Here is a 115,343-nt window from a genome sequence, read left to right as displayed (position 1 = left end):
CGATACAGATTGGCGGCAAACACTGCGCCGAGAAAATATCAACTTCATCGACCTTGATGAAATGACCTCCCGCCTTGATGAGGAGGCGTTGACTGGCGCTGTGGTCGTTTATAGTTGTGGCTGCGATTGTCCACTGACACTTGAGCTCGAGGCGCTTGGTAAGGGCGCCAGAGGAGTGATTTATAAGGACATGGGTGCGCAAGAGCTGAATGAAGCCATTAAGGCGCTCAATAACAATATCCGCTGGTTTTCTCGTGCCGCCATGTCGACCTTTATCGATCAGGTACAGAAAAGCCAGGCGGAAAAATGCCAGTTGCAGTCGCTATTAACCCGTCGAGAACGTGAGATAGCTCAGCTGATCATCCAAGGCCTGTCCAATAAAGAAATCGCCTTAGAAAAGAAAATTGCCGAGACCACCGCCAAGACCCATGTGCAAAACTTATTACGCAAATTAGGGGTGAAAAATCGCACTCAACTCGTGGGTTATCTTTCAGATTTTAATTTTTAGTGGTTATTTAAAATATTAAATTTGAGTTAATACTCCAATCGGATGATTGGTCGTTTGTTTTTATTAATCTAGAATGATTTTGTTTTATTAATTATGCATGGAGAGAAAATGAAACAACGTCAATTAGGCCAGGGTATGGTCGAGTACATTATTATTGTTGCTCTTATCGCTGTATCTGCAATCGGTGTATACAGTTTGTTTGGTCAAACAATTCGTAACCAGGTATCAGGCTTGGCGACCGAAGTAGGTGGTCAAAATTCATCTGCACAAATTAAAGCAGCACAGGATTCTGCAAAAGATGCGCAGGATAACGCCGATCAAGAGTACAACCTGGGCAACTACAACGAAGGTGCGGCTCAAGAGAGCGGTGGCTCAGGTAACTAATAACTCCGAACGCTAAACATGGGGAAGTTGTCATGATGCTACAACTACGAAAACAGCTGGGTCAGGGCATGGTTGAGTACATCATCATTGTTGCTTTGATCGCCGTTTCTGCGATTGGTGTTTACAGTCTTTTCGGACAAACCATACGTAATCAGGTGTCAGGCCTGGCGACGGAAGTGGGTGGCCAGAACTCGTCGGCGCAAATTGATGCGGCACAGAGTTCTGCTGATAAGGCAACTACCAATGCCGATAAAGAATATAACCTGGGTAACTACAACGAAGGAGCCGCACAAGAAGGTGGTTCTGGTGGTGGCTCGGGTGGTTCCGGCACCGTAGATTAACCTCGTTTTATTAGCGCTAGGCAATTAAAAGAAATAGGGGGCCTGGCTCCCTATTTCTTTCTTTAAAGGAATTCGATAATGCACAAGGAAAAGGGTCAGTCCCTGGTGTTGGGACTTATATTTTTATCGATAATCGTCTTATCTTTGCTGTACTTATTTAATGTCTCACAGCAGAACTTGCATAAAACCCGGCTCCAAAACTTCTCCGATGCCGCAGCATTAAGCGGGGCTCAGTTATTGGCTCGTGATTTGAACTACAAGGCCTACACCAATCGCGCCATGGTGGCCAATCATGTGTCCGTGGCCCAATACGTGGGCTTAGCGTCTTGGGGCAATATGACCGAAGAAACGACGCGCAATATATCCCGTATTATGTATTTTATCCCCCCGGCGGCAGCCATCGCTTCGGCGATAGAATCGGCCGTGACCCAAATCAATCAGTATATGCAGCCGGTGCTTGAATATGCGGTGATGTTTACCGATGGCGTCAATCGCCTGCTTTCAAGATCGCAACAGCTGATGAGTTCCGCAACCATGGTCGCGGCGGTCGATACCACCAATAAGGTATTAAAAGAAAACAATCAAAACGCCGATATCGATACTATCTCTGCGCTTGGCGTTGCCAATTATGTGGCAAGGGACTGGGTGAGTTTCCAGGGGCGTTTTGACAGGCGAGATAACACCGGCCGTTACGATGACCATTTTAATTTGATCGTCGATTCTCGCGATCCCTTCAGTAAAAAGCGTTCGTTCAATTGGCCTTTTCCTTTTTCGGCTCATTTGTTCCCGGTGAAATATAAAGCCAAGCAAGCGGGTGGAACCGAGCTATTTAACAATGGCGAACGTGACGCGGAAACTTGGAGTGGTATGGATACCTTCAGCTTTCATTTTCATAGATTCAGCTGTAAGCGATTTCGCTGTAAGTGGCGTGGTGGTGAACGCCCGGTAGGTTGGGGCGCAGCTCATGCGGGTGATGATCAGGATACAACGAATTATACCGCGCGCCATTATTATGGCCGCTCTCGGGCCATTAACCGCAAGGCATCGCGTTACGCCTATATCAATGAAAGCGAGATGAATAATGCCTACTCCGGTTTGCAGCCCTTTTATGACATTAAACAAAGTCAGAATAAAAACGTGGCGCCAAAATTCACCATCGCTGTGTCGCAAAAGCGAAAAAATATTCGCACCTCGGAGCAGCTAAATATTGGCACTGGCGGACCGGCGCAGACCAACGTCAACTTAGAAGAGCATACAGCCACTCCCGACGGTGAATTGTTAGTGCTCAGTAAGGCGAAAATTTACTATTTTCGTGACCGTGCTCTGTGGGGGCGCTCCGACTCTAAATGGGAATACGGTAACCTATACAACCCATACTGGCAGGTTACCCTGGATGACACCACCAATGGTGAGCGGGGCATGGTTGCTGCGCTCGCCTTTGCGGCGCAGGAGAAATAGTGATGAACAAGCAAGCCGGTCAATCCCTGGTAGAAATGGGCATCTTTGTGGCTTTTATCGTTGCCCCTTTAATGTTACTGGTTCCGTATTTTTCCAAGTTGATTGAGGCCCGTCACTATAACGATATGGCCGCCCGTTATGTTGCCTGGGAACGCACCGTATGGTTTGAACGCGCCCCAGGCAATTGGTCGCGCAGCAGCGGTAATCTGGCCATTAAGAGCACCCCCGACGTGGTTGCTCAGGTACCCCATCGCATTATTAATGGCCATGAGTCGATGATTTTTTCCGACGCCAGCGCGCAGACAAAGAAGTGGCACGAAGATAAGGCGGCGCAGCACTACCGCTTTAATCAAGCCGGCCAGGATGACAGCCAGTTTCTGTTAGCCGACTATAATGACGGCAAGGACCAAAACAATAAGCAATACCTGGTTAATACGCTCAATAATGAGCGCGTGCCAGGCAAAGTCACCTCGTTACTTAATTCGGCTATGTCGGTATTGAAAATAGGCGGACTGTCGTTGGAAACCCGCGGCATGTATTCGGGCAGCAGCAAGATTAAGGTAAACAGCCATAAGTTGCTGGAAAACGTCAATGGCGATCTACTCGCTAGTAACACCCAAAATAATAAGCGCCTGGGTCAGTTTGAAATAGAAATGGTGTCTAAAAACTACATAGTCGCCGATGGTTGGAATGCCGGCAGCCAAACACACAACAGAAGACGGGTTCAATCCCTGGTGCCAGCGAACCTGTTGAACATATCCTTGTTAAATAATTTACGAAGACTCTTGTCGAATATTCCTATTGCTCGGCCTATTCGCCCAAGTAGCTTGAAACTCGGCCACACGGATGTTGAAAAACTGCCTGCGCACAGAACAGGAAATAACACGGATGCTAATGATGAATAAATCGCTACTTATATCGGCGCTGTTACTTTTCAGTGCCAGCGCCTTTGCAAAGATAGACTTTCCGGAGCAGGCGATGGTCACGACCGTCTCCGATGGCATGTTGGTTAATGGTAAAAAGGTCAAGGCCTGGACATTTTCGGCGCAGCTGTCGAGCACTGACATTGCCGCCTATTACACCCAGCTATGGCAAGGGCGCAGTGATAAGTTCGACGATCAGACGCTTAGTGGCTGGCGGATCATCAACGCCCTCATAGACGATACGCTCTACACAGCTAAAATCCCCGAGTTTAATGCCGAGGACAATCTGACTTATGTCAGCTCGATGCAAGAGCCGGACTCCGAACTGCTGAAATTGGACAGAGCCCTGGAGAATTTCCCCAAGCCCTTGGGCACCTATGTAGTGACAGATGTTAAAGCTAAGGACGGGGTTAAGCTTTCTAACACCTTGTTGATGCGCAATAGCCTGTCTATTGCCGAAAACCTGAATTTCTATGACAGCTATTTTAAAAAGTACGGTTGGGATATAGAGACCTCGGCCTACACCCAAGACCAACAAAGTGGCGTGTTTATGGCCCGTAAAGGTCCGGAGAATATCAACATTACTTTTGATAGAGAGCGTCAGTATTCAATCATTACGGCGGTACGAGTCGATGTACAACTTTAAACGAACTAAGGGGCAGTCAACGGTTGAATACGCCATTGTCACGGCGGCACTTGCCGGCGCGTTATTGACCCCGGTTCCGCGTTCGGAGCTGATAGAAAACACTTGGCTCAAAGATTATCAGGGCAAAAATGTGATGACTATTCTAAATGACAGGCTCAAGCGCGCATATAACGCCTACAGCTACGCAAAATCTTTGCCACCATTGCCAAAAACAAGTCGGTAGAAAATAACAAGGAAGTAATCGATGAAGAAGCTTAAGTTTCTGGATAAAAACTGGGTGATCCTGCTCATTTCCCTGCTCCTCGGCGGGGTGGCTGCCTGGTCCGTGGGCAACTATATGAAAGCAAAAGAAACGGAAATGCAGGAGCGTTATAGCCGTAACAACATAATAAAAGTGCCGGTGATAGTGGCAACCAGGGAGCTTAATAAGGGCGACATTATTGACCAGTCCGCCGTTGCCGTACGTGAAGTACCACAAGATTATCTGGCGCCAGGCGCTATGCACCCGCGCGACTTTGCCGAAGCCGACGGGCAAATGTTGCTTGACCATGTGGCAAAAGGCCAACCCATTTTACGCTCGTTTTTACCAGGTAAAGGGGTGGAGCAATTTTCTGACATCATAGCCGATGGCCGCCGGGCGGTGACCATCAGTATCGATGAGCGCAATTCAAACGCCGGTATGCTGGTTGCGGGGGATAAGGTTGACCTGTTCTTACTACGCGAAAATAAGGATGAGGCTAGCCATGAGGCCAGCCGTTTGGATCTCTTGATTGAACGTGTGACCGTACTTGCGACCGGCAAGGTGACCCTGGATAAGCATCGCGAGCTGGTCGACGAGATTTACTCCGATCCGTCCAACTACAGCACGGTCACCTTAGACTTGAGTGCTTATGACGCCGCTCGGGTGACCCTGGCCAAAAAGCATGGCGACTTTGTCGCACTGTTGAGAAACCGCCGCGATGCACTTGAGGTTGAACATCAGTCGGTGAATTCCGATGTTCTTTTTAATAACGGGGGGTCCCAGCGCCAGGTTGAGATCATTATTGGCGGTCAAGGCGCTGTCGCAAATGGCGTACATACCTTGGTCGAAGAGCCATCACAGTCGCCTTTGGCGCTAGATTACGCATCTAAGAACAAGAACTTATAATTGAAGTACAGATAAGGGAATATTTATGAAGGCGTCACTGAAGACACTTGCAGTCTTGGTATTGTGCTTATATCAAGGTGTGGTGTTCGCTACCGTTCAGACCATTGATATGCAAGTTGGCACCATGGATTTACTGCCAATTGAAAAAGTTAACCGTTTGGCCATTGCCAAGCCCGGCGTGATCAGCGCCAAGGTGCTTGATGATGAGCATGTCTTGGTTATCGCCGAAGGCGAGGGCAATACTGAGCTCCAGGCCTGGGATGGCGTAGGCAATATTATCAAGATTCAGATTAAGGTGTCTGAGTTCAATAGCGACGAGCTTGAAACTCGAGTTCGTGCGCTGCTTAAAGGGATTGATGGCGTTGAGGTGCGACAGGTCGGCTCCCTGATTGTATTAAACGGCGAAGTGGACGAGCCCGAGCTTGAAAAGATCAACACCATAGCGTCGAGCATCCCCAATGTGACCTCGCTGGTTTCGTCCAAGGTGCTGTCGATGCAGCAAATGATCCGTATGGATGTGGACATTGTTGAATTAAGAAAGCGCAACTTAAAAAACCTCGGCGTACGTTGGGATAGCAGTGCCGCAGGCCCGGCGTTTGGCGCAATCAGTAACTGGACCAGCAATGATTTGTTTTCTGTCTCATCCCCCTCGGTGGTCAGTAACTCCATCGTTGACCAACTCGGTGAGACCCTGGTTGGATCAACGAGTTTCGCACATTTTGGCATTGTTTCCGGTTTAACGTCGCAAATTCAGTTGTTATCGGAGCAAGGTGACGCTCGCATGCTGGCACAGCCAACGTTGAGCACCCGAAGCGGTGATAAAGCACGATTTTTGGCCGGTGGTGAAGTACCCATTCCGCTGCTTTCTGCCAATGGTGCCGCGAATGTCGAGTTTAAAGAATATGGCATTAAGTTAGAAATCGAGCCCGTTGCCGATGAGCAGGGCAATATTGTTTCTTTTGTCAGTGCCGAAGTCAGCTCCATAGATCAAGCGGTACAGGTCAATGGCGTTCCGGGTTTTAAAACCCGAGAAACGGAGTCGGTTGTCAATGTTAGCAGTGGCGACACCATAGTTATTTCCGGCTTGGTATCAAGCGAGATGGCCAAAGCGGTAAACAAGGTTCCCTTCCTTGGCTCCATTCCCATCCTGGGGGAGTTATTTAAGTCTCGCGACTTTACCGACAATAAAACCGAGTTGGTTATTTTAGTCACACCCAAACTGGTGCCTATCGAAGGGGAAGATCATCAAAATCGCCTCAAACGCGCTCAGGAAATGATTTCCGAAGCCGATAATCTCGAAGCTTTTTATATTCTTGACTAGGAGCCGCTATGTTTGAAGTGATTGTAAACACGGCCAAAGGCACTAAAGTCGGCACCATAAAATGCAATGAGACAACCTGTGTTATAGGTAAGGATAAGCGCCATCCCGTGGTGTTGCATGGCTTTAAGGTGTCCCGTGAACATGCAAAATTGTATTTGCGCGATGACGGCATCTATTTGGAGGACAGGGCGAGTCGAACCGGCACCCTGGTCAATGGCAAAAGCGTTGAATCCGCAGGCCCCTTGCATGTCGATGATGTGATTGAAATTGGCGGTTATCACCTCAGTGTTATTGCCGCAGAGAGCACCAAAAAGACGCAGCAAGAGCCGCAACAAAGTGTGAATACATCAATTCGCCCCGAGCTTGCCGAGGCTCCCACCTCAGTTACGCCAAACCCATCCGTAAGTGTCAGTAGCCTAGCCGCTAATGCCTCGGTGGCAGCCAATGACACCGAACAAAAGCGCGAAGAAATAAAGCTGCGCAATACCTGGCGAAAGCAGGTACATAAGGAGTTGATCAAACAAATCGACCTGCGCCGCGTTAATGTCTCGGAAATGTCCGATGATGAGCTGCGTACGCAAAGTAAGGGCTTAATTGATGCCATTATCGACAAGTTTGAATTGCCGGCGACTATTTCCAAAGCATCACTCAGTAAAGAAGTGCTCGACGAGACCATTGGTCTTGGGCCTTTAGAGCGTCTGGTAGCAGATCCGGACGTGTCGGAGATCATGGTCAATTCCCACGATGAAATCTTCTTTGAGAAGGCCGGTAAACTTTATCTTTCGGATATCGCCTTTACCGATGATCAGGCGGTACTCGGCGCCATAGAGCGGATTGTGACGCCGCTGGGGCGACGCATCGATGAAGGTCAGCCCATGGTTGATGCCCGCCTTAAAGACGGCTCCCGGGTGAACGCCATTATTCCTCCTTTGGCGCTAAAAGGACCCTGCATCACCATCCGAAAGTTTATGGCCAATAAGCTAGAGGCCGAAGATCTGGTGCGCTTTGGTTCATTATCGCCGGAAATGGTGCGATTTTTAGAAATGGCCGTGGTCAATAAGCGTAACGTGGTGATCTCAGGCGGAACCGGTTCGGGTAAAACCACCTTGCTAAATGTGTTATCGAATTTTATCCCAGATGATGAGCGCATTATCACGGTGGAGGACGCCGCCGAGCTTAAGCTCTATCAACCTAATCTGGTCTCCCTTGAAGCCAGACCGCCAAACCAGGAGGGTAAAGGTGCCATTGAAATTCGTGACCTGGTTAAAAACTGTTTGCGGATGCGCCCTGACCGCATCGTCGTCGGTGAGTGTCGCGGTGGTGAAGCCCTAGATATGCTCCAAGCCATGAACACAGGTCATGATGGCTCACTAACAACCGCGCACGCCAATACGCCGCGCGATTGTATTTCCCGTTTGGAAGTCATGGTGATGATGGCGGGGATGGACTTACCTATACAGGCGATTCGCGAGCAAATCGGCTCGGCGGTCAACATGATAGTGCAGCAATCTCGCTTTAGCGATGGTTCACGTCGTGTCACTTCAATCTGTGAAATCACCGGCGTTGAGTCCAATACCATACAATTGTCCGAAATTTTTAAGTTTAAACAAACGGGATACAGTGAGTCGGGCAAGGTACTGGGCGAGTATGTCGCCACCGGCATGATCCCTGAGTTTTACGAAAAATTGCGCGAGCAGGGGTTGGATGTGGATCTGGGCATTTTCAAGGTTAGCGGTAATGACTAGTTCACTGATCCTGATGATCTTGGTCGGGGTGTCGGTGGCGCTGCTGGTCTATGGCGGCAACTATATTTCCCGTGACCTTGCGGTTAAATACAGAGAAACCTTTACTCACTCGGCTCGGCACAATCTGTCGGATATGTTCTTGTTTATTGAGCCGCAGAAGCTTTTCGCCATGAACATAGTGGGCATGGTGGTGCTGTTTCTACTTATCTGGGCGTACACGGGCACGATTTTTGTCGCTTTCTTAATGGTGGTGTTGCTGTCGTTTGTGCCGACGTATTTGTATAAGTTTTTACAAAGGCGCCGACGTAAAAAGTTTATCTCTCAACTGCCGGATGCGCTGAATATGATCTGTGCCTCAATGCGCTCCGGTTCAAGCCTGATCAACTCAATTGAAGCCATGGTTAAGGAACAGGAAGCGCCGATCAGCCAGGAGTTTTCGCTGTTTTTACGTGAGCAACGCCTGGGCGTCGACTTTAACGATGGCTTGAACAATATGCTGGCGCGTATACCCGAGCAGGACTTTAAGTTGGTGGTGGCGGGCATGCAAATTTCTAAGGAAATAGGCGGTAACCTTTCTGAAACCCTGGAGCGTTTAGCGGACACCCTGCGCAAGAAACTGGAAATGGAAGGAAAAATCGACTCCTTGACGGCACAAGGGAAAATGCAAGGGGTGGTGATGACTGGCTTGCCCTTGTTTGTTGGTTTCGTGCTCTATCACATGGAACCCACCCATATGGCGCGCTTGTTCAGTGAGCCAATAGGCTGGTTGGTGTGTTTTGTCGTCGCGGTGATGTTGTTCATCGGTTACAAGTTCATCAAAAAAATCGTCACAATAGATGTATAAGGACAGTACATGTTTATAGGGATAATCGCCTTATTTGGCCTTGCCATTATGATGGGCTGTTACAGCGTTTATGCGATTAAGAAATCCATTCCCGATGAGAATAGGGACTTTATGGATCCATTGCCTTCATCGCTTCGCACCATCTGGCCCTTGGTGCGTATCGCTGCATATTATATTGGTGAGCGTTTACCCGTGGATTATCTGGAAAAGGTTGCCAAAAAACTGCAGGTGTCAGGCGTATCCTATATTTTGACGCCGGAAGAGTATGTGGGTGTGCGCGTCGTTTCCGCCGTGTTCTTCACCTTACTGGCTTATGCGGGGATGGCGCTGCTTGGGCCTATCGACCCATTAAACCTGTTGATTGCCGCCGTTTTTGGCTCTTTTCTTCCGCTTATTACCCTAAATGATCTTAAAAAGAAGCGGCATATGCAGATCTCGAAGGCACTGCCCGTGTATCTGGATTTTATCACCATGGCGGTGGAAGCCGGTTTGAACCTCACCGGAGGCTTGGCACAGGCCGTTGATAAGGGGCCCGAGGGGCCACTTAAGGTCGAGTTTGAAAAGGTGATCCGCGATCTGCGCGCCGGGGTAACGAAAATCGATGCCTTCAGAGCCATGGCCGAGCGGGTGCAAACATCGGATATCAATAATCTTGTTAGTGCCTTAGCGCAAGCCGAGCGCACCGGCGCCAGCCTGGGTGGGGCGTTGAGGATTCAGGCCGATCAAAGGCGAGTGGAGCGCTTTCAGCGTGCGGAGAAAAAAGCATTGGAAGCGCCTATCAAGCTTATCTTCCCGTTAGTGGCCTTTATATTCCCCGTGACCTTTATCATCTTGTTTTTCCCAATTGTGATGAAGTTTATCTACGAGTTATAGCCATGAAATCAGTATTCATACCCATAGAAGGAAAAGGTGAGTTAGAGCTGTTTATTGCCAATAGCTGGTGGCTGCGCTTTAGAGGTTTACTGGGCAGGGTCATCAAGCCAAACCAGGCCTTACTCATTACTCCGTGCAGCTCTATTCACACCATGTGGATGAACTACAGCATAGATGTTTTGTATTTAGATAAAGAAAAACGAATCGTAGCAATAAAAAGAGATTTAAAACCCTGGAAATTTAGTGCCTGTTCCGAGGCTTATAACCTGATTGAGTTATTGTCAGGGCAGGTGGATTACTGGGGTTTTAAGGAAGGAAATATCATTGAGATATCGGGGTAAATAATGAGGTTCTATTTAGTTTTACTATGCGCCTGTTTGCTGCTGACTGGTTGTGCAAGTTCTCAAAGCAAGGGTGACGCCGAGAAGCTAAACCTAGTGCAGCTAGAAAATCAAGCGGAAACAGCCTATGTCGCCGGTCATCTAGATATGGCAGAGGGCATGTACAGACAATTACTTACTGTGAAAGAAGGTTATGCTCCGGCATGGTTTCGTCTCGGTAATATCTATGCCCGAACTAATCGCCTAAATGCCGCTGTGAGTGCTTATCAGCGCTGTATCCAAATTGATAATGAACATGAAAAAGCCTGGTTCAATTTGGCTGTTACACGCATGCGCCAATCCACCAATGTGATTATACAAGCGCAAGAGCATGTAACAGGTGACAGTATGATCAAAGCACAAATGGACGAGCTTTTTATACAACTAATGAAATTGCAGACAGGGAAGGCAGATAATGCAAAGGCGCACACGGATACCTAGTATCAGAGCCGTTCAAGGGCAGGCCATGGCGGAGTTTTCAATATCTCTGCCTTTTTTAGCGCCTTTTATTCTGGTGCTCATCATGCTGTTGGTGCAGTGGCTTTTCATCTACAAAGAAAAAGTGACCCTAAATGGTGCTGTGTTTGAAGCCGTTCGTGCCGGTGCTCTGAACCATGGCAGTACCGATGCAATGAAAGACGCATTGGCACAAGGCATGATGCCTTTGTTTATGGAAGCCGACACCGATGCTCCTAGTGCCGCCGATGTAGCCACAGCCTATGCAAAGGCGAAGGCATACACGGAAGTTGGCTCGGACATTATTATTTTAAACCCCACGCCCGCTGTTTTTAATAAATTCAAGCAACAGCGCGAATATAAAGGGGTTGGTAAACTCTATGAAATACCTAACGACAACCTGATGTATCGCAGTAGTGCAGCAGTGAGGGTGTTCGATGATGTGAAAATCAATATTCAGGACGCGAATTTATTACAGATAGAGGTTAATTGGTGTAAGCGCTTGGAGGTGCCTATTGCCAATTGGGTTATCGGCGAAATCCTGACATTGAAAAATGTCGACCCCAATCCGCTATCGGATAATTACGTAAATTATATTCCAGGAAAAGAACAATTAAAGTGCAATGCCCTGGGAGCCGCCGCAGGAAATGCGCAAAGCGGCCAAACAGATTACTACATAACTCTTAAGTCCTATGCGTTAATTCGAATGCAATCGCCGTTTCGAATGTAATGGAATTCAATTTTAAAAGGGTAAGGATAATGAACGCAAAACAACTTCTCGCCATTCTCTTGGCAGGAACCATGAGCTTGACGCTCGCTGGGTGTAATGAATCACTCGATGAATCGACTCCTACTGAACAACCAGATTCCGGCTCGGGCGACGGCTCGGGTGACGGTTCCGGCGATGGTTCCGGTGATGGCTCAGGCGATGGCTCGGGTGATGGCACAGGAGACAAGGAACCACCGGTGGGCACCTGGGAAAATCAAGACGAGGATAAGGATGGTGTGTTAGATGCCGATGATGATTATCCTTTTGAACCAGGCAAAAGTACGTATCCCGTGTATGAGGAAGAAGAGCCAAACGATAACCCCTCGGTGGCGACGCCAGTAGAACTTGAGCAGGGTTTTAGGGTAAAGGGCACCATCTCTTCGCGCACGGATAAAGGGGATCTGTTCGGCTTTGATGTTGATGAGGTCACCCTGATAACGGCGGTATTTGAGAGTCCGGCTGAGCGCTTTAGTCCTCAGGTCTATATGTCGAACTCCGAAGGGCAGGTAATAGACAGTTTTGTGCTCAATGAATTTACCAAGGGTGGCAAACATATTGTTAATTTCCAACTGTTTGAGCCTGGTCGCTATCAACTGAGTGTGATGGATAATAACTATGCCGGTGGAACGGATCTCACCTATGAGGTCGTGGTTTTTCATGATCAAGATGTAGATGCCTTTGATGATGCTAAAGAGCGTGCCTTTGCCAGTGACTTGATAAAAAACGACCAAGATGAAGACGGTATTTTGGACGGTCTGGAGTTCACCTTACTCTACACCACGGAGCACATTGATTTTGACGAAGACGGCTTGGCTAACTGGCAAGATACGGACTCGGATGGCGATTCTTTTTCAGATAAAATCGAAGGGATTGAAGACCTAAATGGTGATGGCTTTGCCAATTATCTCGACCGCGACGCCGATGGCAATACCATAGATGACAAGATAGAAAGTGGCGACCCTCTGGCTCCAAACGATTTTGATAATGACAATATTATCGATCACCTGGACTTAGATGATGATGGCGATGGTATCTTTGATATCAACGATATGAATCGCCTAAAGCAGGCACAACGCGTTGTTCCAAGCAGCCCTGATGATTTCTCTATTGAGTGGCTATACAACCTGCATAATGCCGCGTTTACCGTTCGTTCCTTTGTGCGCGCCGCAGACCCCGCCGAGCTAGCGGTACGTAATCTACCACCAGAGCAAAACCTGGTTGTTGTTTACACCATTAATGGTCAGGTGTTTAACAGTCTCCCTGCGATAACAGAGGTAGTCGACAATGAAACGCGTCTGTCATTGGCATTACCAAATCTGGTTGGCACAGGGTCGATTAAGCTGGCTTTTGGTGAAAAAATCTCAGACGAGCTGCCTATCGAGATAGTGGCACCAGAAAGACCCTTAATCCATAGCGGCCCATCGAGCTTCCAAGTCGGTGACACCATCACCCTCAAGGGAGATAATTTTGACCTAGACGATACCGCCGTCGTTTTCCAAGGCACACCCGTGATGCCCTCGGTAAATAATGGCAGTGAGATAGTGGTAGAAGTTCCTGAGGGTATAGCCGCAGGGCGGTATTGGGTGTCCAACGCCGAAGGTAGCAGTAATGAAATGAGCTACTTCCTGGAGCAAAATATTGCCTATAGTGTCGCTGTTGCCGGAGCAAGCCCCATTCACTCTATTGGTGGCATAGTGCCTAGCCATGCGACTGAAGTTTCAGGAAACACAGTGCGGTTTAAAAAGCTAGGCAACAGCGCCGAGGTTCTCTACTCGTTCGTGTTGAACAGTTATGGCCAGCCAGAAATGTATCTTAGCTCCATAATTGGAGCGGGCGAACAGCAGGTTGAATTTAGCTATCATTCTACCGCTATTGCGAACATGGCTTCACACCTGATTTTTTTCATTGAAAGTAAAGGCATGAGCCTTGAAGAGGCCGCGGCTCTTATTGTCCAAAGCCCAGAGTTTGCCAATTACTTACAAGAAGTCACGGATGCACTTGAAGCCGATAAGGGGTTCTTCTCATTCTTAAATGCACGTCAAGGCAGCGCTGAGTTATTGAGTAAATACAGCGAGCATTTTAAGGCGTATCTCGATAATAGCCATAATCAGGGGGGCCTTGAGAGCCTTCAATTTAGTCCTGCTAAATATTCAATGGCGCACGCAATGCGGGGTGTCCAGTTAAACTCAGCGTCGACGGCACAGGTAGATACCGACATAGAGCCCAGTATTGTGTCTTATCCTGAAACCAATGGTACCTGGGATCTGTTCGATATGAGTATGGAAGCCACTAGGTTTTTAGACAACTCTGTGGAGCTTGCCAATAAATGTGGTGAAGGTGTCGATCCCAAATGGTACGAGGTACTTGGCTATGATGGTTGCGTTCGTTTAGAAAACCGCAGTCAGTTGTATCTAAGTTACCGAGTTTATGAAGTAGATCCGGCAACGGGCGAAATCCCGGCTGAGGCCATCAACTCGCCCTTAGCGGAACACATAGATACGCCGTATCATACCGCCATGGCATCTCCTACCTCTGGCACCTTCCTGGTGTTTGAGTTTTGGTCTAACGATAAATTGATAGATACATGTGTCTACAAAGATTGTGCCTATCAGATCCTAACGCCAGGTGTGGACGGTATTTTTGGTCCGACGCCATTTAATCTAACGGGGACAGAAAGCCATAATCAAATTGCGCAAAAAGCAAGACGCATGCTCACCATTCGCACCATTATCGATAATATCATTATTCGATTTTATTCAATCTTATTTGATGCCGCAGGCCTTAATATAGATAAGGGAGCGCTTAAAAAGCCGGAACAAGCTCGCGCCGTTATTAAGGCCGTGTATGAGTATATGCCAGCGCTTACTGCCGAAGTGGAGAAACTGGCGAGTAAAGAAAAGGTCACCGAACAAGAGTGGGTCGACCTAAGTCAGGCGATAGGGCTTGAAATCTATAACAAAGAAATTAAACCCATAATGACGGATCTTAGTAACTTCCCAAATATCAAACTCGGTCCTGCAACAACCGCATTATTAAAGGTCTTCGCTTATGATCAGGCTGACTTTATCCAAGCCCTGGGTCAAAAACTGGCGAAAAAGTTAATTCCAGGCTTTGGTGCCGTAGAGACGGCCTATGAAGCAAGTCAATTGGCGACGGCCATGGTGGATATGGGTAAAACCATTAAAGATCTAGCCACTGTACCGAGCAAACTGGATTATGTGGTTTCCTGGGGATTACAACTGGCCGATATCACCCCAAGAAGTATCCAGCAAAATGGCCAAACCAAAACCTTTACTCTGGTTGGCAGTGGCATGGCCATTCAAAAAGGCGTCTTCAGTGATGATAAACCTAAAGTCATAGTGATTGATTCGCAAACCAAGGCGGAGCTCGATGTCACCTTCCTAGGCGTTAACAAGCAAGGTACTGAGCTGGAATTTATGCTTTCGAACATTAGCCAGATAGACGCTGCTAAGGGGCCGTTGGATGTTTATGTAGAGCACCGTGATGATAAGGCTAAGTTACCCTATCAAATACTGGTAGGAACCGAACTAATGATTTCTGCCCTTACTCCGAATCGCGCAAAAGCGGGTGAGCAGATCACCATCAGCGGGATTGGTTTTAGTGAACAGCTAGTGGGCAATATCGTGCGCTTTGTCAGTGGTTCCGGTGAAGTTAAGCGAGCGAGTGTCACCGCAGCGACCACGGAATCCCTTACGGTTACCGTACCGGACTCGCCGGGTGCCGGGTATGTCACAGTGGAGGTCGGCGGCGAGGTGAGTAATCAGCTGCCATTCTTTGGCCCGGGACAGGTGAATATCACCTTTGGTGATAACGGTAACTTTAATGACGACGTTTATAAACTGGCCGTAAATGGCAAGGTTATTTATGAAAATGGTACGCCAAAACGAAAGGTGGGCCCTTTGGCCATTGCCTTGGATGAGGGTGAGCACACAGTGGAGTTAACCGGTATTCGTGCCGATGATGGTATAGGCACCTATTATATTGAGTTTGCCGGGGATGTTGTAAATGTCAGCGGTGATGCGCAATCGGGTCGGGATCTTTGCCCCGAAGTGGTCAAGACATTTACCATCACAGTCGGCCCAAGTGGCGCCAATTCAGTGCCAAGTCAGCGTAGCTATGTTATTGATCCCCTGTCTATTTTACAGGAAGAAAGTAGTTCTGCACCCAGTGAGTGTGCGGGTCAATAACTACCAACACTAGATGGCCCTGACTACAGGGCCTTTTTAAGGAGAAAATATGAAGTTATCACCTTTGCTAATCGCAGCATCCATCCTCTCTTATAATGCCAGTGCAGCAGACTACAGTGTGCCAATTGAAAACTGCGTAAAAGCAGCCGAGGCAGTCAAAAATAATGATGCAGCCTTGTTAAAGCCGCTGGTGAGAGATTTGAATCCAGAAGAAGAACAGGCCATGACGCCGTATCTTGCGAAAATCCACACCTATTACACCAAGGGTAGCTATCAGGGTATTAGAAATTTTCGTACCAAAGACGTACAAGTGATCGAAAATGCCAAAGCCAGCATCTATCAAGATACGCGCGAAAATGCAGAAAAATATAATTACGACGAAGAGATTTGGGTCAATTATTCGTTCGATACCAGCCGCGTTGATAAAGAGGATGCTGTTAAAGGCGGGCAGTGTAAGTTTGCGCAAATCGGTGGCCGTTGGGTCATGATGAATGTTTTAAATTAACTGTTAATTCAATTATGAAGCTTGAACTCACCGATCCAGTGTGGTTTTCCTATGTCCATTTTAAAGGGCAAAAGGGCGGCTTAAAATAAGCCGCGAGCTTGATGCTTGGTATTATTTTTTCATTTTTTTTAGTTTTTATTCATTTGAATATATAAGCATGGAGCAATAGATGAATACACTTCGACTCAGCCTTGTTGCGCTTTTACCTTTGAGCCTGAGCCTGGCCGCCCAAGACAGTACCAATGTGGAGTTTGCAGCCGAAAATAATCAAGCCGACATCTTTATTGAAAAGTGCCATGTGTGGCGAAATGCCATGCGCGACAATGATATGGATTTAATGTGGACCTTTGTTGAAGAAAAGTTCAAAGGAACCCTTAAGCCAAAAATGGCGCAAAAGCTTAAGAAAGTCGCTGCCAAGCATAGAGGCTACTTAGATGAGGCCGGAGCATATGTGCAGCGCTCGGTGTCCTTGTCTCAGGAGACGCCAAGTGATACCGCCCAAGTTATTGTGAAGTGGGATAATAATGGCGCTGGAAATAGGAATATCGGTTATGTGGAGAGCTGTGTTTTTGAGCAATTGCCAGGCACCACAAAGTGGGTACTTGATATATAGAAAATAGTGCTAAGGGGACGTCGCTCTTCTTACTTAGCATATGCATAAAACCGGCGTATGTTTTGCTTTTCTTGGGATTATCGTTACATCATCCATAAAGTATTTTTAACCGAGTGAATCCCTTGAGAATGATTCACTGCATTGAGATTAAGGAAGAAGTATGAGGACAATTAACTTATTGGGGGTAAAAGCGGGCAGTGTAAGTTTGCGCAAATCGGTGGCCGCTGGGTCATGATGAATGTTTTAAATTAACTGTTAATTCAATTATGAAGCTTGAACTCACCGATCCTGTGTGGTTTTCCTACGTCCATTTTAAAGGGCAAAAGGGGCTTTCCCCGCACAGTGTTATTAAGCTGCCATTACTTAAGCTATTGGCAACGCTTTCGCCAAAAATGGAATGGCTGTTTGCCCTTATGGTACTGGCGTTAGCGCCGCTGCCTTTTATCCTTGAGCCTCATTTTGGCCCTAGGGCCTTTGTATTTATCTATTTTCCGGCCTTGGTCGGCGTCTTGGTGCTTAAGCGCATTGTCTTTTGGCGAACCTTTGGCGCCGATAAGAAAAAGTTGATGACTTTGAGTGCCGAGCAAATTGAGATAAGCCCATTGGCATGTGCTCAGTTAAGTAAAACGGCCGTTTTATCTCGCCAGGATATTGCCAAGGTAAAGGTTTACTACACCTTGACTCACGACCATGATGTGGGCAGCTCTGGGGCGAGGTCCTCGGTGAATCAGCTAGCCTTAGTGCTTAAGGATCAAAGTGAGTATAAATTAAATGGCTATCGCATTGGTCTGGCTAACGTGCTCTATTTACTGGTTTATTTTGACTATCCTTTGGAGTTTAGTAAGCAGTCATTAGCCCATGTACCAGGGCATCTGTGGCCTCTGACTTTACGGCTAATCCCCATCTGTGCCAACGTCCCGGCACTGGGGCAGACGCTATTTGCGTTAAAAAGCGTATTTTAGCCGGTCATTACTGAATATTCACAAGGACGTGAATAGGCCACCGATACCCCATAGACATTCCATTGCAATATGATTTTTCTGATTTAGGTTCTGGTACTTTTTTGCGTACTGCTCGGTTGCTAATCTGAACGTCTTTTCCTTCTGCCTCCCGCCTTAGTTCCTAAAAAATGCACAATTTATACGCCGATTTCTTTCGCCTATAAAATCGCCTGCTATACTCTGTTCGATATTTGTTCACTTTATATTAACAAAAAGCCGTAAACATAAGTGGCGAATAGCAGGGTTGAGTTAGCGCAAGAGGTTCCAGTTAACCCGGCCCGATGAAGGAAAACTTATAAATCTATCTTAGGAATCCATCTATGCTGAAAATAAAACGACCCCTGGTTGTGTCTGCAGTACTGTCTGCGTTATCACTTGCGGGCACCGTACAGGCGGCCAATGAAGAGCAACGCTACATAGTAAAATTCAAACCAGGCCAAAAAGCCTCGGTAATGACGGCGCTAAGCAATGGCCGGGGTAAGGTTGAGCGAGAATTGGACAAGCATCAACTCGTTGCCGTTACGCTTCCTGCGCAAGCGGCTAAACAATTTAAGAGCAGAAAAGACATAGAGTTTATCGAGGTCGATCAAAAGCGCTATTTGATGGCCGAAAGCACACCCTATGGCATTTCTATGGTTCAGGCGGACCAAGTTAGTGATGCCCTTACCGGCAATATGAAGGTCTGTATCATGGATACCGGTTACGACCTTGGCCATGAAGACCTGCCCACTACTGGGGTAACCGGGGATGATGGGTATGATAACTATAATTCCGGCAACTGGTATGAAGATGGTCATGGCCACGGCACCCATGTCTCAGGCACCATAGCTGCTCTAGGTGGTAATGGCACAGGTGTGGTGGGTGTGAACCCCAGTGGTAATTTAAGCCTGCATATGGTCAAGGTATTCAATAGTAACGGCCAATGGGCTTATGGCTCGGATCTGGTCGCAGCGGTCGATCAATGTATGGCGGCCGGCGCCAAGGTGATCAGCATGAGTTTGGGTGGCAGCGGCTCAAGCAGTGCCGAGCAAGCGGCATTTGATAATGCCCACGCCAATGGTCTGCTTTCTATCGCTGCGGCAGGTAATGACGGTAACAGCAGCATGTCTTATCCGGCCTCTTACGATTCCGTGATGTCGGTTGCTGCGGTGGACTCTAACGGTAATAAAGCCAACTTCTCCCAATACAACAGCCAGGTGGAGATCGCCGCGCCCGGTGTGGCAGTTAATTCAACCTTGCCGAATAACAGTTATGCGGCCTGGAGTGGCACGTCTATGGCCACCCCTCATGTGGCTGGCGTCGCCGCGCTGGTATGGAGCCATTATCCAAGTTGTAGCAACGATCAGGTGCGTACCGCCATGGCACTGTCAGCAGAAGACCGTGGCAGCGCAGGAAGAGATAACAATTATGGCTGGGGCATAGTCAAGGCTAAGGCGATGTTTGACCTGTTTGCCGATGGCTGTGACGTTGGCAATCTCCCTGAGCCTCCAGAGCCGGAAGATTTAGTTAACGGCGTGCCGGTAGAGAATCTTGCTGGAGCCAGCGGTGATGCATTTGAATACAAGATGGCCGTGCCCTCAGGCGCTTCCAACCTGGTGTTCGATATGTCCGGTGGCAGCGGTGATGCCGATCTCTATGTTAAGTTTGGCTCTAAGCCTACCGCCAGCAGTTACGATTGTCGTCCGTATTCAAGTGGTAACAATGAAAGCTGTAGCTTTACCTCGCCACAGACAGGCAACTATTACGTAATGGTACTGGGTTACAGCAGTTTCTCCGGCGTGTCTCTGGTCGGTAACTATGATGGCGGCGGCACGCCCAATACGCCGCCAACCAGTGAGTTCAGCTACAGCTGCACGGATCTGAGCTGTGATTTTGACGCCAGCCTTAGCTCCGACAGCGATGGCAGCATCAGCAGCTACAGCTGGGACTTTGGTGATGGTAGCACGGGCAGTGGCCAGGCGACCTCCCACAATTACAGCGCCGATGGCAGTTATAATGTGACACTGACAGTGACTGACAACGACGGCGCGTCGGATAGCAGCACGCAAGTTGTCACCGTCACCGGCGGCGCTACCAGCGACATCACCTTGCAGGCATCTGGTTATGCCTCCAGAGGCACGCGTTATGTGGATTTAATCTGGAGCAATGCAAACGGCAGTAATGTGGATGTGTATCGCACCAAAAACCGCGACACGGTAACCTTTACCACGGCCAATGATGGCGCCTATACCGACTCCTTCGGTGGCGGTGGCTCTTTCGTCTACAAGGTTTGCGAGTCCGGTACGCAAAACTGTTCACCGGAAGTAACGGTTAATTTTTAATTGAATTTAAGCTTTACAAATAAAAAATCCACCTGCTATGCGGGTGGATTTTTTTTAAGGCATTGAGCAAATTTAAATTAACTCAACTCAACAGGCTATATACCAAAGCAGACACTGCCAGTGCGCCCACTAGCAATACAAACAAGGTACTCAACTTACCGCGATACTGCGCCAGTGCTGGAACCTTATAAACGGCAATCATGGGCATGATAAAGAGGATCATGGCGATAATAGGGCCGGAAATCGCTTCCATCATTCCCAGTATGCTGGGGTTATAGATGGCACAAATCCAAATCGCTACAAACATCAAGGCTACACCCAGTTTATCGGCGCCGCGATAGCTTAATGACGAGTGTTTTACTACCAGGCCATTAAAGCTTTCACGGGCACCCAAAAAGTGGCCGAAGAAAGATGAGGTAATGGCAACAAAGGCAACCAGCGGGCCAACATAGGCAAGCAGCGGGTTGTTATAGGTATTCGCCAAATAAGAAAGTACTGAAATATTGGCTTCCTTGGCCGCTAGCAGCTCCTCGCTTGATAGTGCAAACACGCAGGAAAACACAAACAGCAGGACAAAGCTTATCAGCATAATGGCCGTGTACTTTAAGATCTTGTCTGATTTGGCGCGAGCATGCTCACCGTAGTGGCGACGCTGGGCATTGGCAAAGCTGGAAATTGCGGCGGCGTGGCTAAATGAAAAAACGATCACCGGTACCGCTAGCCAGAGGTTGGTCGCCAGCTCAGGGGCGCTGCTAATGTCCATTGAGGGCATTTGCCAGTGGGGAATAAGGTACAGGGATAGGCCGAACAAGACCGCCACCAAGGGGTAAACCAAAAATGCGAAGGCCCGCAACATCAGCTTCTCGCCGCCTAACATCACAGCTACCATGGCCGCCACCAGGACACCTGAGAGCACTGCACGCGGCGGTGAGCTCATACCGAGCTGATTGACGATAAAGTCATCCACAGTGTTGGTCAGGCCTACGCCATAGATCAACAGAATCGGGAAGATGGATAGAAAATAGAGTAGGGAGATCAGGCGCCCTGCGGTGGCACCAAAGTGTTCCTGCACTACATCGGTAAAATCACTGTCATCCTTCTTTGACGAGAGCACGAAGCGCGCCAAGCCTCGGTGTGCTAGGTAGGTCATGGGGAAGGCGGCCAACGCCATAATCACTAAGGGCCAAAACCCTCCTAAGCCTACATTTATGGGTAAGAATAAAATACCCGCGCCGACGGCGGTGCCAAAAAGGCTAAGCAGCCAATGGGTGTCATGACGATTCCATGAACTTGCTGTTGCCGAGGCGCTGGCGCCAAGGACTTGGTGAGAGGAGTTCATATACTACTACCTGATACTGCATAAAAATTCGGGGCAATGATACCTAATATGCCAAAACAATTCATACTTATGCGTAACAGAGTGTATTTTTATGTGACTGGTTGGGCCACTAAGCCGCGCCTTGCTTGCTTTTGCAATGAAAAAGGCCTCTGAATTCAGAGGCCTAGTTAGATTGGTTATTAATTACACTTTTTGCTCTGCGGGCTGTTCACTGGGGTTGTCATCGAGCATGGGCTCGTCGCCGCCGTTGGCGCGCTCCCAAAACTTGGCTTTAAAGTTAATCAGCACCAGAACAATACCCACCCCTATGCTAAATAGCGCGATTTGCATGTATAAGCCCGGGATTTGCTGGACATTTTCCGGGTCGAAAGAACCAGCCAATAAGCCCGAGATAATATTGCCGATGGAATAGGTCAGTACGAAGACCCCCATCATTTGACCAACATAGCGGGCTGGCGAGAGGCGACTCACGGCACTGAGGGCCACCGGACTTAAACAGAGCTCCCCCACGGTATGCAGGAAGTAGGTGGTAATAAGCCAGTAAGGTGCCACTTTTAAGCCATCTGCGGCGTATTGCGCGGCAAAAAACATCACTAAGAAACCCGATGCCATGATAATTAAGCCTACGGCGCATTTTACACTGTAGGAAGGGGTGATCATGCGTTTGGCCATATTAATCCACAGGGCGGCGAAAAACGGCGACAAAATAATAATGAAAATCGAGTTGGCCGATTGGAACCAGGCGGTAGGGATTTCAAACGTGCCTAACATTCTGTCAGTGTAGTCACGGGCGAATAAGTTAAGCGATGAGCCCGCTTGCTCAAAACCAGACCAAAAACAGGCAGAGGCCACACACACCAAAAACAGCGCCCACATCCGCTGTTTTTCACTGTCGCTGAGCTCACCCATAAAATAGATATGGCCAAAATAAATAAAGAAGGTGATGGTAAAGACGATAGCCACTGAGCCGGCTAAGGCAACCGGGTTGATCACCAGCCAGCCCTGGTAACCGGCGACAACCGTGAGCGCGACAATAGTGATAAAGGCGCCGATGATGGTCCAGGCCAAGGAGGCGCCTTTGGTCGACAGTGGATTGGCGGGCTTGTCATTAATGCCGGCAATATAGCCTTGGCTCATTCGGTATTGCACCAGACCTAAGGCCATGCCCACGGCCGCCGCACCAAAGGCCCAATGCCAGCCGACATTTTCCATAAAGTAGCCGCATACGCCGTACCCTATCATGGAGCCGATATTGATGCCCATGTAGTAAATGGCGTAGCCACTGTCACGGCGCTCATCTTCGGTTTGATAAAGCTGGCCGACCATGGCGCTGATATTCGGTTTTAAGAGACCCGTACCTGTGGCCACAAAAATCAAGCCGATAAAGAAGGAACTGGGGTGGGGAATGGCGAGAATAATATGCCCGCACATAATAATAATGCCGCCGTACCACACGGTTTTTTGTCCGCCGAGGAGGCGATCTGAGATCCAGCCACCAGGTAGGCCTAAAAAGTACACAGCCCCCGTATATAAACCATAAATAGCGGCGGCGGAGGCGACGGTGAAGGCCAGGCCTTCTTGTTGCAAGGAGGCGGTCATAAACAGCACCAGCATGGCGCGCATGCCGTAATAACTCATGCGCTCCCACATCTCGGTAAAGAACAGGGTTTGTAGACCTTTTGGGTGACCGAAAAACGCAGTATCCAGCTTGGCGTCTCCGGCCACGCTTTTTTGCGTGGATAATTGCTCGTCAGACATAGATTCACTTCCATTATTGTCGTTATAGTGAACAATTATTAGTACGTTAATTAGCCGTGAGATGCAACCTTGGCCATTTTTGACGGATCAGATCAGGCCAAGGTAAGGTTAATTTAAGCCGCCTTACTGTTCACTTCAGCAAGGGTGTTGGTTGCCACCACATGCTGTGTATCAGACCAGTGTAGCAGCTCCATGCGACCATGCTCGTTTTCGACTAGGGCAGTGCAGTTTTCTATCCAATCGCCGTCATTACAATAAATGATGCCATCGCTGACACGCAGTTGCGGCTGATGTATATGGCCGCACACGATTCCGTCGTACCCTTGGCGCTTAGCTTCATGGATAGCGGCATTTTCAAATGCGGTTATCGCCGCCTGTGCCTTATGAACCCGCGCCTTGATCCAAGATGCCAGTGACCAGTAATTACCACCATAAAGGCGGCGAAAACGGTTATGCCAACGGTTTAAAAACAGCAAAAAGTCATAGGCGGCATCGCCTGCCACTCGGATCAGTCTGTTGTAGCGGGTCGCCGAGTCGAAATCATCCCCATGGAGAATTAAAAAGCGCTTGCCGTCATCCGTGGTATGCACAAACTGACGATGCACTTCCACCCCCATAAGGGTGTCCTGGTCGTAACGGCGAAAGGTTTCATCATGGTTGCCCGGCACATAAATAACGCGTGTGCCCTCATCGGCTTTGGCTTTTAGGGCTTCAAGCACATGGTAATGGCTGGGATGCCAGAAAAAGCGACGTTTCATCGACCAAAGGTCGACAATATCACCGACTAAATAAAGTCGGTCGCACTTTATGCTGTTTAAGAAGTCCAATAGATATTGAGCCTTACAGTCTTTATAGCCCAAGTGTACATCTGATATAAAAACGGCTCGGTAGTAGGTGCGCTTATTCGTATCCATAATCAGGTTCATCCCAGAGTAATAGAATCCAGCCTAGGAGGCGCGAATGACAATAAGAAGTCTAAAAAAAGAACAATCCATGACAATGCTGGTGCTGCTATTGTTGTTCTTTCTCGGTGGATGCAAGTCCACTATAAGTAGTGGTGACGCATTTGTCGGTGTCGACTTTATTAACCGCACCGGGGTGGCGTTGAGGGACGTTAAGCTGGCGGTGTTAGAAGGCAGCACGGCTCATGTCAGTTGCACTCATGTTGATACTGCAGCCCAGTGCGGCACGGGATTCCCGGCGCACAGCTACCATGGCGAACAGTTACGTTTAAGCTATTATCAAGGTACGGATCTTAAAAGTCATGTGTTTAATATCAAGGTGCCCGAAGAAGGGGCTCAGTTTTATCGAGTGCAAATTCGTGTAACGGCATTGGCACCCGATGTATCGGTATTAAAGCAATAAGAAATAAATAACAGGAGTTAGTCAATTTGCGTTAGCTGCAAAATTTGATGTGGTAATACCAAGGATTAAGGAGGCACAGATGCGTGTAGTTATAATGCTAGTGTCACTGTGTGTTGTTGCCGCTTGCGAGCAGCAGCCAGCCACCGAATTGCAGCCGGGCGATATGGGCAATCCAGCGATACGCTTTTGCGTTGAGCAGGGCGGACATTACCTAAGTGAAGGTAGAGCTGCTAATCGGCGACAGTATTGTGTCTTGGATGATGGCACTAAGGTCGATATGTGGGAGTTTTATCGAGACTATCAATGACATTAAAAAAGCCAGTCCTGAGACTGGCTTTTCTTTTGCTTACTTAGTTGCGCCCTGCGACCTAGTCTTGTTGCAGCTGGGCAACAATAGCGGCCACCGCATCGTCGATTTTAAGCATGGTTTTCTCACCGGTACGGCGGTTTTTCAGCTCAACTTCGTCGTTATCCAGGTTACGCTCGCCAATAACCAGGGTATAAGGCACACCTAGCAATTCCATGTCGTTAAACATTACGCCCGGGCGCTCTTTACGGTCGTCGAACAACACATCCACACCCGCTTGTTGCAGCTCGCTGTAAAAACGCTCGGCAATATCAGGAATACGGTGTGACTTGTGCATATTCATAGGCACAATGGCTACCTCGAACGGGGCGATATTCTTAGGCCAGATAATACCGTACTGGTCGTTATTCTGCTCGATGGCAGCGGCGACCACTCGGCTAACGCCGATACCGTAACAACCCATGGTCATGATTTGGTTTTTACCGTCTTCACCCAACACGCCGGCATTCATTGCTTCTGAGTATTTGGTTCCAAGCTGGAAGATATGACCCACTTCGATACCGCGCTTAATGCTCAGGGTACCCTGACCACAAGGGCTTGGATCGCCTTCAACCACGTTACGGATGTCGGCAACTTCATAGCCAGTTACATCGCGGTCCCAGTTGATGCCGCTGTAGTGCACATCATCGCTGTTGGCACCGGCAACAAAGTCAGCCATTACTGCCGCACTGCGGTCAACAATGATTGGCACAGTTAGGCCTACCGGGCCAAGTGAACCAGGACGAGCGCCAACGGTGGCTACTATGTCTTCTTCTTTGGCCATTTCCAGCGGTGAGAACACACCGGCCAGCTTTTCGGCTTTCAATTCGTTCAGTTCATGGTCGCCACGCAGTACTAAGGCTACCAGACCACGTTCGCCTTGCTCGTTTTCTTCGCCATATACGAACAGAGTCTTAACGCCGCGATGTGGTTTTACACCATAGTGCTCTTTTAGCTCGGCAATGGTTTTGGCATTAGGGGTGTCGAACTTTTGCAGCTCTTTGCTTGGCTCAGGGCGAGCCTCTAGAGGAGCCAAGGCCTCTGCCTTTTCGATGTTGGCGGCGTAATCACTGCCGTCACTAAAGGCGATGGCGTCTTCACCAGACTCGGCCAGTACGTGGAACTCATGCGAGAAGCTGCCGCCGATAGAGCCGGTATCGGCCAATACAGGGCGGTAATCCAGACCCAAACGGTCGAAGATATTACAGTAAGCCTGGTGCAGCTTTTCATAGGTCTGCGCCAAACATTCTTCGCCTAGGTGGAAAGAGTAGGCGTCTTTCATCATAAACTCGCGTGAGCGCATGATGCCAAAGCGCGGGCGAATTTCATCGCGCACCTTGGTTTGAATTTGATACAGGGTGATAGGTAACTGCTTATAGCTGCTTACTTCACGACGAATGCAATCTGTGATCACTTCTTCGTGTGTCGGACCCAAGGCAAACGGGCGATTATGACGGTCTTCAATACGTAGTAGCTCGGGGCCATATTGCTCCCAACGACCCGACTCCTGCCATAGCTCGGCGGGTTGGATAATGGGCATCAGCATTTCGATGGCGCCGGCCTTGTTCATTTCTTCACGAACAATGTTTTCTACTTTCTTAAGTACTTTTACCCCGGTCGGAAGCCAGGTGTACAGGCCCGAGGCCAATTTGCGGATCATCCCGGCGCGAAGCATAAGCTGGTGGCTTACCACCTCGGCATCTGAAGGCGTTTCTTTCAGGGTCGCAAGTAAATACTGACTGGTACGCATGAAGGTTCCGTTTTGTTATTAGTAAATAGATATGGGCGCTAGTTTAGCAGTGCTGCGCCCGTGGGCAAAGCGCTAAAGTGGCGATATTTGCTCGACATGATTATGCCCGCCATCAACCTGCCAGCGAATATTAAAATCATACAAGGTCATGCCGTAACTTTGCGTCCCTTCTTTGTTTTTCTTATAGGCCGGACGTGGGTCCTGCTGCAACACTTGGGTAATAAAGGTTTCTAGTTGCAACGCCGGATCAAGGGTAGCGATAAAGGCCAGTGCCTGCTCGGAAAAACTGACCGTCATCTGAGTTTGCGGGCGGGTGTCGGCAAAACCGGCGCTGGCATCGGGCAGAGCGTCGGAATAAGGCAGGTAGGGCTTAATATCCAGCACCGGAGTGCCATCAAGCAGGTCGACGCCACCGAGTTGCAGGGTAACCTGGCCGTTTGCATAATCAACACCAAGCAGCTCCACCGCACTCATGCCTATGGCATTGGGGCGAAAGGTGGCGCGGGTGGCAAACACACCTTTGCGCGCATTACCGCCTAAACGGGGCGGGCGCACCAAGGCCGAATAGCCTTTATCTGCGGTTTCATGAAAGCGAAACAACACCCAGATATGGGTGAAATCTTCAATGCCGCGCACAAATTCTTCGTGATTAAACTCGCCCGTCAGCACCAACTGGGCGCGAGCGGTATCCACTAAGCGTGGCTGCCTGGGAATGGCAAACTTTTGTTTATAGGGTGAGCGGATATGGCCTATGGCGTCGATGGCAAAAGATGTGGTCACGGCAATACTATTAGGTGTTAAATAAGCGCGCCAGTGTATCGGCGGCGCCGGTTAAATTCAAGGGCTGGCGCGAGCCTTAGGTGCCAGCGACAATATTAAGGCTAGCCCTGAGGGCGGACCCTGAGGGCAAACCCTGAGGGTTAACCCTTGTCCGTGGTTTGCTGCAGCAGGTTTTCCGTTTCTATGGCGATTTCTTTCATCCGTATGGCATAGGCTTCGAGGCGTTTTTGCTCTGTGGTTTTGGCGACAAACTCGGGGACCTCTACCGGGTAGCCGGCTTGATCCATAGCGACAAAGCTGATCACGCAATGATTGGTTTCCACCATGTGCTGGGTTTTTGGGTCGCCACAGCGCACCTGAATAAAGATCTGCATACTGGTTTTGCCGGTGTGGGCGATACTGGCCTCAACCTCAATCAGTTGGCCAACAAGTACAGGGCGGCTGAATTTGACCCCGGCCACTGACACGGTCACACAATAATGACCGCTCCAACCAGCGGCACAGGCGTAACCGGCCTGATCTATCCATTTCATTACCACACCGCCATGCACCTTGCCGCCAAAGTTGACGTCGGTGGGCTCGGCTAAAAAGCGAAAGGTCACTGATTGTTGTGGCATTGTTCTTCCTCGACTGCGTAAGTGCTTATTAATAGTATAGTAAATGTTTGAATTTGGGCACAAAAAAGGGGCTGACGCCCCAGTTGCAACTTAGGATGTAGAAAAGGTTTATACCAATTCTGTTAGGTATGTGATCAGAGATAGCGCTGGATAAATGAGATGATCACAAGGCGGAATTTTTCTTATGTAGTTATTCTACATCGAAAAATTCCAACGCCTTGAACATGATATTTAGCCCGCTAGAATGATTAGCTATTTAAGTGAATTGGTATCACATATTTGGATAGTTTGGACCGCCAGCGCCTTCTGGTGTTACCCAGGTGATATTTTGACTCGGGTCTTTAATATCACAGGTTTTACAGTGCACGCAGTTTTGCGCATTGATCACAAATTTAGGCTCGCCTTCGGTGCTATCCACTTCGTAAACACCCGCCGGGCAATAACGCTGTGCCGGTTCATCATAACGGGCCAGGTTCACCTTGATAGGGATGCTGGCATCTTTAAGTTTAAGATGACAAGGCTGCGATTCTTCGTGATTGGTATTGGATAAAAATACCGACGACAATTTATCGAAGCTTAGCTGACCATCCGGTTTTGGATAGTCGATTTTTGGCGCCTGAGCAGCCGGTAAAAGGTGGCGTAATCTGGAGTATTATCCTTAAAGGTGAAGGGTAATTTACCGGCAAACAGGTTTTGATCTAGGGTGTTATAAGCACCGCCAAAGAACTTACCCAGCTTGTGCATGGCCGGACCAAAGTTACGCGAGCGGTATAACTCGTCATACAACCAAGACGCTTTAAAACGCTCTGCAAAATCCGTCAGTTCTGTGTGTTCTTGACCCGCTTGCAGGGCTGCAAAAATGCTCTCTGCGGCTAGCATGCCAGATTTCATCGCCGTGTGATTACCCTTGATCTTGGCAAAGTTCAGGGTACCGGCATCACAGCCTACCAATAAACCGCCAGGGAAGTGCATCTTAGGTAAAGAATGCAGACCACCTTTGGCAATGGCGCGGGCACCATAAGCCAGGCGCTTACCGCCGCTAAGGACATCGGCAAACACCGGGTGATGCTTCATGCGCTGGAATTCATCAAATGGACTTAGGTGTGGGTTTGAATAGTTCAAATCTACGATTAAACCAACCACGACCTGATTGTCTTCGGCATGATACATAAATGCACCGCCGCTGGTATCACCGGATAAAGGCCAACCCGTACCATGGATTACTTTACCTTCGTGGTGTTTATCCGCATCTATCTGCCAGATTTCTTTAAAGCCGATACCATAATGCTGCACCGAGCTGTTCGCATCCAGGGCGAATTGATTGATTAGTTGCTTACCCAGGTGACCACGGCAGCCTTCGGCAAAGATGGTGTACTTGGCGCGCAGTTCCATGCCCGGCATATAGCCCGGCTTTTCGTTGCCGTCTTTGTCCAGACCCATATCGCCGGTAATAATGCCTTTAACCGTGTCGTCTTCGATAATAAGGTCATGGGCACTAAAGCCAGGGAAAATTTCTACCCCAAGCTGCTCGGCTTGCTCGGCCAAAAAGCGACAAACGTTACCCATGGAAACAATGTAGTTACCATTATTATGGAAGGTTTTAGGAACCATAAAGTGGGGCAGGGACTTGGCGCTTTTCTCGTCGTTGAACCAATAGATCTCATCCTCGGTCACTGCTGTGGTTACCGGAGCGCCTAGCTCCTTCCAATTTGGCAACAGCTCGTCAAGGGCCTTGGTTTCAAATACGGCGCCGGAGAGAATATGGGCACCGACTTCCGAGCCTTTCTCTACCACGCATATCATTAATTCTTGTTGTTGTTCTTGTGCAAGCTGCGCAAGTTTAATGGCGCTGGCAAGGCCGCTAGGCCCTGCGCCTACGATCACCACGTCAAATTCCATGGTCTCACGTTCTACCATAATAATCCCCTGCTATTGATGACGGTCAAAGTGTTACGAAATGCAAATTAATCGTTACACAAAAGATAGTGCTCCAAGGTTATTTTAGGTTGACGTTTACGTCAACAGGAAGTACGCTGATTTCATCAAAATAAATAAGTTTACGTTAACGTCAGGTTGTGGTGTCAAAATAGTGATTATGCGGGTTTTAGCCGTATCCCCACCTTCCTGCGTCTCTATTAGGAGCATATATGAAAGTATTAGTGCCCATTAAACGTGTAATCGATTACAACGTAAAAGTACGCGTTAAGGCCGATAAAAGTGATGTGGATTTGGCCAATGTAAAAATGGCGATGAACCCATTTTGTGAAATTGCCATCGAAGAAGCCATACGTTTAAAAGAAGCGGGTAAAGCGACTGAAGTAGTGGCCGTTACTATTGGTGATAAATCCGCTCAAGAGCAACTGCGTACCGCATTAGCCTTGGGTGCTGATAGCGCTATTCATATCGAAACTGAAGATAAGCTGGACTCACTGCATGTGGCCAAGTTGCTTGATAAGGTCATTGACGAACAGCAGCCAGATTTGGTGATTTTAGGTAAGCAAAGTATTGATGCCGATAATAACCAAACAGGTCAAATGCTGGCAGCACTGCGCGGTTGGCCGCAAGGCACCTTCGCCTCAAAAGTAGAATTAAACGACGGCAAGGTGAATGTGACCCGTGAAGTAGACGGTGGTCTGCAAACCGTGGCACTCACCCTACCGGCGATAGTGACAACGGATCTGCGTTTGAACGAGCCTCGTTATGCATCTTTACCTAACATCATGAAGGCTAAACGTAAGCCGTTGGATGTTAAAAATGCAGCCGATATGGGCGTTGATCTTACCCCTCGCGTGCAATTGGTAAGCGTTGAGGAGCCAAGTCAGCGCCAAGGTGGTGTGATCGTTGAAGACGTAGCAACCCTGGTCAGTAAGTTGAAGAATGAAGCGAAGGTGGTGTCATGAAATCATTAGTTATTGCTGAACACGAATACGGTCAACTAAAGCCGGAAACGGCAAAAACAGTGCATGCGGCCGCTAAAGTTGGCGCCGATATCGACCTACTTCTGATTGGTGAAGGCTTGGAAGCTGCGGCTCAAGAAGCAAGCACTATCAGTGGTGTAAGTCGCGTTCTGGTAGCCGACAGCGCTGAGTACGCGCATCAGCTAGCAGAAAACTGTGCCGACCTAGTGGTTAAGCTATGCGCCGATTACAGCCATATCTTCGCCAGCGCCACCACCACAGGCAAAAACATGATGCCACGTGTTGCCGCGTTACTGGATAAAGCGCAGGTATCGGACATTATCGACGTAATCGATGCCGAAACCTTTAAGCGCCCGATTTATGCCGGTAATGCCATTGCCACGGTGAAATCATTGGAGTCACAGCACATCATCACCGTACGTGCCAGTGCCTTTGATATTGCCGAGCAGGGCGGCAGCGCACCGATTGAAGCAATTAGTGATGTGATTGCTTCTAGCAACAGCGCATTTGTATCAAAAGAGCAGACCGAGTCTGAGCGGCCTGAACTTACCGCTGCCGATGTGATCATCTCGGGTGGTCGTGGTATGCAAAACGGTGAGAACTTCAAGCTGCTTGAAGGTATTGCCGATAAGCTAGGTGCCGCCATTGGTGCTTCTCGTGCCGCGGTAGACGCGGGTTTCGTACCTAACGATATGCAGGTTGGTCAAACGGGTAAAATCGTTGCTCCTAACCTTTACATTGCCGTGGGTATCAGTGGTGCCATTCAACACCTGGCAGGTATGAAAGACTCTAAGGTGATTGTGGCCATCAACAAAGACCCGGATGCACCTATCTTCCAGGTGGCCGACTATGGTCTGGTAGCGGATCTGTTCGAGGTATTACCTGAGCTTGAAGCCGCTCTGTAATTGATCCTAGATAAAAAAAGCCTGTATAAGCTATTCTTATACGGGCTTTTTTTATGCTGATTTTTATCTACAAGGAGAGTATATGAAAAACGTCATCTACTTATTGCTGATTTTTTGCAGCGCTATGGCGCTTGCGGGGCAAAGCTTCCGTTTGGCGGATGGCGACCTGGTTTATGCGGGTATGAATAAAATAGAAATACTTGATAAGCTGGGTGAGCCGTTAATGAAGGATGTGCAAAGTATTGGCGTAGACAAAGGCGATGGTTTTGCTGGTAAGAAAACCGAAATTTGGTCTTATCGATTGCAAGGTGATATTGGCGGCGAATACTTGGTATCTGTCACCTTTAAAGGCGATAAAGTAACAAGTATAAATTCCAAGCAACGTAATCGTTGATGGATAACTGTGAGAGAGTAATAAAGTCTCATACTGAGTAATAAAGATTCATACTGAGTATTAAAGTATCATACTAAAATGGCAGCGATCGTAATCGATACGCTGCCATTCCTAAATCGAAAATGCCCCAATATGAGTTGACTCAACTATAAATTATGAAGATTATTGAGAGTCACTTTTACCCCAGATAGAAACTAGCTGAAGAACTAATATCCACTTCCCCGTTAATGACACCATTGCAGCTAGGGTTTAACAAAACTGTGCCTGTTGTTAATATTTAGAGCAGTATAGGAATATCTAAAAAGGAATAATAATTATGACAAAGTTAGCACTTAGGTTTAGAGATCTCGTTACCCCACCTGATGGTACTATTAATATCCATAAGGAAATGATTGAAGATAATGGTTTTGTGTATTGGGGATGGTGGTGCAAAGCTGGCGAGAAATGCCCATCGAAGTTTAATGACTTTCAAGAATTATTGGCAAAGGGGGAACAAGAAATATTTCTGTTCGATAGTGGACAAAATAAGTTATTTCGAGCCCAATTATCTGCGATAAGGTTCGACAATGCTCCATTGGGTATAGAATGCCCAGAACCTGACTATACGCCATCTTACTACAGAGAAAGGTCTTTTAAAGCCTGGTTTAAACTTACATCAATTGACGAAATAGGTAACGCTAGCGTAAAAGATGAACTTAATCAATTTAGTTACGAAGATAATAACTACGGACTATTTAAAGAAAGTGAGCCCTTTAAAGATTTCTTTAACAAGCGTGTTATTAGCCCTGATGAATTAAGACATCAAGACAGAACTATTTGGTTTTTGACTGATTATGTGGCTTCAGAACACGACTCGCACGAAATACTCTTATATAATAATAATAGTGTTAACCCGAGTGTTTTTCCGAAGAATCACAGTAAAGTTTACACATCCAAACTCCATTGGATGACCGATTTACACTTTTCCGATGGTGACAACCAACACGGTTTTGATAACAGACTTCAAGATCAATCTCTTGAGCGACTAATTGAAGATAAATTTAAAGAGCAAATTCAAGCGCTAATAGTCTCTGGTGATATGACATGGAGAGCTTCTGCATCTGAGTTTAAAAAGACTTCAGATTTCTACGAGTACTTATGCTCAAACACTAAGCTAAGCTTCGATAAAATTGGTTTCTGCCCCGGCAATCATGACCTCGCATATAATGGAGAATTAACAGAAGAACAAAAAAGTGCCTTAGAAAAGTATCAAATGCTACAAAGAGGAGAAGAAAATGCACCGCACAGGCTATCACAACAAGAGATTGATAATCTGAGAGCAATAGAGAATTCAGAAGTTTCTGTCGCTGCTTATGAAGCACACTTTGAAGCAGTTGCTTCAACCGCACCTAATCAGTACCTTTCTATGGGGAAGAAATTTCTTGTCAATCAACAAAGGTCTGTAGACATTTGTTTCCTTAATTCAAACCGAATGCAACAATATAAAGATCTGTTTCAAGGCAATGGATTAATTGGTGAAGACCAGCGTGTAGATGCTGCAAAAGAAATGGGGTGGACGATTCCTAAAGCATACGGAACCATAAGAATTGTAGTGGTACACCACAACTTGTTGCCTGTTGAATATAGCAATACACCCTATCTTGGGTCATCACCAGGTAGTTATGTATATGATTCTCAAGCTACTATAAAGTGGTGTTACGAGCATGATGTAGACGTGATCCTGCATGGTCATACCCACCAGAGAAGCGTAGTTAAATTGGAAGACCATACATCTGTAGATAGAAAATCAGTCTGGTTAGTTGGATTAGGAAGTACCAGTGCGCACCACACGCACCTTATACCGGGACACTTAAACCAACTTGCGGAACTAGATTTCTCAAATAAAAATATAGCTATTCAATTTTACACTATTAACGAAAATAGAGTTACGGAAGACGGAAATCCCATAATTTTGGAATAAATATGAAAAAATTGTTGATTACTGATTTAGATAATACACTTTACGATTGGGTTAGCTTTTTCGCCCAATCTTTTGGTGCAATGCTTGAAAAAACAGTTGAAATCACTGGGATAGATCGCGATGAACTTGTTGATGATTTTAAGCAAGTTCACCAGTACCACAGTAATACCGAATACCCGTTTTCTATTTTCGAGTTAGACTCTATTCAAGAAAAATATAAAACTAAAGACAAAGAAGTACTGAAGCTGCATTTAGATGAAGCACTACACAGTTTTAATTCGAAGAGAAAAAAAGTACTAAAGTGTTACAGTGGTGTTATCGATACTTTAGAGTACATGAGTCAAAAAGGAGTAAAAATTGTCGCACATACGGAAGCCCCTGTAAGAAACTCCTTATACCGTTTAGAAAAATTAGGGATAAAAGGATATTTCAGTCACTTATATGCGCCCAAAGATAAATTTCATGATGACTTAGATGAGCATACGCTTCAGTGGCTTCAAAAACACGAAAACTCACTAAGGTTGCTATCAAAAAATGAGCTCAAGCCAAATCCCAACCTACTTTTAGATATTTGCTCAAAAGAAGGTGTTCAACCAAGCGAAGCTGTCTACATAGGTGACTCAATTGTTAAAGATATTTCTATGGCTAATGAAGCTGGTATTTCTTCAGTATGGGCGGAGTATGGGAAACAGCATTCGCCAGAATTCTGGCAGCTTTTAGTCTCTATTACACACTGGACACCGGCAGATGTAGAAAGAGAAGAATCACTTAAAAAAGCCTTAAGTGACTCGAAACCAAACTATATAGCTCAATCATTCAGTGATCTTATTGAATTATTTGACTGGCAAGGTGTTCAAGCCAAAAGTTCAGTAGATTTACAGTAAACGACAATTACGTAACTCTTAAATGTCCAGAAGTGAGTTACAACGAGTATGATACTTTAATACTCAGTTGTAGCTTGATTCGGACTTGATAGTAGCATTTAGTATGAATCTTTATTTTTGATCATGTTTAATCTTAAACGGTTCGAGCAGGGTTGCTTGACTGTTTAGTATGAAACTTTATTCCTCTCCTACAATAACTCAAAGTAAAAAACCGCTCATTGAGCGGTTTTTTGTTTGCCATCTAACTAAGTATTAGTAAGTAGCGCTGCCCTTAGTGCGAGGGAAGGCGATAACGTCACGAACGTTGCCCATACCGGTTACATAGGCAACCAAGCGCTCAAAACCAAGACCAAAGCCAGAGTGTGGCACTGTGCCGTAACGGCGTAGATCACGATACCAGCTGTAGTCTTCTTTATTTAAACCCATTTCATCTAGGCGGGCATCCAGTACGTCCAAACGCTCTTCACGTTGTGAACCACCGATGATCTCACCGATACCAGGGGCAACCACGTCCATGGCCGCCACGGTTTTGCCGTCTTCGTTCTGACGCATATAGAAGGCCTTGATATCGCGTGGGTAGTTTTTGATAACAACCGGTGCTTTAAAGTGTTCTTCGGCCAAGTAACGCTCGTGCTCTGATTGCAGATCTACGCCCCACTCAACAGGGAATTCGAATTTCTTGCCACATTCTTTCAAGATTTCGATGGCGTCTGTGTAATCCACCTGAGCAAAGTCTTTGCTCACGAATTCTTCTAGACGTGTAATAGCTGTTTTCTCGATGCGCTGAGCAAAGAATTCCATGTCGTCACGGCGCTCTTCAAGCACGGCGGCGAATACATATTTGAGCATGTCTTCGGCCAGCTTGGCGATGTCGTTCAGATCGGCAAAGGCCACTTCCGGCTCAACCATCCAGAATTCCGCCAGGTGGCGCGAGGTGTTAGAGTTTTCGGCGCGGAATGTTGGACCGAAGGTGTAAATCTTAGACAGAGCGCTGGCATAGGTTTCGCCGTTGAGCTGACCTGAAACGGTAAGGAAGGCTTCTTTACCGAAGAAGTCCTGGCTGTAATCTATGTCACCCTTGTCGGTCAGTGGCAGGTTCTGCATATCAAGCGTCGATACACGGAACATTTCACCGGCACCTTCACAGTCACTGGCGGTAATGATAGGCGTGCTGATCCACATATAACCACGCTCGTGGAAGAAGCGGTGGATGGCTTGCGATAAGCAGTTACGCACGCGCGTTACGGCACCAATCACATTGGTACGTGGACGCAAGTGGGCATGCTCACGCAAAAATTCGATGCTGTGGCGCTTGGCCGCCATAGGGTAAGTATCCGGGTTCTCAACCCAGCCAATCACCTCAACGGCTTCGGCTTGAATCTCAAACGCCTGGCCTTGACCTTCGGAAGCAACCAGCTTACCGGTTACAGACACAGAGCAACCAGCGGTTAAACGAGTGATTTCATCATAATTATTAAGCGAATTGGGCACGACCGCTTGAATAGGATCAAAACTCGAACCGTCATGAACGGCTAAAAACGAAATACCTGCTTTTGAGTCGCGACGTGTACGCACCCAGCCCTTAATGGTCACCTGGCTGTCCACGGCAACGGCGCCTTTTAATAGCTCGGCGATTGCTGTATGGCTCATTTTCACTCCAATGATTACTATTGCCCAAGTTGCTTAGCCCTTGTTCAGGCTCTTACTAAGCAGCTTTATTATGATGTAAGTTAAGAGGCCTATCTTAACCGTGTTCGGGTGAGAAAAAAACTGCCAATTACGCTCTTTACCGCTTAATGGCTGAAAAATGGCCAATAATTCACCTAAACTAAAATTGAGCGTGAAATTATAAGGCTTAGGGGGATGTTACGAGGCGACGGAACGGGCCCTTTTATATTGATTGGCTGGTGTGCAGCATTGGGATGGAGCTTGTTTGTACTGGTTTTGCTCATCATCCATTAGGGTCGCCGGAGCAGGATTTTGGCCAGTGGCGCTATTTAGGCGTACAAACACCGGATTTTTGGCTATTAAGTGCAAAAAATCTGCCTTAATGTTACTTGGGTTGTGCAGTCTGTGCGCTGTTTGTGGCATTATAAGAGCCAGAAAGATAAATAAAATGATGTAGCTAGCGCCTCTATCCTTAATTGCAAGGGCGTTTTTGTGCATCAGCTTCATGCTAGCCTTAGTGAGTAGTTAATGAAACAAGCGTTTATTTTGCGCGGTTTACCTGGCAGCGGTAAAACCAATTATGCGCACAACCTGGCCGACGATTTGGTCGCCGGCGACAGCAGTCAATATGTCATTTGCAGCACCGATGATTACTTTGTCGGCGCCGAGGGTTATCAATTCGATAAGCATAAGCTTCCCGAATACCACAACCTTAACCTAGCACGCTTTATCAAGGCCCTGAGCGAGGGTATTCCCTTGGTGATAGCCGATAACACCAATATAAAAAAATGGGAATTTATTGCCTATCTAGAGGCCGCTCATGCTTTGGGTTATCAGGTTAAAGAGGTGATAGTGGGTGAGGTTAAGGACAAGGCCATGCAGCACCTTTATGCTCAGCGTAATACCCATAATGTGGCGTTGAGAACCATAGCGAAGATGGCCTACCAGTTTGAATGGTAGTCACTGCCTCAGCAAATAAAAAATCCCGCATTAAGCGGGATTTTTTTATGTCCTTACATGGCGTTGTATTCGTCTTCCCAGAAGAACTTCTCTTCGCCAAAGGCTGGTTTTAGGTCATCAAGCCAGGTGGCGGCTTCATCGTATTTGGCAAAGAAAGGACGTTGCACCCAGTCCGGATTGCGGGCCTGAATGAATCGCAGTACGAACACCTTTTCACCGGCGATCTCGCTCACACCCGATACTTCGACCTTACCTGGGCCGGCACTCATTGATGGGCCACGCACGGTGCGACTTACTCCGGAGATCTGTTTATAGGCTTCACGGAAGGTTTCCCAGGTTTTGTGCAGGGGCAACTCAAAGTAGCGTTTTGCACCCGTGTCCCGCTCGATAAACATATAGTAGGGGATCATGCCTAGCTGGGTTTGCTCTTTCCACATCTCGGCCCACATATTGGGATCGGTGTTGATGTTATTGAGCAGTGGCGCCTGGGTGCGAATTTGCGCCCCAGTTTTGCGAATTAAAGCGATGGCTTCGCGGGTGGCCGGACTGCGCAGCTCTTGCTTATGATTTACATGGGCCATAATGGACACATGCTTACCGGCATCGACCAATTCTTTTAATAGTGCCAATAAGTCCTGCGCGTCCGGGTCGGTCAGGTATCGGTATGGCCAAAAGGTCAATGATTTGGTGCCAATACGGATAGTGCGAATATGATCAAACTCCGGCTCTTTTAACTTCTCAAGATAGCCACGCAGTTTGATCGTGCGCATAACCATGGGATCACCACCTGTCATCAGTAGGTCGGTTACTTCTGTATGCTCGCGCAAATAACCGTGCAGCAGTTCGGCATCGTTATTGTTAAAGCGTGTGGCTTTACCTACAAACTGCGCCCAGCGAAAGCAAAAGGTGCAGTAAGAGTGGCAATATTGGCCCTGAGATGGAAAGAAGAGGACGGTTTCTTTGTATTTATGTTGGATCCCTTCGACGCGCTCGCCATCTAGCTCAGGCACGTTCTTTTCCATTTGTCCGGCGGGATGAGGGTTCAACTTTAAGCGAATTTCCTGGGCCAGCGTCATCACTTCTTCAGCACTGGGGTTGCTTCTATGCAGCGCCGCCATTTGTTCGTATGACTCGTCATCAAGCATACCGCGCTGCGGAAAGGTCAATTGAAAGACGGGATCATTGGGTACCTTATCCCAGTCGATCAATTCTTCAATGACAAAATTATTGACGCGGAAAGGGAATACACTTGCGACCACCTTCATTTCAAAGCGCATATGCTCTGGCAGTTGATGCAAAGCCTCAATTTTATCAATTTGGCGATGTTGATACACGGTAAACCTGGGTGGGACAAAGGCCTCCGCTGGCTGAATCTGGACGTGTTGCTGCATAGAAAGTCACTTGCTTATTGAAAAGTTTTGTACTCTAACAAAAAGCAAGGGGTGATTCCTAGCGAAACCCCGGAATTACTCGGTAAATTTCACCATAAAAGCGTTTTTTAATCACTTTTATGGTGATTTTATTTATTTGTACGGAAACAAATAAGATCGCCGCTAGATTATAAATCGTTTGATCTAGTAATGTCTTTCGGCAATGGCTTGGTAAATGGCATTGCACAGGGTTTCTATGTCCTGCTCTGAACTCACAAAAGGTGGCATAAGGTAGATAAGTTTACCGAAAGGTCGGATCCACACCCCGTTCGCTACGAAAAAGCGCTGAATTTTAGCCACATCGACATTGCTATCGAGCTCCACCACGCCGATGGCGCCCAAGGTGCGCACCGACACCACAGCATCAAGCTCCGTACAGCGCGTCAGTTGTTGTAGCCAAAGATTGATGTTGCCGACCTGTTGCTGCCAGTCGTTTTCCTGTAACAGGCTCAGGCTGGCGTTGGCCACGGCGCAGGCCAGGGGGTTGCCCATAAAGGTCGGGCCGTGCATTAGGACACCGGCTTCACCACTACAAATGCCGCGGGCGACCTTATCCGTGGTCAGGGTGGCGGCTAAGGTCATATAACCGCCGGTTAGGGCCTTGCCCACACACATGATATCCGGGCAGATATCTGCATGCTCGACGGCGAATAGCTTGCCGGTGCGGCCAAACCCGGTGGCGATTTCGTCGCAGATAAGCAGCACATCATATTGGTCGCACAGGGCGCGCACTGTCTTTAGGTATGCGGGGTGATAGAAGTTCATGCCGCCGGCATTTTGCACTATGGGCTCGATAATAAAGGCGGCAATGTCTTGATGATGCTCGGCAAAGTAATGGGCTAATTCTTCCGCTTCATGCTCGTTAAATTCGCCATCAAAGGCACTTTGTGGCTGCGGCACAAAAATCTGCTCGGGCAAAAAGCCACGATACATGCTGTGCATGGAATTAACCGGATCGCATACGCTCATCGCCGCAAAGGTGTCGCCATGATAGCCCTTGCGTGGGGTCATTATCTTATGCTTTTGCTTATGACCCTGGCTAAACCAGTACTGCAGCGCCATTTTGATAGCCACTTCAACACTGACCGATCCACCGTCTGCCAAAAACACCTTATCCAGTGGCGCCGGGGTCATGGCAATCAGCTTTTTACACAGTTCTACCGCCGGGGCATGAGTAATACCACCAAACATCACATGACTCATTTTTTCGCTTTGCTCTTGCAGCGCCCGGTTTAAGCGTGGGTGATTATAGCCATGCAGTGCGCTCCACCACGAGGCCATGCCATCGACCAAACTCTCGCCACTGGCTAAATGCAAGCGGGTACCGCGGGCATGGGTGACCGGGTAGTTGGGCAGGGGCTTAAGCATGGAGGTGTAGGGGTGCCAAATATGGTCACGGTCAAACTCGACATCGATAGAATTGCTTTCTGTATAATTATTGTTCATAGGTAAACTTTAAACATTGCACTGGCGTTGACAATACTAAGGCAACTCGTAGACTGATACAAAATAAGTTTACCGTCGATAATAAAGAGAACCCTATGCAACAGGCTGAAATCCGCCATAACTGGACCCATGAACAAGTAAAAGCCCTTTTCGAAATGCCTTTTAACGACCTTCTGTTTAAGGCGGCGAGCATTCATAGGCAGCACTTTAATCCCAATGAGGTGCAGATCTCGACCCTGCTATCGATTAAAACCGGCGCCTGTCCGGAAGACTGCAAATACTGTCCTCAGTCCGGTCATTATAAAACTGACCTGGAGCGCGAGCGCCTGATGGAAGTGGAAAAGGTCGTGGAGCAGGCCCGTTTAGCAAAACAAAAGGGCGCGACCCGTTTTTGTATGGGCGCCGCTTGGTCCGATCCTAAGGACCGCGATATGCCTTATATCGAAAAAATGGTTCGTGAGGTCAAAGAGCTTGGCCTTGAAACCTGTATGACTCTGGGCATGCTGGATAACGATAAGGCGCATCAGTTGCGCGATGCCGGTTTGGACTATTACAACCACAACCTAGACACCTCGCCTGAGTATTATCAGCAGATCATTACTACTCGTACCTATCAGGACCGTTTAGACACTCTAGATCATGTTCGCGATGCCGGCATGAAGGTATGCTCCGGCGGTATCGTCGGTATGGGTGAGCAGGCCAAAGACAGATACGGCCTTTTGATCCAGCTTGCTAACTTGCCAAAACAGCCAGAAAGTGTGCCAATTAATATGCTTGTTAAGGTAAAGGGTACGCCGCTGGAAAATGTTGACGACCTGGATCACTTTGAATTTATCCGCACCATAGCCGTGGCGCGTATCATGATGCCGAAGAGTTATGTGCGTTTGTCTGCCGGTCGTACGGCCATGAACGAGCAGATGCAAAGCATGTGTTTCTTTGCTGGTGCCAACTCCATTTTCTACGGTGATAAGCTACTTACCACGGAAAACCCGGAAGCAGACACGGATATGAACCTTATTCGTAAGCTAGGCATGCGCCCGGCTCAGGGGGAGGACTATTCAGATGAAGCCTACGAGGCATCACTAAGCTCGGCAATTGCCGACAAGGCCGAATCTGAGCTGTTCTACGAAGCAAAATAAATGGCGTTTGACTATATCAATGACGCATTAGAAACCAGACGGCAGCAACACCTGTTGCGTCGTCGGGTACTGGTGGAAGAGGTCAGTGCCCGCAGCATTCGTGTGGCTGGCAAGGACTATCTTAACTTTGCTTCCAACGACTATCTTGGCTTGGGGGACTTACCCTTGTCTGGCCTTGATGCTCGCTCTGGCGCGCACAGCTCTCCCTTGGTTACAGGCTATCAGCGTTGCCACCAAGCATTAGAGCAGCGTTTTTGTGATTTGCTTGGCTACCAAGCTGCCATGCTTTTTCCGAGCGGCTTTAGCGCCAATATCAGCGTATTAAAAGCCCTGTTTGGAGAAAGTAATGATGGGCTTATTGTTCAGGATAAGCTTAATCACGCCAGTTTGATCGACGGCGGTCTACAGGCCAATGCCGCTATGCAGCGTTTTAATCATAACAATATCAGTCACTTACAGGCCCGTTTGACCAAATCCAAGGCGAAAAACAAGCTGGTGGTCAGTGAGGGCGTGTTCTCAATGGACGGGGATTGCGCCCCGGTTGCGGATATTCATAGCCTGTGCCGAGCCCATGATGCCTGGTTTATGCTTGATGACGCCCATGGTTTTGGCGTGCTGGGGAATGGTTTGGGCACAGCCTATGGCGAAACAGATAACGAGCGCGCCCGCCCGGATATTCTGGTGATCACCTTTGGTAAGGCCCTGGCTAGCAACGGTGCAGTGGTGTTGGCTTCAACACCTGTGATTGAGCTGTTATTACAAAGTAATCGCGATTATATTTATTCCACCGCGGTGTCGCCGCTGCAATGCGCCGTTACCGAGCAGCGCCTTACTCAATTGCTTGACGCTCACGCCGAGCGCCAGCAACTGGCGCGTAATATCGCTTATTTTAGAGAGCGTTGTGCGCAAGCGTCTTTGGCATTAATGGACTCACAGACGCCAATTCAGCCGCTGATCGTAGGTGACAGCGAAAGCGCCTTGCAAATGCAAACCGATTTACGTGAGCAGGGTATTTGGCTCAGTGCCATTCGACCGCCTACGGTTGCCCACAATACCGCGCGTTTACGCATTACCCTGACCGCTGCCCATCAAAAGCAGGATATAGACACCTTGGTCAAGGCCCTGGAGTCCTGTCGATGAGCGCGGCGTTAAAACAACAAACCCAATCCCACTTTTCCAAGGCGGCGGGTCGTTATCAGCATCATGCCCGCGTGCAGGCCAGTGCCAGCGAGGTGCTGTTAGCACATCTAGCACAGCGGCCATTAGGGCTGTGTTTGGATTTAGGGGCGGGGCCCGGTGTTAACAGCGCGGCTCTTGCGGCGCAAAGCGATGCCCTGATAGCCCTTGATTTATCGCCCTCGATGCTGGCACAAATTCGTACGCAAAGCATTAAGCTCTGTGCCGATATGGACGCGCTGCCGCTGCAGGCCAACTGTCTGGATACGGTATTTAGTAACTTTGCCATGCAATGGTCCAGTGATTTAAACATCGCCCTGGCCGAGCTTTACCGCGTGCTTAAACCTAAGGGGCGTGCTTTTTTGGCCATAGTTGCCGCTGGCTCTTTGGTTGAGGTAAAAAACGCGTTTGCCGGTATAGGGCGAGCGGCGATTAATCATTTCGCTAGCTTTGAAGAAATACAAGGTGCAGCGCACAATGCCGGTTTTAATGTCAATTGGCAGCAAGAGTTGCCCTTGTACGACACCTATGCAAGTGCCAAGGATGCGTTAAAAAGCTTATCTGCCATAGGGGCAAACAGTGCCGAGCAGGGCCATAAGGCGCTTACCAAGGGCGAATATCTTCAAGTGTTGCAGTGCTTAGGGGGCGACATCCCAGAGGTTGCCCTGAGCTATAACGTGGTCTTTTTGGAACTTATTAAATGAAGCAATTTTTTATTACCGCCACGGACACGGATGCCGGTAAAACCCATGTAACCAGTCTGCTGCTGAAATTGGCTGTACAACATAAACGCAAGGCTTTGGGCTTTAAACCCATAGCTGCCGGTGCCGAGCAGGCCTTTGGTCGTCTGGTTAATACCGATGCGCTGACATTAATTGAAAGCGGTAATACGCAAGCACTTTACGAGCAGGTAAACCCCTTTATTTATGAGCCGCCCATAGCTCCTCATATTGCCGCAGCGCAACAGGGTGAACAAATCACACTGGCCAAGCTAAATAAGGCGTATGAAGAGATCAGCGCCTTGGACGCAGATATCTTGCTTACCGAGGGTGCCGGGGGCTGGTTATTGCCTATCAATGATCAAGAGTTACTTAGCGACTGGGTGGTGGCGGCCAAACTCCCTGTGATCTTGGTGGTCGGCATGAAGCTCGGCTGTTTAAATCATGCCTTGCTCACCATGGCGTCCCTGCAACAGCAAGGAGTGGAGGTAGCTGGGTGGATAGCCAATCAGGTTGACCCTGACATGGCCGAATACGATGCCAATTTGGCCACCTTAAAGGCGCGCATGCCTGTGCCCATGCTGGCCGAGAGTCCTTATACTGAGGGCACCCCAAAACTGCGTATTCATGGCACCTTATTGGATGTGCTGGCGCTGCGCTAGCGCTTTTCCTTCCTCTGGCATCTTGTTACAACTCTTTACAATTGTTTAAGTTACAATGTCTTGATGCTGTCATGGTTAGCCTATATATAGGACTCATAGAGCCGAGAGTGATGCTATCCATTATGGGTCAGGATGCCCCGTAAGCGCTGGACCCCAGCTAAGGGAGACCCCTAATGAATAATCTTACTCGATTGGAGAATGACGTATGAAGCGTGTAGTGCTTTTTTTATTGACCAACCTAGCGGTAATGCTGGTCCTAGGGGTGGTGTTATCGATTATTTTTGCAGTTTTAGGCATTTCCTCGCGCAGCATGGGCGGGATCTTAGTGATCGCTGCAGTATTTGGCTTTGGCGGCGCCTTTATTTCTTTAGCCATGTCGAAATGGATAGCTAAGCGTTCAACTGGCGCCTATGTTATCGAACAGGCGCGTACCGAAACCGAGCAATGGCTGGTGGCCACAGTAGCCGAGCAGGCACAGCAGCGCGGTATTAAAATGCCCGAGGTGGCGATTTACGATAGCCCTGAGATCAACGCTTTTGCTACCGGCCCGTCTAAAAACAATGCCTTAGTAGCGGTAAGCAGTGGTTTACTTCATAACATGACCCAGGATGAAGCGCAGGCGGTACTGGCTCATGAGGTATCGCACGTGGCTAACGGTGATATGGTTACCCTGACGCTGATCCAAGGCGTGGTGAACACCTTTGTCATCTTCCTGGCGAAAGTACTTGCCGGGGTGGTGGATAACTTCCTAAGCGGCAATGAAGAAGAAAGCGGCCCAAGCTGGACATACTTCATCTTTGATATGCTGTTTCAAATTCTCTTTGGTGTGCTTGCTTCCGTGGTTGTGGCCTACTTCAGCCGTAAACGCGAATATGCCGCTGACCGAGGGGCTGCGGAACTAGTTGGTGCCAATAAGATGCGTGCCGCACTGGAGCGCTTAAAGGGCAACCGTGAGTCGCAGCTAGAAGGTTCTATGATGGCCTTTGGTATTGCCTCGGGGCGTTCAATCGGCGAGTTGTTTGCTTCGCACCCACCGTTGGATGCGCGTATTAACGCGTTAAAGTAAAAGTAATAATAAAAAAGGGCCGAAAGGCCCTTTTTTATTGGTTCTAGCTGCCCGCTTGTTCGCGCGCTTGCTGATTAGGCAGCAGTTGCTCAACGATTTCCTTGGCCGACAGGGTATAACGCACCCCGCCAAACATCACCGAGGTATATTCGTCCAGGCCGGTGATCCCCGTTAGCGTCCATCCCTCGCCACGCTCTGGGCAGTATACTGTTGTGGTGGGGGGCACCATGATAAATTGTGCTTGGCTCATTCGCTTGCCGTTTTAAACTTGCTGATGGCCCTAGTTTAAGGCAATAATCCCGCAACTCAACCTCTGCGAGCTAAGTTTCATGATCCATTGCCAGGAAGCCTCATTGGCGCTTCGCCCAATACGGCATAAAGACGTGTCGGCCCTCTATGGTATACTTACGCACCAAGAAGTCAGTCGCTATAACGATTATGCCCTTCCTTCAAACCCATCCGAGGTTCAAGATATTATTCAAGGGGACATAGAGCTGCTACTTACGGGTGAAGGAGTACGCATGGCTATCGTCTATCAGGAGCAAGTAGTGGGCAGCTGTGGCATTTATGATGCCCATACCAAGGTGGCTAAAATTGGCTATGAACTCCACCCCCTGTTTTGGGGGCAAGGCCTAATGCATAGTGCCTTGTCTTTATTATTGTCCGAGGGGCAGCAGTATATGGGCGCCGATGTAACCACAATACAAGCCCGGGTGCATCTGGATAACCTGCGCAGTATTAAGCTGCTGCAACGCCTTGGCTTTGTGTGCAGTGAGCCTGGGGTCTATCAATTGCCCTGGCTTCCTCGCTCCTAGGCATTCTCGGCCTATAACAGCGCTATCTTAGCGCTCAAACGACGAACTAGGGTAGAGACATCCGGGTTTTCGCTGTTAAGGCCTTCAATTAAGGTCATAAAATAGCAGTCCATCATGGCCGCGGCTCGCACCTCATCGTATTGACGCGTACCATCGAACAGTAACTTTTTAAATGCCTCCATCTGCGCGCTGAAAAACGCGCCTTGCCATACTAGGCCCTGCAATAAGGACTTGCTGAATTCCGTGTGCTGTAAATAGAAACGATAGAGGTGCAGAGCATAGTGACGCATTTTCAGCTTCGGCTGCTCGAAGGTATCTTCACGTTTAGCGCTGGCTATCACTTTATCTATATGCATCAGCATAAGTTGGCGTAACAAATCGTCTTTATTTTCAAAGTGGGTAAACAGGGTGCCATTGGCTACCTGGGCCTGTTTGGCAATATCGCGTGTAGAAGTGGCGGCAAAGCCATGCTCCAGGAATAGTTGCCAAGCTGCATCCAAGATGCGCTCCCGGGTTAACTGCTTTTTGCTTATTACCTTGTTTCCTACTTGGTTATTGCTCACAAAATGCCTGCTAAAGAGTTGAAATTGAGCGCGCTCAATTATTATAATGAGCGCGCTCATTTTTAAATCGTTAAGGAAAACAGCATGAAATCAGACACTAACCCCGTTACTTGGGTGCTTGGGTATATCCTCTTTATGCCATTTATTGTTTTTTATAGTTATATCCTAGGTCCTATACTCAAAGCAATTTTACTGCCAGGTGGCTTAGTGCTCTTGGCACTTATCTTAGGGCCTAAGGAGTTTACACTGGCGTGGCGTGAAGCTCAGCAAAACAAGCAGCATGGTAAGTCAGAATAAGGCCATTTTATCGGCCAACTTGGCATGCTTTTTATCTGGCTTTTTTGTATAATGCGCCGCAACTTATTGTTGGCAAATGGCCAACAGCTATGGGCGGGCGTACCCCTCAAGTGTGATAGCTTGGCGCCGGCGCACTAAAGCTTAGTGAAAACCATAGTTAAATTGGTATCGTTATTGACCCGAGGAGTGACAATGAAAGTAGGTATTATTATGGGTTCCAAGTCTGATTGGCCCACTATGCAACATGCAGCGGATATGTTGGATAAATTTGGCATCGACTATGAAACCAAGGTTGTTTCGGCGCACCGTACTCCTCAATTGTTGGCCGATTATGCCTCATCTGCCGCCGAGCGTGGTATCAAGGTAATTATCGCCGGTGCCGGCGGTGCTGCTCACCTACCAGGTATGGCTGCTGCCTTCACTTCACTACCAGTGCTGGGTGTACCTGTGAAGTCTAAAGCCCTAAACGGTGTTGATTCATTGCTCTCTATTTGCCAAATACCTAAAGGCGTTGCCGTAGGCACGCTAGCCATTGGCGATCCGGGTGCGGCCAATGCTGGCTTGTTAGCGGCACAGATCTTAGGCTGTCAACAGCCTGAGTTATTGGCAAAAATCGATGCTTTCCGTAAAGAGCAAACCGATACCGTTTTAGCTAACACAAACCCAGCTGAATAAGGTCCGGTAGCCATGAAGATGTTAGTGCTTGGTGCGGGACAATTAGCGCGAATGATGGCGCTTGTTGGCGCGCCTTTGGATATTCATATCCGTGCCTATGATGTAGGCTCAAAGCAGGTGGTCCACCCGGTAACCGGTGAAACCTATGAATTAACGCTGGAGCAGGCGATCGCACAGAGCGAGCGCATTACCGCTGAATTCGAGCATATTCCTGCGGATGTATTGGCGCAGTGTGAGCAAAGCGGTAAGTTCTTCCCTGGCGAAGAAGCCATTGCCTGCGGTGGTGACCGAGCTAAAGAAAAAGCCTTGCTAGAGCGCGCTGGTGTACCGAGCGCCCCTTATGTGCTGGTAACCGAGCGTAGCCACCTGGATAAAGCTATTTCTGAGTTGGCCTTACCCCTGGTGATTAAAACCTGTCAGGCAGGATATGATGGCAAGGGTCAATGGCGCTTAAAAGACGCCGCGGATGCGGAACAGATTTGGGCCGAAATGCGTGAGTTTTTAGAAAAAGACCCTGAGCACAGCATCATTTGCGAAAAAATGATCCCATTCGAGCGCGAAGTGTCGGTGATCGGCGCCCGTGATCAAGAGGGTAATGTAGCCATCTACCCGGTAACAGAGAATGAACACACTAACGGTGTACTCACTTTGTCTGTGGCCGGATTAGTAAATGACAGCGTGCAACAGCAAGCCATTGACGCCTATAGCAAATTGGCGAATGCGCTTAATTATGTGGGCGTACTGGCCATAGAGTTCTTTGATGTTGACGGCCAACTTCTGGTTAATGAAATTGCACCACGGGTGCATAACTCTGGGCACTGGACACAACAGGGCGCCTATAGCTGTCAGTTTGAAAACCATGTGCGTGCCGTTGCCGGTTTGCCGTTAGGTGACACTGCCTTATTGCGTCCAAGCGCAATGATCAATGTGTTGGGTCAGGCGGCTATTCCAGCCGAGGTACTTAGCGTAGCGCAAACCCGCAGCCACTGGTACGGTAAGGGCGTAAAGCCTGGGCGTAAAATGGGGCATATTAACGTCAGTGCCGATAACCTGCATGCCTTGGGTGAGCGTTTAGCGACGTTGGTTGAGTATCTGCCCGAGGAGCAATACCCTGGGATTGCGGCTATGGCCAAACGCCTCACTCTAAATTAAGCCAAATCAGGCACTTCTTAAAAACCGAGCTAAGCTCGGTTTTTTCATCTCTTTTCATTACAAAGTCAAAAGTTTAGCTGCTACCATTGCGACCTAGTACCTATTTCCCTGAATTGGTACTAGCATTTTTCGTCAGCTTAATGGAATCTAGTATGAAAGCACAATCTCGGGCTTTTTCTCTTCTGGGCGTATTTATGCTCGGGGTAAGCGCTTCAAGCGCTTGCGCCAGCGCCACCCCCAGGCTTAACTCTGATGCCGCGCAATCTGCGCCCAGCATACGTATTGCCACCTTTAACGTCAGTATGGACGGCTCTAATTACAACGAACGTTTTACCTCCTTAACCGAGTCGCCACTGCCTCAGTTACTGGCCAAGGGCCGCCACCCGCAAATTCATAATGTCGCCACCATTATCCAGGCTGTACGCCCGGATGTTATTTTACTTAATGAATTTGATTTCACTGGTGATTGGCAACAAAACGTAGCGCTGTTTCAGCAAAATTTTCTTGCTCAGGCCCATGGCGACTACCAAGCCATTAGCTATCAATACAGCTATGCGGCGCCGGTCAATACAGGTGTTGCCAGTGAGTATGACTTTGATGGAAATGGCAAAAAGTCTGGCATAGCGGGTGATGCCTATGGTTTTGGTTTTTATCCCGGTCAATACGGCATGCTGTTGCTGAGCCGTTTTCCCATAGATACTGATGCGGTGCGTACCTTCCAGCATTTGCCTTGGTATACGCAAAGCGGCGCTTCTATGCCCCTGCTTAATGGCCAGCCTTTTTATGATCAACAAACCTGGCAGGCGGCGCGTTTAAGCTCAAAATCATTTTGGGATATTCCCTTAGAGGTTGCCGGTGAACGCCTGCATATTCTTGCCTCGCATCCCACGCCGCCTGTTTTTGACGGCCCGGAAGACAGAAACGGCCTGCGTAATTTTGCTGAGCTCAAGTTAGTCGCGGACTATATCGCCACGCCAGCCCCAGGTTACCTTGTGGATGATAAGGCGCAAGTGGGCGGCCTCAGCGGCGACGGACGATTTGTGATTCTTGGTGACTTAAACGCCGCGCCCCAAGGCCCCAAGGCAAGGCCTGAGGCCATCGATCAGCTATTAAAACATCCCAAGGTGGATAGCAGCCTAATACCTGTTAGCAAGGGAGGCGCCGAATCCTCGACCGAGCCTTTTGCAAAATTCTATACCGCCAGCTGGCAGGCCCGTGTCGATTATGTTTTGCCGTCCAAATTCGGTTTGCAGCCAGTGGACTCGGGTGTGTATTGGCCGGCAGAAGGTGAAGCAGGTTATGAGTTAGTGCGCGATAGAAAGCTATCTTCGGATCATCGTCTGGTTTGGATGGATGTGCAGATAATCGCAAATGAATAAACGTATTTGTTTAAATTATGGTCTATATTTATAGGGAACAGGTTCATAGCTTGTTTTATTGCTAGCGCAGAGTTTTGGTCAGCAAGACTTGCTGACCTTTTTTTGCGTTGTTATTCACCCCGTTAAGCGCCTATTTAATCTAAAACATCTGTTTTTATTGCTGAGATTTTGCTTAAATCTTTGCACCTGCAATTTCAATACTAATAATTATGTTTCATAAAACAGTGCTAGCGGCCACCATAGCTTCTAGCTTTATCCTTGCGGGCTGTCAAAGCACGGCACCGCAAAGCGTGGCAGCGGTTAATGCCGAGCCCAGCACCATTGAAAAACAACAAGTATCGACTCCAGCTAAGCCAGGCTCTATTGCCATCACCCTAGAGCAGGCCATGGCGCATCCAGACTGGTTGGGTAACCAGCCGGAAGGTGCGTTTTGGCGCGCCGACTCTGGCGCGGTGATTTATCAACAGAAGCAGCAGGGCAATGAACTAAGAGATCATTATGTTCAAGCGCTTGGCAACAGCGCTGCCGTGGTACCTCTGAACGAGCTTCATACCTTGGGCGATGACGCCGCGGTTATGAGCAAAGACCTGCGTTTGCAGGCCTATCAGTTTGAAGGTGATATCTTTGTTAAGGATCTTCTTAACAACACCCTGATCCAAATTACTAAAACGTCGGCATTTGAATCTAAGCCGCAGTTTTTAAATGACAACTCCTTGGTCTACCGAGTCGGTAACCTGTTTATGCAGGTGGATTTAAGCACGGGTCAGCACAGCGAGCTGGTCAACCTAAAGCTTGAAGACACGCCGGTGAAGGTGAGTGAGCCAAGCAGCTACATAGCCAAAGAGCAGCATAAGCTAATCGACTATGTCGCCTTGCAGTTAAAAAACAAAAAAGATGCCGTCGCGCGCCAACAGGCCTTGCTTGATGCCAACGATGCTTTGGTGGATGCCAGCATTTACCTGGGTGAGAACAAGCGTCTAGTTGATGCCCAGTTATCACCGGATGGCACTAAGCTGATTGTGGCCCTGACCGACACCCGCAGCTGGCGTGGTGAAGGCGATATCATGCCTAATTACATTACGGATGATGCCGGTATTGATGCGGTTCCTGCTCGTCGCCGTGTGGCCGATGATAAGCCGCAGGAAACCGAGCTGGTGTATATCGACCTGGATAGCAAGCAGAAGTCGACCCTGACCTACAATACCTTGCCCGGTTGGGATGAAGACGTACTGGCGGAAGTGAAAGCACAAAACTATGCCCGCGAAGGTAAAAAGTACCAATCTGAAAAGAAACGTCGTGAAATCAATCTAATGATGGACTGGGGCTGGGATCAAAGCGCTATTGTCTGGAATAACGCCGGTACGCAAGTCGCTGTTATGCTGGAAGCCTGGGATAACAAAGACCGCTGGATTGCCACCGTTGATTTCAATGGCAAAAAGCTGGTTAACCAACACAGATTGCACGATGATGCTTGGGTAAACTACACCTTTAACGACTTCGGTTGGTTAAATAACAGCGATACCTTGTATTACCTATCTGAGCAGTCCGGTTATAGCCATATCTATACCAAGGCGTTAGATGGTAAGGCGACGCAGCGTACTCGTGGTGCGTTTGAGGTTTCCGATCTGACTCTAAGCAATGATGATGCTTATCTTTACTTTAAGGGCAATATAAAGCACCCAGGTATCTATGAAATCTACCGTTTGCCGTTGGCCGGTGGTGATTTTGAAGCACTGACCGACCTTAACGGTATGACGGATTATGTGCTCAGCCCTGATCAGAGCAAACTGTTGCTGACGCATTCGACCATTATGAATCCACCTGAGCTATTTGTGATGGACGCGGCGCCTAAGTCTGAAGTGACACAACTGACTCACACCGTATCCGAGCAATTTAAAGCCACTAAACTGACAGCGCCGAAAATTGTTGCTGTGCCTTCAAGTCATGGTGAGCAGCCTGTGTATGCCAAGGTTTATTACCCAAGCGACTACGTGGAAGGGGAAAGTGGTAAGACCCGTAAAGCGGTGATCTTTAACCATGGTGCCGGCTACCTGCAAAACTCACACTTCGGTTGGTCCGGTTATTTCCGTGAATTTATGTTCCACTCCTTACTGGCCGATGAGGGCTATGTGGTGATGGATATGGATTACCGGGCATCAAAAGGCTATGGCCGTGATTGGCGTACCGCTATTTATCGCCAAATGGGCACACCGGAAACCCAAGATCTGATCGATGGTGTTAACTGGATGGCCGAGCATGCCAATGTTGATACCGGTGCGGTAGGCACTTATGGCGGCTCTTACGGCGGCTTTATGACCTTTATGGCTCTGTTCACCGCGCCGGAAGTATTCCAAGCCGGTGCCGCCTTGCGTCCGGTCAGCGACTGGGCTCATTACAATGCGCCGTACACCTCGAACATTCTAAACCGTCCGGATGTTGATCCCATCGCTTATGAACGCAGCTCGCCGATTTACTTCGCCGAGGGTTTACAAAAGCCACTGCTGATCAACGCCCCCATGGTTGATGACAATGTGTTCTTCCAGGACGTAGTACGCTTGGTTCAGCGCTTTATTGAGCTGGAAAAAGAGAACTTCGAGACCGCCATCTTCCCAGTGGAGCCGCATGGTTTTATCCAGCCTTCAAGCTGGCTCGATGAATACCGTCGTATTCACAAGCTGTTTAAAGAAAATCTATGATGCTTTATCGTTAAGCGCATAAAAAAGCCCGGGTTTCCCCCCCCCGGGCTTTTTATTTTCTTCTCTAGGTAAGCTAATTTACTGGCGAGCGCGATGCCTTAACCAGTGCAGTGCCCCCAGCGCCACACCGCCTATAACGCCAAATAAATGGGCTTCAATGGCCACCCGCGAGGCGATAAGGGTTTCTAAGTCGGCGCTGGCGCCGATAAGTTGCTCATAGGCCACCTTGATCAACACGCCTAATAACAGCAGGTAACCGGTTTTCTCGCCGCTGCAAATATCCCGAAGGGCGCCATAGACCAATAGGCCATGCAAGGTGCCGCTTAGGCCAACGTAAATATCTATATTATCGGCGAACAGATAAATAAGCCCGGTGCAGACGATTGAAATACTCAGTACCGCCAGCCAATAGCCACGTACCGTAAAAAAATGATGATGAAGAAGCCAAAGGGCGCCAACGCCGGCCATATTCATTAATAAATGGGCGCCATTACTGTGGCTGAAGTTACCGCTAAGCAGACGATAGACTTGCCCGTCATTGATGGCGCCGCGGTCAAACTGCAGCACGGGATTCAAATTGAAAACCATGATCAGTATGCAGAGAATGATCAGGGCTAAAGGAGCAAATAAGGTCGACTTTTTAAACAAGGATTTAAACATAGGGCGATTATCTATTATTTTTGCGTATTGTGCCCGTTTATACCAATTCTGTTAAGTATGTGATCAGATATAGCGCTGGATAAATGATATGCTCACAAGGCGGAATTTTTTCTTATATTCTACATAGAAAAATCCCAACACAGTGAGCATGATATTTAGCCCGCTAGAATGATTAGCTATTTAAGTGAATTGGTATTTCCCTTAAGATGCCAATCTCAAACAAGATAAACAGACTCTAGCGCTATTATGACTTTTTCTAAATCCCTGCTTACTCTTGCAGCCACTCTTTTTCTTACTACCGGCTGCGTTACTACCGAAGAACCCAGTGCCAACAAACAGGTGCTCGCCGACAGAGAGCCCGAAGCCACCACCAGTATTGTCGCCAAACATCAGGTTGTCGGCGACAAATACATGGTTGCCGCCGCGAACCCTTATGCGGTAAAGGCCGGCGAGGCGGTATTGGCCAAAGGCGGTAGCGCCATAGATGCTGCCATCGCCGTACAACTGGTTTTAACCCTGGTTGAGCCGCAATCATCGGGTATAGGAGGCGGCGCCTTTATTATGCATTATGATGCGCAGGGGCGTCAGTTAACTACCTTTGATGGCCGTGAAACCGCGCCAAAAGCGGCCATACCCGAGCTATTTCTCGATAGTGAAGGCAAGGCGGTGCGCTGGATAGATGCGGTCGTCGGTGGTCGCTCCGTGGGTGTGCCCGGGGTGATGAAAGCCTTGGCCGATGCCCACACCCAGTACGGCAATTTGGCATGGGAAGAACTCTTTAGCGACGCCATTGCCTTAGCCGAGCAAGGATTTGAGGTATCGCCGCGGCTGCATAACCTGCTGGCCCGTCGCATCAACCCAGGTGTTGAAAAGCTGCCGGTGTCCAGCGACTATTTCTTTCCCGGCGGCGAGCCTTTAGCCGTGGGCACGATACGCAAAAACCCTGAGCTTGCAGCCCTATATCAGCAGATGGCTGAGCAGGGCGTTACCGCCTTTTATCAGGGTGACAACGCCACGGCCATCGCCAATGCAGTGCAGCACAGCGAGATTGCTCCAGGTCTTTTAACCGAAGCGGATATTCAAGGCTATCAAGCCAAAGAGCGTGCTCCTATCTGCGTTGGCTACCATAGCTACCGTGTATGCTCTATGGCGCCACCAAGCAGTGGCGGTATGGCGGTCCTGCAAATTCTGAAATTGCTGGAGCACAAAAAGCTAAGTCAATATCCGGTTAATGACCCAGAAGCGTTGCATTACTTTACCCAGGCTTCGAGATTGGCCTTTGCCGACCGTAACGTTTATATGGCCGACCCGGATTTCCAGGCGGTTCCCACTCAAGCCTTGATGGACAGCGCTTATTTGGATAAGCGTGCGGCTTTAATAGGTGAACAAGATTATAAGCAGCGTCACGGCAACCCGGTTTTGGGTGTAAGTTATGCCGAGGACGATGCCTTTGAGCTGCCTAATACCAGCCATATTTCCATCGTCGATGCAAAGGGCAATGCGGTGTCCATGACCACCTCTATCGAAATGGCGTTTGGCTCGTCTGTCATGGTGAATGGCTATTTGTTGAATAACCAACTCACAGATTTTGCGCTCTCGCCTAAGCGCGACGGTAAATATGTGCAAAACCGCGTTGAGGGCAATAAGCGCCCGCGCAGCTCCATGGCACCTGTTATGGTGTTTAATGAAGATGGCTCACTGCGCCTAGTGATAGGCTCACCCGGCGGCAGTCGCATTATCAATTATGTGGCGCACAGCATAATCGGTGTGCTTGATTGGGGGCTTACAGCGCAGCAGGCCATCAATATGCCGCGTCTGACCAATCGCAACGATGTAACCACCTTGGAGCAGGGGACCGAATTAGCCAAGCTGAAAGCGCAATTTGAGTTGCGTGGTCATGAGGTACGCATTGGCGATCTGAACTCAGGTCTGCATGCTGTGGAGGTCATTGATGGCAAACTTTATGGCAGCGCCGATCCCAGGCGTGAGGGCATAGCACTGGGCCAATAGGGCACCAATGTTAATATAAATTCAGGGGCTTGTTGGTTAATTGCTAACAAGCCCAAAAACTGGGGATGAATACGTAATCTAGCCGATTTCGGTTTGCAATTTACCCTCAAGGGGCAATAATATCAGGCAATTGTATTCTGCGCTAAGTAGGCATCATGACTGATAAATCATCCGCACCTCACACACAAATCAGCGATCCAAATTATCTTTATATTCCATATTCCGGCCCCACTCTGTTAGAGACACCCTTGCTCAATAAAGGCAGTGCTTTTACGCAGCGTGAGCGTGAGAGTTTTAACCTGGCCGGCTTATTGCCGCCACGCTTTGAAACCATCGAAGAGCAGGCGGAGCGTTGTTATCAACAATACTCCAGCTTTAGCGATAATCTTAATAAGCATATCTACTTGCGCGCCATTCAAGATAATAACGAGACCCTGTATTACCGTTTGGTACGCGATCATATCGACGAGATGATGCCCATTATCTATACGCCAACCGTGGGCGATGCCTGTGAGCAGTTCTCCGATATTTACCGCAGTTCACGTGGCTTATTTATCTCTTATGAAGACAGACATAATATCGACGACATTCTTCGCAATGCCACCAAGGGCAAGGTGAAGGTGATTGTGGTCACCGACGGCGAGCGTATTTTGGGCCTAGGCGATCAGGGCATCGGCGGTATGGGGATTCCCATTGGTAAACTGTCTCTGTACACAGCCTGTGGTGGCATTAGCCCGGCTTATACCTTGCCGGTGATGCTGGATGTGGGTACCAATAATGAGAAATTATTGAACGACCCTATGTATATGGGGGCGCGTCATAAGCGTATCGGTCAGCAGGAATACGACGAGTTTCTTGATCTCTTCATTAAAGCGGTTAAGCGCCGTTGGCCAAGTGTGATGCTGCAGTTTGAAGATTTCGCTCAGCCTAACGCCATGCCACTGTTGAAACGCTACCGTGATGAGATCTGTAGCTTTAACGATGATATCCAGGGCACAGCAGCAGTGACTGTGGGTACCTTGTTGGCCGCTTGCCGGGTGAAAGGCACTAAGCTGAGTGAGCAAAAGGTGGTGTTTGTTGGCGCCGGCTCTGCAGGCTGTGGTATTGCCGAGCAGGTTATCAGCCAAATGGTGTCTGAAGGTATCAGTGATGCCCAGGCACGCAGTCAAATCTTCATGGTAGACCGTTTTGGTCTGTTGGCCGAAGGCATGGAAGGGTTGCGTGATTTCCAACAGGCGCTGATGCAGTCTCAGGATAACCTTGCGCAGTGGCAATACAGCGGCGATTATCCGTCCTTGCTCGATGTGATGCACTGTGCTGAGCCGGGCATACTAATCGGCGTATCGGGCCAACCTGGGCTCTTTACCGAGCAGGTTGTACGTACCATGGCAGAAAATAATCCACAGCCGATTATTTTCCCACTGTCGAACCCGTCAAAGCAGGTTGAAGCCCATCCTCAAGATGTAGTGAACTGGACCAATGGCCAGGCCATCATTGCCACCGGCAGCCCGTTCGGGACCATTAGCCATGAGGGCAAGGACTACAACATTCCACAGTGTAACAACAGCTATATTTTCCCGGGCATTGGTCTGGGTGTTATTGCCATTAAAGCCAAACGTATTACCGATGAAATGCTGATGGCCGCCAGTGAAACCCTGGCGTCGAGTTCGCCCTTGGCCAACTCAGGTATGGGCAGCTTGCTGCCGCCATTGACTCAAATTGAAGCCTTGTCTAAGCGTATTGCCTTTGCGGTGGCCAAGGTAGCGATTGAGCAGGGGGAGGCACTGGAGGTCAGTGACGAGGACATTATTAAGGCCATAGATAAGAATTATTGGCACCCCGAATATCGCAACTATAAGCGTGTGAGTATTTAATCACCGTCATATAAGTAAACGCCGCACCCACCGTGCGGCGTTTTTGCGTTGAAGGAAGGGTTAGATAAGACCAAATACAGTGCCTTTTGAGCCGGCTTTATTAATAATGATGTTAGATAAGTATGCAGCGCACATGGATATTGATGGCGTTGGCAAGGAGTTAAGTGAATTTTGAATTGGCAGCAATTAGTCGATAATCGCCAGCGTTTTTTCTGGGTCCTGCAAATCGCCGGATGGATAGGCTATGCCCTGGTTAACTACATAGGTTCCAAGGTCTTTGAAATGCGTGATATTTACGTGTTTGTGATCTTGCTTAATGCCTATGCCGGGTGCCTGATGACGGTGCCGCTGCGCTATTTGTACCGCCGGGTGTGGAATGCCAAACCCTGGATCTTGGTGCTGGTGGTGTTCGGGGTGTCCTATATCACAGGAACCCTGTGGTCGGTGGTGCAAAAGTTTAACCTGTGGGAAATTTACCGCCATGGTTATCGCCCCGATGAGTGGTTTTACTATTTTCAACAAGGCCTGGATTCGGTTTATATCATTTTATGTTGGAGTGGTTTGTATTTCGGGATCAAATACTACCAGCTCTTACAGGGCGAAAGACAAAAGGCACTGAAGGCCAATACCATGGCCCATGAAGCGCAATTGAAAATGCTGCGCTATCAGCTTAATCCGCATTTTTTGTTTAATACTCTCAACGCCATATCGACCTTGATCTTGGTGGAGGAAAACAAGGATGCCAACAAGATGGTGTCGCGATTAAGTGACTTTTTGCGCTATACGCTTAACACAGACCCCATTAAAAAAGTGGCCTTAGAGCAGGAATTACATGCCCTAAGCCTGTATTTAGATATTGAGCGGGTACGCTTCGACGACCGCTTGGCTGTGCAGATGGATATCAGTGACGAGGCCAGAGAAGCCTTGGTGCCGAGCCTTATTTTGCAGCCGTTAATTGAAAACTCGTTGAAGTATGCCATAGCGCAGATGACCCAAGGCGGGGTAATCAGTGTGAAGGCTCAGGTGTTTGCCAAGGAATTGTTGCTTGAGGTCAGTGATAACGGCCCGGGCACAGAGCTTAAAGATGGGCAGCTGCTGCACGCCGGTGGCGTTGGCATAGCCAATACCAAGGATAGATTGAAGACACTTTACGAGAACAATTATTCATTTGTATTATCAGGGAATACGCCGACTGGTTTAACCGTCAATATTCGTATCCCTTTTGAGAAGGCAGTAACAGAGTGAATACCATAAAAACCCTGATCGTCGATGACGAGTCCTTAGCACGTAAGGGCTTGGCCGTACGTTTGGCGCAACTCGATAACGTAGAAGTCATCGAGCAGTGTGCTCAAGGTGCCGATGCGGTGGCCTTGTGTCAATCGCAAACGATAGATTTGGTGTTTTTGGATATTCAGATGCCAGGAATGAACGGCTTTGAGGTGGCGGATGCGCTAGCGCACTTGCCCACCGAGCAGCAACCCCTTGTGGTGTTCGTTACCGCCTTCGATCGCTATGCCGTGCAGGCCTTTGAAGTACATGCGCTCGATTATGTGCTCAAACCTGTGGATGACGACAGACTAAAACAGGCGGTGGAAAAAGTGCAATCACATTTAAAAACACAACAAGATAATATTCATAAGAAAAAGCTGGCCAGTTTTGTGGCCGGGATCACAGGTAATAACTGTGAAGAAATTCTTAAGAAATTAGCCAGCGGTGACAGCTTGGAGACCAAGCGCTACCCGGAATCATTGGCGGTGAAAGAGCAGGGTGAGATCATCCGTGTGTCGACCAATAGCATTCAATGGGTGGATGCCGCCGGTGATTATATGTGTCTTCACTGTGGCGACGGACAAACTCATATATTACGTAAAACCATGAAAGAGCTGGAGCGTGAGCTCGACCCTAGTTTGTTTGTACGTGTCCATCGCAGCGCCATCGTCAATTCAAAACAGATCAGCAAACTGGTGACTCAGGTCAGTGGTGAATACCTTCTGGTATTAACTAACGGTCAGGAGCTGAAAGTCAGCCGTAGCTACCGTGATAAGGTCAAGGCAGCTCTGGCTAATTAATTTAACTAGCTTCATCAATATCAGTAGATCTTATTAAAAGCGAGACATGGGTGCTCGCTTTTTTGTTGGGTTTAGGCTTTGAAATGCCTGCTGTCGGGTAAATGTCGGGCAGTTTTCGTACCCGACAGTGCTAATATTCCTTCAATCTTCACTTTGACATGGATAGGCAGTAAGAGGCAGGTTATGAATTTAAAGCAATTACGTTTGAGTCGACAATTATCGCAAGAGCAATTGGCGCAGATGTCCGGGCTCAACGTCAGAACAGTGCAAAGGATAGAAAGTGGTGCCAATGCGAGTTTAGAGTCGCAAAAATGCCTGGCTGCTGCCCTCGATGTCGATTTAGCAACATTGAACCAGGAGAAAGTGATGATAGATAAAAGCTCGGATAATTGGAAAAACCTGCCGCTGTTTTTAAAACTGTGGTTTGTTTTTCACTTTTTACAGCCCAGACCAACGCGCAGTTCGGCACAAAATGTTGAGCGTCTGTGCCATCTCTGCGGCTACTTGTTTTGTCTTATGGGTATTGTAAACGAGGCAGCACTGGTCGGTGGCCTGCTAATGCTGAGCACAGGATATTTATTTACCCTGTTGAAATACCAAGGTGATAAATATCAAATCTGGTATGAGCGAAGCGACAAGGCACACGCCGAAGGATAACAAAGGGGCCGTTTACACGGCCTTTTTTCTGTCTAGTCTCAAAGTCGATACTGCTTTAACCGGGCCACAAAGTCCTTATTACGGGTTTGTGTATTGGCGGTATCGGCAAAGAGGGTGGTGGTGATGGCATTATTTTCTATGCCGACCATCACACCGCTGGTGCCCTTGGCTAATTGCTCAATCGCAGCGACCCCTAACTGAGTCGCCAAAATACGATCCCCGGCAACCGGCGCTCCGCCTCGTTGCACATAACCTAAAATAGCGCTGCGACTATCGACTCCTGTGTATTCGCTGAGCTGCTCGGCCAATTGTTGAGCGCTGATACTTAACGAGTGCTCCGCCATAACCAGCACATAACTAGGGTGCTTATCCTGGCGCAGTGACTGTGCCATTTCTTCTTTTAGCTCTGCAAGAAAGGCCTGCTCATCATCGATAAGTTCCTTGCAGATGATCTGCTCGGCGCCACTGGCCAGGCCCGCTTCCATGGCCAAAATGCCGCAGTCACGGCCCATTACCTCAACCACAAAAGTGCGTTCAAAGGCCTGAGCGGTATCGCGAATCTTGTCTATGCAATCGAGCGCCGTATCTATGGCGGTATTAAAGCCAATGGTGGCCTCTGTGCCATTGATATCATTGTCTATGGTGCCGGGAATACCAATAAGCTGCCCTTGCCAATGGGCTTGCAGCGCTTGGGCGCCCTTGAAGCTACCATCGCCACCGATCACTACCAGGGCATCGATATGGCATTTGCGCAGGCTGTTGGCCGCTTGGAGGATCCCCGCTTCACTGAGCATTTGTGGGCAACGGGCGGATTTTAAAATGGTGCCGCCGCGATGTATGATGTCAGCAACATCGGACGCCTTGAGTTCGGTATAGTCTTCGTTGATCAGGCCATTATAGCCGGCGTAAAAGCCGACAACCTGATAGTCATGGGAGAGAGCGTGCAGGGTAAGGGCACGGATTGCCGCATTCATACCGGGGGCATCGCCCCCGGAAGTAAGTATTGCGACGCGTTTCAATTTAGTCATAAGTTATTGCGTCTGTTGCTTAAACCTATGCTTACTATTTATTGAACGGTGACAATTTTCAAGGTATTTGTGGCACCAACGGTTTCCATCATGTCGCCATGGGTGAGTATCACAGTATCACCTTGCTGCAGGTCGCCAAGCTCAACTAAGCGCGACAGCGCCTGGCTGGCAATTTCTTCTTTTTCATAAGGCTGGAATCGAAGTGCACCGGGTAGACGCCGCGATACAGGGCAGACTGACCTAGCGTTTGTTTATGGCGCGACAGTGAATAGATGGGCAGGCCAGATGAAATACGTGACATCAGCTTGGCCGTGTTACCTGATTCTGTCAGCGCCACAATGGCTTTAACCGTACCCAGGTGGTTGGCCGCATACATGGCGGACAGGGCAATCGTCTCGGCGTTGTCGGCAAACATGCTGTCGAGGCGGTGTTTGGAAATATGGGTTTCTTTTTGCGACTCGGCGCCTAAACAAACGCGCGCCATGGTGGCGACGGTTTGCTCTGGGTAATCACCAGCAGCGGTTTCCGCCGATAGCATTACGGCATCTGTGCCGTCCAATACCGCGTTGGCCACATCCATTACTTCGGCGCGGGTCGGCATAGGGTTGTCTATCATGGACTCCATCATCTGCGTGGCGGTGATCACCACACGGTTCAGGGAGCGGGCACGATTGATAATGGTCTTTTGTTTACCAACCAGCTCGGCATCGCCAATTTCTACACCCAGGTCGCCACGGGCAACCATGACCGCATCGGAAGCCAGGATAATATCGTCGATGGCTTCAACGCTTTCCACCGCTTCGGCACGTTCAATTTTAGCTAATAGCTGGGCTGTAGAGCCGGCTTTTTCGGCCAAAGAGCGCACATAGCGCATATCTTCGCCACAGCGCGGGAAAGACACGGCGATGTAATCGACGCCAATTTTAGTGGCGGTGATCAAATCTTCTTTATCTTTATCGGTAAAGGCGGGCGCCGTTAAGCCGCCGCCTAAGCGGTTGATGCCTTTATTGTTTGACAATACACCACCGACCTTAACGATACAGTGCACCTTGTTGCCTTCAACATGGTCAACGGTCAATTGAATTAGACCGTCGTTAAGGAGCAGTAGGTCGTCAGATTTAACATCCTGGGGTAATTCTTTGTAGTCGATACCCACGCCGTTAATATCGCCTTGCTCCGGACCTAAGTCCGCATCAAGAATAAACTTATCGCCCTGAGTCAGGGTAACCTTGCCTTCTTTAAAGGTGGAAACGCGAATTTTAGGGCCCTGTAAGTCGGCCAGAATGGCCACATGTACGCCTAAGCGGCTGGCGATATCACGTACTGCATCGGCACGCTCTTGGTGATCGGCGGCTTTACCGTGGGAAAAGTTTAAGCGCACCACATTAGTGCCAGCGCGGATGATTTTTTCTAGATTATTGTCTCTGTCCGTTGCCGGACCCAGGGTGGCCACGATTTTCGTACGTCTAAGCATTAAAGTCTCCCGTAGGCATTTGCTTAATAGCAGGGTAGCAAACTCTGGCTTAATTACAGCTCGGAGTCTGCTTTTTACGTATTTTTTACTATTTATGTGTCGGTAGTATGACACCGGTGTCAGATGCAGTCAATTGTGCTATAATCGCGAGCTGACTCCTTTATGCAATGATATTGGGGTAATTTGATATAATTCCAAGGCGGGGATTGAATGGTCTCAAGTTTTCCCTATAATGCCCGCCGTAATCAGGTTATACACCCAATTTTTTAAGGTGATCAACCCGCGTGCAGAGCACCAAAACGCTAAGTGGAGAATAATAAAGATTTAGAGCCTGGCTCTATAAAAATTATTAATCCCATTAGTGAGTTAGGCTCTCACGCTAACAGTAATATGTTGTTGCACCCATGGGTGTTTTAAACCAGTCACACGTTAATACCGAGGAGGAAACTCGATGCAAGTAGCATTAGTAGGTCTGGGAGTGATGGGCAAAAATCTTGCTTTGAACTTAATCGAAAAAGGGCTCACGCTCGTTGCTTATGATACAAATCCAGACGCTGGTGAAGAGTTACTCAGCTGCGCCAAAACGCAAGGAACGGCCGAGCGCTTGCATATAGTCTCAGATCTTCATGATATGGTGCGCCGTTTAGAAGCGCCGCGTTCTATCCTTTTATTGGTTCCTGCCGGTGAACTGGTTGATCGCGTATGTCAGGACTTGGTTGATGCGGGTGTGAGCAAGGACGATATTATTGTCGACTGCGGTAACAGCAATTATAAAGACGGCATTGCCCGTAAGCTCAAATACCAGAACAAATTTGAATTCGCTACCATGGGTATTTCCGGTGGTGCTGAAGGCGCACGTCATGGTCCAGCCATGATGGCCAGTGGCTCAGAAGGCGGCTGGGAGCGTATCGAGTCTTCATTTGAAAAAGTGGCGGCCAGCTATAATGGCGAGTCTTGTTTTGCTCGCGTGGGCCAATCCGCCAGCGGTCACTTTGTAAAAATGGTACATAACGGCATCGAATATGCGTTGATGCAGTTAATTGCCGAGATTTACCAATTACTTCGTTTGGGTGCGGGTAAAACACCACAGCAAATCGCCGAGATTTTCGATACCTGGTCTGAGGGTGAACTGAATAGTTATCTGCTGGCTATTTCCAGCCATATTCTTAAGCTTGAAACCACAGACGGCAAGGCACTGGTTGATTTAATCGACAATAAGGTTGGCGCCAAGGGCACCGGCCTGTGGACGGCGCAAAATGCCTTGGAACTGGGCATTGCCGTACCTTCATTGGTTGCCGCGGTGCAAGCCCGTCATCTTACCAATACAGGTGACACCCATGCTGCAAAAGAAATGACCTATGCCGCCAAGGCCACCGAGCGCCTCGATATCGATTTGGACGAGCTAAAAGATGCGTTCCATCTGGCGAGCCTGTTATGTTACCGCCAGGGTCTGGCGCTGATCAAAGGTGCATCGCGCGCCCATCAGTGGAAGGTAGACCTGGCTAAAACGCTGCAAACCTGGCGTGCTGGCTGTATTATCCGTGCCGATTATCTGGATCAAATTACCCAGGGCGTAGAGTTTATCGATACTCTGGATACGCAAGTTAAAGCGCTGCGTCGTATTACCGGTGCCGCGGTGAGCACAGGTCTGGCATTCCCGGTGCTGAGCGCCACACAAAACTATTTGGCGACCTTAAGCACGCCGAGCAATGGTCACCTGGTGCAGGCGCAACGCGACTACTTTGGTGAGCATGGCATTAAGACCCACAGCGGTGAGGTGTGTCACCTGACGGACTTGGTTGAGATTGATGCCAAGGTTCGTTAATCGCCAAGATTACATGCACATATAAAAAAAGCCCCGCATTTGCGGGGCTTTTTCATGCTTTAAATTTGTAGTTAACGGCTTAACTCGCCGCGCAAATTGTCCTGCATTAAGTGACGTATGCTTTGCGCCGAGAGCTGCTTGCTAAGTAAATAATGCAGCTTGGTTAAACAGGCTTCCAAGGTCATATCGAAGCCGCTGATCACGCCGACATTCAACAATGCATTGCCGGTGGCATAGCCGCCCATATTTACTTGCCCTTGCAGGCATTGAGTAAGGTTGATAACGACTATGCCACGTTCGTTGGCATTGGCCAAAAGCTCTAAGAACTCATGGTTTTGCGGTGCGTTACCGACGCCAAAACTCAACAAGATAAGGGCCTTAATGTCGTCGTTTATTATCGAGCCGACCACATCGGCGCTGATCCCAGGGTACAGGTGCAAAACGGCAATGGCTTGTGGGGTAATGCGTGAGACCTGTAATTCATTGTCGATATAGGGGCTGAGCTGGCCTTCAATCAGGCGAATATTAATACCGGCTTTGGCTAAGGGCGCCATATTAGGGGAGTCGAAGGCATTAAAGCCATCGGCATGTATCTTGGTTGCCCGATTGCCGCGGAAAAGCTGATTGTTAAAGAAGAGGCTCACCTCGGCAATGGGATAATTCGCCGCCAGATACATGGCGTTTAACAGGTTAACCTGGCCGTCGGAGCGCAGTTGTGACAAGGGGATTTGCGAGCCAGTAACTATCACAGGTTTGGTCAGGTTTTCAAACATAAACGACAGCGCCGAGGCCGTGTAGGCCATGGTATCTGTGCCGTGCAATACCACAAAACCATCATAGTCATGGTATTTGGCCTGAATATCGTCGGCTATCATCTGCCAATGGGCAGGTGACATATCGGAAGAGTCGATAAGGGGGCAATATTCTTCGATATCAAACAGCGGCATTTCATCGCGGTTAAATTCAGCACTGTTTTTAACCGTTTCGGTCAGGTAGCCAGCGGCGGGAATAAAACCCTGGCTTGATTTCTTCATACCTATGGTACCGCCGGTGTAGGCGATATAAATACGTTTACGTTTCATAAAAAAGCCCGATAAATGCTATCGGGCTAAGTATACATGCTGTAGCGCCGTGACTAAATGTGGCGCCAGGATTTATTTACGAAAATTAATTCGTTACGGTACATACCAAGCAGCGGGCGTAGATACCTTCAGGATCATTGAAGGCTTTAAGCGAGTTCACTTGTTGTTCAATCTGTTCAACAAAATTATCGAACTGCATGGCCGCACCTACGCTGGCACTTTGCGGTGCTTGCTTAGCAACCAATGACTGCACCGCGGCATTACCAAACAGGTTTTGAATGAAAATATCCTGTGGCGATAACGGCTGCTCGATAAGTTGCACATCATAGTGCTTCAGACTTGCCAGTTTAGCGGCGGCGCTAATGGCGGCCTGCTTGTCGCCAAGTTGGTCAACCAAACCCAGTTGTTGTGCCTGAGTGGCAATCCAAACACGGCCCTGAGCGATTTTATCTACTTCTTCAAGAGATAGACCGCGAGACTCTGACACTACTTCTAAGAAGCGAGAGTAGGCATTTTCCACACTCATTTGAATGGCTTGTGCCAGTTTATCGTCTAGGCCAAGCAATACCGATGAGCCTTTTAGCTCTGTGGTGCCAACACCATCCGAGTAAACACCTAGTTTTGCAGCGCTTTTCTCAAAGGTCATTATGGTGCCGAATACGCCGATAGAGCCGGTAATAGTGCTTGGCGCTGCCCAAATTTCATTGGCGGCACTGGCTATCCAATAACCACCTGAGGCAGCCACCGAGCCCATGGAGGCAACCACTGGCTTGCCCGCTTCTTTAAGGGCGATAACTTCACGGCGAATTAGCTCAGATGCAAACATGCTGCCGCCGCCGGAGTCGATACGAAGAACTACGGCCTTAACGCGATCATTATTACGAGCTTCACGTAGTAGGGCAGCTGTACTGTCACCGCCGATTTCACCGGCCTTACGGTGACCGTCGACTATGGTGCCTTTAGCCACAATAACCGCCACTTTTTCAGTCAATGGGTTATCCACTGCAATTGGCATCTTAAAGGTAGCCAGGTAATCGTTGAAGCCGATTTGACGGAAGCTCTTACCTTTTTCATCAAGACCAACCAAGTCGATCATCTGTTGGCGTAGCTCCTGATTGTTTTTAAGCGCGTCGACCCAACCGTTTTGCAGCGCGTACTTGGCACCGTTGCCGTCTACTTTCTCAAGTTTGGCAAGGTAAGTGTCCAGGCTTTCATCAAAGTTGGTTTGCTCAAAACCACGCAGGGTCGCGATCTCGTCTTTATATTGCTGCCAAAGGTGTGACAACCATTCTTTGTTCGCTTCCTTGGCCGCTTGCGACATATCGTTACGGATCAGCGGCTCTACCGCCGACTTAAAGGTACCCACGCGGAATACGTGCTGAGTGATCTTCAGCTTGTCCAGCGCTTCCTTAAAGTAAACAGGGTAGACACCAAAGCCTTCGATAGACACGCCGCCGTATGGGTGTAGGTTAATTTCATCGGCGTGGGCGGCAAGATAATACTGGCTCTGGGTGTAATAGTAGCCTGTGGCGATAACCGGTTTGCCCTGAGCTTTAAAAGCTTCAATGGCTTTGGCAATGGCCGCTAGCTTATTGATATGAGCGCCACCTAGGTTTTGCACGTTCAATAGCATGGCTTCAATGCGCTCGTCGTTAGCGGCCTTGTTGATCACATCAACCACATCATCAACCAGGATTTCAGCCGGCTCATCTTGTGCACCCATGGATTGGGCTAGGGCAGCATCGAGTGGGTCTACATAGCGTTTTTGTTCGACCAGGTAGCCGTTCAGGTTCAGGTTAAGCACAGCGCCCTGAGGAACCTTGATCTCGCCATCGTCGCTGGTAATTGAGGCGATCACTATGATAACCAATGCTATAAAGATGAGGTTGACCACCAGACGGCGGGAAAAGTTAATTCCATCCCAAGTGGCTTTTACTACTTTTTTAATCAAAATCAGATCCTTAATATTAAAATCTGCTCTACACCTAGTTTAGACTTCCATATTAGCCCAAAGACTTCAAAATTTTAAACAGAAAAAAGTAACTAAGTGTTTACAGTTACCCTTGCTTTCACCAAGGGCGCTGTCGAATCTACTTGCCGCTGAAGTTAAAAATCGCTACTCTCAAACAGGTATGACCAGACTAGTTAGAGAGGATAGCCATGCTAGAACAAGCATTAGAATTAGCGCATGGGCAAATACGAAATCGCCTGGTAATGGGCTCAATGCACACAGGTTTAGAAGAAGGGTGGCATAACCGTAAGCGTCTGGCGGCGTTTTATGAAGAGCGTGCTAAAGGTGGAGTTGGCCTGATTATTACCGGCGGCTATAGCCCTAATATTCGCGGCAAGCTGACGCCCATATCCTCATCCTTTAATACCTTGTTTGATGTGCTTAAGCATAAGATATACACCGAGGCGGTGCACAAACACGGCGGTAAAATCTGCTTGCAACTGCTCCATGCCGGGCGTTATGGCTATCACCCTTTTAACTGTGCCCCCAGTGCCATTAAGTCACCTATTACGCCTTATGCCCCTAAAGCCATGACCAAGGGCATGATCAAAAGCACCATTAAAGATTTTGCCAACAGCGCCCGTTTGGCACAGCAGGCAGGATATGATGGCGTTGAGATCATGGGTTCAGAGGGCTATCTGATCAATGAGTTTATGGCGCCTCATACCAATAAACGCACTGACGAATATGGCGGCGATAACACAGGTCGTATGCGTTTTGCCAAGGAAATAGTCGAGGCGGTGCGCGCTCAGGTGAGCGATGAATTTATTATCGTTTTTCGTTTGTCGGTTATGGACCTTATTCCTAACGGTTCAACTGCCGAGGAAGTCACCGAGCAGGCCAAGGTATTGGCTGCGGCCGGTGTTGATATCTTTAATACAGGTATTGGTTGGCATGAGGCCAGGGTACCGACCATAGCTTCCATGGTACCACCTGGGGCCTTTCGAGAAGCCTCACAGCGTTTAAAAGCGGCTACCGAAAAACCTGTGATCGCTGTTAACCGTATTAACACCCCAGAGATAGCCAATGAGATCCTAAAAGCCGGTCAGGCAGATATGATCTCCATGGCCCGTCCTTTATTGGCAGATCCGGAGCTTTTCAATAAGTATGCGCAGCAGCGTAGCGAGCAGATTAACATCTGTATCGGCTGTAATCAGGGCTGTTTAGACCATGTGTTTAAAGGCCAGCGCGCCACCTGTTTGGTGAACCCTTTAGCGGCGTTTGAGCTAGATTTAGCCATTGAAAAGGCCCAAAAGAGTAAAAATGTGCTTGTCGTTGGTGCCGGTCCTGCAGGTCTGGCTGCCAGTATTTATTTGCGCCAGCGCGGCCATCAGGTCACCCTTATCGAGCGCTCAGATACTCTGGGCGGTCAGTTTAACCTGGCCATGCGTATTCCCGGAAAAGAAGACTTCCAGTTAGCGCTTAAATATTTCAGCGAAGAAGTTGTACGTCAGGGCGTGAAGCTACATATGAACACCGCCTATGACGCCTCAATGCAAAATGATTACGACGATATCGTCTTTGCCTGTGGTGTATCGCCTCGTAAAGCCAGTTTCAGCTGTGAAGATGGTAGAAGGGTTTATAGCTATGACGAGGTGATCCGTGGTGACGTAGAGCTGGGCTCTCGTATTGCTATTTTGGGTGCTGGCGGTATCGGCTTCGACATGGTGGCGTTCTTAACTGAAGAGCATCATCAGAGTATCGCCAACTTTAAGGCGCAATGGGGCATAGAGCAGCCGGTTGAGTTGCATAAGAGTGATAAGAAACTTTACATGCTAAAACGCAGCAGTGGACGTTTCGGTGCCGGCTTAGGTAAAACTACCGGCTGGATCCATCGTCAGGTGGCCAAGATGCATGGCGTCGAGCAAATCGCCGATTGCCAATACGAGCGTTTTGATGCTCAGGGCCTGCATATCAGTGTAGCCGGTGAAGCCCGGGTGTTGGATGTAGATACAGTGATCGGCTGTATTGGCCAAACCTCGAACGACACCGAGCTTAAACAGGCCGAACAAGGGGCTGGGAAAGCCGAGGTGCACGTCATTGGCGGCGCCAAGCTGGCGGCAGAAATTGATGCTAAGCGTGCCATTAAGGAAGCCCTTATGGTGGCACGCGAGATTTAATTTACTCGCTTACACAGCTTTTTATCGATGCCGCCTAGTTGCGGCATTTTTTATGTCTTAAATATTTTTTGTAATAAAAGCAGGGGAATGCGGGTCTTTGTGCTATATCATTAACACTTTATTAGCATAAAAGGTTTCACCATGCAGACTCGCGTTGCCCCTACACCTAAGGATGAATCATTAGGGCCATTACAGGCATTTGATGGCTTAGCGCCCTTGTTAATGCGATTAATTTTGGCGCCGGTGATGATCATCGCCGGGTATACTAAATTGAATCTCGGCAACAGTGATTTGCCCTGGTCGCAACGCCTGCTGGCAGACCCGAATGTGGTGGCCTGGTTTGGCAACAGTGATTGGGGATTAGGTTTACCCTTTGCCGATGTGCTTGCCTTATTAGCCGGTTGGGCCGAATTTGCCGGAGGCTGGTTATTGCTTATCGGCTTGTTTACGCGTTTGGTGGCCATTCCCTTGATGATCACCATGGTGGTGGCGGCCACTATGGTGCATTGGGATAACGGCTGGTTTGCCATCACTCCTACGGATACACAAACCAGTCCGGCACAGGTCCTAGACTGGGCCGGTATAGAAGCGGCCAAGCAAAGCCTGGAGAATTCTGCGGCGGCTAAAATGCGTTTAGAAGTGATAAAAACGATTGTGGCTGAACACGGGCAACCCGGTTATGTCTATGAACGCGGTAATATTGTGATCCTCAATAATGGTATTGAGTTTGCTGCCATTTATTTTGTTATGTTGCTATCACTATTTTTTGTCGGCGGTGGGCGTTATGTAAGTTTGGATTATTATCTTGCGCCGCGACGCAGGCGCACATAATACCTGCTTAGGCGGCTTTTCCCTTATCAGCCTAGGGCGACTATGGTAGCCTTAGGCTCAAGTACTTAAGAGAAAGAATCCCCCATAATGAATGCAACCGAGCTGTTATTAAATCGCCAATCCGATAGCCAATTATCTTATCCTGGTCCATCACCAAAGCAGATGGAGCTGATCCAACAAGCGGCACTGAGAGTGCCGGATCATGCCAATCTTGCTCCCTGGCAGTTTATTGTTTTAGAAGATGAACAGCGCGACGCGCTTGGCAGCATTTTTGCCAAGGCTGCGGTAGCCGAAGACATGGGCGAGCGCGCCATAGAGCGTGCAGCCAGTTTAGTGGACAGGGCGCCCATGGTGATCGTCTGCATTATGAAATACACCCCACACGACAAGGTGCCAAGGGTGGAACAAATAGCCAGCGCCTCATGCGCGACCTTTGCCATGCAACAGGCGGCATTCGCTCAGGGTCTATCGGGTATTTGGCGAACCGGTGCTTTTGCCCAATCGCCCATGGTTAAGAGCGAACTGGGACTGAGCAGCGAGGACGAAATAATCGGCTATTTATATCTGGGCACGCCCACCTTAGATTGTCCGAAAAAGCGACGTCATCAGGTGGCCGACTTCTTTTCTTACGGTATCTAATCTGACTTAAAACGGCGCATTTAATCGCCCGATTAGGGGCGTCGTCATCTTAGATTAATCTTTATTCATTTATACTGCTTTTTTTTGCTTAATTAATCACTTTGTGTGGTTTTTTAAACCGATATTTTTTGTTAGGCTAAGAATTGTACAAAATTGTAACTAACAAAAATAATAAGAAGATAAGAGTCAATGGGTAACTTATTCTTAAGAGAAAAAGAGCGTTGGGGATTGTGGTCATTTTGGGGAATAGTAGGCGCTATGCTGACCACTTATGTGGCCATGGCCACTAAGGCACCACTTTACATTACCCTTGCCGCCATGTGCGTGGTCATCTTGGTATCGAGCTGGATGCTCTACAGCAAACGCTATGACTTTCTACGTGCCCTCAAGGTCACCGCCTATGTGTTGTTTGTTAGCGTGCTGCCGGCTTTAACCTTGCTGATCATACCTGCCACTAAACAGCAAAGAGGGGAGCTTATTATGCAAAGCGTGCTTTTTGCGCTGATCGCCCTCATTGGCTGTGTAGTGTGTGCACTTATCGCTAAGCGTCCAAAACAGTATTACTAGGGTGGGGCTCGCGACGTCGAGCCTAGCTTTACTTTCCGTTTATGAGTCTTTAGTATGCGCGACATCAAAAGGGTCACAAAGCGATGATAAAGCCTGCCTTTGCGCCCTTGAATTCAAAGACCGTCTCAATTGGCGGTTTTTTCGTAATAGCTTTGCGATTCTAAACTTGATGGAGTGTACAAAATGGCAGCACCAATGCGCATTTTCTTTTGGCTGGCACTAGCCTTCTTTTACGCCATGGGTCTGGATGTGGTTAATAAGTTACTTGTTGACGCACATCTGGGTATGCTCGCGCAATTGGCAAGTTTCGCCGTCTTCAACGCCCTGGTTGCACACCTGATAGTTAAGTATGAAGCACAACTTTCCACCTTATGCGCATTATTAGTAGGTTGCTTGGGGGTGATCGGCTGTGGCGTTATTTTATGGCCTTGGTTTATTGATATGCCGTCTTGGCTGTGGGCTTATTTAATCGTTTCCTTATTGGTCTTTACCTGGGCTTGGCCATTTGTGGCTAAGAAAATGGCCAATATATCGGCAAACAAATAGCGATCACCGTGGTTTTTAGGCCTAAGCCTGACGTTGCGCCTTGAGTATGTTACCCTGTGCGCGAATTTTATATTTTCAAAAAGATGGACGATTTTATGTCTGATAAATTTACTACTCATGCGGATAAAGCCAGCTATGGTATTGGTCTGCAAATGGGCGAGCAACTTAAAGCAAACCCTTTCGAAGGTCTTAACCTGAACTCTGTTTTCGAAGGCATGAAAGATGCTTACACAGGTGAGAGCTTCCAAGTTGAGATCCCTGAGATTCAAGCTGCATTCGAAAAAATTAACGCTGAAATTCAAGCCCGTCGTGAAGAAGAAGCGAAAGTACTTGCCGCTGAAGGCGAAGCTTTCCTTGCTGAAAACGCTAAGCGCGCTGAAGTAACGGTAACCGAGTCTGGTCTACAGTTCGAAGTTATCGAAGCGGGCTCTGGTGAGAAGCCAACTGCTGAGTCTACTGTGCGTACTCATTACCACGGTACCCTGGTAAACGGCACTGTATTCGACAGCTCATACGAGCGTGGTCAACCTGCTGAATTCCCAGTAGGTGGCGTAATTAAAGGTTGGACTGAAGCATTACAAATGATGCCTACTGGTTCAAAATGGCGTCTATACATCCCGCACGACCTTGCCTATGGTGAGCGCGGTGCCGGTGCAGCCATTGCTCCTTACTCAACACTTATTTTTGATATCGAACTACTTGATATTCTTTAATTTAAAGTGTGCTAAAAAAACCGCCTAAGGGCGGTTTTTTTATGTCTGTAAATAGCCCAACTTGCTATTTGCGCGATTCCCAGGCCTTTTTCACACCGCGGCACCATAAATAGTCGACTAAAATAAACCCTATCAGTGCAGCCAAGGCGCCACAGACGGCAGAGCCGAGTAAGAAGGCCGGGCCTATTGTCGTCAGGCTGTCACTAAGCCATTGCCAACTGGGTTCAAAGTAGAATTCCTGCTGTGGGTGACCGAGGATCCAAGTCCCCACCACATAGGAGCAGTAAAAAATCGGTGGCATGGTTAAGGGGTTAGTGATCCACACCAAAGCGATGGAGAGCGGCAAATTAACGCGCAGAGGAATGGCGACGGCCGCGGCTAAAATCATTTGAAAGGGAACTGGAATGAACGCGAAAAACAAGCCAACGGAAAAGGCGCCACGCGCCGAACGTCTATTTAGATGCCAGAGATTAGCATCGTGTAATAGCCGCCCAAAAATACGAAGCGATTTAAGCTGCTTGATCTTATTATGATCGGGTAAGAACCGTTGAATGGTTTTCTTCGCCATCGGATGGGGCCCTGTACATCTATTGCGCTGTGCAGTGGGTTTTCATTCGGCTGTATTCTGTCACTTTTCACCCCGTCACTGCCAGTACTTTTTACAATAATAGCCATATTGCTAGTTATTCGAACAGTAACTGGTTATTTTATCGGCCAGACCCGAGCCTGCCTGTTCGCTCTCCTTTATACCTTAGCCTATTTTCAGCTGTTTTATCATTGGCATGGACCCGAAATTAATAATAGCGTTAGGCACATAGAAGGACAGGTAGTGGCGCTCAGTAAATTACCAAGCAGCCAATTCGCCACGCTAAAATTGCTTCGCATTGATGAGTATAAAGTACCTTTTTATCAGCGGGTTATTATCAACGTACCGCTGTCTGCTGATATCAGCCTACACCCAGGCGCGACCATCAAAGCACATACTCGGGTGCGGATTAAACAGTGGCGAGTTAATTTTTCCGTGCGCGATGCGCGCATATATGGCTTTTTGCATGGGCCGCATCTGCAGGCATCAAAACCGGCGACCTTAGATATTGGCGAGGCGCAAGCAACCTTTGCCCAGCATTACCGCCATTGGCTCGATAAAAATCTGGGTGATTATCAGCTTTATGGCGTATATAAGGCGTTACTGAGCGCCGATAGAAGCGCTATCCCTGAGCAACACAAGCAACTTTTTCGTGATACCGGCACCATTCACTTGCTGGCTATATCCGGCTTGCATATAGCGCTGCTCTATGGCTTTTGTTTTTATGTAATTAAGCTGGCTCTTTGGGCACTCGGCCGCTGCTTTACGAGTGTTTTCCGCCAAGCCCAAAGTATCAATGGTCTTGTCGCGCTTATGGCCTTATGCCTGTGTGCGCTATTTGTGCTGCTGTGCCAGCTGCCTATTAGTGCTCAGCGCGCCTGGTTGATGTTGGCGTTGTTTGTGGCCCTATATTTTAGTCGCTTACACTATCGACTCGGCCCTAGTTTATTACTGGCATTAACCCTGGTGCTGGTGATAAATCCTTTTGCTCTGTTGGATGTGGGCATGTGGTTTTCCTTCTCTGCGGTGGCGGTTATTTTTGTTGCCCTTAGACTTAGCGCCGGGCGTCATTGGTTGGTGCGCTACCTCTGGGTACAGATGAGTTTATGTGTGGGCTTGGCGCCGCTGAGTTTATTGGTATTTGGCGGCTTCTCTTGGTCTGCAGCGCTATTTAATTTGTTGTTTGTGCCCTTGGTGAGCTTTATTTTGCTGCCGCTATTAATAATCAGTGCCCTGAGTGGTTTTGCGCCTTGGTTGACGGCAGGCTTAGAGCTCTTCGATATGTATGCCGGAGCTGGAATTGCTTACTTACTGCCTTTAAGCAGCCAGTTTTGGCTGCCTGGTTCTCAATTCCCTGGGACTCAGTTACCTGAGGTTGTGGTGCTGGCTTGTTATCTGGCTATTTTAGCCGTGTTGCTGCTTCGTACCTGGTGGCCTGCCTTATATACCCTGGTGCTGTTAAGTACTTTTATTTTGATTGAGCTTGTACGGGCACCGAGCTGGCAACTGGATGTGCTGGATGTCGGCCATGGTTTGAGCATAGTGCTCAGGCGAGGGGAGCATGCTCTGGTTTACGACCTAGGCGCCAGCTATTTTGGGCAATATTCCATAGTCGATAATACCCTGTTGCCATTTATACAAAGCGAAAACCTAAGCCCTGAGCTGACCCTTATTTCTCACTGGGATAACGACCATGCTGGCGGCCTGAAGTTTTGGCGCAGTGCAGGTTATGGGAGCACCTTAGTTCGGTTTCATCCCGGTGGCATGCGGACCTGTAGTCAACAAGCCTTTAATTGGCATGGCCTTGAGTTAACGCCATTGTGGCCAAAGTACATAGGCAGTAATGACAATGCCAACTCCTGTGTATTACTTATTTCAGATGGTAAACATAGGGTGTTGTTAACTGGCGATATAGGTATAAAAGAAGAGGCGAAATTGGTGGCGTTAAACGCGCTGCCCAGGGTGGATGTCTTGGTCAGCCCCCATCATGGCAGCCGTACCTCTTCAAGCCTGGCCTTTGTAAACGCCCTAAAACCAAGTGAGGTGATCCATTCAAGTAGCGCCCGTACAAATTGGCAAATGCCTCACCCCAAGGTACTGGCCAGATATCAAACGGTGGGGGCGAGGCAATGGCAAACTAAAACTCAAGGTGGAATTCGGGTTCAGTTTTATCGCGATAAAATACAGGTAGAGGCTGCAAAAGAGCAGAAAAACTATTGGTTTATCACCGATTAAGTTTTGTTTTTCGCCGCGCAAAGCTACAATAGCCGCTAATGCGTGAATTTGAGAGTCTTATGCAACATAGCGCCACCCACACCTATAAGCGCCTTTTAGGCTACGTTAAAAGTTATAAGTCTGCGGCCATTGTCGCCATTATCGGTATGCTTGGTTATTCCGCCATGGATGCCACCTTTGTGTGGTTGATGCAGCCTTTTATTGACGAAGGCCTTACCGAGGGCAATAGCACGGTACTAAGTTGGGCGCCCTATGTGGTGATAGCGCTGGTGATCGGCCGTGGCACCTTTAACTTTGTGTCCAGTTATTGCCTTGCCTATGTGGGCTCTCAGGTGGTGCGCTCGTTGCGCCAGGATTTGTTTGTACACATGCTCAACCTGCCGGTGAGCTTTCATGATAATCATTCTAACGGCGAGCTGATCTCGAAAATCACCTTTGATACCGAGCAGGTGCAACAGGCCATTACCAAGGCGCTTCTGGTACTGGTACGCGAAGGCGCTTATGTGGTTTTCCTGCTAATGGTGATGTTTAACGCCAGTTGGAAGCTAAGCCTTATCTTTTTGGTGATCACCCCTATAGTGGCGGTAATTGTCGCTGTGGTGTCAAAACGCTTTCGTAAAATTTCCCGCAATATTCAAAATGCCATGGGTGATGTGACCCGTTGCTCAGAGCAGATGCTTGCCGGGCATAAGGTGATCCATGGTTTTAACGGCCAACAGCAAGAAACCGAACGCTTTGGCCGCGTTAATAACATTAACCGTTTGCAACGGGTGAAAATGGATGCCACCAAGGCACTGAGCGTGTCGGTTATCCAGATTCTTGCAGCATCATCCATGGCGGTGATCCTGGTGTTGATTTCCATGCCTGGAATGATTGACAGCATCACCTCGGGCACCTTTGTTACCCTTATCTCGTCCATGATGTTGATGCTTCGTCCCCTTAAACAGCTTTCCAACGTGAACAGTGAATTGCAGCGTGGTATTGCCGCGGCACAAAGTATTTTCGCCGTGCTCGATACCGAGATTGAAAAAGACAATGGTACCTTGGAGATAGCCAAGGCCAAGGGCCATATCGAAATTAAGGACTTGTCCTTTGCATATCCAAGCAGCCTAGATCCGGTTATCAAAAATCTTAATCTGGATCTTAAACCCGGTACCAATATTGCGCTGGTGGGGCGCTCGGGCTCGGGCAAATCGACTTTGTCGAGCCTGTTGCCACGTTTCTATGATGTTGAGCCAAGCTCCGCCATCACGCTCGATGGTATACCCCTGTGTGATTACAAGCTACGCAGCTTGCGCCAACAATTCGCCATAGTGTCTCAGCAGGTGGTGCTCTTTAACGACACCATAGCCAACAACATTATGTATGGTCTGGAAACGCCACTGAGTGATGAGGCGCTGATGGATGTGGCGAAAAAGGCTCATGTATGGGAGTTTGTGAAGGACTTGCCGCAAGGGTTAAATACTCTGGTTGGAGAGGATGGGGTCATGCTCTCAGGTGGTCAGCGTCAACGTATCGCCATAGCCCGCGCCATAGTTAAAGATGCACCTATTCTTATTCTCGATGAGGCCACCTCGGCGCTCGATACCGAATCGGAAAAGCTGATTCAAAATGCCCTGGAATCGCTAATGCGCGATAAAACCGCCATTATTATTGCCCATCGTTTATCTACCATAGAGCAGGTTGATTGTATCTATGTGCTTGATAAGGGTCGTATAATCGAGCAGGGTACGCATCAAGAATTACTGACTCAGGATGGCACCTATGCGGCGCTGGCCAAAATGCAGCAGGGCGAAAATTAATGGCAGGATTGGATCACCAATCGGCTAACGAGCCTCAAGGATTTGCTCAGCGTTTAGAGCTTGCCTGGTACCGCAAAGGCGACTGGCTGGTGCTAGTTATGCTGCCTTTGAGTGCCTTATTTTGGTTGCTAAGTGCGTTTAATCGCTTGTTATTTAGTCTTAAGATTAAAAAAGCCTATCGTGCACCGGTCCCCGTGATCGTGGTCGGTAATATCAGTGTGGGCGGCAATGGTAAAACGCCCATGACCCTGTTTCTTGCCGAGCTGCTAAAAAAGCAGGGCAAGCGAGTGGGGATCATCTCTCGCGGCTATGGCGCCGAGCCTCCTTACACTCCCTTTATGGTCGACGGCCAGTGCGACACTAAAACAGGCGGCGACGAGCCCGTGCTATTGGCGCAGCGAACCGGGTGCCCAGTAGTGATTGGCGGTGACCGCCGCGCCAGCATTGAAAAACTGATGTCCGAACATCAAATCGATATCATTATCAGCGACGATGGTTTGCAACATTATGCTTTAGAGCGAGATATTGAACTATGCATAGTCGACGCCGAGCGTCGTTTTGGTAACGGCTTGCTGATGCCTGCCGGACCGCTGCGCGAAGGAAAGTGGCGATTAAAAACAGTCAACCTGGTTATTTTCAACGGTGAAGCGGGGCCTCTTGATGCTGCATATCGGCTGCAACCAAGCGGGATGTTCAGTGTTGCCGATGACACTCCTATCGAGCCGCCTTTCGCATCCGGTGTAGCCGTCAGCGCCATAGGTAATCCGCAGCGCTTTGAGCGCAGTTTGACGCAGCTAGGTGTTGAGCTTACCGACAAACGCCATTTTCGCGACCATCATCAATACCAAGCTGAGGATTTGCCCTCTCACAGTGCGGTCTATATGACCGAGAAGGACGCGGTAAAATGTCGCGCCTTTGCCCATGGGCAATGTTATTATTTACGCGTTGATGCTAAGGCCAATCAAGCCCTAGAGCAGCAACTGCACAGCCTACTTAAACGTAAAGGGGTCATTTAACATGGCGTTTGATACCAAGTTGTTAGAAATCATTGCTTGTCCGGTTACCAAGGGCAAGCTGCACTATGATAAAGAAAACCAGGAGCTGATCAGCACCGCCGCCAAGCTTGCCTATCCGGTACGAGACGATATTCCTGTGCTGCTTGAGAACGAAGCCAGGGAGTTGAGCAGCGAAGAGGTTGAGAAGTGGAATTCGTAGTTATAATTCCAGCTCGCTATGCTTCTACTCGGCTGCCGGCCAAGCCGCTTGCCGATATCTGCGGTAAGCCGATGATTCAACATGTTTATGAACGAGCTCAGACATCGGGAGCCAGTGCCGTGTATATTGCCACCGATCACCCTGAGGTCGAGCAAGCCTGTTTGGCCTTTGGTGCCGAGGTGGTGATGACCCGTGAAGACCATCAATCCGGTACCGAGCGTCTGGCAGAAGTCGTTACCAAGCTGGGCTTGAGTGATGATACCCTGGTCGTTAACGTACAAGGTGATGAGCCGCTGTTGGCGCCAGAAAATGTGTCGCAAGTGGCGCGACTGCTTGATGGCAATGATGCGCCCATGGCAACCCTGTCAACGCCCATCATTGATGCTGAAGAAGCATTAAACCCTAATGCGGTTAAGGTGGTCAGTAATACCAGCAATAATGCCTTGTATTTCTCCCGTGCACCCATTCCATATCATCGCGATGCCTTGCTGGCGCAGCAGTGTGCGCTGGACTTCAGCCATATGCAACGTCACATTGGTATTTATGCGTACCGCGCCGGTTTTATTTCTAAGTACATTGAATTGACGCCGTCGCCCATGGAAAAGCTGGAGTCTTTAGAGCAGCTTAGGGTCTTGTATCATGGCTACACCATTAAAATTGCCGAGGCCGAAGTGGTGCCGGCGGCGGGTGTCGATACGCCTGATGACTTAGCGCGTGTGATTGCGACCTTACAATGAGCCCATTGCAACTGCTTGCCCAAGAGCGCGACTTTATTGTCGTGAACAAGCCTGCGGGGATGAATTTTCACACAGAAGATGACACCCCGGGCTTGGTTGCTTTGGCCGCTGAGCAATGTGGGCTGCAGCTATTTCCTGTGCATCGCCTCGATAAGGTGACCTCCGGCCTGGTAATACTGCCCACAAGCTCAGAGGCAGCAGCACGTTTTACAACGCTTTTTACCGAGCGACGAGTGAATAAATTCTATCTGGCCCTGGCCAGTGATAAGCCCAAGAAAAAGCAGGGCTGGATCAAGGGTGATATGGTCAAGGCGCGACGCGGTGCCTTTAAGCTATTAAAAAGTCAGGAAAACCCGGCTATTACTCGGTTTTATTCCTACTCATTGGCACCTAAGGTGCGAGGCTTTGTGCTTAAACCTTACAGTGGTAAAACCCATCAACTCAGGGTGGCGATGAAATCGCTTTCGGCGCCCATTATTGGCGATAAGCTCTATGGCGGGCAGGCATCGGATCGCACCTATTTGCATGCTTATGCCTTACAATTTGAATATCAACAACAGAATTTTCAGTTCTCTGTGCCACCGAGCGAGGGTGAATTGAGCGAGTATTTGAGCGCACTTACCCGTGAATTCGCCGAGCAGCCGTGGCAATTAGAATGGTAGATACATGACGCAAGATTACGAACTCAGGTATGGTGGCATTGGCCGCCTTTATGGTCAGCAGCAATTACAATGGTTAAGTGAAGCGCACTTTTGCGTGATTGGCATAGGCGGCGTAGGCAGTTGGGTCGCCGAAGCGTTGGCACGTACCGGTGTGGGCAAATTGACCCTTATCGACTTGGACGATATTTGTGTGACTAACACCAACCGGCAAATACACGCCCATCGCAACAGTGTGGGTGAGGCTAAGGTCGATGCCATGAAGGCCCGTTGCGAGCTGATCAATCCAGACATCCAAGTCAATGTTATCGATGACTTTATCACCCTGGATAATTACCGCGAGCATATTCAAGGTTTTGATTATGTGATTGATGCCATAGACGCGGTAAAAGAAAAGGCGGCGCTGATCGCCCATTGTAAGCGCAATAAGATGCCTATTATTACCACGGGTGGCGCCGGCGGACAGACAGATCCAAGCGAGATAAAATTTGGTGATGTGGCAAAAACCACACATGACCCTTTATTGGCTAAAGTGCGCTATATCCTGCGTAAACAATACAACTTCAGCTCCAACCCCAAACGCAAATTCGATGTGGATTGTATCTATTCAACGGAGCAGCTGGTTTACCCCGATGGTCACGGCCAGGTATGTAAGGCCAAGCAAGGAGCGGACTCAAGCATGAATATGGACTGTGCGACCGGCTTTGGCTCGGCAACCATGGTCACAGGCACCTTCGGCTTTTTTGCCGCTGCGAAAGCGGTGCGCAAATACCTTGATAAGCGCGCCCGCCGGGAGAAGCTGTAGCTAAGGCCAAGTATCTTAAAGGTGCTGCTCAGCGAAGGCGTTAATTTGCTGCACGATAGCGCGTATGCCATTGCCTCTTGATGGGCTTAGGTGTTTTAGTAAGCCTAGCTCATCAAATTCCTTTTCCGCATCAATGGCAACAACCTGAGCCGGGGTCTTGTTACGGTACATAAGCAAGATCACCGCCAGCAACCCCTTAACGATACGGGTGTCTGAGTCGGCAATGATCAGCAGCTGATCTTCTTGTGGAGTGAAATCGATATACATCCATACATTGCTTTCGCATCCGGCGACTTTAGCTTCATCCACCTTGAGTTCATTGGCCATTAAGGGCAGGGCCTTACCCAGTAACATCAACTCGCGATAACGTTGTTGCCAGCTACCCAAAGCGATAAACTGCTGTTTTAATTCATTGAAATTCTCAACCATCAGGCCATCATCTCCAAGGTATTGGTAAGTGCCATAATAAAGGCGTCGACATCCGCCTTGTTATTATAAAATGCCAGGCTTACCCGCACCGTGCCGTTAACTCCGAGCGCCGACATAAGTGGTTGCGCACAATGATGGCCGTGGCGCAGGGCAATGCCTTCCATATCCATCAAGGTCGCTAAATCATAAGGGTGCTCACCGCCGACTACAAAACTTATGGTGCCTATGTTGTTATCCATATCGCCAAGGATACGTACCTCAGAGAATTGCCCCAATTGCTCACGTAAATAGGTAAACAGCTGCAACTCATGCTCTCGTAGCTGCTCTGTCTCAAGGCCATTGAGGTAGTCGATGGCGGCACTAAAACCCAGTACACCGGCGATATTTGGCGTGCCGGTTTCAAACTTGCTTGGCGGCGGGTTAAATTGCGTTTGTTCTATGCTTACCTTGGTCACCATCTCGCCCCCAGTTTGAAAGACATCCAGATCTTCCAGGCACTGATAACGGCCATAAAGGGCACCAAGGCCGGTAGGGCCTAGACATTTATGGGCGGAAAACACAAAGAAGTCACAGTCCAGGGCTTTTACGTCCGGGCGCAAGTGCAGCAGGGATTGGGCGCCATCGACCAAGGTGAAGGCGTTATGTGCATTAGCCGCTTTGATAAGTGTTTGCACAGGTTGAATATTACCTAATGCGTTGGAGGCATGGCTGATAGCCAAGACCTTGGGTTTTAATTCATTTATCAGCTCAAGCGCCAACTCGGTATTTATGATCCCTTCGCTGTCCACGGGGATAGCGCGCAAGCTAGCACCGCTGCGTTTGGCTAATTGCTGCCAGGGCACTATATTAGCGTGGTGTTCAAGCTCGCTTATTAAGATCACATCATTTTCGCTGATTAGATGAGTCAGGCCATAGGCCACAAGGTTGATGGCCTCGGTCGCCCCCTTGGTCCAAACCAGCTCTTTGGCCTGGCAATTGATAAACTTTGCAGCCTTTTCGCGCGCCTCTTCGTAGCTTTTTGTAGCAAGTTGACTCAGCCTATGGGCGCCGCGATGTACATTTGCGTTGCCATTTTCATAAAAATCACAGATTGCATCTATCACGCACTGGGGTTTTTGACTGGTGGCGGCAGAATCGAGATAGACAACTCCCTGCTGTTGATGGTGAATAAGAGCGGGGAAGTCGCCACGAATGGCATCGATATCAAACATATTGGCTTTGAATAAGAAGGCGGCGCTAAAACAATGGCCGATATTGTAGAGAGTTGCATACAAATGGCAAATAAAAAGGCCAGCATAAAGCTGGCCTATTACAAATATAATGCGGGATTATGGCCAATTGCTTAGCGATTATCCTGACTTACATAATCACGCATAGTTGACTTAGATTCTCGGCGTTTCTAATAGAATTTAGCCCTTAATTAAACTCCTAGCTAATGTGTTTGTCGGCCGGTTCAGTTAAGGGAATTAGGAGAATTAAGGAGCTCGCATACATCCAAGCATCAAAGCTAGGTGGACAGAGTGTAACACTTGATAGGATCGTCTGATCGTACTTCAAGTGCATGAAAAATAAATGAGTATTTTCGCCACTTCCTCAAAAGTGTAACATTTACCTCTATTTTATCCCAAGTGCCATAATTTAAATATATAGAAATCAATAAGTTAGGTTCTGGCTTGCTTTATGCTTCTTTGGGTACTCAACCTCACTCGTTACACAGTGAGCCACATACTTGCTCGCTTTATAGCTGATTTTTAAGGCTAGTAAAAAGGTATTGCACGAGTGGGGTTTATGTCAACGATGTGAGAGGAGTGTACAAATGAAGATGCTAAATCTTAAACAAGGAGCTCTGTCTCTGTGTATCGGGGCGGTTATCTCCTTGTGTTCCCCACATGCGTATGCGGTGCATGATAACGGAATATTTGAATTGGAGGGTAACGCGGTTCAAGATGCGCTGGCCCCTCCGTATGATTGGGAGACCTTATACAATGGTGGGCTTAATAACGGTGGTAACCCCAATGCATTCACCGGCATAGTCAATGATGAGCCAAATGCGAGTGGCGTTGATACGTCGATATTTACCGGTGGCCGTAAAGATATCCAGGATATCAGCGAGTGGGGACATAAGTCAGGTAGCTCACCGGATAAAGATGAGATCACCAATGCCTATGCGGCGGCCTATAACAATGCGGCCGGCGATACCATTGTTTATTTTGGTGCCGACAGGATCTCAAACAAAGGCGATGCCTTTATGGGGTTCTGGTTCTTTAAAAAACATATTGAAGCCAACCCAGATGGTTCGTTTGCGGGCGAACATACCAATGGCGACGTTTTGGTACTCACAAACTTCCCGCAAGCCAGTAACGCCAGTCCGGAGATCAGGGTGGATGTCTGGGATGATACCTGTGGCAAGGCAGCAAACAATAACCCGTCAGTGGGTGAATGTGATGCCAAAAACCTAAGGCTATTGTACAAAGGCGCGGCTATTTGTGGTTCAGAAAGTGATGACCTAGTTTGTGCTATCACCAATGACGAAGGTGGTGCATATGACCCCACGGATTCGCCTTGGCCGTATCAGTCTAAAAACCATCCGGATCCAAATGTGTTTCCTTATGAGTCCATTTTTGAAGGTGGCATTAATCTAACTCAACTGGTTGGTGGCGACACCTGCTTTAGCAGCTTTATGGCTGAAACCCGCTCATCCAGTGAGTTTACCGCAACCTTAAAAGACTGGGTGTTGCGTGACTTTGAGCTTTGTAGCATTGATATTACTAAGGTTTGCGGTGATGCTCAAGTTAATGAAAATGAAGATGGTTATACCTATGACTATAGTGGTGTGGTTACCAATGACGGTGATGGCACCTTGTACAATGTGGTTGTTACCGACTTAACCGCGACACCCAATCAAACACATGAAATTGGAACTTTGGCTAAGGGTGAAACCGCACCGTACAACGGAACCTTTGCGAGCACTTTAAATGGGCTTACTAACAGCGTTAGAGTTGATGCTTCGGCAACGCCTACCGGCGCGCTTACGGTTAGCGACACCGCAGAGGATGATTGCGGGCCAATTGACGCTTCACCTGAGATCAGTTTGACGAAAGAATGCGAATCCAGCTTTGTTGAAACCGAAGCTGGGGTTATAGCTCAAGTTTCGTTTATGGGTCAAGTTTGTAACGACTCTGAATCAGGGTCAGGTTCGCCACTTACGCTGACAAACGTTTTTGTAACGGATTCCAAAGGTACGGTTTACCAGGACGAAGCCATGACCCAAGTATTTACCGGTGTCACATTAGATCCAGATGAATGCAAACCTTACTATGGTAGTTATATTCCAACAGCGTTTGATACTAATCAATCATTCAGTGATACCGCTACTGCAGGTGGGGTATTGTTGCTGACAGGCGCAAGTGCGGAAGAAGCGGAGGCATCGGCAACCTGTCCAATTTGTCCTCCTGCGGGGGACTGATAACTAGCAGGGATGGAAACTAAGGAGATAAATCGTTTCAACTTAAAAGCCTAGCGATAAAATCGCCAGGCTTTTTTTCTCTTATTTATTTTTACCTCGGCCAGGCTTGGTAGCCCCTCCACCCGTATCGCCTTTTTGCAGTGCAATACTAACATTGGCCGTTGCGCTGGTGATGCCGTCACTAATGGTATAGCTAAAGCTATCGCTGTTTTTAAAGCGCTTCCCTGGGGTGTAGCGTACGGCTCCATCCGACAATAATTCGACACTGCCTTTGCTTGCGCCACCAGCCGAAATTAGACGCACCTTGTCAGGTTCTGATAACGTGTCGTTGGCCATCACATCTATGATGATTGAACCCACACTGGTGAGGGTTACTTGGTCATCAAGCGCATTTAGCTCAGGAGATACAGGAGTTTCGCCAGATGTATCGGTAACTGTGTAAGAAACCTGTGTACTTGCAATTTGTTCGCTATTGCTTGCATTAATTGTTAGCGAATAGGTGTCGGCAGAAGCATCAACAGCCGAGGTCACGCTTATGGTAACGTTTACTGACTCACCTGGTGCAAGAGATACCAGCTCACTATTGGCATACCAGCCCTGGGGCAATAAGGCTTGCACGTCCACTGTGGAAGCGGCGCAGCTGGCTGAATCTCGGTTGGTTACGCTCACCTTGTAGCTAACCTGATCACCAGCACTGACTTCAGTAGCCGATAGCGGCGTGGCAGAAAGGCTAGGTGCTTGCTCTGCACAGCTTGTTTGACCAAAGGCGATGCTTACTTCTGCGTTTCCACTTTCTGCACTCACCAAGCTGATTGTTGCACCCGATTCTGGATCGGTAAATGTGGCACCGACGGGAAGGGTTGGATCCCGCCAATCTTTAAAACCAAAATTTTCTTCATAGTATGAACCAGGCTTCATATGCAGGAGCTGGCTGCTGCGGGCATCCCCCTCGGTTGCCTGGCGAATCACGATGCCTGCGGTGACATCTTCGCGAAAGACCTTATAGGAGCGATCAGCCAAGAATCCATCATGGGCGATAGCTTGGCGATACTCAATATAGAGCCAGCGCTGCTTGCCATTTTCATCGAGACCTCGTGGAATCTTGATCGCAACCGGTTGGCCATTATTTTCTTCATAGGCGCCTAAGGTATAGGTACCGCTGCGCTGTGCCAAAGTAACTTCTGGTGCAACCGAGGCTGCCATCCAGCCTAAGCGTTCCTTCTGAAAGGTATTAAAGTAACCCATGTCATAGCTGCCCATGGTGTCATAGCTATCGCCATATTCGATAGTACGGCAGGTACCCCCAAACACGCCTTCACTGCAATCTAAGGCGTTAGCATGCAGTAGACCAAGATTATGGCCAAGCTCGTGAGCCAATACTCTAGGCTCTTTAAGGCCGTTAATAATAACCCTGGAAGGGATACTTGAAGTAGTAGCCGACCCATTTGATGAACAACCATCACCTGTCGTGAGAAAGACAAAGCGAGTATAGTCATCAAGTACTATGCCCGAGGCCTGAGCTTGTTTTTTGGCTTCGTCTTCTAGGGTGAACGCGATATTACACTCTTGATTGGATAGGGGTACAGTAAATGGGCCAACTACCTCACCGGTAAACCAAATTTGATTATATGAATTTGCTTTGTAGTAGTCATTGATGGTACCGAACATCAGTTCACGGGCCTCTGCGTTGGTCATAGCCTGCTCGGTTGGGTTTTCCTGGAAATTAACCATAAGGACCAGGGTTTTTTGTTCACCGGTTGTAGAGGCTAGGGTAGAAGCGGAGTAAGCCACACCGGATAGAGCCATAACGCTTGGAAGAAGATACTTGGCAATGGCTTTACCCCCATCGTTAAGCGCAGGGAGAAATGCTTTTAGCTTATTGGAAGATTGTTTCATGTTTACCTACATCAAAAAAGCTCAGCGATACAGCGCAACAAAGCGATTAAAGTGTTCGTGCATGAAAACGGGAAGAGGGAGATGACATATCATCGCCTCGGCAACTCCGCTGCCATAGACAATGTCCTTAGGCCGGTCGTTTTGCGTATCAAGGTTTCCCTTAATTTGCCTTTTTCTAGCTAACAATATCTGTATGCTTGAGCATAAAATTAGTAAAAACGGCTTTTAAGCTCATATCAGTAAGGAAGTGCCTTTTGTTTACATTCCATACGATTCGTGGAGGGATGGTATAAAAAATGATCAATTCAAGCAAGTAATCCAAGGAAGAAATTTTAATGTTTTTTCATTAGATTTTTGAAGACTAAAAAAACGTTTTGAAACTCAATTAGATGCTGAAAAGATAGCTAGGAAATGAGTGCTTGATATAGAGTCTAGATGGGCATGAAATAAATTTATATATTTGCCAGATCATTCAGCAAGGCTTCATTTTTACCCTGAGATTAACGGGTTTATAATTAGATGAGGGTTATCTAACTTATTGATTTTAATAATTTTAAAGATATAAATTTTATTTTTTCAGCGTTCGTTCATTTTATTTTGCATAAGCCTCAAAAAAAACAAAATCGGCTAAAGAAAATTCTTTAGCCGATTTCATCTTAGTTAAGTAGCTGTTTACTACTTAGTGCATACAGCAGGGCGCTTAGCGCTTATCCTGGCTCACATAATCACGCTTGGTCGCGCCTTTATAAAGCTGACGTGGGCGGCTGATCTTGTGACCAGGCTGAGATAGCATTTCATCCCAGTGTGAGATCCAACCTACGGTACGGGCCATAGCAAAGATCACTGTGAACATGCTGGTAGGAATACCGATTGCCTTAAGAATGATACCTGAGTAGAAGTCTACGTTCGGGTATAGCTTCTTCTCAACGAAGTATGGGTCTTCCAGAGCGATTTGCTCTAGGCGCATAGCTACGTCTAGTAGTGGATCTTCGATGTTAAGCTCTTTCAGTACTTCGTGACAGGTTTCACGCATTACCGTAGCGCGTGGGTCGAAGTTCTTGTAGACACGGTGACCGAAGCCCATTAGACGGAACGGGTCGTTCTTATCTTTGGCTTTAGCAACGTATTCGTCGATACGGTCAACCGAACCGATTTCTTGCAGCATGGTCAAGCAGGCTTCGTTAGCACCGCCGTGAGCAGGGCCCCACAGTGATGCGATACCGGCTGCGATACATGCATAAGGGTTAGCGCCTGAAGAGCCAGCGATACGTACTGTCGACGTTGACGCGTTTTGCTCATGGTCGGCGTGAAGCATAAAGATACGGTCCATAGCTTTCGCTAGCACTGGGCTTACCTTGTATTCTTCCGAAGGCACAGAGAACATCATGTGTAGGAAGTTTTCTGCGTAGCTCAAGTCGTTACGTGGGTAAACGAAAGGCTGACCAATGGTGTATTTGTAAGCCATGGCTGCGATTGTTGGCAGCTTGGCGACTAGGCGAATGGCGCTGCGTTTACGCTGGATCGGGTCGGCAATGTCCAGGTCCTGGTGATAGAAAGAAGACATAGCACCAACTACACCACACAGCATGGCCATTGGGTGTGCATCAACACGGAAACCCTGGAAGAAGGCCGCAACCTTTTCATGGACCATGGTGCTTAATGTGATTGAGTTTGAGAATTTTTCAAGTTGCTCTGCTGTTGGCAGTTCGCCGTTTAACAGTAGGTAGCATAGCTCGGTGTAGTTTGAGTTTTCGGCTAGTTGGTCGATAGGGTAGCCGCGGTGTAGTAGTACACCCTTGGCGCCATCGATGTAGGTGATAGATGAGTCACAAGAGCCAGTCGACATAAAGCCTGGGTCGTAAGTGAAGTAACCGTGAGAGCCCAAGGTACGAACGTCGATAACGTCTTGACCCGCTGTGCCTTCATAAATTGGAAGCTCGATAGGGTCGTGTCCATCAATATGAACTGTGGCTTTCTTATCTGCCATCTATTTATCTCCTAATAAGAATAACAAGCTGCTGCTGTTATGCGTGATACTAATGTTAAGCAAATTGCGCTCATTCTAACGTACAAGAGGGGTAGAAAGTCAATTTTAATGCATCTAGGTATAATAAATATTCCTCACAGATTAAATATTATACCAATGGCTAATTCGCAAACCTGCGAGACTAAACAAGAATTGTAATATCCTCTGCAGACTTATATACTGTCTGAGGTTCAATACCGTAACGTCTTTGAGTAAACCGATTATGACAAATCAGTGGAAATTCGCTTTAAAGTCGAACACCTAAAGTGAATTTTTCGCATGTCTACGGTTTATTTCTGTGAGCGCATTTATGCAGTGATGCATAAATGGTTATAAAAACAATGTAGATGGCTCTATTTTTCAATGTGAGCAAGATGGGCAAGTAACTGTGAAAAAGCAAAGACCTGTAAATCTCGATCTAACGACCATCTCTATGCCAGCAACGGCCAAAGCATCAATTCTTCACCGCGTCACCGGTGTAGCAATGTTCTTTGCCTTGACCTTTGTGATTTGGGCATGGGCTGAGTCTCTATCTTCTCCGGAAGGATTTGAATTTGTCAAAAGCCTGTTAACCGGGTTTGTTGCCAAATTTATCGCCTGGGGTACCCTCACCGTTCTTTCGTATCACTTCATCGCAGGTGTACGCCACTTAGTCCAAGATTTGGGCCCGTGGAAAGAATTAGACTCAGGTAACGCGACGGCTAAAGCAGCCCTAGTGTTATGGGTAATTGTTGCTGTTTTAGCGGGAGTTTGGCTATGGTCTTAAATCAAGCATCTCTTAAGCGCAATGGCGTTCAGGATTTCGTATCTCTTCGTGCTACAGCGCTAGTTATCAGTGCTTACGCACTATTTATTATTGGTTATCTGCTTTGCACTCCAGCACTAACCTATGAAGCATGGTCAGGACTATTCGGCAACCTAGCGATGAAAGTGTTCACCCTGGTGGCACTAATTTGCATCATGGTGCATACACGCATCGGCCTATGGCAGGTATTAACTGACTACGTAAAGAACGCTCAACTACGCGCGTTTCTTGGCTTCGTACTAAACCTTATGGCTCTTGCTTACGTAGTGATCGGCCTATTCGTACTATGGGGTGTTTAAGTGAAATATTCAGTTCGCGAATTTGATGCGGTAGTAATTGGTGCCGGCGGCGCGGGTATGCGTGCAGCACTAGCTATCACCGAATCGGGCAAGTCTTGTGCTCTTATTTCTAAAGTTTTCCCAACTCGTTCACACACAGTTTCTGCGCAAGGTGGTATCACAGTTGCGCTAGGTAACTCGCACGAGGATAACTGGGAATGGCACATGTACGATACCGTTAAAGGTTCTGATTACATCGGTGACCAAGACGCTATCGAATACATGTGTAAAACTGGCCCGGAAGCTATTACCGAGCTTGAGAACATGGGTCTACCATTCTCACGTTTTGAAAATGGCCGTGTATATCAGCGTCCTTTCGGCGGTCAGTCTAAGAATTTTGGTGGTGAGCAAGCGGCTCGTACAGCGGCTGCTGCCGACCGTACAGGTCACGCACTGCTACACTGCCTATACCAACAGAACGTTAAAAACAAAACCAACGTTTATTCTGAGTGGTATGCGCTTGATCTAGTTAAAAACGACGACGGCGCCGTTGTTGGTTGTACTGCAATCGACATCGAAGCCGGTGAAGTTGTTTACTTCAAATCGAAAGCCGTGGTTCTTGCAACCGGTGGTGCAGGTCGTATCTTCGCCTCTACTACAAACGCGCACATCAACACAGGTGACGGTGTTGGTATGGCAACACGTGCCGGCGTTGCGATGCAAGACATGGAAATGTGGCAGTTCCACCCAACCGGTATCGCCGGTGCCGGTGTACTAGTTACTGAAGGTTGTCGTGGTGAAGGTGGTTACCTTCTAAACAAAGACGGCGAGCGTTTCATGGAGCGTTATGCGCCAAACGCCAAAGACCTTGCTTCTCGTGACGTTGTTGCTCGTTCAATGATGACTGAGATCCGTGAAGGTCGTGGTTGTGAAGGTCCTTGGGGTCCTCACATCAAGCTGAAGCTAGACCACCTGGGTGAAGAAACCCTTAACCTACGTCTTCCTGGCGTATGTGACCTGGCGAAAACATTCGCTCACGTTGACCCAGCAAAAGAGCCAATTCCAGTAATCCCAACCTGTCACTACATGATGGGTGGTGTGCCTACAAACGTTAACGGTCAGGTTCTGAACGTAGACGGTCAAGGTAATGAGACACTGGTTGAAGGTCTATTCGCGGTAGGTGAGATTGCCTGTGTATCTGTACACGGTGCTAACCGTCTAGGCGGTAACTCACTACTTGACCTTGTGGTATTCGGCCGTGCCGCCGGTAACTTCCTAGGTACTTACCTGAATGATTACCAAGCACAGCGTGATGCTTCAACTGACAACATTGATGGTGCTCTTGCGCGCTTCAATCGTTGGGAAACATCTAAGCCTGGTCAAGGTGAAGACCCAGTTCAAATTAAGAAAGATCTACAGCAGTGTATGCAGCTTAACTTCTCGGTATTCCGTGAAGGTGATGCCATGGCAACGGGTCTTAAAGAACTTAAAGAAATCCGTGAGCGTCTACAGTTCGCCCGTCTTGATGATAAATCAAGCGACTTCAATACCCAGCGTATTGAGTGTCTAGAACTAGACAACCTTATGGAAACCGCGTACTCAACGGCAGTTGCAGCTAACTTCCGTACCGAGAGCCGTGGTGCACACTCACGCTTCGACTTCCCAGAGCGTGATGATGACAACTGGCTATGTCACAGTATCTACAACCCTGAGACTGAGCAGATGTCAAAACGTGACGTTAACTACGCGCCTAAATTGCGTGAAGCGTTCCCACCTAAAGCTCGTACTTACTAGGAGAGATGACGATGGCAACTTTAGAATTATCTGTTTATCGTTACAATCCAGATGTGGATAACGCACCGCGCATGCAGGAATACACCCTAGAGGTGGAAGAAGGCCGCGATATGATGGTGCTTGATGCCTTGATTCTGTTAAAAGAACAAGACCCAAGCCTGGCATTCCGTCGCTCTTGCCGCGAAGGTGTATGTGGTTCTGACGGTGTTAACATGAACGGCAAAAACGGCCTTGCATGTATCACGCCTATTTCTGCGTTGCAGAAAAACGGCAAAGGTAAGGTGATCATTCGTCCACTTCCAGGTCTACCTGTAGTGCGCGACCTCGTTATTGATATGACTCAGTTCTATACCCAATACGAGAAAGTGAAGCCGTTCCTGATCAACGACACACCGGCAGCAGGCGAGCGTCTTCAGTCAATTGAAGAGCGTGATAAGCTTGATGGCCTATACGAGTGTATCTTGTGTGCCTGTTGTTCTACTTCTTGTCCGAGTTTCTGGTGGAACCCAGACAAATTTATTGGCCCTGCGGGCTTGCTACACGCATACCGCTTCCTAGCGGACAGCCGTGATACGGCAACCGAAGAACGCTTGGCCGATTTGGACGACGCATTTAGCGTATTCCGTTGTCACAATATCATGAACTGTGTCAACGTGTGCCCGAAAGGCTTGAATCCGACTAAAGCGATTGGTCAAATCAAATCAATGCTTCTTAATCGTTCTGTTTAAGGGCATAATAACGCAAAGAATGGCTAGACATCTGTCTGGCCATTCTTCGATCACTTACTCAATTATTGAGTAGGCTAGACAATGTAAATCTGCGCTAGATAAAAGGGCTTATAAATGCACGATGGTGTGATGAAGGCATGGCTAGAGTCTTCTCATCTATACGGCGGCAACGTTGCTTATGTTGAGGAGCTTTATGAAGCATATCTTGATGATGTGACTTCAGTGCCAGAAGAATGGCGTGTAGTGTTCGAACAACTTCCAAAAGTGGAAGGCGTGGATGTAGAAACCAAACATTCACAAGTTAGAGCCGAATTCGCCGAACTGGCAAAAAATAAACACCGAGAAGTAATTATTGCAGAAGGGGGTCAAGCTGACCCGAAACAGATCAAAGTTCTGCAACTTATCAATGCTTTTCGTTTCCGTGGTCATCAAAACGCGAACCTTGACCCCTTGGGTCTATGGCAGCGTGAGCGCGTACGCGATTTAGACTTAGAATTCCACGGCCTTTCCAAAGAAGATTTCGACACTGAGTTTTATGTAGGTTCATTCGCTGCCGGCGGTGAAATGATGAAACTGGGTGAACTTTATCAAGCACTTAAGACTACTTATTGTGGTTCTATTGGTGCTGAATACATGCACATCACATCGACCGAAGAAAAGCGTTGGTTACAACAGCGTTTAGAATCGGTGCAGGCTCGCCCGCAATTCGATAGCGCTACTAAAAAGCGTATTCTAAAAGGTCTGATTGCCGCCGATGGTCTAGAAAAGTACCTGGGTGCTAAATTCCCAGGCGCCAAGCGTTTCTCACTGGAAGGTGGTGACGCCCTAGTACCTATGTTGAAAGAGCTTATTCACCGTGCAGGTGAAAGCGGTCAACAGGAAGCGGTTATCGGTATGGCCCACCGTGGTCGTCTAAACGTGCTTGTTAACGTACTGGGTAAAAACCCATCGGCGCTGTTCGATGAGTTCGCCGGTAAGCACAATGACACGCTAGGCTCGGGTGACGTGAAATACCACATGGGTTACTCGTCTGATTTCGCAACCGCTGGCGGCAGTGTCCATATGGCACTTGCATTTAACCCGTCGCACTTGGAAATCGTAAACCCGGTAGTTATGGGATCGGTGCGTGCTCGTCTAGACCGTCTTGGTTGCGAAAGCGGCTCTAAAGCGCTGCCTATCACCATTCACGGTGACTCGGCGATCGCCGGTCAGGGCGTGGTGCAAGAAACCTTCAATATGTCGCAAACCAATGCCTTTAAGGTAGGTGGTAGCGTACGTATCGTTGTCAACAACCAAGTTGGCTTTACAACTTCGAACCAAGATGATGTGCGTTCTACTGACTACTGTACCGACATCGCTAAGATGGTTCAGGCGCCGATTTTCCACGTCAACTCGGACGACCCAGAAGCGGTTGCCATGGTTACCCAAATCGCTCTTGATTTCCGTAATCAGTTTAAGCGCGATGTGGTTATCGACCTGGTATGTTACCGTCGTCACGGTCACAACGAAGCTGACGAGCCAAATGCAACTCAGCCTTTGATGTATCAAAAGATCAAGAAGCACGCGGTTCCTCGTGAAATCTATGCGCAGCAGTTGATTTCTGAAGGCCTGTTCACTGAGGCAGAAATCAAGAACTTGGTCGATACCTATCGCGGTGGTCTTGATGATGGTCACTGTGGGTTGAAGAAATTGAGCCAGAGACCAAGCACTCTTCAGAGTGGTCTAAGTTCGTGGGTCACGATTGGGATACCCAATACGATGCCAGCGTATCTGTTGAAAAGCTTAAAGAGCTTGGCAACAAGGTGGCGTCTTACCCTGAAAACCACAAGGCTCAGTCGCGCGTTAAGAAAATTTACGACGACCGTAAAGCCATGGCCGCCGGTGACAAGTTACTGGACTGGGGTATGGCGGAAACGCTTGCTTACGCAACCATGGTTGAAGAGGGCACGGACATCCGCCTAACGGGTCAGGATTCAGGTCGTGGTACCTTCTTCCACCGTCACGCGGTTGTACACAACCAAGCTGACGCTTCTACTTACTTGCCGCTACAGCATATCAGCGAAGCGCAAGGTAAGTTTGAAGTATACGACTCGGTGCTTTCTGAAGAAGCGGTACTGGCATTCGAATACGGTTATGCCACGGCAGAGCCAACGTCACTGGTTATGTGGGAAGCGCAATTCGGCGACTTCGCCAACGGTGCTCAGGTTGTATTCGACCAATTCCTAAGTTCGGGTGAGCAGAAGTGGGGCCGTCTTTGTGGTCTAACTTGTTTGCTACCACATGGCTATGAAGGTCAGGGCCCAGAGCACAGCTCGGCGCGTCTTGAGCGTTTCCTTCAGCTGTGTGCCGACCACAATATGCAGGTATGTGTGCCTTCGACTCCAGCACAGGTTTACGCCATGCTACGTCGTCAGGCGGTACGTCCTCTTCGTCGTCCGCTTATCGTAATGACGCCGAAATCATTACTACGTCACCCGCTTGCGGTATCGTCTCTGGAAGAACTTTCTGCAGGCGTATTCCACAACATGATCGACGAGATCGATGATATCGATGCGAAGAAAGTTGAGCGTGTGGTTTTCTGTAGCGGTAAGGTTTACTACGAACTACTGCAAGAGCGTCGTAAGCTGGAAATCGACAATATTGCTATTGTGCGCGTTGAGCAATTATACCCATTCCCGCATCAGGAAATGGCGAACATTGTTGAGCGTTACAGCCATGTGAAAGACTTTGTATGGTGTCAGGAAGAGCCGCAAAACCAAGGCGCTTGGTATTGCTCGCAGCATCACTTCTGGAATTCAATTCCACAGGGTGCCAACCTAACATACGCAGGTCGTAAAGCCTCTGCAGCACCTGCATGTGGTTATATGGCCGTACATACTAAAGAACAACAAGCGTTAGTCGCTGACGCGCTTACCATTAAAAAATAAGGGATAAGAGATGACCACAGAAATCAAGGTTCCTGTTCTTCCTGAGTCAGTTGCTGACGCTTCGGTCGCAACGTGGCACGTGAGTGTTGGCGACAAAGTAAGTCGCGATCAAAACCTGGTTGACATCGAAACCGACAAGGTTGTTTTAGAAGTTGTTGCACCTGCTGATGGTGTGATCACTGAAATCAAAGAACAAGAAGGCGCAACAGTGCTGGCCGAGCAGGTAATTGCCATTATCGGTGAAGCTGATGCCGCTGACGCTGGTGCTGCACCAGCTCCATCTGAAGACAAAGCCGCTCCAGCCGCTGCTGGCGCACAAGAAGGTAAAGAAGTGGATATTAAAGTTCCTGTACTTCCAGAATCTGTTGCTGATGCAACAATCGCAACATGGCACGTACAACCTGGTGAAGCGGTAAGCCGCGACCAAAACCTGGTTGATATCGAAACTGACAAAGTTGTTCTTGAGGTGGTAGCACCTGAAGATGGCGTAATGGGTGAGCACATCCATGGCGAAGGCGACACAGTACTTGGTGAGCAAGTAATTGGTAAGCTAATCGCTGGCGCCACAGCCGGTGCTGCACCAGCCGCCGCAGCTCCTGCTGCTGAAGCGTCAAGTGACGACAGCGCTGCCGATGCGCTAACGCCTTCTGTACGCCGCCTAATTGCCGAGAAAGGCCTGGATGCTTCGCAAATCAAGGGTTCTGGCAAAAATGGTCGCGTAACTAAAGAAGACGTTGATGCCTTCATCAAGAGCGCGCCTGCTAAGCAAGAAAGCACAGCCGCTGCTGCGCCTGCTCCTGTTGGCAACCGTACGCAAAAACGTGTTCCTATGACACGTCTACGTAAGACCATTGCTAATCGTCTACTTGAAGCGAAGAACTCAACAGCCATGTTGACTACCTTCAACGAAGTAAACATGAAGCCAATCATGGATCTTCGTAAGCAATACCAAGAAGTATTCGAGAAGCGTCACGGTACCCGTCTAGGTTTCATGTCTTTCTACGTGAAAGCAGTTGTTGAAGCACTTAAGCGCTTCCCAGAAGTAAACGCGTCAATCGACGGCGATGATATCGTTTACCACAACTACTTCGACATCAGCATCGCGGTATCGACTCCGCGTGGTCTAGTGACTCCGGTTCTTCGTGACTGTGACAAGCTGTCTCTTGCTGAAATCGAAAAAGGCATCAAAGATCTAGCGATCAAAGGCCGCGATGGCAAACTAACTGTTGAAGATATGACAGGTGGTAACTTCACCATCACTAACGGTGGTGTATTCGGTTCACTCCTTTCTACGCCTATCATCAACTTGCCGCAGTCTTCAATCCTAGGCATGCACAAGATCCAAGACCGTCCTATGGCGGTTAACGGTAAGGTAGAGATCCTACCTATGATGTACCTAGCACTATCGTATGACCACCGTCAAATCGATGGTAAAGAGTCGGTAGGCTTCTTGGTAACCATCAAAGAGATGTTAGAAGATCCTACACGTCTTCTATTAGACGTATAAGCGTCAAAATTGCATATAAATTAAGCTGCGACCCTTGTCGCAGCTTTTTTTTGCCACCTTTAGTCGTACTAGGGTTTTCAAGCATTGCCATGAGAACTATACTAGGTGCGCAATTTGGGATGGTTGAATAAATTGCATATTTATTCAGCTCTTTTAGTACAAAAAATTGGATAAAGCATCATGAATTTGCATGAGTATCAGGCAAAACAACTTTTTGCCGAATATGGTTTACCAGTTTCTGAAGGCTACGCATGTGACACGCCTCAAGAAGCTGCTGAAGCTGCTGATAAAATCGGTGGTGACAAATGGGTTGTTAAATGTCAGGTTCACGCCGGTGGCCGCGGTAAAGCGGGCGGTGTAAAACTTGCTGACAGCAAACAAGAGATCAAAGATTTCGCTCAAAACTGGTTAGGTAAAAACCTAGTAACTTATCAAACTGACGAAAACGGTCAGCCAGTTGCTAAGATCCTTGTAGAAAGCTGCACAGACATTGCTAACGAACTCTACCTTGGTGCTGTTGTCGACCGCGCTTCACGTAAAGTTGTTTTCATGGCGTCAACCGAAGGCGGTGTTGAAATCGAACAAGTTGCAGAAGAAACGCCTGAACTAATTCACAAAGCTGAGATCGATCCTCTAGTTGGTCCTCAAGCTTACCAAGCTCGTGAACTAGGCTTCAAATTGGGTCTTAACCCAACACAAATGAAGCAATTCGTTAAGATCTTCATGGGTCTTGCGAACATGTTCAACGATTTCGATTTCGCTCTACTTGAAATCAACCCTCTAGTAATCACAGAAGAAGGTAACCTTCACTGTCTAGACGGTAAAATCGGTGTTGATGGTAACGCGTTGTACCGTCAGCCTAAAATCCGCGCTATGCACGATCCTTCGCAAGAAGACGAGCGTGAAGCTCACGCTGCACAGTGGGAACTTAACTATGTTGCACTAGACGGTAACGTAGGTTGTATGGTTAACGGTGCAGGCCTAGCAATGGGTACTATGGACATCGTAAACCTACACGGCGGTAAGCCAGCTAACTTCCTAGACGTTGGTGGCGGCGCGACTAAAGAGCGTGTAGCTGAAGCGTTTAAGATCATCCTTTCTGACGACAACGTTAAAGCTGTTCTAGTTAACATCTTCGGCGGTATTGTACGTTGTGACATGATCGCAGAAGGCATCATCGGTGCAGTTAAAGAAGTTGGCGTAAACGTTCCTGTAGTTGTACGTCTTGAAGGTACTAATGCTGAACTAGGTCGTGACGTTCTTGCGAACTCAGGTCTAGACATCATTGCTGCAGAATCTCTAACAGACGCTGCTGAAAAAGTTGTTGCTGCTGCGGAGGGCAAATAATGTCTGTACTAATTAATAAAGACACTAAAGTAATCTGCCAAGGTTTCACTGGTGGTCAGGGTACTTTCCACTCTGAGCAAGCACTTGAGTACGGCACGCAGATGGTAGGTGGTGTATCACCTGGTAAAGGCGGTCAAACTCACCTTGGTCTACCTGTGTTCAACACAGTACGTGACGCAGTAGAAGCAACTGGCGCAACTGCATCAGTAATCTACGTACCAGCACCTTTCTGTAAAGATGCAATCCTTGAAGCTATCGATGCTGGCATCGAGCTTATCGTTTGTATCACTGAAGGTATCCCAACGCTAGACATGGTTGACGTTAAAGTTAAGCTTGACCAAACTGGCGTTCGCATGATCGGTCCTAACTGCCCAGGTGTTATCACTCCGGGTGAAACTAAGATCGGTATCATGCCTGGTCACATTCACAAGCCTGGTAAAGTAGGTATCGTATCTCGTTCTGGTACTCTTACTTACGAAGCGGTTAAGCAAACTACTGACGCTGGCTTCGGTCAGTCTACCTGTGTAGGTATCGGTGGTGACCCAATTCCTGGTACTAACTTCATCGACGTACTAGAGATGTTCGAGAAAGATCCGCAAACTGAAGCTATCGTAATGATCGGTGAGATCGGCGGTACAGCTGAAGAAGAAGCGGCGGCGTACATCAAAGAAAACGTCACTAAGCCTGTAGTATCTTACATCGCTGGTGTTACTGCTCCTCCGGGTAAGCGTATGGGCCACGCTGGTGCCATCATCGCCGGTGGTAAAGGTACTGCTGACGAGAAGTTCGCAGCCCTTGAAGCAGCTGGCGTACAAACTGTACGTTCACTTGCTGATATCGGTAAAGCGCTTAAAGAGAAAACCGGTTGGTAATCTCGCATAACGCTTAAGAAAAACCCGCCTCTTGGCGGGTTTTTTGTAGGTCGATTTGTAGGTCGGCCTTCAGGCCGACAAAATGAGAATATGTGTTTTTTGTCGGGATAAAATCCCGACCTACAGGTGGCAGCGCTTCATTTCTTCTATCAATGCCTGCGCCAGTGGCGAGGCTGAGTTATTTTTAGAAGTGATCAAAACTACCGGTATGGTGTAGCGATACACTTCGGGCTCGATGGCTTTAAACACCCCCTTATCAACCCAATGCCGGGCATAATGCTCGGGCAGATAGCCGATAAACTTCCCGGATAAAATTAAATGGGCGATGCCTTCATCATGGTAGGCGATGGCACTGTTTTGATAATTTAAACCATCGTTGCGGCTTTCCCGATCACGCATATAGTTACTGGTGATCACTTCCGCATCGGCTAACAGATCACTCACGGCGGAGGGGTCACAGTCGAACAGGGGATGGCCCGCCGCACAATACAAGTAGTTGGTTTCATCATGAAGCGGGTAATAATCAAGGCCCCTTAAATGATGGCGACTGACGCCTATGCCCACCAGCGCCCGGCCATTGACTACAGAGGTTTCAACTTCCCGCGCCTCACACACATTAATATCGAACTGAACGTTGCTGCCTCGCTCCTTAAGCTCGGCAATAACATGTGCAACGGCGCAACGGGGGTCGCTGACCAGGGTATCTATGATCGCCAGACTAACCCGACCGGATAATTCATTTTTTGAGGTCGCGACCGTGCTGGCAAAGGCCTCGCATTGCTGTAACAGCTCCAAAGAGGCCTGATAGGTGATGCGCCCGGGCTCGGTAAGCTCGAAACCGCTGCGCCCGCGTTTACAGAGTTTAATGCCCAGGCGTACCTCTAAGTCCGATAAATGTGAACTTATGGTGGAGCGGCCGATGCTCAGGCGCGACTCCGCCGCCGCCAAACCGCCGCACTCAACGATGGCCACAAAGATACGCAGTAAGCGTAGGTCTACGTCATGGACTTGCACTTGATCCCCTTAATTCGAGAAGGATGTTTAATTAGATAAGTTTAGTTCGATAAAACCGGAATGAATTACGAATATTATGTATTTATAAAACATCTCTGGCAAGTTAGCATGGTTTAATTAAGCAAGTATTGCTTCGCACAGACAACAAGTTAGGAGAATAAGATGACGTTTAGATATGGTGTAGACCAGCTAAATCTTGATACTGTTAACGGCATCGCCGATGGCAGCATTAAAGCCGAGCTTTGCCAGGAAGCCTTAGATAAAATTAATAAAAGCCGTCAGAATGTCGACGTGATGGCCGCTTCAGATAAGGCCGTTTACGGTATCAACACCGGCTTTGGCCCTTTGTGCGATACGCAAATCTCACCAGAAGAAACCCATCTTTTACAAAAGAACCTTTTGATCACTCATGCCGTAGGTGTGGGTGAGCCTATCGCTAAATCAATTTCTAAATTGATGCTGATCACTAAGGTGCACGCCCTAAGCCAAGGCTTCTCGGGTATTCGCCTGGAAGTGGTAGAGCGCATGTTGGCCTTCCTAGAGCTTGACCTTATTCCTGTGGTACCAGAGCAGGGCTCGGTCGGTGCATCGGGTGATCTGGCACCGCTTTCACACTTATTCTTGCCACTTATTGGCGAAGGTGAATTCTGGCAAGACGGCAAACCCGTAGCTGCGGCCCATTTACTTGAAGCCAATGGCCTAGCGCCGCTTGAGCTGCACGCCAAAGAAGGTCTGGCTCTTATCAATGGTACCCAGTTTATTCTGTCACACGGTATCACGGCGCTGACCAAGATGCGTTACCTCCTTGATCTAGCAGATTTAGCCGGTGCCATGAGCATCGAAGGCATGCAGGGCAGTGGCTCACCCTTTAGAGAAGAGCTGCATGCAACTCGTCCGTTTGAAGGCAACATCGAAGTCGCTAAGCGTATGCGTATGTTCTTCAACGGCTCACAAAACATGGCTGCACACACTGACTGCGATCGCGTACAAGACCCTTACTCGCTGCGTTGTATCCCGCAGGTACACGGCGCATCACGTAACGCCTTTAACCACCTTAAAGAGCTGGTAGAAATCGAGATGAACTCGGTGACCGATAACCCAATCGTGATCAGCGCAGAAGAAGCGATTTCTGGCGGCAGCTTCCACGGTCAGCCTCTGGCCATGGTATTGGATTATGCGTCGATTGCTGCTGCCGAGCTTGGCAATATCTCCGACCGCCGTTGTTACCTAATGCTTGAAGGCCTGCACGGTCTGCCGCGTTTATTGACCACTTCAGGTGGCCTTAACTCGGGCATGATGATCCCTCAGTATGCCACTGCGGCCCTAGTAACAGAGAACAAATCACTGTGCTTCCCACCATCAGCGGACAGCGTACCTACCTCTATGGGTCAGGAAGATCACGTATCCATGGGCAGCATCTCAGGTCGAAAACTGAATCAAATCCTGGGTAACCTGGAAAAGATCTTTGCTATCGAATTGATGTATGCGGCGCAGGCCATTGAATTCCGTCGTCCGAACAAGTGCTCTGACATCATCGAAGAAAACTTCGCCATTATTCGCGAGAAGGTAGCCAAGCTTGAAGAAGACCGTCTACTTAAGCCGGATATCGATGCCATGATCGCACTAGTAAAAGCACAAGCGTTTAGCGTGAACTAAGGAGGCCTTTTAGCTATGGAAACAACAATGAATTTTCAAGAACAAATCAAGCAAGGTATTCCCAGCGTTTTACCTGAGCCTAAACCATATCCGGCCGGTGTAAACCGCGCGCCAAAGCGTAAAGACATTCTTAGCCCAGAGGAAAAGCAACTGGCGGTACGTAACGCCTTGCGTTATTTCCCTAAAGAATGGCACCAGGAGCTTGCCGCTGAATTTGCTGAGGAACTGAAGCAATTTGGCCGTATTTACATGTACCGCTTTAAGCCTAACTATGACATGAAGGCGCGCTCGGTCTCTGACTACCCGGCGAAATGCGAGCAGGCTGCAGCGATTATGTTGATGGTTGATAACAACCTTGACCCAGCCGTTGCTCAGCACCCTGAGGAGTTGATCACTTACGGTGGTAACGGTGCGGTATTCCAAAACTGGGCGCAGTACTTGTTAACCATGAAGTATCTGAGCGAGATGGAAAAAGACCAAACCTTGCACATTTACTCGGGTCACCCAATGGGACTGTTTCCTTCATCAGAAGATGCACCGCGCGTGGTGGTGACTAACGGTATGATGATCCCGAACTACTCTAAGCCGGATGACTGGGAGAAGTTCAATGCCCTGGGTGTAACTCAGTACGGGCAAATGACCGCAGGTTCATTTATGTATATCGGTCCCCAGGGTATCGTACACGGCACCACCATTACGGTGATGAACGCCTTCCGTAAGGTGCTTGAGAAAGGTGAGAGCCCGCAAGGTAAGATCTTCCTAACCGCCGGTCTGGGCGGCATGAGTGGTGCGCAGCCTAAAGCCGGGAACATCGCCAACTGTATTACTGTGTGTGCCGAAGTGAACGCCAAGGCCGCTATTAAGCGCCACCAGCAGGGTTGGGTTGACGAGCTGATCGACAACATGGATGCCTTGATCAAGCGTGTACGCGAGGCGCAAGCCAATGAAGAAGTGGTGTCTATCGCCTACGTGGGTAACATTGTAGATGTGTGGGAAAGCTTCTACGAGGAGGACATTTTTGTTCACCTGGGTTCAGACCAAACCTCACTGCACAACCCTTGGTCGGGCGGTTATTACCCGGTTGATATCTCTTTTGAAGAGTCAAACCGATTGATCCGTGAAGAGCCAGAAGTATTCAAGGTTAAGGTACAAGAGACCTTGAAGCGTCATGCCGATGCGGTAAACAAGCACACGGCCCGTGGCACTTATTTCTTTGACTATGGTAATGCCTTCTTACTTGAAGCTTCACGCGCCGGCGGCGATGTGATGGCAGAGAACGGCATCGACTTTAAATATCCGTCGTACGTGCAGGATATTCTTGGTCCTATGTGTTTTGACTATGGCTTTGGTCCATTCCGTTGGGTATGTGCCTCAGGCAAGCCAGAAGATCTGGATAAAACCGATGCCATTGCAGCCGATGTTCTGAACAAGATCATGGCGGAGTCGCCAGAAGAAATTCAGCAACAGATGCAGGACAACATCACCTGGATCAAAGACGCCAAGCAAAACAAACTGGTTGTGGGTTCACAAGCGCGTATTCTGTACGCCGACGCCCAAGGTCGTATGGAAATCGCTAAAGCCTTTAACGATGCCATTAATCGCGGTGAAATTGGCCCGGTCGTACTAGGTCGTGACCACCATGACGTGAGCGGCACCGACTCACCGTTCCGTGAAACGTCAAACATCTATGATGGCAGCCGTTTTACCGCGGATATGGCGATTCACAACGTGATCGGCGACAGTTTCCGTGGCGCAACCTGGGTCTCTATCCACAATGGTGGCGGTGTAGGCTGGGGCGAAGTAACCAACGGTGGTTTCGGTATGCTGCTTGATGGCAGCGAAGGTGCCGAGCGTCGCTTGAAATCCATGCTGTTGTTCGATGTAAACAATGGTATTGCGCGCCGTAGCTGGGCCCGTAACGAAGAAGCCAACTTTGCGATTAAGCGTGAAATGGCCCGTACGCCTAAGCTTAAGGTAACCCTGGCAAACCTGGTTGATGACGAGATCCTCGATAACTTGTCATTCTAATTTGCCAAGCAAATCTAGTTAAAAAGGAAGCCTAAGTGCTTCCTTTTTTTATCCCTACTTGATGCTCTCCCAACCAGTCTAGGTAGGGGACTAAGTTGTCTGCAATGCGGTCTGCAATGCGTTTTGCCGATAGAGTTAACAACAGCGAACTGCTTGCTCAATGCCTATCTAGGCATATAAAAACGCCACTGCAAAAAACAGTGGCGTTTGTGTAATAGCAAGTATGTTAGATTCAGTTACAGCTGGTCGCTGCCATCGCTTTATCTTGCTTGGTATCGTGATTAACCTCAACGATATTAGCAAAACCGTCTGTACAGTTTTTAACGTTGGCATCAAAGCTAAAGGTCGCCGTACCACCGATTACGGACTCTACGCTTAAATCCGTGCCTACTGCAGGAGCGGTACCAGTGCCATTATACCAGTAGCTACTGCCTAGGGTGCCGTTGTTGTTTTCAGCCCCGACCGTCGCCGTACTCAGATCTCCCAGTTGCGCATAGGCGAACCAGATACCTTGAGTTGGGCCATTGAGAACCCAAATTTGGAAGCTATAGCGGTTGGCGGCATCGCCAAACTTAGGCACATTGTCCCATTCGTAGACTGTGTATTGGTCAGAGCCGGCACTGAGGACGGCAACGCGCCATTCGGCACCGTCACCATTGACACCCATATTCAGATCCATCCATAAGGGCGCTAACAGATTATTGGGCAAAGCATTGTTTGGCATGTTTGCATTGAGGGCAGGAGCCACCCGCATGCTGGCTGTACCTGCTTCCAAGGTACCGTTGACCGACCAGATCACCGAACTGTACTGCTCACCATTGTAGGTAAAGCTAGGTACATTCAAGGCTGTGCCACCATCATCGCAGTTGCTTGGACAACCAAAGGCGCTAACGCCTAGGCTAGCCAAAGAAACATAGCCGAATGGGGCGGGCGAGGCATTGACGGCTAGCCCACTGGTATTGAGTGTGCCGCTCCAACTCGCATAATTGCCCTCTATGGTAAATGGGGTCAGGGTGCTGCCACCATCTATCACAGCCGATTCCGAGCCCGGAACCACTTCGAGTTCCTCCGGAATATGGTCACTGAGGTTAATAACGTCTGTGTATGGGCCATTGTTTATCTGGATAACATAGTTAAGGGTGTCGCCTATCTGTGCCTGTGGTTGGCTTACGGTTTTACTTAGGACGCCAGCTGCTGTGGTATCTATGGCTTTTACGGCGATGGGCAGGTGCAGATCCGGGCCATCGCCATCTCGGTTAAGGTTGACCTGACCAAACTGCCAGCCGTTAGCAAAGCGAGTGTCTGCGGTGACTGTCACAGTGGCAGTTTCACCGGCCTTTACTTTGAGGTGAGAGGGACTAACCGAAAAAGAGGCGTCGCCATGACTTTGTGTCGTTAAGTCCATATGAACCGTGTTCGCGGTGACATTGGTAAAGGTGCGAGTCCAACTACAAGTGGCCAGACACTGGCTGTCTTGCATACTGGCGATATTTAAGGTTTTTGGATCGCCACCCGTATCCGGGTTGGCGGCAAAGAAGTTTAACGGTGATTCATCCAGTACCAGGTCGGCTTCGGCGGCACGAGATAAATCAATACGCCCGGCGCCCATATCAAAGGCGTCCGCCGGGGTTACACCATCTTCCTTGCGCACCATTGAATTGTCACTGGTCATCATCAATGCCGAGCGAATCATATAAGGGCTCCAGTCGGGACGCGCCGCCGATAAAATAGCCGCAGCCCCAGCATGGTGGGGGGAAGACATGGATGTGCCACTGAGGAACCCAAATTCTGCGGGGTCACTCGGATCATTGGTATTTACCGCAGCCAAGATGCTGACGCCAGGTGCTGTTATGTCAGGTTTTATTATATCAAGTCGATTATTTGGGCCGCGAGAGCTAAAGTCAGCCATGATATCTGCGCTTTGCGCATCATCTTGGGCGCTGAAGCCACTGATTGACGCGACCGGGTTAGTTACCGAGGCAACCCAAGCCTTGAGGGTATCGCCGTCACTGGCGCCAACATGAATACCTGGAATAAAGTGAGCATCCGCGGAGACCGACTCACCCTGCGCAGCTAAATTAGCCAACACCAAGCCACCAGCACCACCGGCGGCAACATTGGCACCTTTAGCCACCCGGGCGATGGCGCCGCGGTCACAGATCACGATTTGACCGTCAAAGTGTCCAGCAGGGAAAGGCTCTAGACACTGAGCGGGCTGGGTGTCATTGCTGGAGCCGTTATTGGTCGGGTAGTCACCCGCATAGACAATGGGTGCAGGGCCATAGCCCGAAGTGAATCCAACACTATGTATATCGGCAAGGCCGTCGGTATCCGAACTCATATCGATTAGGCTATTGGCCAGTACGCGGGTGTGTGTACTGGCGCCCGTAGTGCCTACCCAGGGCGCATTGTGGCCGTTCGTTGATGCGCCGGGCCCGCCATTACCGGCAGAGGTAGCGACATAAATACCGGCGGCAGTGGCATTAAGAAAGCCCAGGGCAACGGAGTCATTGTAGGGATTGCTGCCACCAGAGATGGAGTAGTTAAGCGAGTGAATCCCATTGGGTAAGTTGGAGGCATCAATTACAACTTGCTCTACTGCGGCCAATAGCGCAGAGCCTGGGCAGGTTTCGATACACACATCGTAGGCGATTATATTAGCCCTAGGTGCAACACCTGAGATAGCGCGCGTCATGCTTGTTGTCGGTGCGTATATTTCAGCACTCAGATGATTTCCCGCTACCGTACTGGCGGTGTGTGAGCCGTGCCCGTCACTGTCCTCTGGCGATGGATAGTTAGCGTCAAAGGGGACGAACGACCAGGCGCCAATAAGCTTGTCGTTACAAAAACTGGCATCGGCAATATCGCAATAGCTGCCGGGAACATAGTTACCAGAGCCCAAAGGATTGATATGTTGATAGCCGTCAGAGGTTGTTGCTGCAAATGAAGGGTGATCCGCATTAATACCGGTATCAAGCACAGCCACCACTATGCCTTCGCCTTGAGAATGGGGCACATTGCTCGGTGAATTGCCCCAAATAACATCGGCATTAATCCACTGTGGTCCAGAATCGGTATTTAGGGTTTCATGGCGTTCCAGGGCAATGCTTTTAACACCCGGCATACTGGCCATGCGTTTAGCCTCGGCAGCGCTCATCTCCAGCGCCATGCCGTTAAACACCCATTGATAATCGTATTTGACGCGATTATTCATCTTGGTGCTGTCTAATAGCTGGCGTTGTTGCTCTTTTAAAAATTTTCTATAGGCCTGTGACGGCTTGCTTTGAGTATTGAGTTTCTTTGCCCCGGTAATTTTATTACTTGTTGGTGCTAGGCCCTTAACGCCACCCTCATAGGTGGCCACGGGTGCGGATTCAAGTTCAACGATATATATACGGCGCTCAGTATTAGTTTGAATTGCTTTTTGCTGTACGTTTAGCTGCGTATTTAATTTCGAGGGTTGATTTGGCGCCATAGTTAAGTCGTTGGCAAGGGTCGAAAAGCTTAGCGCGGAACTAATGGCAAGAGCAACTGCGCTGGTTGTTGTTGTGATCTGTCTGTTCATTGTCGAACCTATATTAATAAAGGGAAGAGTTTATGAGGGCAAAAAGATACGACCCAATTCCAATTGACCTTTAGTACCAGATTTAGGTTAGTTAAAGTTTACAAAACAGCAACAAATAAATTAGTAATTTAGTACTGCTTTTTTGCTTTTTTGAACGTTTTTATTTATGTCAGATGCAATTAAAAGTTCGCAATCAACAGCTTACCTATTGACCGCTAATGTAAAAAGAAGACTAGGGGGGGTTACAGGCTGGCAGGAAAGGCCAGCCGCAAAGAGGCGATGATTAACCTTGATTAGGCTTTTTTAACAAACTTGGCGGTGATCATCATTTCGCCGACGCCATCAACCTTACAATCCAGTTCATGGTCTTTGCTGTCTTTGATGCTGCGGATCTGCGCCTTGGTGCCTATTTTCATAATCATGGAGCTACCTTTGACCTTAAGGTCTTTAGCCAGCGTCACCTTGTCGCCGGCATTCAGTTCGGTGCCGTTGGCATCCTTGGCGGTGATAAGCTCTTCTTCGGCCAGTTGAGCCGGGTCCCATTCATAGCCACACTCGGGGCAAATAAGCTGATTTTGATCTTGGTACACATAGGGGGAATTACAATTTAAACAAGCTGGGTGGGTCATAATGCTCGGGCTCTTTAGTTTACTGTACGCCAATAATAAAACTTCTCAGCACAGGGATCGAGCGCGCAGTGAAAATAGGCGCTGAATTAAGGCCACATGAATAATTAAATATCAAGCCGAAATCGAAAGCGCGAATCTTAACGGGAATGGGCGATCCCTGTGAGTTAGGAGGTGCTTGTTTTGGCACGTTATGTAATGAAAAATGGCTCGTTTATGTGCCAATGAAATATAGGTATCTGATATGTATTAAAAAATAAATTGCATAGCGAGCCAGTGAAGGCTCGAATAAGTGAAGGCTCGTTTTTTATGGCTTACTTCTTGATTGCGTGTGAGAAAAACACCTGATAACTTGGTGTTATTATTAAATAAAATCTTTATTAGTGAGAGTTACCCTTGCTGTGGATAACTTCCTTAACCGGGAATTCGCACTAATAAGCTGTAAGGCATCTATGATCCTGAGCAAAGGTACGAAATCAAGCATATGGCTTGGAGCGCTTACATTTTTGTTGTTTGTGTTCATGCTTTACTTTCGTGCTTATATTTATGCAGGCATGTATATAGAGCCAGATGCGCCGTACGGAATCTCAGACATTATCGAGTTTTTGCTAGGCTGCCTCTTTCTTTTACTTATGGCGGCCTCAGTTATTCTTGCGGTCGCGCTATTCATAAAAGGCTCGGTGCAAAGTAAAAAATCGGGTGCGCTACTTGTGGTGTTTTGTGTAGTGCTTTTTATTGCATATTCACCATTGCACAATATGGCGGCAAGGCTCGGAGGGTAAATGCCTAACAAGCAGCAGCACGTTAGCCCGGCAAAAAGCGCCGGGCCGGACGGCTTACATTACGCTTCGCTTCATTTCAGCCGCCCGTGTGCTGGGCGTTAGCAATCAGGATAAATAATGAGCATACATATCAGAAAAGCAGAAATCAGTGATGCGAAGTCAATCAGTGAATTGATTTTACCTTTAACAAACAAATATGTTTGCCCAACTTGTGATGTGTCTGTACACAGTATTTTGCTTGATTCAATGTCAAAGGAAAATATCGAAAAATATCTGTCTACAAACTATGACTATGTTGTCGCGGTAACCGAGAATAATGAAGTGGTTGGTGTGGCGGGGGTTCGAGACAACTCACATTTGTATCATCTATTCGTAGACGATAATTTTCAAGGTAACGGACTTTCCCGAAAACTGTGGGAAACGATTAAAGAAAAAGCAATAAAAAACGGGAATAGCGGTGCCTTTACAGTCAACTCTGCGGTAAATGCGGAAAACGTATATTTGCGTTTTGGTTTTAAACGAACAGAAGGCATCAGAAATCAGCAAGGAATGGTTGATATTCCAATGGTATTAAAGTTTGATTGCTAACAAAGCGTTTAAGGCTGATTCCCAACGCTTGGCATTTTGGGTTTACTTTAAATTTAGTGTTTACGTCACAATGGTTTCGGTAAGGTGGTCTGCGTTGCTCATCACTTAATGCGGCGTTATACGTTTTGGAGGATTTATGCGTTACATTCTGGTTTTAGTGTTTCTTTTGGTAATCAGTGGCAAAGTACTTGCCGATGAGTCAGTCACGATTTTTGTAAAGGAAACCAGCTATTCAATCAACAGCTCGGATGAAGAGCTGAACTCAGCAGAATTAGAAGGCAAGCTGAAACAACTAAGGTTTTCATTGGTAACGTTAGACATTGATTATTGTGCCGGCCCAGTTATGGTTACTGAGGTTTATGTAGCACTTGCAAATGCCAACCCCTCGGTTAAAGACGTTCACCTAAAAGCAAGTGGCAACCAGGAACAAAGCAAATGCAAAAACATATAACAAATTGCTAAATTTCGTTTCGGCCACAAAAAGCGTGGCGTTCACGGGATTGCCTACGCTGCGCTTCGGCAGCCAATTAGCGAAGCGTTATATGAATCTTGAGTATGATTGAAATCGTCATCGTAATAATCGTTGGTTTTATCTTATTAAAAGCGGTTCGTCATTCGCGAAAAGTTAATAAAGATTTCTCTCAGCTTGATAAACACCAAAAAGATGAGCTGGTTGGATTAGTCAATTCCAATCCAAAAAGATATTTTCTGGCAGGTGGTTCATTTACAAAATTGCCAAAGCCGCTGGCAATCATCGGAAATATTCTAGCTATATGTGTAATTTTGTTTTTTGTGGTCTTATTTGTCGCAGCACTTTCATAGTATTTTGGGTTTAAATTCATATAACAAGTCAATAATGATATGGACGCAAAACGCATGGCTTGCGCTCCTTTGTCGCCAATTATAGCCTGCTATTTGCGCCTTTTATTACGGCGTTAGCTCTATCAAGGAATGTTATTTATGTTCTATAGCAGGGAGTTTAATAAGGTATTGCTGATTATCTTAATTATAGTCAGTGTTTATATCGTTTTTGTTTCCGGCAATAATTACGGAACATTAGTTGCGTTATCTATAAACAGCTTGATTGCTCTTCTTTTCTATTCAATGACAATTGAACTCAAGGGTAAGGTATTGAGCTGGTATTTCGGGTTTGGCTTTTGGCGTAAAAAATTGGCAGTGGCAGACATTCTGGAAGCCTCGCTTTATCACAGTAAGTGGTATCAAGGTATAGGTATCAGAATGCTGAGTGATGGCTGGTTGTATAATGCATCGGTAGGAAGGGCGTTAAAGTTAAAGCTGCGTAATGGCAAATATGTTTATATTGGCTGCAAAAATGCTGAAGCTTTAAAACGAGCTTTGGACGCTCAAAACTAACAAGGTGTGCAAATGAATCAACATGCGGCGTGTTAGGCTGATGTTGCTTTTCTTTCAGATTTAGAGGTTTGTATTTTACTCAATGAGGCAAGAATTAAGAGCTAGAATAATTGAGATCTGTGATAAGAAAATCGCTTCGAAAGGTGACCAAGTTGGATTGTCCTTTTACGCATTTTTTAAGAATAAGAATGATAACCCTGAGGAGCTTATGGAAGCGGCAACTTGGTGGATACAAACGCATAAATTAGATCATTTCGTTAAAGCCAAGAAGATAAAAGAAATGATCAAAAATGGCTTGTAATCGGCACAGAAGATTTAAATTTTGGATGCGGTGGAATAATTGTTTGTTTTATTTATGCTTGAAAAATTTTAATCAAGCATTGTATGGTGTTTATTGTCAGTCTTCTATTTTAAGGAAAATTCGATGAAGTCTAAATTTGCAACCTGGGTTGGCATTGGTCTCTTTGTTATTTTAGTTTTTGTAGCAGGCCTATTTAGTGGGGCTGTAATGACATTTCAAATGAATGGTGCGTCATATACGAAAGAGCATGTGGATAATGGCCGTTTTTTTCTTTATGCCTTAAAAAAACTTGAACAGGAAAAAGATACCGATGGCGCTATAAGTACGTTACGAAGTAACTTATTTGCAAAGGTTGCTATAGTTGGAATTCAACTTGAACTACCAACAAACAGCAGAGATAAGGAGCTTATAGAGTCTTTTTACCTTGAAGTTATTGATTATCTAAATGCACATGGCGGGCTTTATGATACTTACCAAGTTATTGAAAATGGTGAAACCATTGAGATGCAATCAGCATACTCAGTGCTTTTGCAAGAATTCGCCGAGAAACATAATAAGGCCATTCAATAACGAACAATCCTTCGCTTTATTTTACTTCGCTTAACATGTTAGCCAGTTATGACTTTTCTGCTTAGGGTAATACTGGGCAACATATTATGACTGCAAAATGTGAGTGGCTGGTTGTGAACCTGGGTGATGCGCTGTTATCACAACCGATATTAAGCGCATATCAATGTCGCCTAGCCCAGGTGTATAAAGACGCTGGAAGCCCGGACAATTTGGTTGCAGTATTTAGACATGAATCTCAAGACCTCCACTGTCATATAAAGCTGTTTCTTACTGCTGAATTTCAGCGCTTAGCAAGGTTAGACTGTGCGCTAAGATGCGGGAAACCAAGCTTTGACAATACTAGCTTTTTGGCTGGTAATCCAAGTTATATGGCTAAAAGCTAATTTTGTCAGGGCGTTTAAATGTGATTCGCAGCGCCCTGCATTTTCATCCATTCTTGATTTTTCATGTTTAGGGGGCAAAGGTTTAGGTGTAGCCTAAGCTAGGTGGCAAGCTTTGCTTGCCCTTTAAAAGAGCGTTTGGCCCCCATGACTCAATTTCAGCTTCCAGAACAAGTTTTAAAATTCGCCCGTAGAAACACTACCGGCGAGTCCGCTGGTGTGCTTGCTGTGCAGCTTACGCAAAAGGGGCGGATGAGATTGGGGCCGGAAAAGCCCTGGGCTCCGTTTCAGGCCACCCAAGTTATTTCGGCGAAAGCCGTGGAGTTCGAGTGGACGGCACGCGTAAAGCTCGCTCCATTTCTTTGGGTCAAAGTGTTAGATGCGTACCAGAGCCAGCGAGGAAAGTTAGGGGTCAAGCTCTGGGGAGTTATTCCAGTAGCCAGTGCACAGGGCCCGAGCATAGATCAAGGTGAGATTCAGCGTTATCTGGCTGAGCTGCCATGGTGTCCCAATGCTTTTTTTGAAAATTCCACTTTGAACTTTAAAGAGTTAGAGGAAGATACAGTTCGTGTTTGGTTTGCTAATGAACAGACCTATGTTGATCTGATCTTCGATGCTCACGGCGATATCATGTGTTCGCGCAGTGAGACGCGTGTGCGAGAGGGTGTCGGACGCCAACCTTGGGTCGGGGTATTTGAAGAGTATCTAGAAATCGCAGGTATGCGGCTCCCACTAAGAGCAACTGTTCGATGGGACACGCCCGATGGGCCATTTGAATATTGGCAGGGGGAAATCGTCTCTATCAAGGTGTTTAGAGTTTCAGGGGAAGATCAGCAAGAGGTGCACAAAGGCTAGGGAAGAATCCAGCCTCAGAAGTTTACTTGCTGGCCATTGTTACAGCCGCCAAACCAGCTATAGTCGCAAACAGAATGGGTATTTAATAGGCGCTTTGGCTAAGACGCAGTGTTGCACATGATACAGGCATGCCCTTGATGAACCCCGGCGTTCATGAGTTTTCAGTCGGCCAGAATGTAATGTCCCGGTCTGAAGTTGATGAAGTAATATCGCAAGCTCAGTAGGCTGGTGCCAATATTGTAAAAGCAGCTACCGAGCCTTTCTTGGGTGGTTACGCTGGCTATTTTCAGGTTCTCGATGGTCATGTTTGGTAGGTAGTCTGGAATCTGCAGCTACTTTTAGAGCGAGATAAGTGACCCATAAAAAAGCCCCTGCATAGGCAGGGGCTTAGTTTTTTTAAGATTAAACTCAGAGCTTAATCCAGGTAAGTTACTTCACCTAGGTTCAAGCTTTCGATTTGCTCTTTGATCTTGGCGACATCACCGACGATCACCCAGGTCAGTTGCTCAGGTTTAATTACCTTCTTCGCCTCGGCGGCCAGGGTGTTTGTATCTGGCTTGCGAACCAGCTCGGCGTAATTTTCCAGATAGTTTACGTCACGGTCTTTGCTGTAGGCATCCGCTAGCGAGTTAAGCAGCGACCACTTCTTCTCATAACGACCAGGTAGTTTAGCGGTTTTATTCGATACCACCTTGGCCAGCTCTTCATCGGTTGCCGGTTTATTGCCAATATAAGCGTTAAGCTCTTTCAAGATCTCTTGAATTGACTCTTTGGTTTTATCGGTTTGTACCGGGGCGTAAACGAAGAAGGGGCTTTGCGCCTTGGTATCCATTAAAATGGTACGCGCGCCATACGACCAACCCTTATCTTCACGCAGGTTCATATTCATGCGCGAGGTGAAGCTGCCGCCTATGATGGTGTTCATCATATCCAGGGTTACTTCATCCTGAGCGCTTAATGATTGGCTGTTTGGACCCAATAGGCCAGAGATGATCAAGGACTGCGGCGACTCAGGCTTGTTCAATACAAAGACCCGTGCTTTTTCAGGAATGGCCACATCGGCGATATCAAGTTTCGGTGCCGCTGTTTGTGGTTTTTCCCAGCTTGCCAAAGCCGTTTCCAAGGATGTTTGTAGTTCGGCTTTATCGATATCACCAACCACTACTAAACGGCCCAGATCCGGACGTAACCAGGTCGAAGTAAAGGCTAATAAGTCATCACGACTGATTTGCGCTACCGATTGCTCCGTGCCTGATCCGGTTAGCGGCTTACCATAAGGGTGGTTTTCGCCGTATAGCAGCGGCGGTAAAACGCGCAGAGCATTGGAGCTTGGGCTTGCTTTTTCCTGCTTAATACCTTGAAGCAGCAGCTTACGCACACGCTCTATATCGCTGTCAGCGAAGCGTGGCTTTTGTAGTACATCGGCAAACAGTGCCAGGCTTGGCTGCCAGTTGGTGGTCATGGCCGACATCATCACTGAGGTTTTATCCAATCCGGCATTGGCCGAGATAGACGCACCTAAAGATTCGAGCTCGGCGGCCAGTTGCAGTGCATCGCGCGAGCCTGCGCCTTCATCAAGCATGTTGGCGGCAAAGTTGGCAACGCCAGGCTTATCATTGGCGTCGGTTGCGGTACCGCCGGCAAAGTCTAAACGTATGTTGATAACCGGGGTGTCGCTGCGTTTAGCCAGTACCACTTCTAAGCCATTGCTTAGGGTAAAGGTGTCAACGCTTGGCAAATCAAGGGCAGGGACGTCGCCGGCGCTTGGTACACCTGTGCTGCGATCCACACCTTGCTCGCTGGCGCTCAGCTCGGCAAAGGGGTGAACGGTCAGCACAAAGTCACCGCTGCTTAACCATTTGCTTGCCACCATTTGGATATCGCTCGGTGTTGCATTGGCGGTAATGGCAAAGGCCTCTTTATAATAGGCAGGGTCGTTATGATAAACGGCGCCGGACGCTAATACATCTGACTTACCGCCAAAGCCACCCACGCCTTCCACATTCTTTACCCAGCCAGCGGCATTGGCAAATTTAATGCGGCTTAGCTCTGCGGCCGTTGGGCCCTCAGCGATAATACGGG

The 115,343-nt window shown here is 48.2% G+C and carries 100 protein-coding genes, 3 pseudogenes and 1 riboswitch (2 of these 104 running past the window's edge); of the genes and pseudogenes, 77 read left to right on the top strand and 26 right to left on the bottom strand.

Features of this window, described 5'->3' with window-relative positions:
* The 20 genes from C2M34_RS14950 to C2M34_RS16055 form a co-directional block, all read left to right on the top strand.
* On the top strand, positions 1-508 hold the 3' portion of the coding sequence (locus C2M34_RS14950) for a response regulator transcription factor (protein WP_105259207.1). It extends 8 nt beyond the left edge of the window; 508 of the gene's 516 nt are visible here — the last part of the coding sequence; the start codon falls outside the window, past its left edge; it ends in the stop codon at positions 506-508.
* A 108-nt stretch (positions 509-616) separates the two neighbouring features.
* Complete coding sequence (locus C2M34_RS14945; RefSeq protein ID WP_105199890.1) at positions 617-892, top strand: Flp family type IVb pilin; 276 nt, start codon at positions 617-619, stop codon at positions 890-892.
* A gap of 32 nt (positions 893-924) precedes the next feature.
* Entirely contained in the window at positions 925-1,233 is a 309-nt protein-coding gene (locus C2M34_RS14940) for a Flp family type IVb pilin (protein ID WP_442792598.1), read from the top strand.
* A 78-nt stretch (positions 1,234-1,311) separates the two neighbouring features.
* A complete protein-coding gene (locus tag C2M34_RS14935; RefSeq protein WP_105259206.1) occupies positions 1,312-2,691 on the top strand; it encodes a Tad domain-containing protein in 1,380 nt (459 codons plus the stop codon).
* Positions 2,691-3,596 (top strand): hypothetical protein, encoded by a 906-nt coding sequence (locus C2M34_RS14930; protein WP_158681461.1) that lies wholly within the window; start codon positions 2,691-2,693, stop codon positions 3,594-3,596. The genes C2M34_RS14935 and C2M34_RS14930 overlap by 1 nt, the downstream gene beginning before the upstream one ends.
* On the top strand, positions 3,589-4,260 hold the full coding sequence (locus C2M34_RS14925) for a hypothetical protein (RefSeq protein ID WP_105199893.1): 672 nt from the start codon (positions 3,589-3,591) through the stop codon (positions 4,258-4,260). Before C2M34_RS14930 ends, C2M34_RS14925 begins: the two co-directional genes overlap by 8 nt.
* Positions 4,247-4,483, top strand: a complete 237-nt coding sequence (locus C2M34_RS14920) for a DUF4244 domain-containing protein (RefSeq protein ID WP_105259204.1) — start codon at positions 4,247-4,249, stop codon at positions 4,481-4,483. Before C2M34_RS14925 ends, C2M34_RS14920 begins: the two co-directional genes overlap by 14 nt.
* 21 nt (positions 4,484-4,504) lie before the next feature.
* Positions 4,505-5,407, top strand: coding sequence for a Flp pilus assembly protein CpaB (gene cpaB, locus C2M34_RS14915; RefSeq protein WP_105259203.1), 903 nt, complete (start codon positions 4,505-4,507; stop codon positions 5,405-5,407).
* A 25-nt stretch (positions 5,408-5,432) separates the two neighbouring features.
* Complete coding sequence (locus tag C2M34_RS14910) at positions 5,433-6,728, top strand: type II and III secretion system protein family protein (protein ID WP_105199896.1); 1,296 nt, start codon at positions 5,433-5,435, stop codon at positions 6,726-6,728.
* Positions 6,729-6,736: 8 nt separating this feature from the next.
* Entirely contained in the window at positions 6,737-8,473 is a 1,737-nt protein-coding gene (locus C2M34_RS14905; protein WP_105259202.1) for an ATPase, T2SS/T4P/T4SS family, read from the top strand.
* Positions 8,466-9,317 carry a type II secretion system F family protein gene (locus C2M34_RS14900; RefSeq protein WP_105259201.1) on the top strand — a complete coding sequence of 284 codons (852 nt, stop codon included), beginning with the start codon at positions 8,466-8,468 and terminating at the stop codon, positions 9,315-9,317. Before C2M34_RS14905 ends, C2M34_RS14900 begins: the two co-directional genes overlap by 8 nt.
* 9 nt (positions 9,318-9,326) lie before the next feature.
* The gene (locus C2M34_RS14895) at positions 9,327-10,190 is read left to right on the top strand and encodes a type II secretion system F family protein (RefSeq protein WP_105199899.1); all 864 of its coding nucleotides are present in this window, start codon (positions 9,327-9,329) and stop codon (positions 10,188-10,190) included.
* Positions 10,191-10,192: 2 nt separating this feature from the next.
* Complete coding sequence (locus tag C2M34_RS14890; RefSeq protein ID WP_105199900.1) at positions 10,193-10,531, top strand: DUF192 domain-containing protein; 339 nt, start codon at positions 10,193-10,195, stop codon at positions 10,529-10,531.
* Between the two features lie 3 nt (positions 10,532-10,534).
* On the top strand, positions 10,535-11,011 hold the full coding sequence (locus C2M34_RS14885; RefSeq protein ID WP_105259200.1) for a tetratricopeptide repeat protein: 477 nt from the start codon (positions 10,535-10,537) through the stop codon (positions 11,009-11,011).
* A gap of 25 nt (positions 11,012-11,036) precedes the next feature.
* Positions 11,037-11,756: a hypothetical protein gene (locus C2M34_RS14880; RefSeq protein ID WP_105259199.1), complete on the top strand. Its 720-nt coding sequence runs from the start codon at positions 11,037-11,039 to the stop codon at positions 11,754-11,756.
* 29 nt (positions 11,757-11,785) lie between these two features.
* On the top strand, positions 11,786-16,003 hold the full coding sequence (locus C2M34_RS14870) for an IPT/TIG domain-containing protein (protein WP_199878809.1): 4,218 nt from the start codon (positions 11,786-11,788) through the stop codon (positions 16,001-16,003).
* 49 nt (positions 16,004-16,052) lie between these two features.
* The gene (locus C2M34_RS14865) at positions 16,053-16,508 is read left to right on the top strand and encodes a hypothetical protein (RefSeq protein ID WP_105259197.1); all 456 of its coding nucleotides are present in this window, start codon (positions 16,053-16,055) and stop codon (positions 16,506-16,508) included.
* Positions 16,509-16,677: 169 nt separating this feature from the next.
* Complete coding sequence (locus C2M34_RS14860) at positions 16,678-17,121, top strand: hypothetical protein (protein WP_105199905.1); 444 nt, start codon at positions 16,678-16,680, stop codon at positions 17,119-17,121.
* Positions 17,122-17,387: 266 nt separating this feature from the next.
* Positions 17,388-18,083 (top strand): hypothetical protein, encoded by a 696-nt coding sequence (locus C2M34_RS14855; RefSeq protein ID WP_105259196.1) that lies wholly within the window; start codon positions 17,388-17,390, stop codon positions 18,081-18,083.
* 359 nt (positions 18,084-18,442) lie between these two features.
* Complete coding sequence (locus C2M34_RS16055) at positions 18,443-20,443, top strand: S8 family serine peptidase (protein ID WP_105259195.1); 2,001 nt, start codon at positions 18,443-18,445, stop codon at positions 20,441-20,443.
* An 82-nt stretch (positions 20,444-20,525) separates the two neighbouring features.
* On the opposite strand, the gene C2M34_RS14845 is transcribed toward C2M34_RS16055, so the two are convergent.
* The 3 genes from C2M34_RS14845 to C2M34_RS14835 form a co-directional block, all read right to left on the bottom strand.
* Positions 20,526-21,782, bottom strand: coding sequence for an aromatic amino acid transport family protein (locus C2M34_RS14845; RefSeq protein ID WP_105199907.1), 1,257 nt, complete (start codon positions 21,780-21,782; stop codon positions 20,526-20,528).
* Between the two features lie 183 nt (positions 21,783-21,965).
* Positions 21,966-23,540 carry a peptide MFS transporter gene (locus C2M34_RS14840; protein ID WP_105259194.1) on the bottom strand — a complete coding sequence of 525 codons (1,575 nt, stop codon included), beginning with the start codon at positions 23,538-23,540 and terminating at the stop codon, positions 21,966-21,968.
* Positions 23,541-23,653: 113 nt separating this feature from the next.
* Positions 23,654-24,454 (bottom strand): UDP-2,3-diacylglucosamine diphosphatase, encoded by an 801-nt coding sequence (locus C2M34_RS14835; protein ID WP_105199927.1) that lies wholly within the window; start codon positions 24,452-24,454, stop codon positions 23,654-23,656.
* Between the two features lie 46 nt (positions 24,455-24,500).
* Between C2M34_RS14835 and C2M34_RS14830 the strand changes: the two genes are divergently transcribed.
* Both C2M34_RS14830 and C2M34_RS14825 read left to right on the top strand, forming a co-directional pair.
* The gene (locus C2M34_RS14830; protein ID WP_158681459.1) at positions 24,501-24,905 is read left to right on the top strand and encodes a hypothetical protein; all 405 of its coding nucleotides are present in this window, start codon (positions 24,501-24,503) and stop codon (positions 24,903-24,905) included.
* A gap of 79 nt (positions 24,906-24,984) precedes the next feature.
* On the top strand, positions 24,985-25,212 hold the full coding sequence (locus C2M34_RS14825) for a DUF333 domain-containing protein (RefSeq protein ID WP_105199910.1): 228 nt from the start codon (positions 24,985-24,987) through the stop codon (positions 25,210-25,212).
* Between the two features lie 61 nt (positions 25,213-25,273).
* Here the strand turns inward: C2M34_RS14825 and C2M34_RS14820 are convergent, their stop codons facing one another.
* The 4 genes and pseudogenes from C2M34_RS14820 to C2M34_RS14805 form a co-directional block, all read right to left on the bottom strand.
* Positions 25,274-27,001: a proline--tRNA ligase gene (locus tag C2M34_RS14820; protein ID WP_105199911.1), complete on the bottom strand. Its 1,728-nt coding sequence runs from the start codon at positions 26,999-27,001 to the stop codon at positions 25,274-25,276.
* A gap of 72 nt (positions 27,002-27,073) precedes the next feature.
* Complete coding sequence (tsaA, locus tag C2M34_RS14815) at positions 27,074-27,781, bottom strand: tRNA (N6-threonylcarbamoyladenosine(37)-N6)-methyltransferase TrmO (RefSeq protein ID WP_105259192.1); 708 nt, start codon at positions 27,779-27,781, stop codon at positions 27,074-27,076.
* 140 nt (positions 27,782-27,921) lie between these two features.
* The gene (locus C2M34_RS14810) at positions 27,922-28,398 is read right to left on the bottom strand and encodes an acyl-CoA thioesterase (protein WP_105199913.1); all 477 of its coding nucleotides are present in this window, start codon (positions 28,396-28,398) and stop codon (positions 27,922-27,924) included.
* 271 nt (positions 28,399-28,669) lie between these two features.
* A pseudogene (locus C2M34_RS14805) lies at positions 28,670-30,315 on the bottom strand (electron transfer flavoprotein-ubiquinone oxidoreductase).
* 230 nt (positions 30,316-30,545) lie between these two features.
* On the opposite strand from C2M34_RS14805, the gene C2M34_RS14800 reads away from it, so the two are divergent.
* The 5 genes from C2M34_RS14800 to C2M34_RS14780 all read left to right on the top strand — a co-directional run bounded on the left by C2M34_RS14800 (position 30,546) and on the right by C2M34_RS14780 (position 35,459).
* Complete coding sequence (locus C2M34_RS14800; protein ID WP_105199915.1) at positions 30,546-31,298, top strand: electron transfer flavoprotein subunit beta/FixA family protein; 753 nt, start codon at positions 30,546-30,548, stop codon at positions 31,296-31,298.
* Complete coding sequence (locus C2M34_RS14795; RefSeq protein ID WP_105259191.1) at positions 31,295-32,221, top strand: electron transfer flavoprotein subunit alpha/FixB family protein; 927 nt, start codon at positions 31,295-31,297, stop codon at positions 32,219-32,221. The genes C2M34_RS14800 and C2M34_RS14795 overlap by 4 nt, the downstream gene beginning before the upstream one ends.
* An 82-nt stretch (positions 32,222-32,303) precedes the next feature.
* Positions 32,304-32,615, top strand: a complete 312-nt coding sequence (locus C2M34_RS14790; protein WP_105259190.1) for a DUF2845 domain-containing protein — start codon at positions 32,304-32,306, stop codon at positions 32,613-32,615.
* A 316-nt stretch (positions 32,616-32,931) separates the two neighbouring features.
* Positions 32,932-34,575: a metallophosphoesterase family protein gene (locus C2M34_RS14785; RefSeq protein WP_105259189.1), complete on the top strand. Its 1,644-nt coding sequence runs from the start codon at positions 32,932-32,934 to the stop codon at positions 34,573-34,575.
* Positions 34,576-34,577: 2 nt separating this feature from the next.
* On the top strand, positions 34,578-35,459 hold the full coding sequence (locus C2M34_RS14780) for an HAD family hydrolase (protein WP_105259188.1): 882 nt from the start codon (positions 34,578-34,580) through the stop codon (positions 35,457-35,459).
* Between the two features lie 252 nt (positions 35,460-35,711).
* Here the strand turns inward: C2M34_RS14780 and asnS are convergent, their stop codons facing one another.
* Positions 35,712-37,109 carry an asparagine--tRNA ligase gene (asnS, locus tag C2M34_RS14775; protein WP_105259187.1) on the bottom strand — a complete coding sequence of 466 codons (1,398 nt, stop codon included), beginning with the start codon at positions 37,107-37,109 and terminating at the stop codon, positions 35,712-35,714.
* Positions 37,110-37,655: 546 nt separating this feature from the next.
* Here asnS and C2M34_RS14765 point away from each other — a divergent pair.
* The gene (locus C2M34_RS14765; RefSeq protein ID WP_105199084.1) at positions 37,656-38,087 is read left to right on the top strand and encodes an ATP-binding protein; all 432 of its coding nucleotides are present in this window, start codon (positions 37,656-37,658) and stop codon (positions 38,085-38,087) included.
* A 53-nt stretch (positions 38,088-38,140) separates the two neighbouring features.
* Here the strand turns inward: C2M34_RS14765 and C2M34_RS14760 are convergent, their stop codons facing one another.
* Together C2M34_RS14760 and bioA are read right to left on the bottom strand one after the other, a co-directional pair.
* Positions 38,141-39,478, bottom strand: a complete 1,338-nt coding sequence (locus tag C2M34_RS14760) for a KamA family radical SAM protein (protein WP_105215818.1) — start codon at positions 39,476-39,478, stop codon at positions 38,141-38,143.
* Positions 39,479-39,661: 183 nt separating this feature from the next.
* On the bottom strand, positions 39,662-40,963 hold the full coding sequence (gene bioA, locus C2M34_RS14755; RefSeq protein ID WP_105259185.1) for an adenosylmethionine--8-amino-7-oxononanoate transaminase: 1,302 nt from the start codon (positions 40,961-40,963) through the stop codon (positions 39,662-39,664).
* Between the two features lie 95 nt (positions 40,964-41,058).
* Between bioA and bioB the strand changes: the two genes are divergently transcribed.
* From bioB to htpX, 5 genes are all read left to right on the top strand, one after another.
* Positions 41,059-42,102 carry a biotin synthase BioB gene (bioB, locus tag C2M34_RS14750; RefSeq protein ID WP_105189673.1) on the top strand — a complete coding sequence of 348 codons (1,044 nt, stop codon included), beginning with the start codon at positions 41,059-41,061 and terminating at the stop codon, positions 42,100-42,102.
* The gene (locus C2M34_RS14745; protein WP_105259184.1) at positions 42,103-43,242 is read left to right on the top strand and encodes an aminotransferase class I/II-fold pyridoxal phosphate-dependent enzyme; all 1,140 of its coding nucleotides are present in this window, start codon (positions 42,103-42,105) and stop codon (positions 43,240-43,242) included.
* Complete coding sequence (locus C2M34_RS14740; protein WP_105259183.1) at positions 43,239-43,982, top strand: methyltransferase domain-containing protein; 744 nt, start codon at positions 43,239-43,241, stop codon at positions 43,980-43,982. The genes C2M34_RS14745 and C2M34_RS14740 overlap by 4 nt, the downstream gene beginning before the upstream one ends.
* Positions 43,979-44,659 carry a dethiobiotin synthase gene (gene bioD / locus C2M34_RS14735; RefSeq protein WP_105199081.1) on the top strand — a complete coding sequence of 227 codons (681 nt, stop codon included), beginning with the start codon at positions 43,979-43,981 and terminating at the stop codon, positions 44,657-44,659. The genes C2M34_RS14740 and bioD overlap by 4 nt, the downstream gene beginning before the upstream one ends.
* 205 nt (positions 44,660-44,864) lie before the next feature.
* Positions 44,865-45,725, top strand: a complete 861-nt coding sequence (gene htpX / locus C2M34_RS14730) for a protease HtpX (RefSeq protein ID WP_105199080.1) — start codon at positions 44,865-44,867, stop codon at positions 45,723-45,725.
* Positions 45,726-45,768: 43 nt separating this feature from the next.
* On the opposite strand, the gene C2M34_RS14725 is transcribed toward htpX, so the two are convergent.
* The gene (locus C2M34_RS14725; RefSeq protein WP_105199079.1) at positions 45,769-45,975 is read right to left on the bottom strand and encodes a hypothetical protein; all 207 of its coding nucleotides are present in this window, start codon (positions 45,973-45,975) and stop codon (positions 45,769-45,771) included.
* A gap of 103 nt (positions 45,976-46,078) precedes the next feature.
* On the opposite strand from C2M34_RS14725, the gene C2M34_RS14720 reads away from it, so the two are divergent.
* Complete coding sequence (locus tag C2M34_RS14720; protein WP_199878808.1) at positions 46,079-46,540, top strand: GNAT family N-acetyltransferase; 462 nt, start codon at positions 46,079-46,081, stop codon at positions 46,538-46,540.
* An 11-nt stretch (positions 46,541-46,551) separates the two neighbouring features.
* Here C2M34_RS14720 and C2M34_RS16015 read toward each other — a convergent pair whose 3' ends face one another.
* The gene (locus C2M34_RS16015) at positions 46,552-47,103 is read right to left on the bottom strand and encodes a TetR/AcrR family transcriptional regulator (protein WP_267894358.1); all 552 of its coding nucleotides are present in this window, start codon (positions 47,101-47,103) and stop codon (positions 46,552-46,554) included.
* Positions 47,104-47,187: 84 nt separating this feature from the next.
* Here C2M34_RS16015 and C2M34_RS14710 point away from each other — a divergent pair, with 84 nt between their 5' ends.
* The 5 genes from C2M34_RS14710 to C2M34_RS14690 all read left to right on the top strand — a co-directional run bounded on the left by C2M34_RS14710 (position 47,188) and on the right by C2M34_RS14690 (position 53,302).
* Positions 47,188-47,400 (top strand): hypothetical protein, encoded by a 213-nt coding sequence (locus C2M34_RS14710; RefSeq protein ID WP_105259181.1) that lies wholly within the window; start codon positions 47,188-47,190, stop codon positions 47,398-47,400.
* Positions 47,401-47,592: 192 nt separating this feature from the next.
* On the top strand, positions 47,593-48,075 hold the full coding sequence (purE, locus tag C2M34_RS14705; RefSeq protein WP_105259180.1) for a 5-(carboxyamino)imidazole ribonucleotide mutase: 483 nt from the start codon (positions 47,593-47,595) through the stop codon (positions 48,073-48,075).
* Between the two features lie 12 nt (positions 48,076-48,087).
* Positions 48,088-49,227: a 5-(carboxyamino)imidazole ribonucleotide synthase gene (locus C2M34_RS14700; protein ID WP_105259179.1), complete on the top strand. Its 1,140-nt coding sequence runs from the start codon at positions 48,088-48,090 to the stop codon at positions 49,225-49,227.
* Positions 49,228-49,379: 152 nt separating this feature from the next.
* On the top strand, positions 49,380-50,606 hold the full coding sequence (locus tag C2M34_RS14695) for an endonuclease/exonuclease/phosphatase family protein (RefSeq protein WP_234000047.1): 1,227 nt from the start codon (positions 49,380-49,382) through the stop codon (positions 50,604-50,606).
* Positions 50,607-50,815: 209 nt separating this feature from the next.
* Entirely contained in the window at positions 50,816-53,302 is a 2,487-nt protein-coding gene (locus C2M34_RS14690; protein ID WP_105259178.1) for a S9 family peptidase, read from the top strand.
* Between the two features lie 78 nt (positions 53,303-53,380).
* Here the strand turns inward: C2M34_RS14690 and rrtA are convergent, their stop codons facing one another.
* On the bottom strand, positions 53,381-53,962 hold the full coding sequence (rrtA, locus tag C2M34_RS14685) for a rhombosortase (RefSeq protein ID WP_105259177.1): 582 nt from the start codon (positions 53,960-53,962) through the stop codon (positions 53,381-53,383).
* Positions 53,963-54,208: 246 nt separating this feature from the next.
* Between rrtA and ggt the strand changes: the two genes are divergently transcribed.
* From ggt to C2M34_RS14660, 5 genes are all read left to right on the top strand, one after another.
* Positions 54,209-55,972, top strand: a complete 1,764-nt coding sequence (ggt, locus tag C2M34_RS14680; RefSeq protein WP_105259176.1) for a gamma-glutamyltransferase — start codon at positions 54,209-54,211, stop codon at positions 55,970-55,972.
* Between the two features lie 155 nt (positions 55,973-56,127).
* Positions 56,128-57,846, top strand: coding sequence for an NAD-dependent malic enzyme (locus C2M34_RS14675; protein ID WP_105259175.1), 1,719 nt, complete (start codon positions 56,128-56,130; stop codon positions 57,844-57,846).
* 171 nt (positions 57,847-58,017) lie between these two features.
* The gene (locus C2M34_RS14670) at positions 58,018-59,091 is read left to right on the top strand and encodes a sensor histidine kinase (protein WP_105199070.1); all 1,074 of its coding nucleotides are present in this window, start codon (positions 58,018-58,020) and stop codon (positions 59,089-59,091) included.
* Entirely contained in the window at positions 59,088-59,915 is an 828-nt protein-coding gene (locus tag C2M34_RS14665) for a LytR/AlgR family response regulator transcription factor (protein WP_105199069.1), read from the top strand. The genes C2M34_RS14670 and C2M34_RS14665 overlap by 4 nt, the downstream gene beginning before the upstream one ends.
* 183 nt (positions 59,916-60,098) lie before the next feature.
* A complete protein-coding gene (locus C2M34_RS14660) occupies positions 60,099-60,572 on the top strand; it encodes a helix-turn-helix domain-containing protein (RefSeq protein WP_105199068.1) in 474 nt (157 codons plus the stop codon).
* Between the two features lie 38 nt (positions 60,573-60,610).
* Here C2M34_RS14660 and C2M34_RS14655 read toward each other — a convergent pair whose 3' ends face one another.
* Together C2M34_RS14655 and pyk are read right to left on the bottom strand one after the other, a co-directional pair.
* Positions 60,611-61,600 carry an ATP-dependent 6-phosphofructokinase gene (locus C2M34_RS14655; RefSeq protein ID WP_105259174.1) on the bottom strand — a complete coding sequence of 330 codons (990 nt, stop codon included), beginning with the start codon at positions 61,598-61,600 and terminating at the stop codon, positions 60,611-60,613.
* Between the two features lie 38 nt (positions 61,601-61,638).
* Positions 61,639-63,074, bottom strand: a pseudogene (pyk, locus tag C2M34_RS14650) (pyruvate kinase).
* Between the two features lie 451 nt (positions 63,075-63,525).
* Here pyk and gndA point away from each other — a divergent pair.
* Complete coding sequence (gene gndA / locus C2M34_RS14645; RefSeq protein ID WP_105259172.1) at positions 63,526-64,899, top strand: NADP-dependent phosphogluconate dehydrogenase; 1,374 nt, start codon at positions 63,526-63,528, stop codon at positions 64,897-64,899.
* A 71-nt stretch (positions 64,900-64,970) separates the two neighbouring features.
* On the opposite strand, the gene ansA is transcribed toward gndA, so the two are convergent.
* Both ansA and sppA read right to left on the bottom strand, forming a co-directional pair.
* Positions 64,971-65,981, bottom strand: coding sequence for an asparaginase (gene ansA / locus C2M34_RS14640; RefSeq protein ID WP_105215841.1), 1,011 nt, complete (start codon positions 65,979-65,981; stop codon positions 64,971-64,973).
* Positions 65,982-66,066: 85 nt separating this feature from the next.
* Positions 66,067-67,932: a signal peptide peptidase SppA gene (sppA, locus tag C2M34_RS14635; protein WP_105259171.1), complete on the bottom strand. Its 1,866-nt coding sequence runs from the start codon at positions 67,930-67,932 to the stop codon at positions 66,067-66,069.
* 209 nt (positions 67,933-68,141) lie between these two features.
* On the opposite strand from sppA, the gene C2M34_RS14630 reads away from it, so the two are divergent.
* The 6 genes from C2M34_RS14630 (at position 68,142) to C2M34_RS14605 (ending at position 73,408) form a co-directional block, all read left to right on the top strand.
* Positions 68,142-70,112 carry an NADPH-dependent 2,4-dienoyl-CoA reductase gene (locus tag C2M34_RS14630; RefSeq protein ID WP_105259170.1) on the top strand — a complete coding sequence of 657 codons (1,971 nt, stop codon included), beginning with the start codon at positions 68,142-68,144 and terminating at the stop codon, positions 70,110-70,112.
* Between the two features lie 141 nt (positions 70,113-70,253).
* Complete coding sequence (locus C2M34_RS14625; RefSeq protein WP_105215845.1) at positions 70,254-70,943, top strand: HvfX family Cu-binding RiPP maturation protein; 690 nt, start codon at positions 70,254-70,256, stop codon at positions 70,941-70,943.
* An 87-nt stretch (positions 70,944-71,030) separates the two neighbouring features.
* Complete coding sequence (locus tag C2M34_RS14620) at positions 71,031-71,582, top strand: NAD(P)H nitroreductase (protein ID WP_105199060.1); 552 nt, start codon at positions 71,031-71,033, stop codon at positions 71,580-71,582.
* 189 nt (positions 71,583-71,771) lie between these two features.
* The gene (locus tag C2M34_RS14615; protein ID WP_105199059.1) at positions 71,772-72,149 is read left to right on the top strand and encodes a hypothetical protein; all 378 of its coding nucleotides are present in this window, start codon (positions 71,772-71,774) and stop codon (positions 72,147-72,149) included.
* Positions 72,150-72,332: 183 nt separating this feature from the next.
* Positions 72,333-72,695 (top strand): hypothetical protein, encoded by a 363-nt coding sequence (locus C2M34_RS14610; RefSeq protein WP_105259169.1) that lies wholly within the window; start codon positions 72,333-72,335, stop codon positions 72,693-72,695.
* A 95-nt stretch (positions 72,696-72,790) separates the two neighbouring features.
* Complete coding sequence (locus C2M34_RS14605) at positions 72,791-73,408, top strand: FKBP-type peptidyl-prolyl cis-trans isomerase (RefSeq protein ID WP_105199106.1); 618 nt, start codon at positions 72,791-72,793, stop codon at positions 73,406-73,408.
* A 64-nt stretch (positions 73,409-73,472) separates the two neighbouring features.
* On the opposite strand, the gene C2M34_RS14600 is transcribed toward C2M34_RS14605, so the two are convergent.
* The gene (locus C2M34_RS14600) at positions 73,473-73,976 is read right to left on the bottom strand and encodes a DUF2062 domain-containing protein (protein WP_105199057.1); all 504 of its coding nucleotides are present in this window, start codon (positions 73,974-73,976) and stop codon (positions 73,473-73,475) included.
* Between the two features lie 261 nt (positions 73,977-74,237).
* On the opposite strand from C2M34_RS14600, the gene C2M34_RS14595 reads away from it, so the two are divergent.
* From C2M34_RS14595 to tcdA, 7 genes are read left to right on the top strand one after another with little or no spacing between them, the layout of a single operon-like run.
* Positions 74,238-76,229, top strand: a complete 1,992-nt coding sequence (locus C2M34_RS14595) for a DNA internalization-related competence protein ComEC/Rec2 (protein ID WP_158681457.1) — start codon at positions 74,238-74,240, stop codon at positions 76,227-76,229.
* Between the two features lie 59 nt (positions 76,230-76,288).
* Positions 76,289-78,031 carry a lipid A export permease/ATP-binding protein MsbA gene (msbA, locus tag C2M34_RS14590; RefSeq protein ID WP_105199105.1) on the top strand — a complete coding sequence of 581 codons (1,743 nt, stop codon included), beginning with the start codon at positions 76,289-76,291 and terminating at the stop codon, positions 78,029-78,031.
* Positions 78,031-79,047: a tetraacyldisaccharide 4'-kinase gene (gene lpxK, locus C2M34_RS14585; RefSeq protein ID WP_105259167.1), complete on the top strand. Its 1,017-nt coding sequence runs from the start codon at positions 78,031-78,033 to the stop codon at positions 79,045-79,047. The genes msbA and lpxK overlap by 1 nt, the downstream gene beginning before the upstream one ends.
* Position 79,048: 1 nt before the next feature.
* Positions 79,049-79,246: a Trm112 family protein gene (locus C2M34_RS14580; protein WP_105199054.1), complete on the top strand. Its 198-nt coding sequence runs from the start codon at positions 79,049-79,051 to the stop codon at positions 79,244-79,246.
* Complete coding sequence (kdsB, locus tag C2M34_RS14575; RefSeq protein ID WP_105259166.1) at positions 79,234-79,983, top strand: 3-deoxy-manno-octulosonate cytidylyltransferase; 750 nt, start codon at positions 79,234-79,236, stop codon at positions 79,981-79,983. Before C2M34_RS14580 ends, kdsB begins: the two co-directional genes overlap by 13 nt.
* Positions 79,980-80,645 (top strand): TIGR01621 family pseudouridine synthase, encoded by a 666-nt coding sequence (locus C2M34_RS14570; RefSeq protein ID WP_105259165.1) that lies wholly within the window; start codon positions 79,980-79,982, stop codon positions 80,643-80,645. Before kdsB ends, C2M34_RS14570 begins: the two co-directional genes overlap by 4 nt.
* A 4-nt stretch (positions 80,646-80,649) precedes the next feature.
* Complete coding sequence (tcdA, locus tag C2M34_RS14565) at positions 80,650-81,447, top strand: tRNA cyclic N6-threonylcarbamoyladenosine(37) synthase TcdA (RefSeq protein ID WP_105199051.1); 798 nt, start codon at positions 80,650-80,652, stop codon at positions 81,445-81,447.
* A 15-nt stretch (positions 81,448-81,462) separates the two neighbouring features.
* On the opposite strand, the gene C2M34_RS14560 is transcribed toward tcdA, so the two are convergent.
* The gene (locus C2M34_RS14560) at positions 81,463-81,876 is read right to left on the bottom strand and encodes a SufE family protein (RefSeq protein WP_105199050.1); all 414 of its coding nucleotides are present in this window, start codon (positions 81,874-81,876) and stop codon (positions 81,463-81,465) included.
* Complete coding sequence (locus tag C2M34_RS14555; protein WP_105259303.1) at positions 81,876-83,087, bottom strand: cysteine desulfurase; 1,212 nt, start codon at positions 83,085-83,087, stop codon at positions 81,876-81,878. Before C2M34_RS14555 ends, C2M34_RS14560 begins: the two co-directional genes overlap by 1 nt.
* A gap of 605 nt (positions 83,088-83,692) precedes the next feature.
* Between C2M34_RS14555 and C2M34_RS14550 the strand changes: the two genes are divergently transcribed.
* Positions 83,693-85,342 (top strand): hypothetical protein, encoded by a 1,650-nt coding sequence (locus C2M34_RS14550; protein ID WP_105259164.1) that lies wholly within the window; start codon positions 83,693-83,695, stop codon positions 85,340-85,342.
* A gap of 81 nt (positions 85,343-85,423) precedes the next feature.
* Here C2M34_RS14550 and C2M34_RS14545 read toward each other — a convergent pair whose 3' ends face one another.
* Both C2M34_RS14545 and C2M34_RS14540 read right to left on the bottom strand, forming a co-directional pair.
* Positions 85,424-87,238: an Ig-like domain-containing protein gene (locus tag C2M34_RS14545; protein ID WP_199878806.1), complete on the bottom strand. Its 1,815-nt coding sequence runs from the start codon at positions 87,236-87,238 to the stop codon at positions 85,424-85,426.
* 96 nt (positions 87,239-87,334) lie between these two features.
* Positions 87,335-87,418: riboswitch (cyclic di-GMP riboswitch) on the bottom strand.
* 520 nt (positions 87,419-87,938) lie between these two features.
* Positions 87,939-89,225: a citrate synthase gene (locus C2M34_RS14540; RefSeq protein WP_105259163.1), complete on the bottom strand. Its 1,287-nt coding sequence runs from the start codon at positions 89,223-89,225 to the stop codon at positions 87,939-87,941.
* Between the two features lie 427 nt (positions 89,226-89,652).
* On the opposite strand from C2M34_RS14540, the gene sdhC reads away from it, so the two are divergent.
* From sdhC to sucD, 8 genes and pseudogenes are all read left to right on the top strand, one after another.
* Positions 89,653-90,030 carry a succinate dehydrogenase, cytochrome b556 subunit gene (gene sdhC / locus C2M34_RS14535; protein WP_105199045.1) on the top strand — a complete coding sequence of 126 codons (378 nt, stop codon included), beginning with the start codon at positions 89,653-89,655 and terminating at the stop codon, positions 90,028-90,030.
* The gene (gene sdhD, locus C2M34_RS14530; protein WP_105199044.1) at positions 90,021-90,368 is read left to right on the top strand and encodes a succinate dehydrogenase, hydrophobic membrane anchor protein; all 348 of its coding nucleotides are present in this window, start codon (positions 90,021-90,023) and stop codon (positions 90,366-90,368) included. The genes sdhC and sdhD overlap by 10 nt, the downstream gene beginning before the upstream one ends.
* On the top strand, positions 90,369-92,141 hold the full coding sequence (gene sdhA, locus C2M34_RS14525) for a succinate dehydrogenase flavoprotein subunit (protein ID WP_105259162.1): 1,773 nt from the start codon (positions 90,369-90,371) through the stop codon (positions 92,139-92,141). It begins immediately after the preceding gene.
* Between the two features lie 11 nt (positions 92,142-92,152).
* A complete protein-coding gene (locus C2M34_RS14520) occupies positions 92,153-92,869 on the top strand; it encodes a succinate dehydrogenase iron-sulfur subunit (protein WP_105199042.1) in 717 nt (238 codons plus the stop codon).
* A gap of 114 nt (positions 92,870-92,983) precedes the next feature.
* A pseudogene (locus C2M34_RS14515) lies at positions 92,984-95,796 on the top strand (2-oxoglutarate dehydrogenase E1 component).
* 10 nt (positions 95,797-95,806) lie between these two features.
* Entirely contained in the window at positions 95,807-97,303 is a 1,497-nt protein-coding gene (odhB, locus tag C2M34_RS14510) for a 2-oxoglutarate dehydrogenase complex dihydrolipoyllysine-residue succinyltransferase (RefSeq protein WP_105215871.1), read from the top strand.
* Positions 97,304-97,483: 180 nt separating this feature from the next.
* Entirely contained in the window at positions 97,484-98,650 is a 1,167-nt protein-coding gene (gene sucC, locus C2M34_RS14505; RefSeq protein WP_105199039.1) for an ADP-forming succinate--CoA ligase subunit beta, read from the top strand.
* Positions 98,650-99,522, top strand: a complete 873-nt coding sequence (gene sucD, locus C2M34_RS14500) for a succinate--CoA ligase subunit alpha (protein ID WP_105199038.1) — start codon at positions 98,650-98,652, stop codon at positions 99,520-99,522. The genes sucC and sucD overlap by 1 nt, the downstream gene beginning before the upstream one ends.
* Before the next feature lie 120 nt (positions 99,523-99,642).
* On the opposite strand, the gene C2M34_RS14495 is transcribed toward sucD, so the two are convergent.
* Positions 99,643-100,536: a LysR family transcriptional regulator gene (locus C2M34_RS14495; RefSeq protein WP_105259161.1), complete on the bottom strand. Its 894-nt coding sequence runs from the start codon at positions 100,534-100,536 to the stop codon at positions 99,643-99,645.
* Positions 100,537-100,698: 162 nt separating this feature from the next.
* On the opposite strand from C2M34_RS14495, the gene hutH reads away from it, so the two are divergent.
* The gene (gene hutH, locus C2M34_RS14490) at positions 100,699-102,192 is read left to right on the top strand and encodes a histidine ammonia-lyase (protein WP_105259160.1); all 1,494 of its coding nucleotides are present in this window, start codon (positions 100,699-100,701) and stop codon (positions 102,190-102,192) included.
* Between the two features lie 15 nt (positions 102,193-102,207).
* On the top strand, positions 102,208-104,220 hold the full coding sequence (locus C2M34_RS14485; RefSeq protein WP_105259159.1) for a urocanate hydratase: 2,013 nt from the start codon (positions 102,208-102,210) through the stop codon (positions 104,218-104,220).
* A gap of 232 nt (positions 104,221-104,452) precedes the next feature.
* Here C2M34_RS14485 and C2M34_RS14480 read toward each other — a convergent pair whose 3' ends face one another.
* Together C2M34_RS14480 and C2M34_RS14475 are read right to left on the bottom strand one after the other, a co-directional pair.
* A complete protein-coding gene (locus C2M34_RS14480; protein ID WP_105259158.1) occupies positions 104,453-107,785 on the bottom strand; it encodes a S8 family serine peptidase in 3,333 nt (1,110 codons plus the stop codon).
* Positions 107,786-108,078: 293 nt separating this feature from the next.
* Positions 108,079-108,414 carry a zinc ribbon domain-containing protein YjdM gene (locus C2M34_RS14475; protein ID WP_105259157.1) on the bottom strand — a complete coding sequence of 112 codons (336 nt, stop codon included), beginning with the start codon at positions 108,412-108,414 and terminating at the stop codon, positions 108,079-108,081.
* A gap of 449 nt (positions 108,415-108,863) precedes the next feature.
* On the opposite strand from C2M34_RS14475, the gene C2M34_RS14470 reads away from it, so the two are divergent.
* The 8 genes from C2M34_RS14470 to C2M34_RS14435 all read left to right on the top strand — a co-directional run bounded on the left by C2M34_RS14470 (position 108,864) and on the right by C2M34_RS14435 (position 113,261).
* Complete coding sequence (locus C2M34_RS14470) at positions 108,864-109,193, top strand: hypothetical protein (protein WP_105215886.1); 330 nt, start codon at positions 108,864-108,866, stop codon at positions 109,191-109,193.
* A gap of 117 nt (positions 109,194-109,310) precedes the next feature.
* Positions 109,311-109,781, top strand: coding sequence for a GNAT family N-acetyltransferase (locus C2M34_RS14465; RefSeq protein ID WP_105259156.1), 471 nt, complete (start codon positions 109,311-109,313; stop codon positions 109,779-109,781).
* Between the two features lie 136 nt (positions 109,782-109,917).
* The gene (locus C2M34_RS14460) at positions 109,918-110,232 is read left to right on the top strand and encodes a hypothetical protein (protein ID WP_105259155.1); all 315 of its coding nucleotides are present in this window, start codon (positions 109,918-109,920) and stop codon (positions 110,230-110,232) included.
* A gap of 104 nt (positions 110,233-110,336) precedes the next feature.
* The gene (locus C2M34_RS14455; RefSeq protein WP_105199028.1) at positions 110,337-110,603 is read left to right on the top strand and encodes a hypothetical protein; all 267 of its coding nucleotides are present in this window, start codon (positions 110,337-110,339) and stop codon (positions 110,601-110,603) included.
* A gap of 138 nt (positions 110,604-110,741) precedes the next feature.
* A complete protein-coding gene (locus tag C2M34_RS14450; RefSeq protein WP_105259154.1) occupies positions 110,742-111,155 on the top strand; it encodes a hypothetical protein in 414 nt (137 codons plus the stop codon).
* 82 nt (positions 111,156-111,237) lie between these two features.
* Positions 111,238-111,456, top strand: coding sequence for a DUF6500 family protein (locus C2M34_RS14445; RefSeq protein WP_105199027.1), 219 nt, complete (start codon positions 111,238-111,240; stop codon positions 111,454-111,456).
* Positions 111,457-111,579: 123 nt separating this feature from the next.
* Entirely contained in the window at positions 111,580-112,026 is a 447-nt protein-coding gene (locus C2M34_RS14440; protein ID WP_105259153.1) for a hypothetical protein, read from the top strand.
* A 527-nt stretch (positions 112,027-112,553) separates the two neighbouring features.
* Positions 112,554-113,261: a DUF6544 family protein gene (locus C2M34_RS14435; protein ID WP_105259152.1), complete on the top strand. Its 708-nt coding sequence runs from the start codon at positions 112,554-112,556 to the stop codon at positions 113,259-113,261.
* Positions 113,262-113,676: 415 nt separating this feature from the next.
* Here C2M34_RS14435 and C2M34_RS14430 read toward each other — a convergent pair whose 3' ends face one another.
* Positions 113,677-115,343 carry the 3' portion of a M16 family metallopeptidase gene (locus tag C2M34_RS14430; RefSeq protein WP_105259151.1) on the bottom strand. 1,117 nt of this gene lie beyond the right edge of the window, so the window shows 1,667 of its 2,784 coding nt (coding positions 1,118-2,784); its start codon lies beyond the right edge, outside the window — the gene reads right to left on this strand; its stop codon occupies positions 113,677-113,679.

This window comes from Pseudoalteromonas sp. T1lg88 (assembly GCF_002964765.1).
Lineage (GTDB): Bacteria > Pseudomonadota > Gammaproteobacteria > Enterobacterales > Alteromonadaceae > Pseudoalteromonas.
This window is presented reverse-complemented; position numbering and strand designations above follow the sequence as displayed.

Bases quoted from the DNA above. Each gene is read 5' to 3' on its own strand.
- C2M34_RS14935 (WP_105259206.1), top strand. From the start codon at position 1,312: ATGCACAAGGAAAAGGGTCAGTCCCTGGTGTTGGGACTTATATTTTTA.
- C2M34_RS14460 (WP_105259155.1), top strand. From the start codon at position 109,918: ATGCGTTACATTCTGGTTTTAGTGTTTCTTTTGGTAATCAGTGGCAAA.
- lpxK (WP_105259167.1), top strand. From the start codon at position 78,031: ATGGCAGGATTGGATCACCAATCGGCTAACGAGCCTCAAGGATTTGCT.
- C2M34_RS14785 (WP_105259189.1), top strand. From the start codon at position 32,932: ATGACAAAGTTAGCACTTAGGTTTAGAGATCTCGTTACCCCACCTGAT.
- C2M34_RS14920 (WP_105259204.1), top strand. From the start codon at position 4,247: ATGTACAACTTTAAACGAACTAAGGGGCAGTCAACGGTTGAATACGCC.
- C2M34_RS14940 (WP_442792598.1), top strand. From the start codon at position 925: ATGATGCTACAACTACGAAAACAGCTGGGTCAGGGCATGGTTGAGTAC.
- C2M34_RS14840 (WP_105259194.1), bottom strand. From the start codon at position 23,540: ATGTCTGACGAGCAATTATCCACGCAAAAAAGCGTGGCCGGAGACGCC.
- C2M34_RS14790 (WP_105259190.1), top strand. From the start codon at position 32,304: ATGAAAAACGTCATCTACTTATTGCTGATTTTTTGCAGCGCTATGGCG.
- tcdA (WP_105199051.1), top strand. From the start codon at position 80,650: ATGACGCAAGATTACGAACTCAGGTATGGTGGCATTGGCCGCCTTTAT.
- C2M34_RS14825 (WP_105199910.1), top strand. From the start codon at position 24,985: ATGCGTGTAGTTATAATGCTAGTGTCACTGTGTGTTGTTGCCGCTTGC.
- C2M34_RS14810 (WP_105199913.1), bottom strand. From the start codon at position 28,398: ATGCCACAACAATCAGTGACCTTTCGCTTTTTAGCCGAGCCCACCGAC.
- bioD (WP_105199081.1), top strand. From the start codon at position 43,979: ATGAAGCAATTTTTTATTACCGCCACGGACACGGATGCCGGTAAAACC.
- C2M34_RS14925 (WP_105199893.1), top strand. From the start codon at position 3,589: ATGAATAAATCGCTACTTATATCGGCGCTGTTACTTTTCAGTGCCAGC.
- C2M34_RS14440 (WP_105259153.1), top strand. From the start codon at position 111,580: ATGAAGTCTAAATTTGCAACCTGGGTTGGCATTGGTCTCTTTGTTATT.
- cpaB (WP_105259203.1), top strand. From the start codon at position 4,505: ATGAAGAAGCTTAAGTTTCTGGATAAAAACTGGGTGATCCTGCTCATT.
- C2M34_RS14695 (WP_234000047.1), top strand. From the start codon at position 49,380: ATGAAAGCACAATCTCGGGCTTTTTCTCTTCTGGGCGTATTTATGCTC.
- C2M34_RS14890 (WP_105199900.1), top strand. From the start codon at position 10,193: ATGAAATCAGTATTCATACCCATAGAAGGAAAAGGTGAGTTAGAGCTG.
- msbA (WP_105199105.1), top strand. From the start codon at position 76,289: ATGCAACATAGCGCCACCCACACCTATAAGCGCCTTTTAGGCTACGTT.
- C2M34_RS14615 (WP_105199059.1), top strand. From the start codon at position 71,772: ATGGGTAACTTATTCTTAAGAGAAAAAGAGCGTTGGGGATTGTGGTCA.
- bioB (WP_105189673.1), top strand. From the start codon at position 41,059: ATGCAACAGGCTGAAATCCGCCATAACTGGACCCATGAACAAGTAAAA.
- C2M34_RS14435 (WP_105259152.1), top strand. From the start codon at position 112,554: ATGACTCAATTTCAGCTTCCAGAACAAGTTTTAAAATTCGCCCGTAGA.
- C2M34_RS14465 (WP_105259156.1), top strand. From the start codon at position 109,311: ATGAGCATACATATCAGAAAAGCAGAAATCAGTGATGCGAAGTCAATC.
- C2M34_RS14710 (WP_105259181.1), top strand. From the start codon at position 47,188: ATGAAATCAGACACTAACCCCGTTACTTGGGTGCTTGGGTATATCCTC.
- C2M34_RS14480 (WP_105259158.1), bottom strand. From the start codon at position 107,785: ATGAACAGACAGATCACAACAACAACCAGCGCAGTTGCTCTTGCCATT.
- C2M34_RS14765 (WP_105199084.1), top strand. From the start codon at position 37,656: ATGAAACAAGCGTTTATTTTGCGCGGTTTACCTGGCAGCGGTAAAACC.
- C2M34_RS14740 (WP_105259183.1), top strand. From the start codon at position 43,239: ATGAGCGCGGCGTTAAAACAACAAACCCAATCCCACTTTTCCAAGGCG.
- C2M34_RS14485 (WP_105259159.1), top strand. From the start codon at position 102,208: ATGGAAACAACAATGAATTTTCAAGAACAAATCAAGCAAGGTATTCCC.
- C2M34_RS14860 (WP_105199905.1), top strand. From the start codon at position 16,678: ATGAATACACTTCGACTCAGCCTTGTTGCGCTTTTACCTTTGAGCCTG.
- C2M34_RS14865 (WP_105259197.1), top strand. From the start codon at position 16,053: ATGAAGTTATCACCTTTGCTAATCGCAGCATCCATCCTCTCTTATAAT.
- C2M34_RS14545 (WP_199878806.1), bottom strand. From the start codon at position 87,238: ATGAAACAATCTTCCAATAAGCTAAAAGCATTTCTCCCTGCGCTTAAC.
- purE (WP_105259180.1), top strand. From the start codon at position 47,593: ATGAAAGTAGGTATTATTATGGGTTCCAAGTCTGATTGGCCCACTATG.
- C2M34_RS14905 (WP_105259202.1), top strand. From the start codon at position 6,737: ATGTTTGAAGTGATTGTAAACACGGCCAAAGGCACTAAAGTCGGCACC.
- C2M34_RS14605 (WP_105199106.1), top strand. From the start codon at position 72,791: ATGTCTGATAAATTTACTACTCATGCGGATAAAGCCAGCTATGGTATT.
- rrtA (WP_105259177.1), bottom strand. From the start codon at position 53,962: ATGTTTAAATCCTTGTTTAAAAAGTCGACCTTATTTGCTCCTTTAGCC.
- C2M34_RS14835 (WP_105199927.1), bottom strand. From the start codon at position 24,454: ATGGATACGAATAAGCGCACCTACTACCGAGCCGTTTTTATATCAGAT.
- C2M34_RS14455 (WP_105199028.1), top strand. From the start codon at position 110,337: ATGATTGAAATCGTCATCGTAATAATCGTTGGTTTTATCTTATTAAAA.
- C2M34_RS14845 (WP_105199907.1), bottom strand. From the start codon at position 21,782: ATGAACTCCTCTCACCAAGTCCTTGGCGCCAGCGCCTCGGCAACAGCA.
- asnS (WP_105259187.1), bottom strand. From the start codon at position 37,109: ATGAGCCATACAGCAATCGCCGAGCTATTAAAAGGCGCCGTTGCCGTG.
- sdhD (WP_105199044.1), top strand. From the start codon at position 90,021: ATGGTCTTAAATCAAGCATCTCTTAAGCGCAATGGCGTTCAGGATTTC.
- C2M34_RS14880 (WP_105259199.1), top strand. From the start codon at position 11,037: ATGGCGGAGTTTTCAATATCTCTGCCTTTTTTAGCGCCTTTTATTCTG.
- C2M34_RS14475 (WP_105259157.1), bottom strand. From the start codon at position 108,414: ATGACCCACCCAGCTTGTTTAAATTGTAATTCCCCCTATGTGTACCAA.
- sucD (WP_105199038.1), top strand. From the start codon at position 98,650: ATGTCTGTACTAATTAATAAAGACACTAAAGTAATCTGCCAAGGTTTC.
- ansA (WP_105215841.1), bottom strand. From the start codon at position 65,981: ATGAAACGTAAACGTATTTATATCGCCTACACCGGCGGTACCATAGGT.
- C2M34_RS14795 (WP_105259191.1), top strand. From the start codon at position 31,295: ATGAAATCATTAGTTATTGCTGAACACGAATACGGTCAACTAAAGCCG.
- sucC (WP_105199039.1), top strand. From the start codon at position 97,484: ATGAATTTGCATGAGTATCAGGCAAAACAACTTTTTGCCGAATATGGT.
- odhB (WP_105215871.1), top strand. From the start codon at position 95,807: ATGACCACAGAAATCAAGGTTCCTGTTCTTCCTGAGTCAGTTGCTGAC.
- C2M34_RS14855 (WP_105259196.1), top strand. From the start codon at position 17,388: ATGAAGCTTGAACTCACCGATCCTGTGTGGTTTTCCTACGTCCATTTT.
- C2M34_RS14445 (WP_105199027.1), top strand. From the start codon at position 111,238: ATGAGGCAAGAATTAAGAGCTAGAATAATTGAGATCTGTGATAAGAAA.
- C2M34_RS14620 (WP_105199060.1), top strand. From the start codon at position 71,031: ATGAATGCAACCGAGCTGTTATTAAATCGCCAATCCGATAGCCAATTA.
- C2M34_RS14870 (WP_199878809.1), top strand. From the start codon at position 11,786: ATGAACGCAAAACAACTTCTCGCCATTCTCTTGGCAGGAACCATGAGC.
- htpX (WP_105199080.1), top strand. From the start codon at position 44,865: ATGAAGCGTGTAGTGCTTTTTTTATTGACCAACCTAGCGGTAATGCTG.
- C2M34_RS14675 (WP_105259175.1), top strand. From the start codon at position 56,128: ATGACTGATAAATCATCCGCACCTCACACACAAATCAGCGATCCAAAT.
- C2M34_RS14555 (WP_105259303.1), bottom strand. From the start codon at position 83,087: ATGTTTGATATCGATGCCATTCGTGGCGACTTCCCCGCTCTTATTCAC.
- C2M34_RS14820 (WP_105199911.1), bottom strand. From the start codon at position 27,001: ATGCGTACCAGTCAGTATTTACTTGCGACCCTGAAAGAAACGCCTTCA.
- ggt (WP_105259176.1), top strand. From the start codon at position 54,209: ATGACTTTTTCTAAATCCCTGCTTACTCTTGCAGCCACTCTTTTTCTT.
- C2M34_RS14700 (WP_105259179.1), top strand. From the start codon at position 48,088: ATGAAGATGTTAGTGCTTGGTGCGGGACAATTAGCGCGAATGATGGCG.
- C2M34_RS14560 (WP_105199050.1), bottom strand. From the start codon at position 81,876: ATGGTTGAGAATTTCAATGAATTAAAACAGCAGTTTATCGCTTTGGGT.
- bioA (WP_105259185.1), bottom strand. From the start codon at position 40,963: ATGAACAATAATTATACAGAAAGCAATTCTATCGATGTCGAGTTTGAC.
- C2M34_RS14550 (WP_105259164.1), top strand. From the start codon at position 83,693: ATGAAGATGCTAAATCTTAAACAAGGAGCTCTGTCTCTGTGTATCGGG.
- C2M34_RS14625 (WP_105215845.1), top strand. From the start codon at position 70,254: ATGCAGACTCGCGTTGCCCCTACACCTAAGGATGAATCATTAGGGCCA.
- C2M34_RS14945 (WP_105199890.1), top strand. From the start codon at position 617: ATGAAACAACGTCAATTAGGCCAGGGTATGGTCGAGTACATTATTATT.
- C2M34_RS14660 (WP_105199068.1), top strand. From the start codon at position 60,099: ATGAATTTAAAGCAATTACGTTTGAGTCGACAATTATCGCAAGAGCAA.
- C2M34_RS14800 (WP_105199915.1), top strand. From the start codon at position 30,546: ATGAAAGTATTAGTGCCCATTAAACGTGTAATCGATTACAACGTAAAA.
- gndA (WP_105259172.1), top strand. From the start codon at position 63,526: ATGCAAGTAGCATTAGTAGGTCTGGGAGTGATGGGCAAAAATCTTGCT.
- C2M34_RS14630 (WP_105259170.1), top strand. From the start codon at position 68,142: ATGCTAGAACAAGCATTAGAATTAGCGCATGGGCAAATACGAAATCGC.
- C2M34_RS14600 (WP_105199057.1), bottom strand. From the start codon at position 73,976: ATGGCGAAGAAAACCATTCAACGGTTCTTACCCGATCATAATAAGATC.
- C2M34_RS14745 (WP_105259184.1), top strand. From the start codon at position 42,103: ATGGCGTTTGACTATATCAATGACGCATTAGAAACCAGACGGCAGCAA.
- C2M34_RS14520 (WP_105199042.1), top strand. From the start codon at position 92,153: ATGGCAACTTTAGAATTATCTGTTTATCGTTACAATCCAGATGTGGAT.
- C2M34_RS16055 (WP_105259195.1), top strand. From the start codon at position 18,443: ATGCTGAAAATAAAACGACCCCTGGTTGTGTCTGCAGTACTGTCTGCG.
- C2M34_RS14570 (WP_105259165.1), top strand. From the start codon at position 79,980: ATGAGCCCATTGCAACTGCTTGCCCAAGAGCGCGACTTTATTGTCGTG.
- C2M34_RS14830 (WP_158681459.1), top strand. From the start codon at position 24,501: ATGACAATAAGAAGTCTAAAAAAAGAACAATCCATGACAATGCTGGTG.
- C2M34_RS14910 (WP_105199896.1), top strand. From the start codon at position 5,433: ATGAAGGCGTCACTGAAGACACTTGCAGTCTTGGTATTGTGCTTATAT.
- C2M34_RS14725 (WP_105199079.1), bottom strand. From the start codon at position 45,975: ATGAGCCAAGCACAATTTATCATGGTGCCCCCCACCACAACAGTATAC.
- C2M34_RS14470 (WP_105215886.1), top strand. From the start codon at position 108,864: ATGATCCTGAGCAAAGGTACGAAATCAAGCATATGGCTTGGAGCGCTT.
- C2M34_RS14450 (WP_105259154.1), top strand. From the start codon at position 110,742: ATGTTCTATAGCAGGGAGTTTAATAAGGTATTGCTGATTATCTTAATT.
- C2M34_RS14690 (WP_105259178.1), top strand. From the start codon at position 50,816: ATGTTTCATAAAACAGTGCTAGCGGCCACCATAGCTTCTAGCTTTATC.
- C2M34_RS14885 (WP_105259200.1), top strand. From the start codon at position 10,535: ATGAGGTTCTATTTAGTTTTACTATGCGCCTGTTTGCTGCTGACTGGT.
- C2M34_RS14580 (WP_105199054.1), top strand. From the start codon at position 79,049: ATGGCGTTTGATACCAAGTTGTTAGAAATCATTGCTTGTCCGGTTACC.
- hutH (WP_105259160.1), top strand. From the start codon at position 100,699: ATGACGTTTAGATATGGTGTAGACCAGCTAAATCTTGATACTGTTAAC.
- C2M34_RS14610 (WP_105259169.1), top strand. From the start codon at position 72,333: ATGGCAGCACCAATGCGCATTTTCTTTTGGCTGGCACTAGCCTTCTTT.
- C2M34_RS14895 (WP_105199899.1), top strand. From the start codon at position 9,327: ATGTTTATAGGGATAATCGCCTTATTTGGCCTTGCCATTATGATGGGC.
- C2M34_RS14780 (WP_105259188.1), top strand. From the start codon at position 34,578: ATGAAAAAATTGTTGATTACTGATTTAGATAATACACTTTACGATTGG.
- C2M34_RS14900 (WP_105259201.1), top strand. From the start codon at position 8,466: ATGACTAGTTCACTGATCCTGATGATCTTGGTCGGGGTGTCGGTGGCG.
- C2M34_RS14760 (WP_105215818.1), bottom strand. From the start codon at position 39,478: ATGCAGCAACACGTCCAGATTCAGCCAGCGGAGGCCTTTGTCCCACCC.
- C2M34_RS14655 (WP_105259174.1), bottom strand. From the start codon at position 61,600: ATGACTAAATTGAAACGCGTCGCAATACTTACTTCCGGGGGCGATGCC.
- C2M34_RS14540 (WP_105259163.1), bottom strand. From the start codon at position 89,225: ATGGCAGATAAGAAAGCCACAGTTCATATTGATGGACACGACCCTATC.